General features: G+C 61.4%; 103 protein-coding genes and 2 pseudogenes (2 of these 105 cut by a window edge). 85 read left to right on the top strand and 20 right to left on the bottom strand.

Going from position 1 to position 115,343, the window contains the following annotated elements; all coding sequences use genetic code 11:
- The 9 genes from CH276_RS00920 to CH276_RS00880 form a co-directional block, all read left to right on the top strand.
- On the top strand, positions 1-61 hold the final stretch of the coding sequence (locus tag CH276_RS00920; RefSeq protein ID WP_015586077.1) for a hypothetical protein. 170 nt of this gene lie to the left of the window's left edge; the window shows 61 of its 231 coding nt (coding positions 171-231); the start codon falls outside the window, past its left edge; it ends in the stop codon at positions 59-61.
- Between the two features lie 38 nt (positions 62-99).
- Entirely contained in the window at positions 100-525 is a 426-nt protein-coding gene (locus CH276_RS00915; protein WP_015586078.1) for a type II secretion system protein, read from the top strand.
- Complete coding sequence (locus CH276_RS00910; protein WP_015586079.1) at positions 522-980, top strand: TadE family protein; 459 nt, start codon at positions 522-524, stop codon at positions 978-980. The genes CH276_RS00915 and CH276_RS00910 overlap by 4 nt, the downstream gene beginning before the upstream one ends.
- Positions 980-1,447 (top strand): pilus assembly protein TadG-related protein, encoded by a 468-nt coding sequence (locus CH276_RS00905; protein ID WP_015586080.1) that lies wholly within the window; start codon positions 980-982, stop codon positions 1,445-1,447. Before CH276_RS00910 ends, CH276_RS00905 begins: the two co-directional genes overlap by 1 nt.
- A 124-nt stretch (positions 1,448-1,571) precedes the next feature.
- Positions 1,572-5,234 carry a LysM peptidoglycan-binding domain-containing protein gene (locus tag CH276_RS29175; protein WP_015586082.1) on the top strand — a complete coding sequence of 1,221 codons (3,663 nt, stop codon included), beginning with the start codon at positions 1,572-1,574 and terminating at the stop codon, positions 5,232-5,234.
- Positions 5,235-5,349: 115 nt separating this feature from the next.
- Positions 5,350-5,973 (top strand): hypothetical protein, encoded by a 624-nt coding sequence (locus CH276_RS00895; RefSeq protein ID WP_015586083.1) that lies wholly within the window; start codon positions 5,350-5,352, stop codon positions 5,971-5,973.
- A 1,060-nt stretch (positions 5,974-7,033) separates the two neighbouring features.
- Positions 7,034-8,548, top strand: a complete 1,515-nt coding sequence (locus tag CH276_RS28720) for a hypothetical protein (protein WP_015586085.1) — start codon at positions 7,034-7,036, stop codon at positions 8,546-8,548.
- A 55-nt stretch (positions 8,549-8,603) separates the two neighbouring features.
- Complete coding sequence (locus CH276_RS00885) at positions 8,604-9,224, top strand: hypothetical protein (RefSeq protein WP_015586086.1); 621 nt, start codon at positions 8,604-8,606, stop codon at positions 9,222-9,224.
- Between the two features lie 9 nt (positions 9,225-9,233).
- Positions 9,234-9,422, top strand: a complete 189-nt coding sequence (locus CH276_RS00880) for a hypothetical protein (RefSeq protein WP_015586087.1) — start codon at positions 9,234-9,236, stop codon at positions 9,420-9,422.
- 636 nt (positions 9,423-10,058) lie between these two features.
- Here CH276_RS00880 and bcmE read toward each other — a convergent pair.
- Together bcmE and CH276_RS00870 are read right to left on the bottom strand one after the other, a co-directional pair.
- Entirely contained in the window at positions 10,059-11,327 is a 1,269-nt protein-coding gene (bcmE, locus tag CH276_RS00875) for a thiamine pyridinylase (RefSeq protein ID WP_032364993.1), read from the bottom strand.
- A 241-nt stretch (positions 11,328-11,568) separates the two neighbouring features.
- Positions 11,569-12,275: pseudogene (locus tag CH276_RS00870) on the bottom strand (transposase); the annotation flags it as partial.
- A gap of 110 nt (positions 12,276-12,385) precedes the next feature.
- Between CH276_RS00870 and CH276_RS00865 the strand changes: the two are divergent.
- Positions 12,386-14,014 (top strand): hypothetical protein, encoded by a 1,629-nt coding sequence (locus CH276_RS00865; RefSeq protein WP_052049375.1) that lies wholly within the window; start codon positions 12,386-12,388, stop codon positions 14,012-14,014.
- Between the two features lie 34 nt (positions 14,015-14,048).
- On the opposite strand, the gene CH276_RS00860 is transcribed toward CH276_RS00865, so the two are convergent.
- Positions 14,049-14,348 carry a hypothetical protein gene (locus CH276_RS00860; protein WP_015586093.1) on the bottom strand — a complete coding sequence of 100 codons (300 nt, stop codon included), beginning with the start codon at positions 14,346-14,348 and terminating at the stop codon, positions 14,049-14,051.
- A gap of 64 nt (positions 14,349-14,412) precedes the next feature.
- On the opposite strand from CH276_RS00860, the gene CH276_RS00855 reads away from it, so the two are divergent.
- The 3 genes from CH276_RS00855 (at position 14,413) to CH276_RS00845 (ending at position 15,695) form a co-directional block, all read left to right on the top strand.
- On the top strand, positions 14,413-14,955 hold the full coding sequence (locus CH276_RS00855) for a hypothetical protein (protein WP_015586094.1): 543 nt from the start codon (positions 14,413-14,415) through the stop codon (positions 14,953-14,955).
- Positions 14,956-15,132: 177 nt separating this feature from the next.
- Entirely contained in the window at positions 15,133-15,420 is a 288-nt protein-coding gene (locus CH276_RS00850; RefSeq protein ID WP_230591632.1) for a type II toxin-antitoxin system Phd/YefM family antitoxin, read from the top strand.
- A 26-nt stretch (positions 15,421-15,446) separates the two neighbouring features.
- Entirely contained in the window at positions 15,447-15,695 is a 249-nt protein-coding gene (locus CH276_RS00845; protein ID WP_371828030.1) for a type II toxin-antitoxin system RelE family toxin, read from the top strand.
- A 21-nt stretch (positions 15,696-15,716) separates the two neighbouring features.
- Here CH276_RS00845 and CH276_RS00840 read toward each other — a convergent pair whose 3' ends face one another.
- Positions 15,717-16,337: a hypothetical protein gene (locus CH276_RS00840; protein WP_032364994.1), complete on the bottom strand. Its 621-nt coding sequence runs from the start codon at positions 16,335-16,337 to the stop codon at positions 15,717-15,719.
- 313 nt (positions 16,338-16,650) lie between these two features.
- Here CH276_RS00840 and CH276_RS00835 point away from each other — a divergent pair, with 313 nt between their 5' ends.
- The 4 genes from CH276_RS00835 (at position 16,651) to CH276_RS00820 (ending at position 19,930) form a co-directional block, all read left to right on the top strand.
- Positions 16,651-17,154 carry a hypothetical protein gene (locus CH276_RS00835; protein ID WP_015586098.1) on the top strand — a complete coding sequence of 168 codons (504 nt, stop codon included), beginning with the start codon at positions 16,651-16,653 and terminating at the stop codon, positions 17,152-17,154.
- Positions 17,151-17,780 carry an RES family NAD+ phosphorylase gene (locus CH276_RS00830; RefSeq protein WP_015586099.1) on the top strand — a complete coding sequence of 210 codons (630 nt, stop codon included), beginning with the start codon at positions 17,151-17,153 and terminating at the stop codon, positions 17,778-17,780. The genes CH276_RS00835 and CH276_RS00830 overlap by 4 nt, the downstream gene beginning before the upstream one ends.
- A 63-nt stretch (positions 17,781-17,843) precedes the next feature.
- Positions 17,844-18,914 carry an ATPase AAA gene (locus CH276_RS00825; protein ID WP_015586100.1) on the top strand — a complete coding sequence of 357 codons (1,071 nt, stop codon included), beginning with the start codon at positions 17,844-17,846 and terminating at the stop codon, positions 18,912-18,914.
- Positions 18,911-19,930 carry an ATP-binding protein gene (locus tag CH276_RS00820; protein ID WP_032364995.1) on the top strand — a complete coding sequence of 340 codons (1,020 nt, stop codon included), beginning with the start codon at positions 18,911-18,913 and terminating at the stop codon, positions 19,928-19,930. Before CH276_RS00825 ends, CH276_RS00820 begins: the two co-directional genes overlap by 4 nt.
- 78 nt (positions 19,931-20,008) lie before the next feature.
- Here the strand turns inward: CH276_RS00820 and CH276_RS00815 are convergent, their stop codons facing one another.
- Positions 20,009-20,530, bottom strand: a complete 522-nt coding sequence (locus tag CH276_RS00815) for a hypothetical protein (RefSeq protein ID WP_015586102.1) — start codon at positions 20,528-20,530, stop codon at positions 20,009-20,011.
- A gap of 239 nt (positions 20,531-20,769) precedes the next feature.
- Here CH276_RS00815 and CH276_RS29225 point away from each other — a divergent pair.
- Positions 20,770-21,060 (top strand): annotated as a pseudogene (locus CH276_RS29225) (TetR family transcriptional regulator); the annotation flags it as partial.
- Between the two features lie 75 nt (positions 21,061-21,135).
- Positions 21,136-21,471 (top strand): hypothetical protein, encoded by a 336-nt coding sequence (locus CH276_RS28805; protein ID WP_230596322.1) that lies wholly within the window; start codon positions 21,136-21,138, stop codon positions 21,469-21,471.
- A 351-nt stretch (positions 21,472-21,822) separates the two neighbouring features.
- On the opposite strand, the gene CH276_RS28800 is transcribed toward CH276_RS28805, so the two are convergent.
- Both CH276_RS28800 and CH276_RS28795 read right to left on the bottom strand, forming a co-directional pair.
- Complete coding sequence (locus tag CH276_RS28800) at positions 21,823-22,188, bottom strand: histone-like nucleoid-structuring protein Lsr2 (protein WP_015586104.1); 366 nt, start codon at positions 22,186-22,188, stop codon at positions 21,823-21,825.
- 38 nt (positions 22,189-22,226) lie between these two features.
- Positions 22,227-22,850, bottom strand: a complete 624-nt coding sequence (locus tag CH276_RS28795; RefSeq protein ID WP_230591901.1) for a hypothetical protein — start codon at positions 22,848-22,850, stop codon at positions 22,227-22,229.
- A 307-nt stretch (positions 22,851-23,157) separates the two neighbouring features.
- Between CH276_RS28795 and CH276_RS28315 the strand changes: the two genes are divergently transcribed.
- Together CH276_RS28315 and CH276_RS00800 are read left to right on the top strand one after the other, a co-directional pair.
- The gene (locus CH276_RS28315; protein WP_155289035.1) at positions 23,158-23,322 is read left to right on the top strand and encodes a hypothetical protein; all 165 of its coding nucleotides are present in this window, start codon (positions 23,158-23,160) and stop codon (positions 23,320-23,322) included.
- Positions 23,298-23,891: a hypothetical protein gene (locus CH276_RS00800; RefSeq protein ID WP_141214635.1), complete on the top strand. Its 594-nt coding sequence runs from the start codon at positions 23,298-23,300 to the stop codon at positions 23,889-23,891. The genes CH276_RS28315 and CH276_RS00800 overlap by 25 nt, the downstream gene beginning before the upstream one ends.
- Before the next feature lie 842 nt (positions 23,892-24,733).
- Here CH276_RS00800 and CH276_RS00790 read toward each other — a convergent pair.
- The 7 genes from CH276_RS00790 to CH276_RS00760 form a co-directional block, all read right to left on the bottom strand.
- A complete protein-coding gene (locus tag CH276_RS00790; protein ID WP_015586110.1) occupies positions 24,734-25,732 on the bottom strand; it encodes an aldo/keto reductase in 999 nt (332 codons plus the stop codon).
- Entirely contained in the window at positions 25,729-27,390 is a 1,662-nt protein-coding gene (locus tag CH276_RS00785; protein WP_015586111.1) for an FAD-dependent monooxygenase, read from the bottom strand. Before CH276_RS00785 ends, CH276_RS00790 begins: the two co-directional genes overlap by 4 nt.
- Positions 27,387-29,030, bottom strand: coding sequence for an MFS transporter (locus CH276_RS00780; RefSeq protein WP_015586112.1), 1,644 nt, complete (start codon positions 29,028-29,030; stop codon positions 27,387-27,389). Before CH276_RS00780 ends, CH276_RS00785 begins: the two co-directional genes overlap by 4 nt.
- Entirely contained in the window at positions 29,027-29,728 is a 702-nt protein-coding gene (locus CH276_RS00775; RefSeq protein WP_052047793.1) for an HAD family hydrolase, read from the bottom strand. The genes CH276_RS00780 and CH276_RS00775 overlap by 4 nt, the downstream gene beginning before the upstream one ends.
- Before the next feature lie 2 nt (positions 29,729-29,730).
- Positions 29,731-30,702, bottom strand: a complete 972-nt coding sequence (locus CH276_RS00770; protein ID WP_015586114.1) for a ScbA/BarX family gamma-butyrolactone biosynthesis protein — start codon at positions 30,700-30,702, stop codon at positions 29,731-29,733.
- 271 nt (positions 30,703-30,973) lie between these two features.
- Entirely contained in the window at positions 30,974-32,056 is a 1,083-nt protein-coding gene (locus tag CH276_RS00765; protein WP_015586115.1) for an alpha/beta hydrolase, read from the bottom strand.
- A 55-nt stretch (positions 32,057-32,111) separates the two neighbouring features.
- Positions 32,112-34,313, bottom strand: a complete 2,202-nt coding sequence (locus CH276_RS00760; RefSeq protein WP_052069823.1) for an MMPL family transporter — start codon at positions 34,311-34,313, stop codon at positions 32,112-32,114.
- A 98-nt stretch (positions 34,314-34,411) separates the two neighbouring features.
- Between CH276_RS00760 and CH276_RS00755 the strand changes: the two genes are divergently transcribed.
- On the top strand, positions 34,412-35,050 hold the full coding sequence (locus CH276_RS00755; RefSeq protein ID WP_015586117.1) for a TetR/AcrR family transcriptional regulator: 639 nt from the start codon (positions 34,412-34,414) through the stop codon (positions 35,048-35,050).
- A 322-nt stretch (positions 35,051-35,372) separates the two neighbouring features.
- On the opposite strand, the gene CH276_RS00750 is transcribed toward CH276_RS00755, so the two are convergent.
- Positions 35,373-36,335: a LysR family transcriptional regulator ArgP gene (locus CH276_RS00750; protein ID WP_015586118.1), complete on the bottom strand. Its 963-nt coding sequence runs from the start codon at positions 36,333-36,335 to the stop codon at positions 35,373-35,375.
- A 75-nt stretch (positions 36,336-36,410) separates the two neighbouring features.
- Between CH276_RS00750 and CH276_RS00745 the strand changes: the two genes are divergently transcribed.
- The 20 genes from CH276_RS00745 (at position 36,411) to CH276_RS00650 (ending at position 58,037) form a co-directional block, all read left to right on the top strand.
- Positions 36,411-37,034: a LysE family translocator gene (locus CH276_RS00745; protein ID WP_032364998.1), complete on the top strand. Its 624-nt coding sequence runs from the start codon at positions 36,411-36,413 to the stop codon at positions 37,032-37,034.
- 204 nt (positions 37,035-37,238) lie between these two features.
- Positions 37,239-38,756, top strand: coding sequence for an argininosuccinate lyase (gene argH, locus CH276_RS00740; RefSeq protein ID WP_052047792.1), 1,518 nt, complete (start codon positions 37,239-37,241; stop codon positions 38,754-38,756).
- Positions 38,753-39,940 carry an argininosuccinate synthase gene (locus tag CH276_RS00735; RefSeq protein WP_015586121.1) on the top strand — a complete coding sequence of 396 codons (1,188 nt, stop codon included), beginning with the start codon at positions 38,753-38,755 and terminating at the stop codon, positions 39,938-39,940. Before argH ends, CH276_RS00735 begins: the two co-directional genes overlap by 4 nt.
- On the top strand, positions 39,937-40,515 hold the full coding sequence (locus CH276_RS00730) for a formyltransferase family protein (protein WP_032364999.1): 579 nt from the start codon (positions 39,937-39,939) through the stop codon (positions 40,513-40,515). Before CH276_RS00735 ends, CH276_RS00730 begins: the two co-directional genes overlap by 4 nt.
- The gene (locus CH276_RS00725) at positions 40,512-41,336 is read left to right on the top strand and encodes an enoyl-CoA hydratase/isomerase family protein (RefSeq protein ID WP_052047791.1); all 825 of its coding nucleotides are present in this window, start codon (positions 40,512-40,514) and stop codon (positions 41,334-41,336) included. The genes CH276_RS00730 and CH276_RS00725 overlap by 4 nt, the downstream gene beginning before the upstream one ends.
- The gene (locus tag CH276_RS00720) at positions 41,333-42,493 is read left to right on the top strand and encodes an asparagine synthase C-terminal domain-containing protein (protein ID WP_052053091.1); all 1,161 of its coding nucleotides are present in this window, start codon (positions 41,333-41,335) and stop codon (positions 42,491-42,493) included. Before CH276_RS00725 ends, CH276_RS00720 begins: the two co-directional genes overlap by 4 nt.
- Entirely contained in the window at positions 42,490-43,233 is a 744-nt protein-coding gene (locus CH276_RS00715; protein ID WP_015586125.1) for a TauD/TfdA family dioxygenase, read from the top strand. The genes CH276_RS00720 and CH276_RS00715 overlap by 4 nt, the downstream gene beginning before the upstream one ends.
- On the top strand, positions 43,226-44,692 hold the full coding sequence (locus CH276_RS00710; protein ID WP_032365002.1) for a class I adenylate-forming enzyme family protein: 1,467 nt from the start codon (positions 43,226-43,228) through the stop codon (positions 44,690-44,692). The genes CH276_RS00715 and CH276_RS00710 overlap by 8 nt, the downstream gene beginning before the upstream one ends.
- On the top strand, positions 44,674-45,885 hold the full coding sequence (gene argJ, locus CH276_RS00705) for a bifunctional glutamate N-acetyltransferase/amino-acid acetyltransferase ArgJ (protein WP_306430905.1): 1,212 nt from the start codon (positions 44,674-44,676) through the stop codon (positions 45,883-45,885). The genes CH276_RS00710 and argJ overlap by 19 nt, the downstream gene beginning before the upstream one ends.
- A 136-nt stretch (positions 45,886-46,021) precedes the next feature.
- The gene (locus CH276_RS29220; RefSeq protein ID WP_080730062.1) at positions 46,022-47,068 is read left to right on the top strand and encodes a helix-turn-helix domain-containing protein; all 1,047 of its coding nucleotides are present in this window, start codon (positions 46,022-46,024) and stop codon (positions 47,066-47,068) included.
- 610 nt (positions 47,069-47,678) lie between these two features.
- The gene (locus tag CH276_RS00695; protein ID WP_015586129.1) at positions 47,679-48,530 is read left to right on the top strand and encodes an SAM-dependent methyltransferase; all 852 of its coding nucleotides are present in this window, start codon (positions 47,679-47,681) and stop codon (positions 48,528-48,530) included.
- 39 nt (positions 48,531-48,569) lie between these two features.
- Positions 48,570-49,421, top strand: coding sequence for an SAM-dependent methyltransferase (locus CH276_RS00690; protein WP_032365004.1), 852 nt, complete (start codon positions 48,570-48,572; stop codon positions 49,419-49,421).
- A gap of 95 nt (positions 49,422-49,516) precedes the next feature.
- A complete protein-coding gene (locus CH276_RS00685; RefSeq protein ID WP_015586131.1) occupies positions 49,517-50,716 on the top strand; it encodes a cytochrome P450 in 1,200 nt (399 codons plus the stop codon).
- A 13-nt stretch (positions 50,717-50,729) separates the two neighbouring features.
- Positions 50,730-51,644: a 4Fe-4S domain-containing protein gene (locus CH276_RS00680; RefSeq protein WP_080730063.1), complete on the top strand. Its 915-nt coding sequence runs from the start codon at positions 50,730-50,732 to the stop codon at positions 51,642-51,644.
- 6 nt (positions 51,645-51,650) lie between these two features.
- On the top strand, positions 51,651-52,589 hold the full coding sequence (locus CH276_RS00675) for a transketolase family protein (protein ID WP_015586133.1): 939 nt from the start codon (positions 51,651-51,653) through the stop codon (positions 52,587-52,589).
- 28 nt (positions 52,590-52,617) lie between these two features.
- Positions 52,618-53,385, top strand: a complete 768-nt coding sequence (gene fas4, locus CH276_RS00670; protein WP_015586134.1) for an adenylate dimethylallyltransferase Fas4 — start codon at positions 52,618-52,620, stop codon at positions 53,383-53,385.
- Entirely contained in the window at positions 53,382-54,698 is a 1,317-nt protein-coding gene (locus CH276_RS00665; RefSeq protein ID WP_032365005.1) for an FAD-binding protein, read from the top strand. Before fas4 ends, CH276_RS00665 begins: the two co-directional genes overlap by 4 nt.
- Entirely contained in the window at positions 54,698-55,294 is a 597-nt protein-coding gene (locus CH276_RS00660) for a TIGR00730 family Rossman fold protein (protein ID WP_015586136.1), read from the top strand. The genes CH276_RS00665 and CH276_RS00660 overlap by 1 nt, the downstream gene beginning before the upstream one ends.
- A gap of 106 nt (positions 55,295-55,400) precedes the next feature.
- Positions 55,401-56,705, top strand: coding sequence for an NtaA/DmoA family FMN-dependent monooxygenase (locus tag CH276_RS00655; RefSeq protein WP_015586137.1), 1,305 nt, complete (start codon positions 55,401-55,403; stop codon positions 56,703-56,705).
- Between the two features lie 129 nt (positions 56,706-56,834).
- Positions 56,835-58,037, top strand: a complete 1,203-nt coding sequence (locus CH276_RS00650) for a phthiocerol/phthiodiolone dimycocerosyl transferase family protein (protein ID WP_032365006.1) — start codon at positions 56,835-56,837, stop codon at positions 58,035-58,037.
- Positions 58,038-58,085: 48 nt separating this feature from the next.
- On the opposite strand, the gene CH276_RS00645 is transcribed toward CH276_RS00650, so the two are convergent.
- From CH276_RS00645 to CH276_RS00635, 3 genes are read right to left on the bottom strand one after another with little or no spacing between them, the layout of a single operon-like run.
- Positions 58,086-58,646, bottom strand: a complete 561-nt coding sequence (locus CH276_RS00645) for a hypothetical protein (RefSeq protein WP_015586139.1) — start codon at positions 58,644-58,646, stop codon at positions 58,086-58,088.
- 39 nt (positions 58,647-58,685) lie between these two features.
- Entirely contained in the window at positions 58,686-60,116 is a 1,431-nt protein-coding gene (locus CH276_RS00640; RefSeq protein ID WP_015586140.1) for a cutinase family protein, read from the bottom strand.
- Positions 60,117-60,162: 46 nt separating this feature from the next.
- Positions 60,163-61,008 (bottom strand): hypothetical protein, encoded by an 846-nt coding sequence (locus tag CH276_RS00635; RefSeq protein WP_015586141.1) that lies wholly within the window; start codon positions 61,006-61,008, stop codon positions 60,163-60,165.
- A gap of 334 nt (positions 61,009-61,342) precedes the next feature.
- On the opposite strand from CH276_RS00635, the gene CH276_RS00630 reads away from it, so the two are divergent.
- The 20 genes from CH276_RS00630 to CH276_RS29215 all read left to right on the top strand — a co-directional run bounded on the left by CH276_RS00630 (position 61,343) and on the right by CH276_RS29215 (position 81,178).
- The gene (locus tag CH276_RS00630) at positions 61,343-61,624 is read left to right on the top strand and encodes a hypothetical protein (RefSeq protein ID WP_015586142.1); all 282 of its coding nucleotides are present in this window, start codon (positions 61,343-61,345) and stop codon (positions 61,622-61,624) included.
- The gene (locus CH276_RS00625; RefSeq protein WP_094631017.1) at positions 61,621-62,730 is read left to right on the top strand and encodes a conjugal transfer protein; all 1,110 of its coding nucleotides are present in this window, start codon (positions 61,621-61,623) and stop codon (positions 62,728-62,730) included. Before CH276_RS00630 ends, CH276_RS00625 begins: the two co-directional genes overlap by 4 nt.
- A gap of 33 nt (positions 62,731-62,763) precedes the next feature.
- Positions 62,764-63,096 (top strand): hypothetical protein, encoded by a 333-nt coding sequence (locus tag CH276_RS00620; protein WP_015586144.1) that lies wholly within the window; start codon positions 62,764-62,766, stop codon positions 63,094-63,096.
- 61 nt (positions 63,097-63,157) lie between these two features.
- Positions 63,158-63,889: a hypothetical protein gene (locus CH276_RS00615; RefSeq protein ID WP_015586145.1), complete on the top strand. Its 732-nt coding sequence runs from the start codon at positions 63,158-63,160 to the stop codon at positions 63,887-63,889.
- Positions 63,889-66,414, top strand: a complete 2,526-nt coding sequence (locus CH276_RS00610) for an ATP-binding protein (RefSeq protein ID WP_015586146.1) — start codon at positions 63,889-63,891, stop codon at positions 66,412-66,414. Before CH276_RS00615 ends, CH276_RS00610 begins: the two co-directional genes overlap by 1 nt.
- Before the next feature lie 50 nt (positions 66,415-66,464).
- Positions 66,465-68,582 (top strand): hypothetical protein, encoded by a 2,118-nt coding sequence (locus tag CH276_RS00605; protein WP_141214634.1) that lies wholly within the window; start codon positions 66,465-66,467, stop codon positions 68,580-68,582.
- 119 nt (positions 68,583-68,701) lie between these two features.
- Complete coding sequence (locus CH276_RS00600) at positions 68,702-70,168, top strand: peptidoglycan DD-metalloendopeptidase family protein (RefSeq protein WP_072692242.1); 1,467 nt, start codon at positions 68,702-68,704, stop codon at positions 70,166-70,168.
- Positions 70,168-70,767: a hypothetical protein gene (locus CH276_RS28790; RefSeq protein WP_015586149.1), complete on the top strand. Its 600-nt coding sequence runs from the start codon at positions 70,168-70,170 to the stop codon at positions 70,765-70,767. Before CH276_RS00600 ends, CH276_RS28790 begins: the two co-directional genes overlap by 1 nt.
- Before the next feature lie 819 nt (positions 70,768-71,586).
- A complete protein-coding gene (locus CH276_RS28095) occupies positions 71,587-71,862 on the top strand; it encodes a hypothetical protein (RefSeq protein WP_141214633.1) in 276 nt (91 codons plus the stop codon).
- Positions 71,862-74,111, top strand: coding sequence for an FtsK/SpoIIIE domain-containing protein (locus CH276_RS00585; RefSeq protein ID WP_052049378.1), 2,250 nt, complete (start codon positions 71,862-71,864; stop codon positions 74,109-74,111). The genes CH276_RS28095 and CH276_RS00585 overlap by 1 nt, the downstream gene beginning before the upstream one ends.
- A 40-nt stretch (positions 74,112-74,151) precedes the next feature.
- Positions 74,152-74,484: a hypothetical protein gene (locus tag CH276_RS00580; RefSeq protein ID WP_015586153.1), complete on the top strand. Its 333-nt coding sequence runs from the start codon at positions 74,152-74,154 to the stop codon at positions 74,482-74,484.
- A 727-nt stretch (positions 74,485-75,211) separates the two neighbouring features.
- On the top strand, positions 75,212-75,892 hold the full coding sequence (locus CH276_RS00570; protein ID WP_052049379.1) for a hypothetical protein: 681 nt from the start codon (positions 75,212-75,214) through the stop codon (positions 75,890-75,892).
- Positions 75,882-76,661 (top strand): hypothetical protein, encoded by a 780-nt coding sequence (locus CH276_RS00565; RefSeq protein ID WP_015586156.1) that lies wholly within the window; start codon positions 75,882-75,884, stop codon positions 76,659-76,661. Before CH276_RS00570 ends, CH276_RS00565 begins: the two co-directional genes overlap by 11 nt.
- Positions 76,662-76,737: 76 nt before the next feature.
- On the top strand, positions 76,738-77,487 hold the full coding sequence (locus CH276_RS00560; RefSeq protein ID WP_015586157.1) for a hypothetical protein: 750 nt from the start codon (positions 76,738-76,740) through the stop codon (positions 77,485-77,487).
- A 78-nt stretch (positions 77,488-77,565) separates the two neighbouring features.
- Complete coding sequence (locus CH276_RS00555; RefSeq protein ID WP_015586158.1) at positions 77,566-77,997, top strand: hypothetical protein; 432 nt, start codon at positions 77,566-77,568, stop codon at positions 77,995-77,997.
- Between the two features lie 36 nt (positions 77,998-78,033).
- Positions 78,034-78,342 carry a hypothetical protein gene (locus CH276_RS00550; RefSeq protein WP_015586159.1) on the top strand — a complete coding sequence of 103 codons (309 nt, stop codon included), beginning with the start codon at positions 78,034-78,036 and terminating at the stop codon, positions 78,340-78,342.
- A gap of 168 nt (positions 78,343-78,510) precedes the next feature.
- Positions 78,511-79,401, top strand: coding sequence for a hypothetical protein (locus tag CH276_RS00545; protein ID WP_015586160.1), 891 nt, complete (start codon positions 78,511-78,513; stop codon positions 79,399-79,401).
- A gap of 25 nt (positions 79,402-79,426) precedes the next feature.
- A complete protein-coding gene (locus CH276_RS28300; protein ID WP_155289036.1) occupies positions 79,427-79,594 on the top strand; it encodes a hypothetical protein in 168 nt (55 codons plus the stop codon).
- A gap of 145 nt (positions 79,595-79,739) precedes the next feature.
- Positions 79,740-80,306 (top strand): peptide deformylase, encoded by a 567-nt coding sequence (def, locus tag CH276_RS00540; protein WP_015586162.1) that lies wholly within the window; start codon positions 79,740-79,742, stop codon positions 80,304-80,306.
- A 191-nt stretch (positions 80,307-80,497) separates the two neighbouring features.
- The gene (locus CH276_RS29215; RefSeq protein WP_015586163.1) at positions 80,498-81,178 is read left to right on the top strand and encodes a helix-turn-helix transcriptional regulator; all 681 of its coding nucleotides are present in this window, start codon (positions 80,498-80,500) and stop codon (positions 81,176-81,178) included.
- A gap of 12 nt (positions 81,179-81,190) precedes the next feature.
- Here the strand turns inward: CH276_RS29215 and CH276_RS00530 are convergent, their stop codons facing one another.
- On the bottom strand, positions 81,191-82,039 hold the full coding sequence (locus CH276_RS00530) for a UbiA family prenyltransferase (RefSeq protein WP_015586164.1): 849 nt from the start codon (positions 82,037-82,039) through the stop codon (positions 81,191-81,193).
- Between the two features lie 308 nt (positions 82,040-82,347).
- Between CH276_RS00530 and CH276_RS00525 the strand changes: the two genes are divergently transcribed.
- The 23 genes from CH276_RS00525 to CH276_RS00420 all read left to right on the top strand — a co-directional run bounded on the left by CH276_RS00525 (position 82,348) and on the right by CH276_RS00420 (position 114,393).
- Positions 82,348-82,659 carry an MbtH family protein gene (locus CH276_RS00525; RefSeq protein WP_015586165.1) on the top strand — a complete coding sequence of 104 codons (312 nt, stop codon included), beginning with the start codon at positions 82,348-82,350 and terminating at the stop codon, positions 82,657-82,659.
- Positions 82,631-83,938 (top strand): lysine N(6)-hydroxylase/L-ornithine N(5)-oxygenase family protein, encoded by a 1,308-nt coding sequence (locus CH276_RS00520; protein ID WP_441344164.1) that lies wholly within the window; start codon positions 82,631-82,633, stop codon positions 83,936-83,938. The genes CH276_RS00525 and CH276_RS00520 overlap by 29 nt, the downstream gene beginning before the upstream one ends.
- Positions 83,935-84,597, top strand: a complete 663-nt coding sequence (locus CH276_RS00515) for an FMN-binding negative transcriptional regulator (protein ID WP_202902192.1) — start codon at positions 83,935-83,937, stop codon at positions 84,595-84,597. Before CH276_RS00520 ends, CH276_RS00515 begins: the two co-directional genes overlap by 4 nt.
- Before the next feature lie 346 nt (positions 84,598-84,943).
- Complete coding sequence (locus CH276_RS00510) at positions 84,944-86,128, top strand: NAD(P)/FAD-dependent oxidoreductase (RefSeq protein WP_015586168.1); 1,185 nt, start codon at positions 84,944-84,946, stop codon at positions 86,126-86,128.
- Positions 86,129-86,227: 99 nt separating this feature from the next.
- Positions 86,228-97,849, top strand: coding sequence for a non-ribosomal peptide synthetase (locus CH276_RS00505; RefSeq protein ID WP_094617247.1), 11,622 nt, complete (start codon positions 86,228-86,230; stop codon positions 97,847-97,849).
- Positions 97,818-99,281, top strand: a complete 1,464-nt coding sequence (locus CH276_RS00500) for a methylmalonyl-CoA mutase family protein (RefSeq protein WP_032364855.1) — start codon at positions 97,818-97,820, stop codon at positions 99,279-99,281. The genes CH276_RS00505 and CH276_RS00500 overlap by 32 nt, the downstream gene beginning before the upstream one ends.
- A gap of 98 nt (positions 99,282-99,379) precedes the next feature.
- A complete protein-coding gene (locus CH276_RS00495) occupies positions 99,380-99,640 on the top strand; it encodes a phosphopantetheine-binding protein (RefSeq protein WP_032382025.1) in 261 nt (86 codons plus the stop codon).
- Complete coding sequence (locus CH276_RS00490; RefSeq protein ID WP_015586172.1) at positions 99,637-101,220, top strand: AMP-binding protein; 1,584 nt, start codon at positions 99,637-99,639, stop codon at positions 101,218-101,220. Before CH276_RS00495 ends, CH276_RS00490 begins: the two co-directional genes overlap by 4 nt.
- Positions 101,217-103,061 carry a condensation domain-containing protein gene (locus tag CH276_RS00485; RefSeq protein ID WP_015586173.1) on the top strand — a complete coding sequence of 615 codons (1,845 nt, stop codon included), beginning with the start codon at positions 101,217-101,219 and terminating at the stop codon, positions 103,059-103,061. Before CH276_RS00490 ends, CH276_RS00485 begins: the two co-directional genes overlap by 4 nt.
- Positions 103,045-104,367: a crotonyl-CoA carboxylase/reductase gene (gene ccrA / locus CH276_RS00480; protein ID WP_015586174.1), complete on the top strand. Its 1,323-nt coding sequence runs from the start codon at positions 103,045-103,047 to the stop codon at positions 104,365-104,367. The genes CH276_RS00485 and ccrA overlap by 17 nt, the downstream gene beginning before the upstream one ends.
- On the top strand, positions 104,364-104,819 hold the full coding sequence (locus CH276_RS00475) for a cobalamin B12-binding domain-containing protein (protein ID WP_015586175.1): 456 nt from the start codon (positions 104,364-104,366) through the stop codon (positions 104,817-104,819). Before ccrA ends, CH276_RS00475 begins: the two co-directional genes overlap by 4 nt.
- Complete coding sequence (gene meaB / locus CH276_RS00470) at positions 104,816-105,571, top strand: methylmalonyl Co-A mutase-associated GTPase MeaB (RefSeq protein ID WP_015586176.1); 756 nt, start codon at positions 104,816-104,818, stop codon at positions 105,569-105,571. Before CH276_RS00475 ends, meaB begins: the two co-directional genes overlap by 4 nt.
- A 312-nt stretch (positions 105,572-105,883) precedes the next feature.
- A complete protein-coding gene (mce, locus tag CH276_RS00465; protein ID WP_015586177.1) occupies positions 105,884-106,318 on the top strand; it encodes a methylmalonyl-CoA epimerase in 435 nt (144 codons plus the stop codon).
- A gap of 208 nt (positions 106,319-106,526) precedes the next feature.
- Entirely contained in the window at positions 106,527-107,726 is a 1,200-nt protein-coding gene (locus CH276_RS00460) for a hypothetical protein (protein WP_032364816.1), read from the top strand.
- Positions 107,723-107,875: a hypothetical protein gene (locus CH276_RS28295; RefSeq protein ID WP_155290193.1), complete on the top strand. Its 153-nt coding sequence runs from the start codon at positions 107,723-107,725 to the stop codon at positions 107,873-107,875. Before CH276_RS00460 ends, CH276_RS28295 begins: the two co-directional genes overlap by 4 nt.
- Positions 107,876-108,265: 390 nt before the next feature.
- Positions 108,266-109,102 (top strand): hypothetical protein, encoded by an 837-nt coding sequence (locus CH276_RS00450; protein ID WP_052049293.1) that lies wholly within the window; start codon positions 108,266-108,268, stop codon positions 109,100-109,102.
- A 406-nt stretch (positions 109,103-109,508) separates the two neighbouring features.
- A complete protein-coding gene (locus CH276_RS28710; protein WP_212555970.1) occupies positions 109,509-109,838 on the top strand; it encodes a hypothetical protein in 330 nt (109 codons plus the stop codon).
- Positions 109,835-110,164 carry a transcriptional regulator gene (locus CH276_RS28705; protein ID WP_032364819.1) on the top strand — a complete coding sequence of 110 codons (330 nt, stop codon included), beginning with the start codon at positions 109,835-109,837 and terminating at the stop codon, positions 110,162-110,164. Before CH276_RS28710 ends, CH276_RS28705 begins: the two co-directional genes overlap by 4 nt.
- Positions 110,161-110,472, top strand: coding sequence for a hypothetical protein (locus tag CH276_RS00440; protein WP_141214632.1), 312 nt, complete (start codon positions 110,161-110,163; stop codon positions 110,470-110,472). The genes CH276_RS28705 and CH276_RS00440 overlap by 4 nt, the downstream gene beginning before the upstream one ends.
- A 465-nt stretch (positions 110,473-110,937) precedes the next feature.
- Complete coding sequence (locus CH276_RS00435) at positions 110,938-111,510, top strand: hypothetical protein (RefSeq protein WP_032364821.1); 573 nt, start codon at positions 110,938-110,940, stop codon at positions 111,508-111,510.
- Between the two features lie 116 nt (positions 111,511-111,626).
- Complete coding sequence (locus CH276_RS00430; protein ID WP_052049294.1) at positions 111,627-112,286, top strand: SdpA family antimicrobial peptide system protein; 660 nt, start codon at positions 111,627-111,629, stop codon at positions 112,284-112,286.
- Positions 112,283-113,323 (top strand): sporulation-delaying protein SdpB family protein, encoded by a 1,041-nt coding sequence (locus CH276_RS00425; protein WP_141214631.1) that lies wholly within the window; start codon positions 112,283-112,285, stop codon positions 113,321-113,323. The genes CH276_RS00430 and CH276_RS00425 overlap by 4 nt, the downstream gene beginning before the upstream one ends.
- A complete protein-coding gene (locus tag CH276_RS00420) occupies positions 113,320-114,393 on the top strand; it encodes a GAF domain-containing protein (protein WP_032364822.1) in 1,074 nt (357 codons plus the stop codon). Before CH276_RS00425 ends, CH276_RS00420 begins: the two co-directional genes overlap by 4 nt.
- Before the next feature lie 516 nt (positions 114,394-114,909).
- On the opposite strand, the gene CH276_RS00415 is transcribed toward CH276_RS00420, so the two are convergent.
- Positions 114,910-115,343: the final stretch of a hypothetical protein gene (locus tag CH276_RS00415; RefSeq protein WP_032364823.1), read on the bottom strand. Its footprint extends 1,471 nt past the window's final position; only the last 434 of its 1,905 coding nucleotides appear in the window; its start codon lies off the right edge, out of view — the gene reads right to left on this strand; its stop codon occupies positions 114,910-114,912.

Raw genomic sequence — 115,343 nt, 5'->3', positions numbered from 1 at the left:
CATCGCTATCGTCGCCGGAATCACCGTGGTTGCACAGCGCTACCTCAACCGAATCCAGTAACCCCACCACTCGCCCAACGAGACAGGGGAGGACCAGCGTTGCTCACCGACACACATGTACCACTACGCGAATGGCTCACCCGCATACGTCGAGACGACCGCGGCGCAGCCCTCGAAACAGTCGTGGTATTCGGCGTCGTCCTACTGCTCTTCCTCATCGCAATCCAGGCAGCTCTCTACGCTCACGCACGGACCGTAGCGATTTCGACCGGTGAAGAAGCTCTACGACAAGCGCGATCGCAATTCGGCAGCGCTGCGGCCGGAACAGCGGCGGGCTACGCCTTCGCATCCACCGCCGGCCCGACGACCCTTCGAGCACCCGTCATTGTCGTCAACCGAGGCTTGCGAGAAGCAACTGTCCAGATCACCGGACAACCCATCCGCCTCATCCCCTTCTTCTCCCTCGACATCAATGTCAGCGAGACGCTTCCCGTTGAACGAGTCACTGCCCCAGGAACCAGATGAACACCGCGAACAAACTGCGCCAGCTGGCAGCCGCAGCCAGAGCCGACGACCGAGGATCGGCCCTGCAGACTGTCATCGTCGCCCCCGCCACACTGTTCCTGATCGCACTGATCGTCACCTTCGGCGTTCTCGCGCAAGCGCACCAGAAAGTAGTCCACGCCGCGAACGAGGCCGCGCGTACCGCCTCCATCGCGCGAACGGCGTTCTCCGCAGCCCCCGATGCGCAAGCAGCCGCGCGAAACGACCTGGCAGCACGAGGGCTCACCTGTTCCGCTCTCAACGTCAACACCGACCTCGGCGGATTCAGAACTCGCCCCGGCGTCACGGCTTCCGTCTCGGCCACCGTCACGTGCGTCATCTCCCTCGACGCACTCGGATTCCCGCAAGTCATGGGCTCACGGACCATCACAGCAACCGCGACTTCACCCGTCGACACCTACCGGGAGCGCGCCTGATGACCGAAGCACTACGCCGGGCGGTGGCCGCCTGCACACGGCGAGACGCGCACAACGACGCCGGAACCATCGCCATGTGGAGCGTCATCACAGCCATGGCGTTGCTGATCATGATGGGTCTCGTCGTCGACGGCGGCGGCAAAGTTTACGCCAAGCAGCGCGCCGAGCAAGTCGCTGAAGAAGCAGCCCGCGGGGCAGGACAAGCCATCATCGAACCACTCGCAGTCCGCGGTACCAACGTCGTCGTCAACCCGCTGACAGCCCAAGCCAAAGCCACCAAATACCTTGCCGCAGCAGGAATCCCCGGCGTCGTCGTGCAGACCGGACCGACAACACTGCTGATCACCACCACAACGACCTACCAACCCCGTGTCCTCGGTTTGATCGGCGTCGGGCCACAGCAGATCATCGGAACAGCCACCGTCAACCTGAACCGCACCAACCTCGGAATCCCCGGCACACCATGACCAATCGACCGCAGAGCAGACGAGTCGCAGAACTCCACGAGAAGACGGAGGACGTGATTCGACAGCTCGCGGCGCAACGCTGCACGACCCCGGCCACCCTGCAGCCATCGGAAAGGACACCCGCATGACCACCATCCGACGGCGCTTGACTGGTTTGCTCTACCTGATCGTCCTACTCGTCCTCGTCGTCGGAATTCCGCTCGCACTGTGGACATTCCGCGGCAACCCAATACCGACGACGCTGCCCGATCTCGACCAGATCAAAACAGCTCTGACCACCCAAGACGACGGATCACTCTTCCTCGGATTCGTGACCTGGATCGGCTGGCTCGCCTGGGCCACCTTCACCTTCAGCACCGTCATCGAACTCGTCGCAGCACTACGCGGCATCAAAGCACCTCAACTCCGAGGCCTCGGCTTCCAGCAGCGAAGCGCCTCCGTTCTCATAGGCGGAGCGCTCATGCTGGTAACAGCGGGCACCGCCACAGCCCAACCCCTCACCGCCACAGCACTACCGCTCTTCGACGCCCCTGCCCACTCGGCACCGATCCAAGTAACGCAACAAAGCCAACCGCATCCAGCAGAAGCCCCCGCCCGCCCCATCAACGGGGAAACCATCACGGTGCAGCAGGGCGACAGCCTATGGAAACTCGCAGAACGCCACCTTGGCGATGGCTTTCGATACACCGAGATCAAGCAACTCAACGCCGACGTCCTGACCGTCGACGGATGGCTGCAACCAGGATGGAAACTTCAGCTCCCCGCCGCCGCACCCACAACCGTCGACGGGGCCTACACAGTTCGAGAAGGCGACAGTCTCTGGAGCATCGCCGAGCAACATCTGGGTGACGGACACCGCTACAAAGAAATCATCAACGCCGACGGAACTGCACCGTCGACAATCATCCACGTCGGCCAGCAGCTCACCGTCAACGATCAAACCGCCGAGACCGTCACGCCCGAACCGGGTCCGGTTGCTTCCCCCGACCCGGCCCCGGTTGCTGCCGCTCCTGTACCTGCTGCTGTGCCCGAACCGACCGTCGCTCCTGAACCGGCCCCGGTCGCTGCCGCTCCCGAACCGGCTCCGGCTGCCGCTCCTGAACCGGCCCCCGCAGCAGCGCCTGAACTGTCCTCCGCTGCACCTCTCCTGGGTGGCACCGACGTTCCGGAACAAGCGGAGATGGTTCCGGGCGGTGACGAACAGGCTCAGGCAGAAGCGCAGGCCGCTGCCGCCGCCGCTGCGAAGATTTTCGGCATCGAACTCAACAGCGCTTCGTCACAGCTACCTGCTCCGACAGCGGCGGCTCCTGAGCCAGCGCCTGCTCCAGCAGCCCCTGAGCAGGCAGAGGCCCCCGCCCCGTCGGCGGTTCCTGAGCCAGCGCCTGCTCCGGTGGCCGCCCCTGAGCCAGCAGAGGCTCCCGCCCCGGTGGCAGCTTCCGAACCTGCTGCTGAGTCCGCGGGCGCAGATGTTGTGGCACCCGGGCCGGCACCCGCTCAAATGCCTGCTCCAGCGCAGACGTCGTCACCCAGTCCTGCTGCAGCTCCCGCCCCGACTCAGCCAGCCACCCAGATCCCACTGAATACATCGACGACAGACCCGGTATATATCGCCGCCACTGCGCAGCCAAGCGATGTCTCCGAGGATCAGAACAGCACATTGTGGCTCGGTATCTCAGCCCTAGCGGCCATCGGACTGGCTGGGGCCTTCGGGCTGCGCCGGCACCGTCAACAGCACGATCGCCGCAGAGGCGAGACCCTCCCTCAAACCTGGGGCGCTGCAGCAGTTGTGGAAGAACAGATTCATTCTGCAGCGGACAACAACGTCCTCACGCGGCTCGACGAAGCACTGAGGACTATCGCCGAACACGCTCGGACACAGGGCAACGCACTGCCGGCATTACTCGGCGCATTCATCGGTCCCGATGCGGTGGAGCTAGTAATCCTTGATGACTCCGTACTGCCGGACCAGTGGCTCAGATCAGAGACCGGCACCTGGACCCTCCCCGCCGACGTCCGGATCGCCCCAGCACCCACCACAATCAGCCCGTACCCCACGCTCGTGACACTCGGTTCCACAGACGACCGAACCCAAGTTCTTCTCAACCTGGAAGAACTCGGCTACCTCGGCGTCTCAGCTTCACCAGAGCACGCCCGCGGCACTCTCCAGGCCCTGGCCCTCGAACTCGTCGAATCCCCGCTCGCCGACAATCTGCACCTGACGCTGATCGGTTTCGGACAGGAGCTCCCCGAACTGTTCGGCAACGGTCGAATCGAGCACACCGACCAACCAGGCGAAGTGCTGGCCAGACTCGCCCGACAAGCCGAACGTGACCAAGACACCCTCGTCGAACAACACATCGACAGCATTGCAGCGGCCCGTTCGATCTACGACACAAGCGAAATGACCGCCCCCGAAGTAGTTCTCATCGCGAGTCAGTTGACGGCCGACCAACAGCAATCACTCGATCAGATCCTGGCCGCCACACCGCGCGTGGCGTTCGCTGCCGCCAGCACCGCCAGCACCGCCAGCGAGAACACCCAGGCCGCGTGGACACTCGACATCGTCGACCGCAACACCGCAAGCCTTGTCAAACGAGACACCGACGGCGGCTTCGCATTCCAGCCAGCATTTCTCGAGCCGGACCAATATGAAGGCATTACCGCCTACCTCGCGACCGCCACACAGCCAGCTATCCCCACAGAGTCGTCCATGCACGACCCCTGGGCTGCAGCCGAAATCGACGCACACCTCACCGACGCCGAAAGCGCTGAGACCTTCCTCGACTCCGTCACCACGATCGACCCCACCGACCAGCTGCTGCTGAACGGAACTACCGCATCGGAGACCGCCCCCGACGTCACAAACGTTCCGACCTACAGCCCGGACGCCGCGCAGTGGACATCCCCAGAAGCGATCAGGTACGACGACCAGGCCCCACCCATCGCTCCTGTCGCTGGTGACGTACCGGCCCCGGGACATCTCTGGCTCCATCTTCTCGGGAAACCAGCAGTCACCACCCCGACCGGGGAGCCACCCAAGGACGGCCGTGAAGTACTCCTAACCGAGATCGCCGCTCTTCTCTCCATCCACCCGGGAATCAAACACGACTCCATCGACAAAAAGATCTGGCCTGCAGACAATTTCGACAAACTCCCTCTGGAGGATCAGCCGAAAAAGAAGGCGACACGACGCCAGAACTACCTCTCGAGACTGCGAAATTGGTTGGGAGAGACAGAGAACGGTGAGCAGGCATTTCCGAAGCACGGCGACCGCACCGGCCGCACCGGCTACCGACTGCACCCCGATGTCCGATCGGACTGGGACTACTGGCAACAACTGATCGACACCACTCCGGCCGCCGCCACCGATGCGGAATTGCGGACGGCTGCAGAACTGGTAAACGATCAACCATTCGCCGGGACACGGTCAGACCGTTACGGGTGGGCACGAAACCTACAGCAGCACATGATCTCGACCCTCGCGGATGCCCTCGAAGAGCTCGCCACCAGACAAATAAAGACCGGAGATCTTTCCGCCGCGCTCACCACCGCAAACCGCGGCGTCACCGTCGAACCGTTCCGAGAAGGTCTCTGGAGACTGGCGATCATCGCTACCCACGGGAGCGACGAGATCAGCAAGACCCAGGAGCTGATCGACCAACTGCTCGCGAACCTCGCCGACATCGATGTCGACCCAGAACCCGAAACCGACGAACTCTTGCGCGCCCTCGCGCAATTCCACAATGGCGGCAACGCCCTCTACCGGATCGGAGCAATAGCCAGTTGATAGCAGTCGCGTCAATCGAGGTGTCTGAAGTGTCCGGTAAGCACGTTACGGTCCAAACAGCCGCACCATTATCGTTATCGCAGTACAACGCACAGAACAACGTAGGGGGTCCACGATGATCAGCACACGACGTCGCACAGGCGCGGCAATCCTCGCAGTAGCAGCCGCTGCAAGCATCAGCGTCGCATGCGGGAGCGGTGACATTGAGGCGACCCCCGTAACGACCACCACGCAGCCGGTCCTCACGGGACCAGAGGGCGTCGAAAAGTCCCCGGAACAACAGGCGACCGAGCAGGCAACAGCAAAGGTGAATGAGTTCTTCGCCGTTCTCGCGAAGGTCGAGAGCGATCCTGCTGTAGACATCAACATGCTGGACTCTGTTGCGAGTGGAAAGATCCTCGATCAGTTGAAGGCAAACGTGAACCTGCGCCGATCTCAAGGAATTGTCTCCACGGGTGCTGCGACTGTCGCAGATGCATTCGTGACGGAACTGCAGGCACCAAAGGATGCTGACGGGAACCCAATTAAGGAAGAAGCGTCGGCAACATTGCGAGTCTGCATCGACAGCTCGAACTATGACCAGATCCGTCCGGACGGCACGAGTGTGCTCCCTCCTGACCGAGTCCGGCGGGAGCTGGGCAAGCCGACTCTGGAGAACGTGGCGTGGCCAGATTCATCAGGCTGGCGCATTGTTTCCGATGCAGTGACTTCTTCGGGTACCCCATGCGACGCACCATGATCGACGGTTTGGCAAGTAGGCAACTGGAATCCATAAGGGCGGTGGGTCATGCGTAAGCCGCTTGGGGTTATCGCATCAGTGCTTCTAGTTGGAGTGTTCAACGCGAACCCAGTATTTGCGCAGCCGGGGATCGGCACCGGAACTGGCGGTGCCTTCGGCGGAGGCTTGGGTGGTTCGACAGTTGTGGTCGAAGGTACGTACACGAGTGTGCCGTCAGGGGGTGGAACGACTGGATCCGCGCCAGCTGCTGTGGGCGGGGGAGGTGGTGGGAGCGCCGCGCCGTCCGGACCGCCGCTCGAGTTCGTTCCGTCGACTGACGCCGCCAATATGACGCTTGTTCGAAATGCTGATAGTGGTGCCCCGATGGCAGTGAACGTCGTTAATGATGACGGCACAACATGGTCCTGCGAAGCGGCCGGTCCGTGTGTTCAAATTCCGGACGTTGGGGTGCCGGCTACGCCTCCGGTGGTCGACGTTATGACCGTTGTCGGCCAAGCGGTTACGGCAATGCAGTTGGATCCGCCCGGAATAGGCATCACCCCGAACCCCGCAAACACAGGTGCTGTCGGCCTGGTTGGTCTACCCGGCTGGTTCTGGGTCGCTGACCCACGGGAATCGACAGTCGGCCCCGTGACCAGAACTGCAGCAGGACCGGGTGTCATAGTTTCTGCTACAGGGGTCAATACGTCCGTGGTCGTCAATTGGGGGGACGGATCCGTGCCGTCGGTGTGCCCAGGTGCGTTACTGCCCTTCACGCCGTATACCGATGTTGCACAAGGGCTTCCAAGTCCGACGTGCGGCAATATCGTTTATCACAAGACGTCCACTACCGAGCCCGGTGGGACATTCAAGGTCTCCGCGACATCGAATTGGCTCGTCACGTGGACAGCGACGACACCCAACGGGACGGTCGGTGGAGTCATACCCACGCCGCTGACTTCGCGTACTGAAGTTCGGATTGGTGAACTGCAGGTCCTGGTCACAAATTAGAGCCGTGCGCCCCCGCTCCTCGGGTGCGAAATTGAGTCACTCCAGGCTTACCGGTTTGTAGGCTGGTGGAATGCCTGAACGGTTGACTGTCAACGTCACGATGCCACCGGAATTGGCTGGGGGGCAAGTGCAGGCCTACCTGGAAGAGTTGGGGTTCGAGGTCGCCCACACGTCCGCGCCCGATGTGTGGGCGTTAACCGAGCCGGCTGCCAGCATGGACTGTGTCGATTTTATGACCGTTCGCACCCTGTCGGGTTCGGAAGCGGACGTCGATGACGAGCTCGTCGACCTCCCGCAAGACCCTTACGTCTCCAGGCTGGACCATGGGCGAGTCGTTGAGGAGCGCCTTCGCGCGATCAGACAGATGAGCGCGGGTGCGGTGGGATCGTTCCTGTACGGACTCCAGCTACCTGTCATCACCGCCAGCGATCGAGCCTTGTCCGCGGCAGTACAGGACGCGAGTAGGGAGTTGGCCGGAACTTCGGACGACGATGACGAGCATCCGTTCGACCGGCATGCTGTCCACGTTGTTCGCTATGGCAACGCCACGCACCGTCGGATCAGGTTTCCTGGTTTCGTGTTACGTCTGAATCAGGACCCCGAACTTCTCGACGACATACGACGCGGGCCGATCGACGTCGATGAGACCATTTTCGCGTCGGGATCGTCGATCCTGAGCAGTGTCTTGATTCCCGCGAGCCATCTCGGTCCGTTGTTGGCCGCACGGTCTCCATGGGTATGGGCGTTTCAAGCGAACAGGGTGTCGGGTGCGGTGATTTTCACTCTCGGCACAGATATTGTCGGGAGGTCTCCTGTTCCGTACGAAGCGCATCAGGTACTTCCCCGATCACCAGTGGGTCGCCTTCCCCAGCGGCAGGAGCCGCCGGCACCGGAGGCGTGGGGTGCGGCCGTCGCTTGGTGGGTTGCTCAGATGAACTCTGTTCTCGGGCATCTCCTGAACCCATGCCTGTTCGCAGATGCTGACGGTGACTACCTCCCCTATGCGCAGCAGAACCGGTTGATGGAATTTGCGGATCTTCTGCAACGAGTTACCTCGACGCTGCTATCGCTGCACGACGACTACGCAGCCGGAGTTCTGATGTGGTCAGCAATGGACCTGATCGAGGCGACCTGGCTTTCATGGGATCTCACGGCACTGTGCAAGCCCTCGGTTGCGGCGAAAGCGCTGCAGCAAGTTCGAGAACGTATGCCTGCTGATGTTCAGTCCGTCCTGCTTCCGTACGCGGCTTTTGGTGTGGAAGCGTTGACCGAAGTGGGGGACGGGTTCTTCATCAAGAATTACCGTAGGTCGGAGAAGGTAATTCTGAAGCTGCCCGGTGGAGCGGACAAATCCCTGTCACTCGATGACGCAGTGAGTCAGTTCATGCGTTTGCGCAGGAACACTACACACGGGTTCGACAAACCTGATCCCGTCCGTGACCGACTTTTCGCGCAACACAACGGCCGGCTGCCGGCGACACTGATGTACCTGCCGCTGCTGTACTTGATGTACATCATGTCCGATCCTGATGACCTGAGACGTCGTCTGCTCCGTCGATCCGCTCGAAGACGCAGGACGCAGTGAGAGGTGTTCACACACGTTGCCGGTGGTGTGCTGAGACAATATTGCGGTGAGTGTCATGGTGCGCCGGCTGATGGGTGCGGTGTGGCCGACGAGGTTCGGCGCAGCCGAAATTGATGTCGAAAAGGGGGCGCTAGCAGTGGAATCGAACGACCGGGGTGGGCGCGAAAATGCTTCACCGGACTCCGCTGCTGGCGAAGAGATGGCGTCCGAGCTCAACCCGGTGAGTGTCGAGCTGAATCCGGCGGCAATCGAGATGGTGCACGCGAGCATCGAACGGACGCTGGATTCTCAGGAACGCCGAGTGACGAGCATCGATCAGCGCGGGGGTGTGCTGCTGGGATTCGCGGGCATTCTGGTGGGGATCGTGTTGCGCAATCCCGCGGGGATCGGTGTGTGGGAGGTTGCGGGTGCTGCCCTGGCCGGTGCGGCGGCAATCATGGCGGCATTCGTGATTGCACCCAATACCGCGTCGGGGCTCAATCCGGAAGTGGTGTTGGAGGAGTATTCGACAGTCGATGAGACGACGGGCCGGTTCGAGATCGCGTCGACACTGGTGTCGATTTATCAGGTGACAGAGATGCGGCTTCGGAGCAAGCTGATGCGGTTGCGGATCACGACGGGTCTGTTGGCTGGATCTGTGCTGGTGTTGCTCGTGACGGCTATCATTCGGATGTAGGAGGACATCATGGCTACGGTGAACGAGCAGCAGAAACCTGATCGACCGGTGGGCTCGGCGAGCCCGGCGACGGCGTCGCGGCGTCGCAAGGTGGCCTTGCGTCCCAATCCTCGGCTGGTGGGCAACTACGAGGGCAGTTCCCGCACGATCGACGAAGTGCGACGCCAGATAGAGAAGCAGCAGGGGGCGTCGGCGTGACGGCCTCGAAAGATCAGAATCCGCCGGCGGGGTCGTCGGCTCCACGTGCCAGCGCGCGCCCTGTGGTGGTGGTCCCGACATCGGCTGCGGGTGATCGCACCATTGTTCGGGCAGCACCCAACGAGAGAGCTATCCGCAGCATCACTGCGGGGGCTGCACCTCAAAATGTGCGGTCCGCTGTCCGCCGCGAGCACTAATTTCGCGCGCACGCCTTTGCGCTGTGTCGTAGATGATCCAAAATTGGGCTAGCAGACGGTGCCAAACGTGTTCGTCCAGGTCGCCGATCTGCAGCGTCGACTGTGTCTGCTCCCGATCACGCTTGGCCGTTACCTGGGCAGCTGTGGTGATCGATGCAGCAGCGGGGGAGGGCTTACGATGCGGCCACCGACCCGCGTCGAGTGCTCGATGTAGTAGTCGAGCATCGGGTGAAACTCGGCAGGGTAATCCCTTAGCCAAAAGCTTGCACGGTGTTCGACGAATTTCGACGCAAACCCCGCGACACTCAGACAGCGGTGGTGTGGGCAACCGGACCGCATGTATGGATCTCATAGCGATACTCCATTGCCGCGTGTCCGAACGGCGAGGACCAAACGTGGCACAACCAGCCATTGCTTACGACTTTGCGACGGACTCCTGTCACGGGCGGCGAAGTAGCCCTGCAGGTGTGGAAGCGTACGCGGGGTCGTTGAACACGGCGCTGTCTTCGCCGACATGCTCCGCAACGCCAGCGGGGGGTGGCCCGAGGATTTCAGTTTTGATGCAGCCTTTGGTCGAGTCGAGCCAGGTACGGGAATCGGCCCCAAGTCGAAATGGATGGGCCATGTCGTTGGAAATGATGTTGCGCATGATGTTGTACACCGCCGAATTGGGTTGCCGGGCCAGGAGCTGATTCATCAGCGATTGCCGGGTGGGCACCAGGTATTGCGGTTTCTTTCCTGTTGGGGACATGCACTCGAGCATCACGTTGGTCGATGCAATCAACTTCACGAGCTGGATAGCCGTTGCTCGCTTTTCCTGGGCGATGGCCACATTGACGGAAAGTGCGTCGGTATAAAGCGGTATCCCCACTTTTTCGATAGGTTCGGAGCTCAGCGGCATGACTGAATAGGTCGAGGCGTCGACGTTGTCGATGAAGTGGAAGATTTCGGTCAAGCCTACGAAGGCTCGACCGATCCGCTGGTTCCATTTCGTGATTCGGTCGTAGCCCGAGTCGGGATATGTCGCCTGGGCGTACCCGGCGATGTTTCGCAGCACCTGCATGTCGGCGAGGCCTTGCTGATCGAGTCCTGGACAGGGGGGAAGGGCGGGAGTGAGCGGAAACTGGCCCGACTCCTCCATGACGGCCTGCTCGTACATGCACGCGACGGTCGTTCCCCCAGTAAAATCCAACAGCATGCCTTGACCCTGCGCGGGCCAGACTGCTTTCGGATCCCCGTCGCCGAGGATTTTGTGTAATTCTTCGACAGTCATCCCCGGCGCACCCAGTGCTGCGTCAGTGAGACGGCGAATCAAAATTTGCATGCACCCTAAATACGGTATTCCTTGATACTCCGAGGATTCCGTTTTCAGCGATGCGAGAGACCACGGGTAAAAGTCTGCGGTGCCGTCGATATCGAACTCGACACAGAACTGACGCATGTGATCAGCGAAGATGCAGTCGTAGGCAAAAACGTCCACAGTGGACGGCGGATCGCCTTTGTAACAGTCGTAGGTGTAGACGAAATTGAGAGCGACATCCGGTTGGACGCTGTGCCACGCGGCTCTGATGGTGGACTCGAACCATTTCGGTTCGGGCGTGTACGGGTACAAGGCGACGTTCAACGTGGATGCGTCGCTGGCTGGAGGTGGCTGGTTGGTGGGGCCGGAATCCTTGTTCAAACTGCGTCCGAACTCGGTACTGGTCACTGCACACTTCCCGTCATCACACTGTCTGCAGGGGAACGGCGATTGCCTCATACAGTCGCATGATTTTCCGAAAGTGGCAAGGATCACATTTACTTACCCTCGATCCACGGACTGAGGTGACCCACTGTGGTCGATGACCGAATTGTGGGGTCGGGACTGGTTGGGCGTGTTTCGTCCGCTGGTCTACCCAGCATTTCCACGATTGTCGTTGCTCGGGCCGAGTCGGCGGGTCGGGTGAGGATCAGGCGGGTGTGGGTGGGCTGATGCCAATGATGTTGCGCCATAATTGAAGCCACGCATCGAGCCACGGCCAGTGTCGCGGCAGGTGCAGTGTGGGTGTGCGTTGTGGCCGCACGAAACGCGCGGCAATGTTGACGATTTGCGCCGTAGCGTTATTCCGCGAGCTTTCGCGTGACGCCCGCCGGAGACGGTTCCGGCGGCGCGCAGCAGGTTGTGGGCGATCGCTGCGCACTGCACCCAGGCAGAGCTCGCGCCAAACGATCCTGACGGCATGTGCGCGAGCGGTCCGTCGATCAGATCCGAGAACACAGTCTCGATGACCGCGTGTGCACGGTGGACGACATCTGCGGTCGTCGTCGGCAGGGTGCTGTTGGTAAAAAACGGGTGATACCGCCACACCGGAAACAATGCATCGCGGTAGCGGGCGTCTTTGACCCGCCGCACGATCAACCGTGCAGAAACAGGATACGCGGTGGAAGAGAAAGCGGTGAACGATGTTTCGGCGACCTCGGCGTCGGAGATCCAGCCGTCGGTGTCGGGGTCGCGGACCGCTCCCGGGTAGCGCACGGGCGTCCACGCGGTGTCAGGGATGGAGGCGATCGCTCGTTGGACGATTCGGTTCTTGATCAGTACGAACGAGAACTTGATGCAGGCGCGTACGACGCGGCTGTTGCCGTAGGCGGAGTCGCCGCGGACCATGATTTTCCCGCTGGCGAGACTGGATGTCGCAGCTCAGCCCTAGTCATCCGGGCGAGCACGGGTGGCCCATTCTAAGTCGACTCTCAGCCCGGTCGCCTGCCCTCCGTACGATCAAGGGGGTGCTGACCGATCCACTGCCGAATTCCGGCTCACTTGAGCGCTATGAGGCTTTGCCCACGATTCTCCAGCTGAGGAGCTACCTCTCGGAGATCCAGGCGGAGCCGACCGAGTGGATCTCGGTTCTACGGAATCGAGGGAGCGGAATCAAGTACAGCTCGCTTCAACCTCTTCTGGTGGCGACATCGGACCAGCGCAAATTCCTCGCCACTACCGATTGGTCCATCAACGACCTCGGCGAGCCCAGTTACAGCTCTGATCGCCTCCCGGCCTTCCGCGACGGCTTGACCTCCAACCCTGATGGCTACGACCTTCATCTGTTCGTCAACGTGTCCTGGGTGCCATCGGCAACCACAGAACCCGTTATCGAATTCACGCCGTCGTTCGTATGGTGGTTGGGCCTGATCACGCGATCGAACGAGACAATGTATCGAACTAATCACGCGGGCCGCGATGAGGAGGTCGTCGAGATCGTCAGACCGAATCCTGGTGAATACGAGGTTCGAGTCAATGCACGGCACCTCCGAAAGTATCTCGCGGCCCGGAGCATGAGCCTGGTGATCCAGCACGCCCATTCTCGGGCTGACGACAGCGTGCATGAAGCTCGGATCGACCTTGAGATTCGCACCAAAGACGCAGCGTTCGCCTACACGGCGTGGGACGCGTATCGGGGGCCTGGTTTCGTAGCGCAGTTGGTTGGGAAACAGGCAGTTTTGCCGTTCGCGTCCGCTGGCGAGCACCCCGACGATCTGCAAAGGCCTGAGCGGTTTCAATCGTTCATCGTTGACATCGACCCCTCGACCGGCGACGAGGTTCGTTTGAGTTGCGAGCGCGATGAAGCGAACTACCTCACCCCAGTCTTCTTCGACACGGATGTTCTGACCCGATACCGCGACAACCCAGACCGCTACACGGTGCTGCGGACCGATGTCTCGTGCCACGGTCGGTGGGCCATCGATGTCGACATCAACGGTGCCAACCTCGTCCAGGTGTGGCTGGGACACCTCATCCGGCTACCCGAGACCGAGCGAGAGCACTGGCTCACACACAACGTCCCGCCGAACGGTGGAATAACCATCACACGTAGCGTGCGGGACCTAGCGGGCCAGTGGGTAGAGGACGAACGCCCTGACCCTGCTCGGCTGAGACGAGCTAAGGCAGAACTCATCGAGGCGTTCACTGGCTACTTCGGTGAGTCGTTGTACAAGCAACTCGGCCCGGCTGACCTCCGTGCGTTCGATGCCTTGGCATTGTGTACCAATCCAACCGAAGGCCAAAGCGACAACGGTGTCATGGTTCTGTCGAAAGGGATCGTGGATGCACTCGATGTCAAGACTCTTCGAGAGTCCTCGGGCGCGGACACGAATAGTCCTTCGCTTGCCTGCCTACAGCTACTCGTCGAGAACTTGGGTGCCGACCCGAATGGTCTCGTCGGACCCCTACGCCAGCTTCAGGGAATCCGATCGGCAGGCTCGGCCCACATGAAGGGCACGAAATTTACGACTGCGCTGTCGGCCGCAGGACTGAATTCTCTTCAGCCGGACAAACAATTCGAGACAATCGTAGATCGGGTTACGATGGCTCTGCAGGGCTTGTCCGAGCTGTTCCGAAGGACGCCCCCGCAAGTGTGATGGTGCCGGTCATTTTGTTCCAGTCTCGCTCTGATCATGGGTTCGCATTGATCTCACCCCACGCGTCTAACGCGTGTTGGTAGGTCGCCACAGCACCCGATTCAGTCGGAGCATCGCAGAGCGCGATCGCAGCCCTGGCAAGCGACGCGAGCGCAAGATCTCCCAGATCCAAGATCGCGTCGTCGCCATGACTGAGCAGAGTAAGCATCGTGGTAGCCATCATCTTCGGATGTTCCAGGACTTCAGCGGGCTGAGGCTGGCCCAACTCGATCAAGGCCAGCGCTTCGAGAAACATCGGTACAGCGAACGCCACCCTCGGATTGATTGCGCTCATAGCGTGAAGGTTAGCAATCGGCCGAATACCGGATGTTCTGGAGAATCTCTGAGACGGTGGAGGTATGACATCGAAACGTACCTCCGCCGGCGACAAACGCGCCCGCAAGGTCCAGCAACGTCGAAAGCGACTTGCACAGCAAGGGGTCTCACGTGAGCAGCACGCTGCGCTGGTGCTCGAGCGCAGCGGTGATCCCTCGTTCGTGCAACGGCGCACCAACGCCGACGGTGGGCGCACTCTGTCGTGGAGCAAGGACATGGTGGGTGGTGCGGAGCTCAACGACTCTCTCGAAGAGCAGCGACAGGCGTTTCGGGACAAGTTCGGCCGAGATCTCGGGCCGAACGATCCATTGTTCTTCGACCCAGCTGCTGACACGCCGCAGGAGATCAGTGAGGAGAACTTGTTGGCGGACGTGGACTCCCTGATCGACAAGGCCCGCGAAGCAGGGGAGAACCCCGCCTACTTCCAAGCATGGCGCGACACCGGGTTCTTGCTCACCGAACACAACATGCATCTGTTCTCCGCGTCGGATATCGACGAATGGAACGCGGCGCTCGAACGGCATTGGGACGAAGCGGCATTCGGGCCGTTCGACGATGCATCTTAGGACCTACGGCATGTTCGGGCGGCTGCAGCGAGTCCGAGAGCGGTGGTGAAATTCCCACGCCGCTGACCGCGCGCACTGAAGTCGGATGGGCGAACTTCGGGTTTTGGTCACCAGTTAGTGCTGTGTCGCGTCGAACGGCAATTGCACCCTCGCACTATTTGCGCTCTAATTATGTACATGACTACTTTGCCGGTCGCGGATGCGCGTGCGCGTCTGTCCAAGATTGTGGACGATGCAGAACAAACCCACGCCCGGTATGAGATCACCCGTAATGGGCACCGGGCTGCTGTGTTGCTCGCTGCCGACGATTTCGATGCGCTGCAGGAGACCATTGCAGTGCTATCGGATCAGGAACTGCTGACATCTCATCTTCGGGGCGTGGCGGAGCTGCCTGAGGGTGACAGTCTCGATGCGAAGGAGTTGGCCGAGGTCATGCGGGTCGCTGGCCGGTCTACCCGCGCGTGAGTGAGCCTGAAGCGCCGTATCGGCTTGTGATTGCTCGATCAGCGTCTCGCGCTATCAGTCACACTCTTCCCGAGAAGGTCGCCGCTGCGGTGTACGAGTTCATCACCGGAGCATTGCTGGAGAATCCGCAGCGGGTCGGGAAGCCCCTGGCCCCGCCGCTTTCGCCCGCCTACAGCGCCCGCAGAGGCACCTACCGGGTTCTCTATCTGATCGACGCCGGGCAGCGCATCGTGCAGGTCACCGCGATCTCACACCGGTCAGATGCCTACCGCTGAGAAGATTGCGTAGCTACCGGATTATGTTGCGGAGATCAAGCCTCGTAGGCGTAAGGCTTCCACCAATGGTGGGTGGGTCGCGGTCTCCATCCAACCAGATTTTCGGTCCGCCTTGCTGCCGAGTGAGTCGGATACTGCGCTTCGCAGAATTCGGAGGGCATCTTCGATCGCCTCGCGATCGGCGTGATCGCGATCGAACCAACTCATGTCCGCGCCGATGACTCGTTCGTACTGCACCAGGGCACCATCCTTGTTCACTCCCGCTGTCTCCATCAGATCTAGTGAACCGATCGAGAAGACCAGAGCCCGAGTGATCGTTGTCGGCATTCCGCGCCGGTTTGCTTGGTAGACGGTCGGATCGACAATCCGGCCCATTGCCGGAATCCACAACACTAGGTGTCCTGTCCACCATGTGTCCGACTCCCATTTCGGTGTGCGGCTTCCCAGCTCCACCCACTGCTCGTCCGACCACGCCACCTGCCCGTACACGACCAACGGCTCAGCCTCGATCCCGTAGTCACGCAATGCCGGAATCAGGCAACGCACCGCAGCAATGCAGGTGCCGGAAAAACCGCCCTCGGTGTAGGCCTGCCAAATCTGGCAATGCCGGTCGATGATCTGCACTTCTGCCGGTGCAGTCACGCCAGGATTCGCAGGGGGACGGATCCCCGCTACCGGTGGTGTGACGTACCCGGCCCGCTGCGCCCATTCTGGCAATGCAGCGGCTCCCGGACCGCTACGCGATCGCCCTGACCCCTTGCCTGCACCCTTGCGTTTCTTGCTCACCGGTGACATTTAGACGCTCCCAACCCACCTCGACTCTCTGCCCCGTCGCAGGAGTTTCGCGTCCCGACCGTACCGGCCAGGTACGACACTTCCCGCACGCTAACGATCACATCCCTGTATTCAGGTTGACATGGTTGACATGACGCGAACAGCCGGGGATGATCAGGGTATGTCCACTGTCGAGAAGGATTTCGAGGTCATGGCGCACCGGCTGGTCGAGGCCAGTGGCGCGCCGGACGAGCGTGATCTGGCGTATGCAATAGCGGGCCTCGGCGGCATCGTCAACGGCCTCAAGGCGCGTCGCGCGTGGAGTGAGCACGTAGGGGAAATCTTGACCCCCAGTCAGGCCCTCGACGTTGCGGGTTGGACGCGTGCTGCCTTGAGCAAGGCTGTGAAAGAGAACCGCGTTCTTCGGTTGACCGGCAGCAACGGCAAATACGGCTACGCCGCCGCAGGCTTCACCGATGCCCAACCGGCGAAGCCGATTCTCGGCATCCAAGAGGTGCTGCGTGTGTGGGCGGGGCAGGACCCGCGTGGATGGTTGGCGGTCGCGTGGCTGACTACCGAACAGCCAGAGCTCGACGGCCGTACACCTCGGCAAGCACTTCTCGACGGGGACGTTCCTACGGCTGCTCGCGCTGCCCGGGCTGCGGTCAGTCGGCTTGCGGCGTGAGCGCTGAACGCGCCGTCGTTCATCTGTTCGAGCCCAAGCCCGTCGGTGAATTGGCGGAGCGATTTCCGTCGTGCGTCTACCCGGCTGGGGCCGAGCTGTTTCGATCGCATCAGGCCAGTCTGGGACCGTGGTGGTACTCATCGAATGGCGGCGGCAGGTTCGACCTCGAAGCCCCTGATGGGACTTGCTACCTGGCCGAAGACGAAGTGGTCACTCTCCTGGAGATTTTCGGTGGCCAACAGGTCGTGCCGAGATACGAGGTCGATGCGCGTGCAGCGTCGACGATCACGTTGGATGCTGATATCAGGCTCGCTGATCTGACTGCGAACACCGGTGTCGCGCTCGGAGTCACGGCAGAAATCTTTACTACCGCCGACTATCCGCTGACGCAGCGGTGGGCGGCCGCGTTACGGGAGGCCGGGTTCGAGGGTCTGCGGTACTGGGCCCGCCACGACCTCGAACATGCCCGGCGGTGCATTGCACTGTTCGGGCAAGCGGGGGTGGCAGGCGAGGAGCATCGTCATACCGTCCAGGCCACGGTCACCCTGTCTGAGCGAGCGGACCTGCTGGAGCGGTGGCGTGAAGAAACTGGTGTCGCGATCTTGGACGTACCAGATCTGTTGTAGCGATCGTGGTCAACCGCCCGCAAGGTATTGCTAACGAAACTTACAGTAAGTACTGTAAGTCTCATGAAGATCAGCGCACGTCCTCTGCTCGACAATTCCGTCGACGCCGAACTGTTCGTCGGCCGGCGAGACGAACTCGCCGCGATATGGGACGGATTGAACGCTGAGCTCAACGTTCTGGTGACGGGGGACCGCGGCACAGGCCGAACGTCGCTGCTTAGACAGCTGCAGCTCGACAGCCGAGAGCCGTTCACCGGTGCCCGCCGCGAAGGCGACTTCCCGATGAGCTTCGTTCGGGTCGAGGGGATCTCGGACGGCCGTGACGTGCTCGCCCGCGTCGTAGAACAGGTCACCGGCGAACCGGCAGTCGACAGTGACGGGCCCGACGTCTTGCTGCGGCGATTGAGTGACTTTCGCCTGCAGTTCATCGACGCCACGCTTCGGAGGTGGGCAGCAGAAAGCGACGACGGCACTGCTCCGCTTGGGACGCGGCTGTATCCGGTGATCATCGTCGACGACGTCACCGCATCGGCCGGGCACGCACTGTTCGGGCGGTACCGCGATGAGGTGTGGGCGACGGGATACCTGTGGGCGGTGTCGGTGCGTGAAAGTGACCGTCAAGGTCTCCTGACTCCGCCTGCAGATGCATTCTTCGAGAAGATCGTCGACGTACCCCCGCTCTCGAGAACGGAAAGCATCAAGTTGATCACTCGCCGCGCGGGAATCGACATGGAACCGCAAGCCAGCACCCTCGCTGATGCGGTAGGGCGAAACCCCCGAGATCTGGTAAGTGCTCTGCGGGGATTCCTGCAGGACCCCGGGTCGTACGAGGACAACTACCTGGCCCTCGCCGATAGAGACAATGCGCTCTGGGCTTTGGGTCGCCCAGCGTCGATGCTGGCGGCCGAAATGAAGGTGCGGGGCCCGGTCAGCGCATCGGATGAAGACTTGCTGGCCGCGTTGGGGTGGACGCGTCCTCGTGCTGTACAAGTCTTCAAGCAACTTTACGAGAAGGGGCTGGTCCGGAGCAGCGAAGTCTCGTCAGGTCCCGGGCGGCCGCGGCGGGTGTACGAGTTGACTCCGCCGGCGGAATGGCTGCGGACCGAACACGCTGATCCGGAGGACCAGAAATGAGTGACGCCCTACTGCGTCAATTGCGGGACTCGAAGGCCTTCGACCCGTCGCCGGATCCGGATCGTATGTGGCAGGTCCATGTGCCGTTCGACGTCCTCACTGGCCCCGTGAGTGGTGACTACGAGCAGCGCTTCATGGACGCTGTTCGGCGGCGTGAGCGTGTGGCTCTGATCGGTGCCAGTGGCTCGGGTAAGTCCTCGATCACCGAGTACGTGATGGACGCTCTTCACTCCGAAAACGTTGCAGCACTGAGGATCAGGATGGGATTTCAGACCGACTCCCTCGTCTCCGATCCGGCTGAATTCCCGCGTCTGTTGGTCAACACCATCGCCAAACAGCTCGACGAGAACCGGGCAGTCCAGAAGATTGCTCGGGAAATGCGTGGAGGTTCCCCACATCGACCGGTCAAATTCTCGGTTGGTCTCCCATGGTTGGCCGGCAATCTCGCGATCGAGCTCGGCAGCGTGGTGAACGAACCATCGCAAGGTGAGGATGTCGTGGATCAGGCCATCAGGGTCCTGGAACTGATTTCGCGCAGTGGCTTGATTCCGACGCTCGTGCTCGATGACACGGACCAGTGGATACGTCGTCCAGGTATCGGCGTCGATCCGGAGCCGCGGATCGCAATGTTCTTCGGCTTGACTCTGAGGATGATCGCCGAGCGACTTCCGGCAGCATGTGTCGTCGCCGTCCATAACGACTACATCGACAGCCCCCACTACAAACAGGCTCGCGAATACCTGAACACGCGAATCACCCTGCCCGCCTTAGCTAATTCAGCCGCGCTGGGGTCGATCATCGGTAGGCGGGCCCGCCAGGCCGCGGGAAATCCGAATCTCGGCGCGGTCGACGTCATCGACGCTGACGCCCTCCAGCATCTCTTCGACCACTACGGGGCCGGTCGCAGTGTCCGCCGGGAGCTGGTCGTATTGCAGGATGCGTTGGTACGAGCGTGTTCTGCAGTAAGTGAGACCATCGCCGCAGCTCACGTCGTCGCTGCGATCGCTGCAGGCTAGGACACGACTACCGGCGTAGGTAGTTCGCAAAATGCATCGCCTGAACTGCAATTCGGGTTTACCAACCCCTTTGCAGCTTCAGTAGTAGGTGTGAAACTGCTTGGCCCTGTCCACCGCATCGAGGACCTCAGCGTCGAGGCCTTGAGCTTCTCGTTCGATCGCGTTTACCCGTCGCTTCATGCCTGCTCTGGCGAGCCACGGCGACCACATCAGTCGACTGAGCTGCGCTGCTGACAAGCGCACACATCGCCCCAGCGCAGTGTTGATTCCCCCGGCTTCTTCCTGACCGTCTTTCTGCTTTACGTCGTCGTCGCTCGTCAGGCGCGCCACAGTGGCCAGTTGGATGTACAAACGCAGTGGCCGTCGCGGAACCCGTGCAATGATCGCGGCCGTCTCAAGCTCGCGGACACTGTCCTTGAAGTGCTGAAACGACGGATCAGTGGACGACGACCCTGCCCATCGGGTGCGTTCGGTGCTCGCCAAGTGCCGGAGAACCTCGCTACGCAGTTGACGGCGTTGCTGACTGCCGATCAGGTACTGGCCCGCAAAGGATCCGATACCGAGAGCTCCGATAATCGAGGCCACACCACTGATATCCATTTCGTAACAGTATTCGGATCCAGAACTTGGGGTCGGTTGACGCAACGTGAGTGGTGAAAAAGGAGAGATTTTTCCGTACCTATTGCGCCTCACGCGGCAGCAGATGTTCCGACTCCCGAATATTTGCCGGTGCTCGAAGTGTCCACCTCCGCAGGCATAATCGTGGACTGTTGGAGCCGATCGACTTTGGAATGGCGAAATTCCTCGCCTAGGGACGGTAGTGCTTCGGTCGCCGACAGATGGTCGGATCCGCGCGTGCGAATCGGAGTAGAAGGCAGTCCTATGTGGCGATGGACCGGAGAGAGTGTGACATGACGGTTGCCGATCAGAAGGTTTCGGAGCGGGAGAATGCCGAGCATCGCGCGCGTCCTCCGCAGAAACGTGCGCAACGGACCCGTGACGCGTTGATTACCGGTGCGGCTCGAACCATCGCATGTGGGGGAAGCGGCGTCACGGTCAACGACCTGATACAGGCTGCAGGGGTGACCAAAGGGGGCATGTACTTCCACTTCCCATCGAAGGACGCTGTTGTTCATGCAGTGGTCGACCAGGCTGCTCGACAATGCGAGTTCCTCCGGGCGCATCGCCCGTCTACAGGAGACACTGTGGCCGATGTTCAGGACTTGCTCGGCGGCTACTTCACTCATGCGAAACGGTATTGGTCTCTGAGGGCAGCAGCGGTGTTGTGGACCGACCTCCACTACGAGGACGTCGCACGGGCCGCGACCTACCACCCTCTCAGGGCCGCGGTCCTGGCCCTTCTGACCAGCAACGGCAGGCTGCCGACGATATCGGTGGACACTGCCGATGCTGTCATGGCCATCGTGTGCGGCGTGACGACCACCGCCGGGCCGGGGGGCTTCGGTGACGGCGGCGATCTCGACACCGTCCTGCGGTTGACGGGGCCCGTGATCGCGGCTGCCGGTGCAGTGGCGGTATGAACAGCGGTGGCGGGGACTCCGGGAAGCCTTGATCTCCGCCGGTTACCCGCGGCCGGTAGTGGGCGACGAGCCGGGCCAGCTCACGTTGTCGTGGGGCACCGGTGTCGGCGTACGAGAGATGTGTGTGAGCCCTTCAGGGGTGGTCGCCCGGACACCGGACGCGGTCTTTGCCTTGGGCCTGTTACGTCAGTCGGCAGCAGACTGGGTATCGCCGCTGCACCCGCTGATCGCAGAGCCGATCGTGCGCACATCCGAATCGCCCTTTCGGGTAGTCGAGCCGGTGACCAACATCGTTCGGAGCGCGTCGGTGATCCGGCGTTCGATGACGTGCCAGGTGAGTTTCCTGGGCTGTCAGTGTGCGGCGTTGTACGCCTCTTCGATGTCGGTGGGGATGCGGCCTCGATCGCCGATCTCGTGACCGTTGTCCGCCGCCCACTGCCGAATTGCGCGAGTCTGCGCCGGGTCACGCTTGGCCGGTGTCCCGGCTGTCGAAGGCGTCGACGCGGTTGCGGGGAAGGGTTTACGTTTGCGTCCGCCAACCCGCGCGGCGTGCTTGATGTAGTAGTCGAGCTTTCTGTGAAACTCGCTGGCGTTCTTTGCTTTCAAGTCGATCACGTACTCGACGCCCTGGACCGCGAACTCGATCGTTTCACCGGAGTCGTCGATGACCGATCCGTCGATGTCGTCGACCAATTGAATCGTTTCTAGCTTGGCCACAGTGAAGAAACCCTCTCGCAAAAATGTATGGAAGACAGCTAAGTGAGCGTATAACGGGTCTGCGTGGTCGTGACAACTGTGGGTGCGGCGCGCGTGGTTCGGATGCAGGATCGAGAGAGTGCGATTATGGGCAGCGCTCCATTCGTGGTCGGCGATGAAGCCCAAGTTACTAGTCGGGCGATGACGTCGACGCCGTCGAATGTCTGGTTGTGCTGTTCTGACGACCGTTCGATCAGGGAAATGAGGCGGACCAGCCCTTCCGCGTATCGGGCCAGGGTCCGCGGCGAGAGGTCGTAAAATCGGTACACCCATATCGTCCCGGAAGTGGCCTCGTTGAGAACGCGCGCGGCCGTGCGCGGATCGATGACAACGCTGCCGCCTACATCAGAGGGGTCGTATTCGCCCGTGTCGGCGGGTCCTTCGACATTCTGCGCGTAGTAGCCCACAACGTTGGTCGCGTCTGTGTAGCGGTACCTCTTCGCTTTCAGTGCGCGGAGCAGGAAGCCCTCGTAGATGTAGTTGTCACCACGCTTGGTGGGGTAGACCGTGCCGTCGTTGTATCCCTGATACGCACTACGCTGATCATCAGCGACATCGACGCCGCCGAACCCCCTGATCAGGATTAACGGTCGGCATTTTATTTCGCCCATCTGAACCTCCACGAGTGTTCGTCGCAGCAGGCACATGCCCCCGCTGTAACTCGTCGTCCTTGACTCAAATCGACGGGTGGAGATACCTGAGGTGCAACCGCGAACCCGCTGAGCTGGTCGTTGCGGCCAGGCCGCTTCTGATGGTCCTCGTGTTGGGGGGCGATGTCACTGGTAGTTAGGGCTGACAACCGTTTGAACGGCAGACCCGTTGGCCTGCGGATGAGAATTCGAGCTGTTCGTGGTGTCCGGTCCTGACGCTAGTGTGCATCGACAGAGACAGCCAACAGGGGCCTTGGCCTATCGGTGGGGGTGAATGATCATGCGAGACAAGAGCGGTGGAGATGTGAACGTCGACGGAAGCGGGGACGCCGTAGGACACGTCGTGGACAGGTTCGCCGCGGTGATGACCGAATTCGACGTCGATACTGCCGGCGTGGGTGTGCCGTGTATCGATTCGGTGTGGCAGGGGGAGTTGCGGGGATGAGGGGCCGGCAGCTCGTCGTTGTTGACGTCCACACCACGGGGCCGTCGTTCGAGGCTCACGAGGCCTTCGAGCTCGCCGCGATCGACGGTGCATCCGGGAGGGTGTGGGATCTCGCGCTGCCTTTGACATCGGCACAGCTCGAACGGGCGGATTCAACATTCCTGCAGCTCAGCGGATACCACCGTCGACGGCTGGTGGAAAAGGCGCAGCATGACGCGTTGACCATTGGAACGGAGCTCGCGGCGCTCAGTGATGTGTTGGCTGGAAACACGCTCGGCGGCGCAGATCCGGAGATCCATGCGGCATTTTTGAGCAAGGTCTTTCACCGGCATGGTGTCCGGTCGCGTTGGCACCACCTGCCCGCAGATATCGCGGCGTTGACCGCCGGTGCCCATGGGATCCCCGCAACCAACATTCCGCGGCTGGAGGTGTGCTGCGAATTGTGGAATGTGCAGCTCGCGGAATTTCCTTCGGCGCTGGATCGGGCGCACGCTGTCGCCGATTGCTTCGCGGCGTTCGACCGCAGAAGCGGACGGGAATCGGTGTCGGCAACGCTCAGAGGCGAGTAGGTGTTGAAGCAGCCGCTTATTGCGCTGGGCCACACCTGAGCCCCGCAGTTCTGTCTCGGTAGTCACGCTATCGCAGGCGGCGAATCCAGACGAATGGTATTCTACGAGTTAATACTCGTATTTGATGGCAGCGGCCGTCACCGTTGGACGTGGGGATCTGATGGATCTGTTCATCGATGTCATAGCCTCAATCGCTTCCTGGTGTGCTCCGATGGTTCTGCTCGTGGCTGCCGCAATCCTCTTGGTGGAATCCGGCTTGCTCGTCGGGTTTCTCCTCCCGGGTACTGGCACGGTTCTGGCGGTCGGTGCTCTCGTGGGGCTGGGCGAACTTGATCCCGTCGTGACGGCGATCGTCCTGATCGCTTCGTCGACAGCAGGGGCTCAGCTGGCCTTTCGGTCCATCAGGCGTGGATCGTGTCGCGCTGATATCGCCGGCGCAGGCCGCTTTGCGCGCCTGATCAACAGGGTGCTTGCTCGGGCACGTCAGTTGTTTTCGGGGGATGCGCGCGTCGGGACAGTGACCACGCATTTCGTCGGAGGCGCGAGGACCTTGGGGCCACGTCTCGCTGCGGGTTCCTCGTTGTCGTTCTCGAGGTTCGCGGTGTTGAATATCGTCGCCGCAACCGTGTGGGTCACTCTTCTGTTGACCACGGGAAGCGTGTTGGGAGCCAACCCCGCGTGGATCCCCTGGGCCACTGGCGCTTTCGTCGTGGCCGTAGTTGGAGTCATCGCAATTCGGGCATTTCGGCGCAGTGACGCTCCGGTTCCCGGCGGCACAATTCCCGCCCGTCGATCTGATCGACGGGGCGGGAATGCGGCTGTGCCGTGCAGTTGTGCCCGTGTCATTCGCGGCCGGCTGATACCCAACTCATGTCGGGTGCTCGGGTTCCGGTGACGGCGTCGGCGAGGGTGTCGAGGACGGCGAGCTGGTCCGCGGTGAGTTCGATGTGCACCGAGCCCGCGTTTTCGGTGACCCGATCCGCATTCCGAGTGCCGGGTATCGGAACGACGGGCAGCGCGAACTGTGTACCTTTCACCCGTAGCCACGCCAATGCGATCTGGGCGGGCGTGGATCCGTGCTGTGACGCGATGTCTGTCAATGGGGCGAGGGCGTCGGTGTTCGTTTCGAATGCGTCGAGTTGAAAGCGGGGTAGATACCGCCGAAAGTCGTTGTCGCCGAGCTGTTCCTGTTTCACTTTTCCGGTGAGCATTCCGCGTCCCAGTGGGGAGTAGGGAACGAATCCGATGCCGAGTCGAGCTGCGGTCGGGACGATGGCGTTCTCGACGTCGCGGCTGAACAAGCTCCATTCGGACTGGACCGCGGCGAGCGGATGGGTCCGGTGCGCTCGTTCTAGTTCGGGGGCGGTTACTTCCGATACTCCGATGTGCCGGACTTTTCCGTCGGCGATGAGCTCGGCCATCGCTCCGATGGTGTCGTCGATCGGGATGTGTGGGTCGACCCGGTGAAGGTAGTAGAGGTCGACGACGTCCACGTCGAGGCGACGCAGGCTGTTGTCGATGCACTGGCGGACGTAAGCCCTGTCTCCGCGGCTTCTGCGGCCGGGTTCGGTTACGGAGGTATCGATACCGAATTTGGTGGCGACGGTGACCTCGTCGCGACGGTCGGCGAGGAGTCTGCCGATCAGTTCCTCGTTGGTCCCGAGGCCGTACACATCTGCGGTGTCGATGAAGTCGATGCCGAGGTTGACGGCGTGATGCAGGGTCTTCAGTGCTTGGTCGGGGTCGGATTCGCCGTACATCGAGGTCAATGCCATGCCGCCGAATCCGAGTGCGGATACTTCGAGGCCTGTTCCGAGGTTCACGTGTGGGAAGTCGGTCATGATGCTGTCTCCTTGGAGGCGCTCGTTTCGGGTCGACCGCGTTCGACTGCCTGTGTGTCCGCGGGTCCGGCCACTGCGGTGAGGTAGGTCCGTATGGCTGCAGGGTTCTGCAGCGAGCCGGTCATGCCCACTATGCGGTCGGGACGCACGACAGCGACACCGCCCTGTCCGAGCTCGCTCGAAACGATCTCGTGGGTGTCGATCACGGTGGGAGTTGCGCTCAGAAGTGTGGTGGGGGAGTGGACCACGACCACGACGTGCAGCCGCGACCCCCACGAGTCGAGGATGGCATGTAAGGCCCGGAGTTCGTCGATACTGGTGATGGTGGCCAGCGCCAGGACTCGTCGGTCATCGAGGAGGTCGGGCAGCAACTTGTCGACCTCTCCGTCGAACTGGACGGGATGCGGGGGCAGGAACTTGCCCGGCGAGATGGTTCGACCGCGCCCGCCCCCGCGGGCCACTGACGGGCCGTAGGCCGTATCGATCTGCGCCAGTTGAGGAACGACACGCCGGGTGAGGAGCCCTGTCGCCGAGAGGATTCCGAGGATTCGGTCGCGGATCCACCGCGAAACGGCAGCACGAGTTGTCCACAGTTTCGTCTGAAGATCGGTCATCGCGGCGACCGATTCTGCGACGGGTCGTCGTTCGAGTTCATATGTTTCGAGTAGTGCTGCATCGGCTCCGTCGACCGCTACTGCTGCAAGTTTCCACGCGAGATTCGCCGCGTCCTGTATTCCGGTGTTCATACCTTGACCTCCCGCAGGACTGTGAATATGTGCAGCGTCGCCGGCAAGGATGAATCGGCCCGACACGTAGCGCGAGGACAGTCTCCGGTGTACTCGAAAGTCGCTCTGCCAAAGCACATTACTGACCCGGAAGCGGCCGAGGCCGCGTTGGCCGAGCATGATGTTGGCGCGATCGGTGATCTGAGTCGGCGGTATGAGCGCAGGGGAAGCGGACTGACGGTGTCCGAGAAATACCCGGTGTCCACCACCTGGGAGCGGGACGACGACCGTCACCCCGTCCGGGTGGAGATGGTACTGAGCCTCCCCGACCGACCCATCGGTTTCTAGGGTGCCGTCCACCAGCAGAAAAGCGTCGTCGTAGCTGTCGCCGTCGAAGTCGATGGCCGCTGTTTTCCGCACGGTGCTGTGTGCACCGTCGGTGCCCACGATCCACTCTGCTGTTGTGGTGAAGCGGATTCCGCTCGGACCGACCAATGACGCCCTCGCCCCGTCGCTGGGCCCGGCAGGGTCCGGATCGAGGGCACCGAGGAACTTGTGCCGCCAGCGGACCGTACCTCCCAGCGCCTGGTAGAGCTCGAGGAGAGCTGCCTCGACGAGGGGCTGCGGAAGGGACAGGGGTTTGTGCAGGCCGGGCTGGTCGAGGCCGGTGAAGTCGACGTGGCCGATCTGTGACCCTTTCGACCAGTACGACGCTCGGTCGAGAGTGACGCCGGCATCGAATACCGCGGGATCGACACCGAGGATGCGCAGGCTCTCCTGGGCGGCACTCCAGAGTACGAGGGCTTTCGGTTCGGTCGAGGGCCCCGACTTGCCGTCGATAATCATGTGGTCGACGTTCCTGCGGGCGAGCTCGCAAGCAAGCGTCAGACCTGTGGGGCCCGCGCCGACGATGAGGACGGTGTGCTCGGTCATGTCCGGACTCCTGACGGGCGAGGCGGGGCGAGGCTGGATTGTTCGGCCGAGATCACGTCCTCGTATCCGGTGGACGGCGCGTCGCGGGGTAGGGGAGAGGCCGCTGCGTGCGGGTCTGCTGCCGCGGGGTCGACGAGGAAGTCCTTGCGTCTGATGAGGGTGAATGCCGCGATCGCACCGATGAGGGTGACGATTCCCGCGATCGTCGTGACCTGATGCAGCGCCGAGATGAACGCGATTTCTGCTGCCACCCCAACGTCCTGCCCGGTCTCTTGCAGCGCCGCGACGGCCCCGGAGGCCACGGCGTCGACGGTGGCGTCGAGCTGGGCCGGAGTCAGGGCGGATCCGTACGCGGTGTCGAGTTCGGATTCGATGGTGCGATGAGCCAAAGCTCCGAGTACCGCCACGCCCAATGCCGCACCGACCTGCTGGAATGTCTCGTTGATCCCAGCTCCCATCCCTGAGTCTTCGGCCCGAACGAGAGCCACTGCCGCGCTCGCACGGGGTGGATTGTGTAGTCCCATACCGAGTCCCGCGATCACAAACCCCGGTAACAACGCCGTCCAGCTGTCACCGACGTCCGCGAATCGAAACAACAGAAACCCGATTCCTGTGCACAACAGCGAGATTCCGATCAGAATCGATGTCGAGATCCGGGCGCTCAGTATTCCGCCCACGGCACCGGATATCAGCAGGACGCCGGTAAGCGGCAGGAACCTCAATCCGGTCTCGATAGCCGAGTAGCCCAGCACGCCTTGCATCCACAGCACCGAGAACAAGATGGTGGCCGTGACGGCGAAGTTGATCGCAAACGTTGCCGCGGACAGGCCGTTGAAGGAACGGTTTCCGAACAGGACCATGTCGAGCATGGGATTGCGGACGCGGCGCTCGACCACAGCGAAGCCGAGGAGGGCGAGCACACCGACCGCCAACGCTACCGCGGTACGTGGGTCGGTCCATCCCACGACGGGTGCCCGGATGATTGCAAAGATCAACGCGAACAGACCTGCGGAGAACAGTGCCAGACCGAGGGGGTCGAGACCGCGGCGCGCGGTCGATGTCTGGTGGTCCCGGACTTTCAGAGCGACGACGGCCAGAATGATCAGTCCCACAGGGATATTGAGGTAGAACACCCATCGCCAGTCCACTTCGGTGAGGATGCCTCCGATCAACGGTCCCGCAGCGATGGCGATGCCCGAGGTGGCCCCGAAGATGCCGAAGGCGGTTCCTCGTTGGCGGCCGTGGAACGTCGCTGCGATCATCGCTGGGCCGACGGCGTACATGATGGCCGCGCCGAGGCCTTGAACTCCACGTGCTGCGTTGAGCAGAGTTGCTGACCCAGCGAGACCGCAAGCCACGGACGCGAGGGTGAAGGCCAGCGCGCCGACGGCGAAGATCCGGGTGCGGCCCAGTCTGTCCGCGATCGAGCCGGCGGTGAGCAGAAACGCGGCCAGTGCCAGGGCGTAGGCGTCGATCACCCATTGCAACTGCTCGAAGCTGGCCGAGAGGTCTCGTTGTATCGCGGGCAGTGCGACGTTGACGACGGTGAGGTCCAAGAACAGCATGAATGTTCCGAGGCAGACCGCTGTCAGCGTCCACCAGCGTTCGGGGGCCGACTGCAGCGGTTCGGGGGTGCTCATGCGGACTCCTCGAGGAGCGCGTCCGCGGTGGGTTGCGCGGCCGGCTGCTGGCGTCCGAACCAGGCGTCGATTGCCTCGATGGCTCCCGCGGTGTCGGTGAAGTGATGTATCTGCATTCCGTGCGCTCGGGCGGCTTGGCAATTGCGTAGGTCGTCGTCGACGAACAGGCATCGAGCGGCAGGGACGCCGAGTCGTTCGGTCGTCCGGCGGTAGATTTCGGGTTCGGGTTTGCGGACACCTTCGTTCGCGGAGACGACCTCGACGCTGAACAGGCCTGTGGGGACGATTCCTCGCCACTCGGGTTCCCATTCTCGGACGTTGTTGGTCAACAGTCCCAGAGTTCGTCCTTCGGATTTCAGCGTGTGCAAGTAGTCGAGAAGTTCCGAGTTGGGGACCCGGCCGGAGAACCATGCCGGCCGGAACTGTGACAGGTCGATAGCGCGTCCGGTCATGGTTTCCAGTGCCGATCCGACTCGGTCGAGGAAGGCCGCTTCGGTGATTTCGCCGCGTTCGAGCGGGGCCATGATCGTTTCGTCCGGGTCATCGTGCGCGGTGAACAGGGCACCCATCAGGTCCTCCGGTTGCACGGACATGTACTCGGTGAACGCCGCGATGGTGTCGGCGATGGGGTTGGTCAGGACGCCGCCGTAGTCGACGACGAGAACGAGGGGACCGGTGTCGATACTGTTGTCGGACATCGTCATCCCACCTCGACCTGCGAGCGGACGATGACGACGTCACCCTGGACGAGTTCGAAAGATGCGACGATCCCAGTCCCGGACTCGGTGGGTGCGGTGTCGATCAAGCGGCAGTAGACAGGAAGCTCGTGTTCGGCGAAGTCGAGGAACTGGATGTCGTAGCGCACCGGGGAACCGACCGACGATTCCGGCAGTGAGTGGGTGTCGAGGACGGCGCACACCGATGCCTGCCTGCACGCTTCGGTCAAGAGCATCCCCGAGACGTGGTCGACCTTGTGATCGGAGAGCGACGGGTGGTTGTTGTCGACGACGACCTCGTACGTCGTGTCGGGGTGTTCGGTGCCGGTGGAGGCGATGACGACGTTCTTCGAGTCCCGCCGGGCAACGCGTGCAGGCGGAAGCGGAACGGCGGCAGAGGTATACGGCTGATCGGGGGTGTTCTTCGCTGCCCGCCCGGCCGCGCGCATCTCGGCGAACATCTGCTTGGGCATGAAGCTCAGGGATCCGACGAATTCGCCGACAGGCACGCCGTCGAGAACGGTCTGGTACCTACCGACTGCCCCGGTCAGGTACCCCTCGACGTGGAACCGCTTCTCGAATTCGACTCGGATGACCAACCGGCCCGGTGTTTCCCCGACCTGGAGGGCAGCGAGGTCGGTCACCGACACCGAGGCCTTGCGGAAGACGAACGCCCAGTCCTTGGGTACTCCGTAGAACTGGTGACTGATCAGGATCGAGGCCTGCCTGCATGCCTCCACGAGGATCATGGGGTCGTACCGGTCGTCGAGTCGGTCGCTGTAGAGGGCATGCCCTCGCGGTAGCTGCGCGGCGACGACGAATCGGTTCTCGCCCGTCGCAGCAGCGTCGGTGAGGAAGACCTCGCTGACAGCTGCGCGGTGGACGAGGCTTCGCGGCACAGTGCGATCGAATGTCAGTTCACTGGCGATATCGAACGGTGGTGTGGTGACAGTCATTTCTTCCCCCAGGAAGGTGGTCGCAGATTTTCTGCTTTGTGCGAAACGCACCGATCGGTACGTGGTTTCAAGTACAGCGCCACGTTTTCGATAAGTCAATTCTTTTCACGTTAATTCCAAATGTTCGGAAAGTGATTCCCGTAACAATATAATTTCAGTTCGAGCGCAGATATACCGCCAGTAATTCGAGCACTATTGTGAGCCTGTGCACACGGTTAAGTGCACAGGCTCGCAATAGTGCGTTCAGCTATTTGATGCCGATCTGATGCGGTCAGTGGGGTTGTCGGGCGTCGAGCCACTGGTCGAGCGAGTCGAAGACGATGGCGGCGTTCCGTGCGTGGCCCATGTAATGGCCTGCGTGAGGAATCGTGATCGCCTTTCTGTCCGATGTTCCGGTGAACGATGCAATATGTTCGTCACCGAATTGCACGCGTGCGTCGTCCTGTCCGTAGAGGCCGAGAACTGGAATGTCTATGCTCGACATTTTGGCCAGGTCGAGAAGAATTCCGGGGCCTTGTGAAAGCATGTCGCCGCACGGGTGTTGGTTCTGATAGGGCGCTGCTGTATCGATTACTTGTTGTTCGGTATCGGCATAGTTTCCTGTCACGAATTCAGTGGTTCCTTGGTCGTAAAAGGTGTAGCCCTTGGCGGCGGGATTGTTTTCCGATGCCGAGCCTCCGGTGAGGCAGCGTGGTGTGGCGGCGAAGAATCTGACGTAGGCCTCGGGTGTCAGTCCGCGATCGGCCCAGTCCATGACGACGAGAGCGTCGACGTCGTCGAAGGTGTAGGCCTCGATCTGGACGATCTGCCCGCCGTTCGACTGGCCGGCGAGGGTGATGTGCCCGAAGGTGGGGGCCGTTCCGGATGCATCCCATTGATAGGTGCCGGTACGCAGCGCTTGGACGATCTGATGGGCCATCGTTGCTTGGGACCCCACGCACATGGCCCCGCCTGCCGGAGCGTCGCTCGTGTCGTATCCGAGTCTGTCGATCGTCAGTGAGGTCTGTCCGCGAGCGGCCATTTCGTAGGTGTGGTGGTATCCCTCGACTGGAAGACGCCAGTACCATTCGCCGGCTGCGATGCCGTGTTCGTAGAGGGTGATGGCGTTGCCGAAACCCTCTGCGGGAGCGGTGAGATGGCCACGGATGGTGTAGGTTCCGCCGTCGGCGGTGCACGGGACGGCTGTGTCGTTGGTGTTGCGGACTGTGAAGGACACCGGTACGTCGATCACGTCCGATCGGGTCGGCTGCGCGGAGGCGATGGCCGTTCCACCGAGAAAGATGGCGGTCGACGCGACGGTTATCGCAATCGCGGCGAGGAGCCGTGAGAGGGGGTGATGGCGGCTGTCGAGCATGGGGTACTCCGATCGGGGCGGGGATGTGGTGGCTGGGAGCGTGCGAGTGCAGTGCTCATACAGGGGTTTTGGGTCTTCCAGGGTCGACTTCGGTACCAGGTGTATCGACGCGTGGAGCATCGGTGATGCCGATGAGCTGGTGCAGGCGTGCCAGTGGGCGCGGTGCCCACCAGTTCCAGCGGCCGGTCAGGGCCATGATGGAGGGGACGAGGATCGCTCGGATGACGGTGGCGTCGATCAGGACCGCCAGTGCCATGCCGATTCCGAGTTGCTGAAGGAAGGTCACCCCGGAAGTGGCGTAGGTGGCGAAGGATGCGGCCAGGATGAGAGCTGCTGCGGTGACGACGGGTGCGGAGCGTGAGATGCCATCGATGATGGATTGGCGATTGTCTCCGGTACGGTCGAATTCTTCTTTGATGCGCGAGAGCAGGAAGACTTCGTAGTCCATCGACAGGCCGTAGGCGATGCAGAACATCAGGATGGGGATGCTCGGCTCGATGGCACCGGTAGGGGTGAAACCCAGCAGCCCAGCAAGATTGCCGTTCTGAAAACCCCACACCAGGACACCGAACATGACCGTCAGTGACAGCAGATTCAGAATGGTGGCTTTGATGGGGGCGATGATCGATCCGGTCATCACGAACAGAATGGCGAAGGTGATCAGTGCAATGAGCACGGCCACGAGCGGGAGCCGGGCGGTGACGCCGTCGGTGTAGTCGTCGAGCATCGCGGGTGAGCCGCCGACGAGTACCTGGCCGGGAGGCTCCACCGACCGTACCGCGGAGACGAATCCGGCTCTGTCGTCCAGTGATTCGCGAGTCGGTACCACCGAGAGGTAGCTGCCTGCGGTGTCGGGAGTGAAACGGACGGCGCCGTTCGGTGGAGCAGTGAGCGCCCTGTCGGGTTCGACGGTGCCCAGTGCGCTGTCCACTCGTAGCACCTGGGGCAGTGCTGCGAGATCGGAGGCGTACCGAGCGAGGCCGTCCGGTGCGATGGTCGGTGCGACGAGCAGAATTGCGTCTGCATCCTCGCTGGCGTAGTCGTCGCGGATGGTGTCGTACAGGGCGCGGACCGGAACCGACTGCGGCAGGATGCGATCGTCCGGTGCGCCGAACCGAACGCCTAGTACCGGCGCTCCGAGCAGTATCAAGATCACCACACCGGCGATCGCGAACACTGCAGGTCGGCCGGTCGTGGCCACGGTGATCCGCCGCCACACGGTACTTCCGTCGGTGTCCGGTTCCTTGCGCCGTAAGGCGCGGTGCCCGAGCAGCACCAATGCGGCCGGGAGTACGACCGTAGCGGCGAGCACGGCGGTGGCGACGACGGCTATCCCGGCGTAGGCGAACGAGGCCAGGAACGGGAACGGGAAGACCAGCAGAACGGCCAGTGACGCGGCGACGGTGGCGCCGGAGAACATGATGGTGCGTCCGGCTGCCTGCGCTGCTCGCTGCACGGCCAACGTCAGGTCAGCGGTGCGGCGGGCTTCCTCTCGGAAGCGGTAGATCAGGAACAGTCCGTAATCGACGCCGAGTGCAATGCCCATCACCAGCGCGATGTTCGCCGCGAAGGTCGATACTTCGGTGAAGGCTGCCACCACGCGCATGATGGCCAGGGTGCCGACGACGGAGAACAGTCCGGTTGCGAAGACCACTGCGGCGAGACGGAGCCGCCGTAGGACGGCCCACAACAGTGCGATCACCAGCGGGGCGATGATCAGCTCTGCTCGGAGAAAGTCGGTCCTGGATTGTTCTGCGACGGAGCGGAACACCTCGTCGCTGCCGCCGAGAGCGATGTCGATGTTCGAGGTAGCCGACCGGCTGAGTGCCTCGTCGAGAGCGGGAAGGACCTGTTGCCGGATTTCGGTGGCGTCGCCCGGTGCCCACGCCTGGATCAGCGCCGAGCTGCCGTCCCCGGCGGCGAGGGTCGGAACCTCTTCGGTCCAGTAGGACCATGTGTCGTCGATGCCGGGGAAGGTGTCGACGAACTCGGTCAGACGTAACCCGTCCGCGGCGACGGCCGAGCTGTCGACGTCGCCGGTCTTCGCGGTGACGAGGATGGTGATGTTGGGTGTGCCGGTCTGAAAGGTGTCGTTGAGCAGCGCCTCGGCTGCCGCAGACGGGGCGTTGGTCGCCTCGAACCTGTTCAGGGACAGTGCATTCATCGCACCGGCAGCGACTGCTGCGAGCACGAGGAAGAGGACGCCGGCCACTACGAGGGTGAGGCCGGGTCGAGTTGTGGCGAATCGGGTGGGCATCGCGGGTCCCCCTGCTACCGTGGATACGAGCGATTGCTCGTGATTTGCGAGAATACGAGCGAAAGCTCGTCTTGTCTACCGGAAAGCCTGGAGTTCACATGCCGAATACCTCGACGCCAACTACCTCTCCTGCACCCAAGCGTCAGGATCGCGGACTCAAGCGCATCGCTGCGATCCTCGACGGTGCGGAGGAGTTGTTCGGAGAAGTCGGGTTCGACGCAGCGACCACGAACGCTATCGCCAGCAAATCGGGCATGTCACCGGGTTCGCTGTACCAGTTCTTCAGAAACAAGGAAGACATCGCCGCAGCATTGGCGGAACGCTACGTCGTGGAGTTGACCGACGCCCAATCGGCCGCGGTCGATCCGCGACCGGACGGCTTCGTGGAATCTCTACCGCAGTTCATCGACCGGGCCGTCGACAATATGGTCGCCTTCAATGCGGCCAATCCGGCTTTCCTGCAACTGTTCTCGCGAGCAGATACCCAGCCTGCCCTGTATACCGCAGTCGTACCATTGCAGAGCGAACTCTCCCAGAGGGTCGCCCAGACCTTGGCCGCACTCGCACCGACCCTGTCCAGCGAACGCATCGACCTCCACGCGCTGGTGGCCTTGCAGATCACCCGCGGAATGATGCCCGTCATCGCCGCAGAAAAAACTAACAAGAAGGACCAGCTCGTGACCGAGCTCAAGGCGGCACTGATTCGTTACCTGTCCGAGGCACTCGCCTCACCCTGACGGAACAGAGACCCGCGCCGCCGCAGGCCGTGCGTACTCCCAGTCTGAAAAAAGCTGCAGCAGTAGCTGTTTTGACGTTTTTCAGTTGTGCTGCCAGCAATCACTGCTTTTCGTACACTATGGGATCCGCGCCGATCGATACTTCGATGCGTGGTGGAGCATTCGGTCGAGGCTCAACGCCCCGCGTCGTATGCTCGGTCAGCGATCGGCGACCTTAGGCGCGCACCCGGCGGCGGACCATGCGACCGGCGTGCATCGCCGCAACTTTGGTCCAATCAGGGTGTGCAATTAGCCGTCACAGCTGGACCGATGACCGCCGGACTCACGCAGGTTCCGGTGTTGCCGCGCCGGTCACCGCATGACCTGGGGGACGGTTCGCTGTTTTTCGTTCTTTGGGTGTGTCGATCAATGCGTTATGTGCAGCATCGCGTACCCAGCCTGTGATTCTGTCGAGGGTTTCGGATGGCAGGTGCCATCGTTGCCAATACAGGGGAATGGTGACGTTGTGGTCGGGGTCGAGGTGAACGAGTGTCCCGTCGGCGAGGTCGCGTGCGATTTGTCCTTCCGGTAGCACGCCCCACCCGAGTCCGAGTCGAGCTGCAGTCAGGAATTCGCGGTTCGATGGGAGGTAGTGGATCGGGGGCTCACGGTGCGCCTTGATCTTGCGTAGATAGGCGTGTTGCAGGTCGTCCTTTTTGTCGAATCGCAGCATCGGGAGGCGGCTGGGATCGCAACCGTCGGAGTCGGCGTCGCGAATGAGTGAGGGTGCGCACGCGGGCCAATAGACCATGGCTCCGAGCGGTTCGACCGTACAGCCAGGTGCTGCGGTGCGTGAGGTCGTCACGGCGGCCATGACCGCGCCTTGACGCAGTAGAGCGTCTGTATGGTCCTGATCTTCGATGTGGAGGTCCAGCAGTATCCGTCGGTCGACGGCTATCGCTTTCATCACCGGTTGGAACCACGTCGAGACCGAATCGGCATTGATAGCAAGTGAAAAGCGCAGCGGTGCAGCAGTATTCGTTGTCGTTGAGCCGCCGCGTAGCTCAGCGTCGGCGTCGACGGTGAGGACTTCGATCTGCCGCGCGAGTCGGAGCAGGGCTTGCCCGTTTCTGGTGGGTAGTACCGGCCTGGTTCGCTGTAGCAGCGCGGCCCCCGACGCTCGTTCGAGCGCGGTAATGCGTTGGCTGACTGCAGAAGACGAGATGTGCAACGCCGTTGCAGCTCCCTCGAACGACCCTGAATCGCAGATCGCGGCAAGTGTGGCGAGCTGATCGTGGTTGTACATCCACAAATACTAAACCTAGATCAGCGATACTTAGGAAACGTGCATCGATGCTGGAGCGGTCGTACCGTTCTTGCCGTGAACAACCCCGTTCTGGCCTATCTCCCCGTCGCTATCGTCTTCGGAATAATCCCAGGTCCTGACGTCATGTTGGCGGTCAAGCACTCGCTTACCGGCGGTGTGCGTCACGGCATCGCCGTAGCTTTGGGTGCGGCGACGGGGTCGATGGCCTGGGGCATCGCTGCGGCCGTGGGGTTGGCGTCCTTGCTCACCAGCGTCCCCGGGGCATTCGACGCGGTACGTATCGCAGGTGCCGCCTACCTGGTGTTTCTAGGAATTCAGAGTATCTGGCAGCGCAAGGGCAGCTTCACCGACGTCGATGCCGCGACTTACAACGCGCACCAGCCGAAGTGGTCGCGAGCGTTCATGACCGGTTTCGTCGCGGACCTGTTGAATCCGAAAATGGGTGCGTTCTACCTGGCGGTGCTGCCGCAGTTCATTCCGCGCGACGGGAACGTTTTCGTTTGGTCCATGCTGCTCATGTCGATCGAGTTCGTGGTGGCGCTGATATGTCTGTCCTCGTACGCACTTCTTGCCTCGTCCGCTCGCCGGTTCTTGGAGAAGGGCCGCTTGGGGGCGTGGCTCGAGCGTGGACTGGGTGTTGTTCTGGTGGGATTCGGCGTCCGGCTGGCCTTCGAGTAAACACCCCCGCCGTCCGAGCCCTTCTCCCTTCGCTCTTTCAACTACTCGACCCGAGCCCGACCTGACTTGATTGTGTAACGACGCCTTGGCCCGGGTCCGCGCCCCGGGCCGTCCAATCCCGCCAGGTCTTGGCTTTGCCGTGCCCTAACCCGAACTTTCCTGTACCGAAACCGAACCATCACGCACACAGAGGGGTACCGATCAATGAGCGAAAAGCTCTGGGGTGGAAGATTCTCCACCGATATCACCGACGATGTACTTCGCTACACAGAGACAGCATCGGTAGACAGCAGAATGCTCGAACACGACCTGTGGCAGAACATCGCTCATGTTCTGATGCTCGGTCGCGCGGGAATCAACACCGAACCCGACACCAAAGCGCTTCTCGCTGGGCTGCTCGACATGGAGAGCAGCCGAGCCGACGGTGGATTGCAGCTCGACGTCCGACAAGAAGATGTGCACCTCAACACCGAATTCATGCTCATCGAACGGATCGGACCCGTCGGCGGCCGCATGCACACCGCACGGTCCCGAAACGATCAGGTGCAGACCGACGCACGCATGGTCACCCGCGAGTGGCTGCTCGATGCCAGCGAAGAACTGCTCATGTTCGTGCAGGATCTGCTCGGGTGCCCCGAGTCGGAACGAGAAGCAGTTCTACCCGGCTACACGCATTCGCAGGCAGCGCAACCGATTTCGGTAGCATTTTGGAAGGCTGCGCACGCACAGGCCTTGCTGCGTGATGCCTCCCGACTGATGGATGCCTGGAAGCGCATCAACATCAATCCGCTCGGCGCGTGTGCGCTCGCCGGAACTACATTCGCCCTGGACCGCGATTACACCTCCCGGCTTCTCGGGTTCGATGCACCGATGGTCAATGCGCTCGATGCGACGTCGACGAGGGACTGGACAGTCGAAGTAGCGGGCGCAGCTGCCAGCGGTGCTGTGAATCTATCTCGCATGCAGGAAGAGATCGTCACCTGGAGCTCGAACGAATACGCTCTCGCCGAAGTGCACGATTCGTTCGCGACCGGTAGCTCGATCATGCCGCAGAAGAAGAATCCGGTGGTTGCAGAACTGGCGCGAGGGAAGTCCGGTCGCGCGGTGGGTGCGCTGGTGCAACTGCTGGTGATGGAGAAGTCGGTCGGTCTCGGGTACAGCTGCGACCTGCAGGAGGACAAACCGGTTTACTGGGGCGCCCTCGATACGTACCTCGACACCATTCGCCTGTGCCGACGCCAGAACCTGCACACCGCGTTCGACGGTGCTCGCGGCAGAGCCCTGTGCTGGGACAACTTCTCGACCGCGACAGAGATCGCCAACATCTTGGTCTCTCGGTTCGACGTTCCTTTCCGCACAGCCCACCGCATCACCGGTGACCTCGTCAACGCCGCCCTCGCAGCCGGTCACACCCTGCGCAACGTCGCGTTCACCACCACTTTCCTCCGCGAGGAACACGACATCGACATCAGTGAGGTCGACATGAAGCAGATATGCGATCCGCTCCACACACTGCGCAGCTACATCTCTGCCGGATCCACCGGACCGACGCGGGTCTCCGAACAGCAGGAGCAAGGCCTGGCCGACGTGACCGACAGACTCGCCGAAATCCGGCAAGCCAGAACCCGCCTCTGGGAGGCGAAGGCGGAATGCCTACGAGCAGCGCGATCCGTCGTCGGCGGCGTGAGCGTGCCCGAACTCGCGATGGAGGTCGGGGTATGAGCATCGTCCTGGCATATTCCGGCGGATTGGACACATCCGTTGCCGTGCACTGGCTCAAAGAGCGCTATCAGACCGAGGTCATCGCGTACTGCGCGAACCTCGGCCAAATCGAGGACCTCGAGGCCGTCTCGAAGCGCGCAACCGCGGCCGGCGCGTCGGAAGTTATCGTCGAAGACGTCCGAGACCTGTTCCTCCACGACTATGCAATCCCGGCTCTCGCCGCCGGCGCTGCATACGAGGGAAAATATCTTCTGGCTGCACCGTTGTCTCGACCGTTGATCGCCGAGCGGCTGGTCAGCATCGCTCGCGAACGCGGTGCATCCGCAGTCGCTCACGGTGCCACGGGCAAGGGAAACGATCAGGTCCGGTTCTACACCTCCGTGCGGGCGTTGGCTCCCGAGCTCGACATCCTCGCACCTGTCATCGATTGGGAAATGACCTCCCGCGGTAGCGAAATTGCCTACGCCGATCGTCACGGTATCGATGTGGGTGTCAGCAAGACGACGCCGTACAGCATCGACACCAATATCTGGGGCACCAGCATCGAGTGCGGGGATCTCGACCTCATCGACCACGCTCCACCGCCCGATGCATGGCAGATCACGACCGCGCCGGTGCAGGCACCGGATCGTCCAACAACGATCACGATCGAGTTCGAAGCAGGCATCCCCGTCGCTCTCGACGGCCGCAAGCTCGACCTGATCGACCTGGTCAGCGAACTCGGGGACACAGCGGCCGCGAACGGTATCGGGCGTACCGAAATTCTCGAGAGCCGCATCGTCGGATTCAAGAGCCGCGGAATCTACGAAGCACCCGCTGCAACAGTTCTTCTCGCTGCACGAACCGATCTCGAAGCACTCGTACTGGACCGAGAGACGCTCCACCACAAGCGGTCCATCGCCGACCAGTACGCAGAGTTGGTCTACTACGGCTACTGGTTCACCGATCTGCGTGCAGCACTCGATGCTTACTGCGCCCGTCTGGCTCACCGCGTGACGGGCACAGTGACCGTCGAGCTGTACAAGGGCTCCGCTCGATGCATCGGCCGGACGTCCCCGAAATACGGCCGATACAGCTCGGCTCTGGCCGATTACGAAGAGGCAGACACCTTTCTACACGAAGCAGGTGCCGGATTCGCGTACTGCTGGGCTCTCCCACTCACCGAAGGAGTTGTCACTCGATGAAAGACACCCGCTCTGTTCTGCTCATCTCCGACGGATCACGGTGGGGCGAACTCGCCCACGACTTTCTCCGCCGCAGATTCGCCGACGTCGACTGGTTTGCCTGGGACTACGGCGATCCAGTAACTCGATCGTTCGATCAGTGGCACGGGTGCGACCTGCTTCTGTCCTTCAAATCGGACTTCATCCTGTCCGAGGCCACACTCGATCGAGTGCGGGAACTGGCCGTGAACTTCCACCCGGCGACCCCGAACTACCGAGGGATCGGCGGATATCGCTACGCGATCGACGACAACCAGACGCAATTCGGGGCCACCTGCCACATCATCACCCCGAAGGTAGATGGCGGTCCGATCATCGCAGTCGACCGATTCGACATCGTCCCAGGCGAATCCGAGACGAGCTTGAGCGAACGCACCGCCGCCGCCGCACTGGCTCAATTCCATCGAATCGTCACCACAATATGCAACGGCACCGCTATCAGCGCCGATCACAGCGAACAATGGGGACAACGTCTCTACACACGCCGCGCCCTCGACGCAGACCGCCGAAAGCGTGGGGAGCTGGTCGAAGCGTGAGAACACTGCACTCACCCTCCGCCACCCACGAGCCCCACGATCGGCCCAGGTCGCCCGAAGCCCATGGCGGTACTGCAGTTCGCAACGGCCCCTTGGCGATCATCGAATTCGACGGTGAAGGACACAACACGTTCTCCACAGACAAGATGCGCGGCATCACCGAGTTGGTCTGGCAGCTAGGGGACACCCCGGATGTCGAGGGGCTGGTTCTGTACGGGGGAGACGGTCGATCCTTCGGTGTCGGCGGTGACTTCAACGAAGTCAAGGACTTCACGGGAGGCTCCGAGGTCAACCGATGGATCGACGCCTGCGTGGACATGTATCGAGCAGTTCTGTCGATCTCGAAACCGACCGTGGCAGTCATCGACAAATACTGCATCGGCATCGGTCTTCAGTTGGCACTGTGCGCCGACTGGCGCATCGGAACGTCGACGTCGGACCTCCGTATGCCCGAGCTCAAGTTGGGTATCTCCTGCATACTCGGAGCTCCGCTCCTGCAACGCCGAGTAGGGCCTGCCGTGGCGAATCGAATGATCATCGGGTGCGATCGATGGCTCGGTACCACCGCACTCTCCGACGGCCTCCTCGATGAACTCGTTGCAGCCCATAGTGACCCGCTCGCTGCAGGATGCACCCGAGCACAGGCACTGGCCGAGTACCAATCGGTGCCGTTTGCCCGCACCAAGGCGTTCGTCAACCACGATCTGCTGCTCGACATGGAACGAGCCCGTATTGCAGCAATAGCCGGCCACCGAGCGGGGTTCGCTGCAGGCGATGCGGCCCAACAGAAGATGCGCACAATTGTCGGAGACAACCCATGACCCCAACCGATCATGGGTGGGTCGTCTTTTCGCACAGCGGCCGCATCCGCCGTGTTGGCGGACATACCGGCCCCGTTCTGAACCGCAACGACGGAACAGTCATGATCACGACGCCGCTGCACGGCGAATGCCGAGTCTTTCTCTCCCGCACCGATGATGCACGGACATGGGCGGTGGGAGCGCAATTCGCGGCGACCGCCGCGAGTGTCGGTCACCGCGCAGGAACCACCACGGCACTTCGCCCCGGGACGACTCTGGTCTGCTCCGCCGACGGAGAGTTGTCGGTGCACCGCGCTGTCCCCCGATCGTCGCCGTCGGGCGGTGTCCCAGGGTGTTCGCTCGAACAGGCCATGGGGTGGCTCGACCATGGATTACGCACTGCAGCAACGGAAATCGCATCGTCGGGTCGTCCCATTCGCTTACTGCTCTCCGGTGGTGTCGACTCCGGACTCCTCGCCTCCTACTTGTGGAGGGCCGGTGCCGACGTCCGTGCACTGACCCTCCGCACACCCTGGGGTGACGAAATCGACGGTGCCTCTCGAACAGCGCGCCACGTCGGTCTGCCGCTCGACGTCATCGACGTCACCGCACAGGAATCGACAGCGGCGATCTACCCGTGCATGCAGCACACTCAATCCGATGATGCAGAAGTCATCACCGTGCATCTGCTGGTGACAGTGGCCTTCGAGTTGGCGCGAGCATGTGGTGCCGACCTCGTGACCGGACTCGGCAGCGATCTGCTCAACGCCGGAAGCGATTTCGGTATGGGCGCAGTCGCCGGCGATCTGAACGAACGTATCGACGACGCCAGCGCATCAGGAATGATGGTGACCGGCCAATTCACCCCAGGGCCGCGCATGTACCACCCGTACTGGAGTCCTGCTCTACTGCACCTTCAACAGAGTGTCCCCGCTCAGCTGAAGACCGTCGACGGCATCGAAAAGTACTACCTCCGCGAGCTCGCGGCCTACCAACTGCCCCGTGAGACTGCGTTCGGGAGAAAAGTCGCAATCCACCAAGGGGCGGGTTTGTCAGCAGGGTTGGACGGCGCGCTCGGAGAACAACTGGCTGCCGTCTGTGCCCAAATCCGGGCACAGACCCTCGATGAGGTCCCTCTGGGAAACCACGATGTTGCGGTCGGCGGTGAGCAGCGGTGACGGCCACCGATCCCGGAGATCTCGCGGCAGTGGCCACCCGGGATGGATTCGCTCTGGTCGGCGACGTCGACTTCGGCAGAAGCGACTTCGAGGTCTTCGTGCAGGGGCTCGGGACTCTCGCCACACATCGGTTCGGCACCGGAAGCGCAGGTCTGCTCGATCTCGACGCAAGCCCGCTACCGGACCGCGTCGTCACCGGGCGCAGTGCCCTGCCTCTGCACACCGACGGCACACTTGTCGGGACCTGTCCCAAATACATTGCGCTGTATTGCAATGCAGTCGATCAGCCCACAGGATCCGGACGCACAGAACTCTGTCTGCAATCGGATCTACTCGATGCAACACTCCCACCGGACCTGAGCACGGTGACCGACGTGGATTGGGAGTACTACGTCACCGACCAATCCCACTTTCCCGACGTCGCGCACCGCTGGCTGTCGATTCCACCTGCAGTGCGATCAGCAACGGGGACAACGCGGTTGAACGTGGCACTCCCGTTCACCGAGGAACGGACCACCCCCGCAGGATGGTCGGTCCGTCTGGCGGGCTCGACCGAAGAAGACAGCCGGGCCGTCTTCGCACGGCTCGACTCCTACCTGCGGGGCAGTACCAGCTTCTACTCGCACGACTGGGCCCCGGGTGATCTTCTCGTCCTCGACAACGAACAGGTTCTGCACGGGCGGACAACGATCGAACCGGGCAGCGTCAGACACTTGTTCCGAGGACAGATCAATGTCTGACGCGCGAGGGTTCCTCGCCGCACTGAACAGCATGCCCCAACAGGATCAGGACGCACTTCACCAGGGACGACGCCATACGACGTTCGGGGAGCTGTCGGCCGCGGCGATGGCATGGCGTGATGCACTGGCACCGGTGATCGACGAAGGCGACGTGGTCGTCGTCGATCATCACCCCGGGGCCGCAGACTTCGTTGCAGCACTACTGGGAACGATGGCCGCCGGCGGCGTGCACCTGGCGAGCCGGACGCGGCATCCAGCATGGGACCGACTGAGCGCACTGGGCCGCCGCTGGCACGCCATTACCGACCACGACATCGACCCCGACCTGCCCGAACTGGCCTCCGTGTTCGATGCAGCAACCCGAAAGCTCCGATACTGCAACCCAACGCGTCAATGCGACGTGACCGAGCACGACACCGTGCGAGGAAGAATCCTCGAAACATCCGGATCGAGTGGTGAGCCGAAATGGGTGTACTGGACCGAGGAATCGCTGTTCGCCGACCGCACCGACTGGTGCCAGCAGCTCGGTCTGACAGCCGACGATGTGATCATCAACATCCACCCCCTCGATTTCGCGCACGGGATGGACGTTCACGTTCTCGCGGGCTTGCTCTCGGGAGCACCCACGGTGCACCTCGACGCCGGTCTCCCGGCCTCTGCCCACGCGAGAGCGATTTGCGACTGGAACGGTACCTATATGAGCGCCCTTCCCTCGCACTACGACGCGATCGCAGCGTCACCGGCGGCATCGGAGCGAATGGGTGAACACCTGACCACCGCACTGACGGGCGGGGCTCTCCTGACGCCGACCACTGCGCGACTGATCCACCAGCGGTGCGGGGTCCACCTACGCAGGCTCTACGGGGCCACCGAGTGCGGCATCATGTGCGCAGATCTGCGGCCACAGTTGCAGAGCGCGGCCGAACTGCGGCCCCTACCCGGGGTGGAGATGCGAGTGCGCCCCATCCACGGAATCGACGCAGATACCTATCGAGTGGGCGAGCCCGAATTCCGCCGAGCGCACCGAGCCGAAGGCTACTGGGGACACCCGGACCGTACACAGAGCGCATTCACGGACGGCTGGTATCGAAGCGGGGACGCGGTGATGGTCCACGACAACGGTGCCATCAACGTCCTGGGCCGCATCGATGACGTATGGACAAACAACCACGGTCAACTCTGTTCGGCAGGCGTCCTGGTCGACGAGATCACCGCACTCGACGAGGTCGACGAGGTCGTCGTCTTCGCCCCAACGGCCACAGGAGCAGACACACCGACGACAGTACTGTGCCGCCTGGCACCCACCGGGGCAGACCTCGGACGAATCCACCTTCGCGTCACCGAAGTGATGAACAGCTGCGGTCTCATCGGAAAGATCACTCTGATGTCCGACTGGCCGAAAACGTCTGTCGGCAAGCCCGACCGGCGCGCATTGCTGGCATGGTGCAGAGCGTCCTGAGTTCGACATCACACGGATCAGAAAGGGCAGACATGAGCGCCGCGTCCCCACAAGGGTTTCACTGCTGGACAACCCATTTAGGACTGGCAGACGAAGGTAAAGACGACTTCTCCATGGTCATCTCCGACAGGCCGTGCACCTCGTCGGTCGTTTTCACGAAGTCACTGTTCGCGGGCCCCTGCGTCACCTTGAGCAAGACCTCGATCGAGCAGACCAGTCCGCGCGGGGTCCTCGTGTTGGCGAAGAACGCCAACGTCGCGACCGGCGCGGAAGGGCTCCGCAACGCCAGCGAGATACGCGCATCCGTCGCACGAACCGTAGGAATCGAACCCGATGCCCTGATAATGGCCTCCACCGGAGTCATCGGAGTGCAATATCCGATGGACACCATCCGCGCCGGACTCGACGGGCTCGGCCAGGGAACACCACTCGACGCGCACGCGGTGGCCCGAGCGATCATGACCACCGACACCCGCGCCAAGGTCTCCGAACGAGCCGTCGGCACCAGCACCATCGTTGGAATCGCGAAGGGCGTCGGGATGATAGAACCGGACATGGCGACCATGCTGTCGTTTGTCTTCACCGACGCCGACGTCCCCCAGGACACGCTCAACCGAATCTTTCGTGACGTTGTCGACCGCACCTACAACTCGGTCTCGATCGACACCGACACCTCCACCAGCGACACAGCGGCGGTCTTCGCCAATGGTGCCGCCGGCCCGGTACCCGATACCGAGTTCGAGCAGGCTCTCGAGGAAGTGTGCACGGATCTGGTGAAAATGATTGCCAGCGACGGCGAAGGTGCGACCAAGCTGATCGTCACTACGGTCTCGGGTGCATCGAGCGAGCGCCAAGCGCGCGTGGTCGGGAAGTCGATCATCAACTCTCCCTTGGTCAAGACGATGATCCACGGTGAAGACCCCAACTGGGGTCGAGTTCTCATGGCTATCGGAAAATGTAGCAACGAGGTGGACATAGAACCCGACAGAATCCGAGTCGCATTCGCGGACATCGATGTGTATCCGAGCTCGTCACTCGACCAGCACGACACCGTCGAGGTGGTTCGTGAACACCTTGCAACTGCCACCGTCGAGATCAACGTAGACCTCGGAATCGGCACCGACACCTGGAGAGTGTTCGGTTGCGACCTCACCGATGAATACATTCGAATAAACGCGGACTACACCACATAGAGATCACTCCAATCACTTCACCAACAGGCCGCAGTAACGTGGAGTGGGCATCCGGCCTCGACGCCTCGACCTGTCGAAGCCGTTACAGCACGTCGCCTGTGGCCGTTGATGTTGCCGGTTCTGCCGGACTCTGGACATGAGCAAATTAAAGACCGAACACGATTCGCGCCGGGGGGCGAAAATGGCTGCAACCGATAGAGAACCTTCAAAAAGGTTCCGAGACAATGCCCATAACGACCGCAATGCCACAACTCTGATCAAAACTTCCGACCACGCATCTAGCGAAGAGCGTAGTCACGAGCTGTACACCGTGTACGGAACCGCGTGTCACGCGCCTGAACGACAGTGTATGACACGACTCACTGCGCGAATAGTCGATGGGGACAGCTTAGCGTCGATTCGGTGCGGACCAGGAGAAATTACTCGTCGACAGGTTGATCTCGAAGCCGATCCACGATTCTCCGTGAGGATTCAATACGTCTTATCGGGCGAAGTAATTCTGTCGCAGAACGGCGTCCAAATATCGCTGAAGAGTGGAGGCATTGGCCTATACTATAGCGATTACAGTTATACAATGACTGTAACCCGTGCCAGCTGTTTAGCGGTAGTCACGTTACGGCAGAGGGTGGGCTCAAGAGAAGACTTCGACGCCGCCTCGGGTCGAGGTCTTCGCGTTGTGCCAAACGCTGAAGGTACGGGGAAAATACTCTCAGATACTTTACATTCTACTTCGAGAGAAATTGGAATGCTGAACACGTTCACGGCTCATAATGTCATCTCAGCCGTTCGATTACTGGCGTGGGAAGGAATGCACCCGCCCCATGGCCACGCACCGCCTGACCAGCAATCCGGCCTCGTAGCGACGGCGCGCTTGATGATCGAGAAGAATCTTTCTGATCCCACGCTCAATCCCGACCTACTCGCGCGCAAACTACATGTATCGGTTCGTCAGCTGCATCGCGCTTTCGAGCGAGAGGAGCGAACTCTGTCCGCTTATATAGCATATGAGCGCATTGAAAGGTGCGCTGCCGATTTGATCGACCCAAGCTTACAACAGATACCGATAGGCGACATCAGTGCGCGGTGGGGGCTTAGTGACCAGTCGAGACTTTCTCGGCTATTTCGCGAGTTGAAGGGTTGCTCGCCTTCGGAATTCAGAAGGTTTTACGCGGAACCCAGCTAATTCGAGAACACATCCACCGATCAATTCCGAGTGGTCAAGACCGGAACGAAGGTTCTCGTACCGGCGCGCCGCGTCGACGTGATCGAACTCGCTGGGCAACAAGTACACGACCGGGTGACGGATTCATCAAGACAAAATTCTTGACCTTGCTCGAGGTAGTGACGGTCCGGCTATCCGTCCACGGTAGCTACCACGCAACTCCGTCACGTCCGCGCGCACTCGCGCCGATCGGGGCATCGCCTTCACGGCATAAGACGATTGATCTGCGGGTTCTCGCGGTAGACGTGGCTGTAGTCGTTGTCGACTTTGGAGGGCCCGACTCCGAGGACTTGATCGTTGGCCGGTTGCGGCTTCCATGGTCTCCTCACGGCCGGCGCAGATGGGTGCCTACCTGCACTGGACCCCGTAGGGGACTTCGACCCCACTTGTCGCACGGTGCCAAAGTTTTGTCGCTTCGCGACGAAGAGCTGTGGAGGTATTTCCGCAATTAATTTCGATAAGTAGCGTCGAAGACATCATCAAGTCGCCGACCTTGCAGGTCGCAATGGTTCATTCGACATGTCGACTTGAGATACAGAAATGATGGGGAGAACCGAAGAAGGAGACTGTGATGATCTCGGCAGATCAATATGCGCGCGATAGCTATGAACGTGAGTTGAAAGCTCACTGGGACGCTAAAACAACCGATGACATCAATCTCCTACTGGGCGCTGATGATGATCTTTACCACCATCACTACGCGATTGGCGATTTCGACCGCTCTATTCTGGATTCCGTAGGTGAGGAGCGAGAGAACGCGATTTTGCGAGAGTTGCATCGAATGGAGAATGATCAAGTCGGACTGATCCTCGACGCCCTCGGTCCTTTGCCGCCCAACTCTCGCGGCATGGATGCCGGGTCAGGTCGCGGGGGAACATCTTTTCGTCTCGCTGGAGCGACGGAGAGCCGAATCGACGGCGTCAATTTTTGCGAACATCACGTCGCGTTCGCCGAGCAGATCGCACGCAAACGCGGTTGGGATAGCCGCGTTCAATTCCACCTCGGGAACATGCTGCAGGCACCATTTCCTGATCACACTTTCGATTTCGTGGTCTCAAACGAGACGACGATGTACGCCGACGCGTACGAAGCAATGGCCGAGTTCTCCCGCCTACTGCGACGGGGCGGTCGCTACGTAATGACCACCTGGTGCCGCAACGACGCAGTCGACCCACGCTCGGACGCGACAAGGCAGATCGATGAACATTACGTATGCCGAATGCACCGCCGAAGCACTTACTTCAAGGCCTTCGCGGCAAACGGCCTGATTCCGTACCGCGTGGCTCAGTACACACACGAAGCTATGCCGTACTGGGAGCTACGCAACAACAGCAAACTCCGCACCGGCGTTGAGGATGCGTTCCTCAGCGGCTACAGCGACGGTTCACTGAACTACCTAGTGATTGCGGCCGAACGCATCTGAGACATCCACCCGGAAACCACAAACTTGAAGGAGCCTGAAATGCCGAACCTCGACGTGGCAGTCCTCGGCCAGCATGACGTACAGCAGCGCCGCTACTGGGATGCCAAAAAATCCGACGATATCAACCTGCTGCTGGGCACTGAAGACGGCTTGTACCACCACCACTACGGAATCGGTGACTACGATCACTCTGTACTCGCTGCACCTGCGGAGCTGCGGGAGTCACTGATCCTGCGCGAACTTCACCGGATGGAGTCGCTGGAAATCAACCTTATCGTCGATGCATTAGGGGAGGTCTCACCGAGCTCTCGTGTCATGGACGCGGGATCGGGGCGAGGCGGAACGACCTTCACAATCGCTGATCGATTCGGCTGCCGGGTAGACGGGGTGAACTACTGCGCTCACCATGTCGAGTTCGCAGAGAAGTTGGCCCGTGAACGCGGGAGCTCGGACCGTGTGCAATTCCACTTCGCAAACATGGTTCAGGCCCCCTTCGAGGACAACACCTTCGATTACATCGTCTCCAACGAAACCACGATGTGTGTCGACCTAGGGGAGGCGTTCACCGAGTTCGCCCGGTTGCTGCGCCCCGGCGGCCGCTATGTCGCAGTCACCTGGTGCCGCAACGACGTAGTTGCTGAGCGTTCCGAGGCATCACGGTTGATCGACGAAGAATATCAGTGCGCTATGCACACCCGCAGTACTTATTTCCAAACTCTGGCAGCAAATGGTCTGGTGCCGTATCACGTTCAGCGATACACCGACGAAGCCATCCCGTACTGGGACCTGCGCAACCAGGCAGCGTTGCGCACAGGTGTCGAGGAACCATTCCTCCAGGGCTTCCGCGAACGCAGCATCGACTACTTGGTTATCGCGTGCGAGCGTCTGTAGCGGTGGCCTGAGATATCCGAGTTATCCACGCGCCAGCGATCCTCGGCATCGGCGCGCCACTTCGTCCTTCTACAAACAATCGAAGGGATTCCGGTATGGCCGGAACGGCTGATTTACCTTTAGAAATGCGACGCAACGGCCTGAACCCGACCGAAGAGCTCGCCCAGGTCCGTGACCGCGACGGTGTTATCCCAGTAGGAGAACTCTACGGGGCCCCGGCTTTTCTCGTCTGCCGTTACGAAGACGTCCGGCGAATCTTCGCAGACTCAAACCGGTTCAGCAACGCCCACACGCCAATGTTCGCAATACCCAGCGGCGGCGATGTGATTGAAGATGAACTAGCCGCCATGCGCGCCGGTAACCTCATCGGACTCGATCCCCCCGACCACACCCGCTTGCGTCATATCCTTGCTGCGGAGTTCTCAGTGCACCGGCTCAGTCGCCTGCAGCCGCGCATCGCAGAGATAGTGGACAGTGCATTGGATGGTCTCGAGCAAGCCGGGCAACCCGCCGACCTTATGGACCGTTACGCGCTACCAGTCTCTTTGCTCGTACTGTGTGAGCTGTTGGGAGTGCCCTATGCCGATCGCGACGAATTGCGAGATCGAACAGCACGCCTCCTGGATCTGTCGGCATCTGCAGAACAACGAGCGGTTGCCCAGCGAGAAGACCGTCGATACATGGCCACCCTGGTTACCCGTGCGCAGGAACAACCCGGTGACGACTTGTTGGGAATTCTGGCGCGCAAGATTGGCGACAACCTCAGCACCGACGAACTTATCAGCATCATCAGTCTGATCATGCTCGGTGGACACGAGACCACAGCAAGCATGATCGGCCTCAGTGTACTGGCCCTTTTGCATCACCCGGAACAAGCCGCCATGATGATCGAGGACCCGAACTGCGTCAATTCCGGAATTGAGGAATTATTGCGGTGGTTGTCGGTCGCCCATTCGCAGCCACCGCGCATGGCAGTAACCGAGGTGCAAATCGCCGGGGTGACCATTCCGGCAGGATCTTTCGTCATCCCGTCCCTATTGGCCGCTAATCGCGACAGCAATCTGACGGACAGACCCGACGACCTCGATATCACCAGGGGAGTAGCCGGTCACCTCGCCTTCGGGCATGGCGTCCATTTCTGTCTTGGGCATTCACTCGCTCGGATGACCCTGCGCACGGCCGTGCCGGCGGTACTGAGGCGCTTTCCCGACCTAGCCCTCTCACCCTCGCACGACGTTCGGCTCCGCTCCGCCAGCATTGTTCTCGGCCTCGAAGAACTACAGCTGACGTGGTGAGAAGCGAGCGGTCATGAAAGTCGTCGTGAACGAGCGGAGGTGTTTCGGCTCCGGTCAGTGCGTGCTCGTCGCGCCCGAGGTCTTCGAGCAGAGTAACGACGGCACAGTCACATTGCTCGTGGACAAACCTTCCCCAGACAACCATTCGCTGGTACGCGCGGCTGCACGTTCCTGCCCAGCTACTGCTATCCGCTTCGAAGAGAATGCGATGCGACAAGAGCCAACCGAATTCAGCTATGACGATCTGCCTGCTCTGATCTCCCGTATGCGGGGAGACGAAAGGCACTCGTTCTCATCCTCATCGACGATGGACGTGCTGTGGGTACTCTACGACGAAATCCTCAACGTATCCCCCGAGAGCCCCGACGACGACGACAGGGACCGCTTCTTGCTGTCCAAAGGTCACGGCCCGATGGCCTACTACGCGGTACTTGCGGCCAAAGGGTTCCTCCGACCAGAGCTCCTCGATACCTGGGCGACAAAGAACTCACCACTCGGCTTCGCGCCGGATCGAACCAAAATCTCGGGTGTAGAAATGTCGGGTGGCTCGCTCGGCCATGGCTTGCCGCTCGCAGTGGGCGTCGCGATGGGACTCCGTATACAAAATCGTCACGCACCGAGAGTCTTCGTGCTCATCGGCGATGGAGAGTTCGATGAGGGCAGCAACCACGAGGCGATGGCTTTTGCAGGACGCGCGCGCTTGAACCAACTGACGGTCATCGTCCTGGACAACGGCACGGCAAGTATGGGTTGGCCGCATGGAATCGATAAACGGTTCGACGGTGAGGGTTGGGACACAATCAACATCAACGGTGCTGACCATGAGGAGATCGCTGCGGCACTGAATCGAGATCACAACGACAGACCGCTCGCGGTGGTCGCCACCGTGACTCGGCAATCGGCCCGTTCGTCCATTCAGCAGAGATGAATCGCCATGAATTCCGCAGACACGCAAGAACCAAAGTCCTTCAACCACACTGACATGTGGACCGCATTCGGAACGACCATGTCTGGTGCATTGGAAACAGACCCCCGCGCCGTAGTTGTGCTGGCCGACATCGGAGCCCACCTCTTCAAAGCGGCCGCGATCGCAGATCCCAACCGCGTGATCAACGTAGGGATCAGGGAACAGCTGATGATGGGGGTAGCCGGCGGGCTCGCCATGTGTGGCATGCGACCCGTGGTACACACAGTCGCCGCCTTTCTCGTCGAGCGGCCTCTTGAACAAATAAAGCTGAACTTCGCCCAGCAAGATGTCGGCGCAGTCCTGGTCAGTTGGGGAGCCTCCTACGACTTGTCGGAGTTCGCCTTCTCCCATTTCACCCCGGGCGATATCACCGTCATCGATTCGATGCCCAACTGGACAGTTCACGTGCCAGGCCATCCACAGGAGGCCGCCGATCTTCTCCTCGAATCGCTACCAGGCGATGGACGGGTCTACCTACGGCTGTCGAGTCAGGTCAACCGTTACCCCCATGCGGTCCGAGGGACATCGTTCACACCTATCAAGTACGGCACCCGCGGAGTCGTCCTCGCAGTCGGGCCCTGTTTAGATGCGGTGCTGTCGGCAACCTCCATGCTCGACGTAACCATCCTCTACGCGGCGACGATTCGCCCCTTCGACGCCACGGGCCTGTGTGCCGCGGTGCAAGCCGTGAACCGTCCGAACGTCGTGTTGGTCGAGCCCTATCTGGCAGGCACCTCGGCGCACCAAGTCTCGTCCAGTCTCGTCAGCCATCCCCATCGGCTGCTCTCCCTGGGCGTTCGACGTGAGATGGAAGATCGCCACTACGGAACCCCCGACGACCACGACCACATTCACGGACTTGACGCCCGTTCCCTGAGTAATTCGATCAATTCCTTCCTCGGCTGAGCACGACCCGCGAGAGAAAGGAATCGGGATGAAGGAATCAACCATGGCACAGACGCAAGCAAGGTTTGATCGGGTGCGATGGGAACCCGGCGTATACGCAATCGTCGGTGCCACCGGAATTGGAAAGAGCGCCGAAGCGAGCAAGTTGGCATTGAGTCACTCGGCTCCGATTGTTGTTGCCGACCGTATCCAGTGTTACTCCGATCTCCTGGTCACCAGTGGTCGAGCGTTCGACGCGAAAGTGGAAGGGCTCAACCGCGTTTGGCTCGACAACCGGACCATACATCAGGGCAACTTCGATCCGGACGAGGCCTTTGACCGGCTGATAAAAGTACTGACCTCGTACGTTGATCGCGGCGAAGCGGTGGTAATGGAGGGCGGTTCGATATCGCTCATTCTTCGATTCGCGCAAACGATATCCAACCTACCGTTCCCAGCTGTCGTGAATGTTATGCCTATTCCTGATAGGCAACACTACTTTGCCCAGCAGTGCGCAAGGGCACGACAAATGTTACGGGGAGATTCAACGGGCAGGAATTTACTCACCGAACTGGCGGAAGCGTGGGTTCTAGGCGATCAGCACAACTTCATAGCCTCGGTTGCGGGTCTGGACTGTGTACTCGACTGGTGCGCCACGCATTCCGTAACACCAGAGGAGTTGGCCAACCGAGACCTCACCACGGAGGTGCTCGACGAACTGGCGGCATCAATGGGTGGCCGGTATGTCGAGCACGGCGTCCTTCAGCAGGAAATATTTTTAAGAACCTTCGGTGCCCCAGGTGTGACCGCCAGATGAGCGGGATCTGGCACACCGACGACGTGCACCTGACATCCGCCGGGGCTGATTTCGGAAACTGCATCCATGCGAAACCGTCCGTCGTTGTCGTGCCACGGACCGTGGCCGACGTGCAGGAAGCCCTGCGCTACACCGCGGCGCGGAACCTATCGCTCGCGGTGCGCGGATCCGGACACTCGACTTACGGGCAATGCCAGGCAGATGGCGGAGTCGTGCTGGACATGAAAAGGTTCAACACCGTCCACGACGTTCGATCGGGGCAGGCCACGATCGATGCGGGTGTGCGATGGAGCGACGTGGTCGCTGCCACGCTCAGCCGCCAGCAAACCCCTCCGGTACTCACCGACTATCTCGGGACCACCGTCGGCGGAACGCTTTCGGTCGGCGGCTTCGGGGGATCGAGTCACGGCTTTGGCTTGCAAACCGACAACGTGGACTCTCTTGCTGTAGTTACCGGATCGGGAGATTTTCGGGAATGCTCCGCCGTATCGAACAGTGAACTTTTCGACGCCGTGCGCGGCGGCCTCGGTCAATTCGGCGTAATCGTCAACGCGACAATCCGTCTGACCGCTGCTCACGAGTCGGTTCGACAGTACAAATTGCAGTATTCCAACCTCGGCGTATTCCTTGGCGACCAACTCCGCGCCATGTCCAACAGACTATTCGACCATGTACAAGGACGAATTCGTGTCGATGCCGACGGCCACTTACGTTATCGACTGGACCTAGCCAAGTACTTCACCCCACCACGAAGGCCAGACGACGATGCGCTGTTGTCATCGCTCCAATACGATTCGTGCGCCGAATACAACTCGGACGTAGATTATGGTGACTTTATCAACCGTATGGCGGATCAGGAGCTTGATCTTCGGCACACAGGTGAGTGGTTCTATCCACATCCATGGGCCAGCCTGCTGATCCCGGCAGACAAGATCGAGCAGTTCATCGAAACTACCAGCTCCTCATTGACGGATGACCTAGGAAACTCCGGGCTGATCATGGTTTACCCGATTCCAACAACACCGATCACCGCACCGTTCATTCCGATTCCTCACTGCGACACATTCTTCATGTTGGCCGTACTTCGAACAGCATCCCCAGGGGCCGAAGCCCGAATGATTGCCAGCAACCGCCTGCTCTATGAACAGGCTCGGGATGTAGGCGGGGTGGCCTACGCAGTCAATGCTGTCCCCATGTCACCGGGAGATTGGTGTACGCACTTCGGTTCGCGATGGCAGGCCATCGCACGGGCTAAGCGTCGCTTCGACCCATACAGGATCCTCGCCCCTGGATACAGAATGTCATTCGACTGATGAACCTTCGACCAATGCCCGCGACTACGGTCTCGGCACAGGCCCGCCCGACCCCCAAGAGCGTCACGGTCTTCTGCGGAGCTATGCCAGGGCGCGGGACCAAATATGGACAGCTCGCAGAGGGGATGGGGCGTGCGATTGCTAGATCGAAGCTGCGCCTCGTTTATGGTGGCGCCCGAGTCGGCCTCATGGGCACCCTCGCGAACGCGGCCTTGGACTCCGGCGGAACCGTCGTTGGCGTGATCCCTGAGAGCTTCACTGCGATACCCGAGGCTGCGCATCATGGACTGACAGAACTACACGTCGTCCATGACATGCACCAACGCAAAGCTCTCATGGCCGAACTCGGTGACGCATTCATTGCCCTCCCCGGCGGTGTCGGAACCGCAGAAGAGTTCTTCGAGGTCCTTACGTGGTCACACCTGGGGCTTCACAATAAACCCTGTGTACTGCTGAACGACAACGAGTATTACCGCCCCTTGCTCTCCTACATCGAGCACGCTGCCGTCGAAGGATTTATCACCCCCGCAACCCGGTCTCGCGTAATCGTCTGCAAAGACATCGAGGGGGCTATCGCGGCCATTCGCTCACCCTAATTAGTGGGACTTCTGCCTGGCCGGTAGATCTGCTCCGTCCTCGGTGCATTCTATATCGCTCACGTTCCACCCAGTTCGTCCGTATACGAAATTTGGAGGCACGTCGATGTCTGTACGAAAATTTCACCTAGGCTGGTTTGTCGGTTTCTTTGCTAACGATTTCACCGGCGACTTCTCGCCGCCTGAAGAGCCATGGGATGGCCGATTCTATGTCGAGATGGCGAAGTCGCTAGAGCGCGCAGGATTCGACTACATGATGTTCGAGGACACGGTGTCGGTACCCGATGCATACGGGCGATCCTTCGATGCGTACCTGAAACACGCCCTGTGGGTGCCGAAACACGACCCAGTGCCGTTGGCGTCGGTGATCGCGGCCGCGACCGACCGCATAGGCGTAATCGCTACGATGTCGACGGCCTTCTATCCCCCATACATGCTGGCACGCACTGTCTCTACGGTCGACCACATCGCTGGTGGGCGCTTTGGATGGAACATCGTCACCACCGGTCAAGATCAGGCCGCGCGCAACTTCGGCATGGATCGTCTGCTGCCGCACGACAAGCGCTACGAGGTAGCACATGAGTACGTCGACCTTGTCCGAGATCTATGGAATTCCTGGGATCGAGACAACATCGTCCGTGACCGCGAGTCAGGGACTTATGTTGCGCCCGGCACTGTTCGGGCAGTGAACCACACTGGGGAGCATTTCCGTTCGGCGGGTCCGCTCAACACGGTGCACCCACCCAATGGGCAACCAGTTTTCGTCCAAGCTGGCGGATCCCCCAAGGGCCGCGACTTCGCCGCGAAGTACGCCGACTCGATTGTTGCCAACGTCAACACCGTGGAGACGATGCGGGAGTTTCGTGACGATGTCCGTAACCGGGCGCAGGCACACGGTCGAGACCCTGACGACATCAAGGTTCTCTTCATCGCGATGCCAGTACTCGGTGCCACTATGGATGAGGCTCAGGCCGCGAATAAACGGAGAATGACCAGCGACCGGGCCATCGAAAACATTCTTTTGCAACTGTCTTTCGTCACCGACATCGACTTCTCTCAGTTTCCGCTCGACGAAGTACCTCCGCAAGACTTGACAACCAATGGCGAGCAGTCATCACTGGAGAGCTTCCTGCAGCACGGTAGCGGTAAAACTCTGCGCGAGCTGACCATTGATTACCTCGCTCCGTCTATCGAACTGGTGGGGACGCCTGATCACGTAGCGGAGCGCATGGGGGAGATCGTCGACGAGGTAGGCGGTGACGGATTCTTGATTTATACCGGGTCGAACTCGCTCACCCGCCGATTCATCGCTGAGATTACCGACGGCCTCGTGCCAGCTTTACAACGAATTGGGCGAACGCGGGTGGGATATTCGTCGGTGTATCTACGTGACAACCTTCGTGAGTTCTAGTTTTGGTGCTCGTTCGCGCCATCTCCCGAGGCCATCCCATGATCAGAAACGCTCCTGGTGGTGCCGGGCTCGTGATCATCGAGCTGCACGTCCCCTATCGAACAGCAATTTAAGTGACAGGAATTTGTGGTGACTGTGGATTACTCTATTCGGGGGCTCGCTCCCAGTGAGGCGCTCTACGTCGACTTGGGAGTTTTCATCGGGTATTCGGTGCGGGCTCGCGGCGATTTGAACATATCGGGGCTCTCGGCGGCATTTGCGACATTGCGACGCTCGTATCCTGTGTTGGCTGCGCACGTGGAGACGATCGATGGAGACCATATGATCGTCAAACCATCCGGTCCGCTGCCCGGCCTCAGCGTGCACACAGGGGATCCCGGTCAGCCGCTGAGCGGGGTGAACCTCAGTGCGGGCCGCGCCCTTTCCGGGCTACACGTCGTCGGCGATTCCGCCTGCGCGAGTGTGACTTTACTAACCCACCACTGCATAGCCGACGGTCGCCATTCTGTAGATTTGCTCAGCGATCTGTGGTCTTTCTACACCGACATTGTGGAAGGAAAGACCCCTGACGCGGTTGTTCATGGCTATCCCGAGTCGCTGGAAAAGCTGTTCTCCGAGAGAGGAATCGACACACCCGATGTCGGCAATGACGAACCATTAGAGTCGGCATTAAACAGGCCGCCGACGGCTGGCTATACCGAGCCACATCGTGCGATGACCCAACTGCGTTGTCGTTTGAGCAGGCGAGTCACGACCGGGCTCATCGACTTCGGACGTCACCATGGAGTTACGGTAAACGGCCTAGTATCTGCCGCTATCATGCGGACCGAGTCAGATCTGAGAAGTGTTCGGCTCGCCGACATCGCCTACCATTTTATTGTGGACCTCAGGCCTCACGTCACACCTGCAGTGGATTCCACCGCGGGAACAAATATTGTCGGCTTCCCCGTCTATCGGGCTACGGCCGAGTCCGTAGAAATCGTGGATCTGGCTCGCAGTTTAAATGAGGAATTGCACATCGATCTCGCCGCCGGCCACCTCCAAAGTGAAGCCCTGACAGCCGCGAAGATGGCAGTGCTGTTGCCTGAACCCAACGAGGTTCGTTGCACCAATGGAGGCACGGTTCCACCATTGCGATCGCCCGCAGGACTCAAACTCGAGGACTGCCGGCCCGCGCCAGCTGGGTTTTCCTTTCCTGTTTACATCGTCCATGGGTATGGCGGTCGACTGAACATCGAGTTTGCTTTGCCGCACGGAGCTTCCCGCTACGACATCGGCCGAGGCCGGGAACGGATCAGAACGCTCGAATCCCACCTTCGTTCCGTGGCGTGATTGACCAGGCACCGGTTCCGTGAGGCCGCGCCACGCAAGGTCAGCGGATCAACCGTTATTCAGACAGTCCCGGTCTCGCAGACGAGGCTCAGCGAAATTCCGCAACGCTTCGGAGATGCGTGGGGCGTTGAGATCGGTGATCGTGGCGAGGTAGACGTTGGCGCGGTGTCCGCGGTGAGCGAGGACGGACAGGAGTTGGAGACTGCGGTTGCAGGTGAGGCGGAGGGTGTCTACGACGCCTTCGAGGGAGTCGATGACGAGGTATGCGGGGGTGAAGTCGTGGGTTGTGGCTTGACCGTTGTCGATCAGAGTTTTGCGTTGGGTTGTGAATCGCCAAACGGAATCCATGATGTCGACAGGGTCCGGGTCGGTGTCCGCGGTGGTCGAGAACGTGGGGGTTCTGGACGGGCCAGTGATCATCCATACGTGCGGAGAGTGGCCGCTGAGGGTGTCGGCGAGGGTGTGTGCGAGGTGCGTCGACGCCGCGGGATCGGCGTTCAGGAGGAGATGACCGTCGCGCTGGGGGTGCCACGTTTTGGTACCCCCAGCGTCGTGCACGTCGATGCGGACAGCGATGTCGGTGTCGGGGTCGTCCAGCTCTGTCAGCATCGTGACGGTTCCTTGTGTTCGAGTAGGGAGGTGGGTCGGCTACGAAGCAATCTGTGCCGTGGGGTTGGTGATGCGGGTGCGGAAGAGGTTGGTGAGCTCGTCCGCTCCGGTTCGACCGTTGTCGGCCATCGGTTCGTTCGCGTAGGAGTTGTGCGAATCGGTGGCGAGCGAGGTGGCGTAGTTGAGCACCTCGTCGAGCACGCGGCCTGGGGTGAGATTATCGGCCAGCCGGTTCAAAAGGGGGAACTCGTCGAGGGGGAGTGCGCGGAGGGTCTTGCGGACCGCGTTGTTGACCTGGCCCACGAGTTTGCCGAGATCGGCCGGTAGAGCCACATAGTTCTGGGCCGCGGCGTTGGTGGAGATCCGCGCTGCGGTGGTGCCGATCGCGATGTACTCGTTGATAGGCAGCTTGGACACCACGGTCCCGATCATCGAACTGAATTGGCTCGCGAAGCTGATGACTTGGGGTGTGAGGGTCGCCAGCAGTGCCGGAACGGCGAACATGTCACCGCGGTGGATTGCATCGGTGAGCTGCGAGACGGTGGTGGCCATCGGGGCGATGTCTGCCCCGGGGATGGTCATTTCTGCGACCTTTGCGCTCAGTGTTGAGACGTTGCCGGCGAGGTCGAGTGCGAGCTGCGGCACGGTGAGCATGTTGCCTGTGGTCACTGCGGTGTTCAGTTTGCCGAGCGTGTCGGTCAGGGGTTGGCCGTCGAGACCGAGAAGCGTGGTGACGACTCCGGCGACCGAAGACGCGGGATCGGTGGCGTCGATCTTCGATCCGAGTTGCCCGATGAACTGTGTGGCGATGGCGTCGTCGGGGGTGTTGCAGTACGTGTCGTCGGGATCGCACACGCTGGCGGTGACGTTGTTGAGAGCTCCGAATCCCTTGGGTCGCGCACCGACGAAGCCGTTGCCGGTGGTCTTGGTTCCGAGTTGAACGCCGGCGGTCGGGCTCTGGCCGGGGTCGGCCATCAGGCCCACGGCAAAGATGCGATCGGCGCTCACCGGGCCCTCGCCGTTTCCGATCTTGCTGGCTAGATCTCCCGCGGCGTCGGCCCCTTGGGAGAAGCCGGTCAGCCCGAACTTGGTGCTCGGGCATTCGGCTGCCTTCTCGGAGATGTGTTGCGATGCGCGATCGATCGCTTCCTTCTTACTGGTTCCGTAGGTCTGGGCCTTGTCGTTCACGATCGTCGCGACGTAGGGAACTGTGTATGTCTGCAGTTCCTGGGATGAGAACTCGGAGTCGAGTGGGTCCACGACGTTGCGGAGCATTCCGACCGGCACATTCGGATCGGCCTGCTCGTTGGTTTCCGTGGTGCCGGGTATGGCCACCAAGATGTTGTCCGGGCATGCCGGAGCACCGGCTTGCGGATCGGCAATGGCGGAGGGAATGACGACGATGCTGGCAGCGACGGCGAGCCCGACTGCGCTGACAACGATCCTCTTGCGTGTACGAGATGCGGTCATGATGTGCGTCCTTTGTAGGTGAGAGCGGGGTTGGTGCAGGTGGACTTCAGCTCGCCAAGGCGGACTCATGGTGTGATCGGGTGTAGAAGAACGTCCGCTTTCCCGGCGAGGGAGTGTTGCCGGTGCGTGCTGCTACTCCGTCGCGGACTCGCGCGACAGCGCGGCTCAAGCGCTGTCGAAGGGCTGCCGGTGAGCAGTTCTCCTCGACGGCGAGCGATGCGAGATCGGCACCTTCGGTGACGAGATATGCACGGATCAGAAGTGAGTGCTCGTCGGCAGTGATGGTCTTGGACTGCACTGCCCATGCAAGAACCGAATGCAATTCCCGTGCCGATACCTCCCCCGGATTGCTGGTCGTGCGGTCATCGGATCCGTCGGCAACCCGGTGGAGCTGGTCGGGTTCGGCCGGCGTTTCCACCGCAGATTCGCAGGTCTTGGTGATCAGACCCAGCGTCCGAAGCGAGAGTGCCCCGGCAATCCCAGTGCCGCCGGGACGGTGCGAAGCGATCACCTCGTAGAACGCGGCGATGGTACGCGAGGCACGTTCTTCGCGGCTGTGATCGGTTCCGTCCAGCCGCGCGTAGCGATGGATTCGGACCAGCTTGGGGAGCATCAACCGGACCAAAACTGTGCCGGCGAGGGCGCTGCCTGCACTGTGCTCGGTGAGCAGAAGGGACAGGGTGGCGTCACTGTCCTGAGCGGCAAGCTCAGCGATGTCGGCCACGGAGCGAGCGGACGACCATGCGGGGTGTCGATCGGCCCACGTGCGGACTTCGCGGCCTGCGAGAGCGTCGACACAGAGATTGGTCCACTCGGCGTTGATCGTCGTAAACAGCGATGTGCTGTATCCGAGTGGGGTGGAGGAATGCGAGGAAGGCTGCGGCGAGGTCACTGGGGCGCTCCTGATAGAGGCAACTGAAGTTCGATCGCCTCTGACACAAACAGCGCCTTATATCCGCTGAGCTGCGGATTCTTACTCGAAAAGGCGGAGCTGTTATACCCGCCGGGTCCGGCGGAACCAGAAAACGGCAGCGCCCCGCGTTCGACATAGACCGCTGTGACCTGCGGTTACACGGCGACGGTGATAACAGCCCGACGAATCGCAGCGGGGCGGTGAAAAAAAGTTCGAGAAATTTCCGGTCGCCTCTGTCACAGACCCGCCCGCGAAGGGATCTACCTGTTCTCAGAAGCCCGTACACGGCGGGCTACCGACAGGAGGACCCCGGATGGACGACCACGATCCGTCGGCCGCATTGCTCTCGGACACCGCTCGCGTGCACTCGGTGTCCGAAGAGATCCGCGGCCTCGCGGCGCAACTCGGCGACAATCCGCTCAGCGCAGAGATCGCCAGCCGCGTCCGCGAGGTCGTGCTCGGTGAGCCGGCCGAGCAGGCGCGGGCAGCGCTCGAACGGATGATGGCGACCCGGGGTCGAGGCGCTCTGCGATTGGTCGACGAGGGCTTCGTACCCGCCACGGTCGAGCCGTCTCGGCACGAGGAGATCTCATGAAGATCCATCTCCGTAAGAAGGGCTCGAACAAGCCGACAGAAGCTGCGCCGGCCACCGAGCTTCATCAGTGGGCCGGCAAGCAAGCGGTCGCGACCAAGGCGATGAAGTGGGGTCTGTTCGCGGCGATCGGCTCCGGAGTGGTGGCACTGGTTCTCGTCTTGGCCGGCGTCGGGTCCACGACGCCGATCCAGAGCAAGGCAAACCCTCAGACGGTCATCGACACAGCCCGCGAAGCAGCAGCGACCGACCTCGCGCAGGACTTCGTGTTGACGTGGTTGCAATCCAAGCGAGGAGACGAGAAAGCCCTCGCGCGCTTCGTCCGCACCGACGGCATGTCGCTTCCGGCTCAGGCGAGCTATACCGCGTCCGAACCTCGAATCGCGAGCGTGAAAGCAATCGACCCGCCGGCGCGAAATCAGGGTCCCACAGGATCGACATCGCAAGGAGGACCGCTACAGGCGGCCGGCCAGAACTACGCGATCGTTGTGTCGGTCTCGGTGGTTCCGATCGGGGCAGACCCGGCGACGAAGCCGGAACGTCGATACTTCTCGGTCCCTGTCGTGTTCGTGGGAGACGACGCGCGGGCTGCAGCAGTCCCTGCTGCTGTGGCGGCCCCGGCAACCGGCGGTGACCTCACACTCGGCTACCGATTCCGAGTCGGCCTCGATCACTCGCTCACCCAGTCGATCAGCCAGTTCCTCTCGGCAATGGTTGCCGGTGCCGGAGAAATTTCTCGCTACACCTCACCCGGCACACCGATCCGTGCCGTCACCCCCGCGCCGTACACCAGTGTCCAGATCAACGACCTCGTCTCGGACACCGACTTCTCGGCGGGTGCGTCCGGATCCCCGGCAGATGGTGCGACGGTACGGGTGCTCGCCACCGCGACCGTCACAGCCACGGACCGAGCGCAGACCTCGACCGTGCAATACCCGCTGACAGCGATCGCCCGGGGTGGCCGGTGGGAAGTATCCGCGCTCGACCCGATGCCGTTGCTCGCGAACTCGACCGGACTCAGCGCAGCAACCCCAACCATTGCGGTGCCGACCTCGACTGGTGCCAGCACTACCTCCTCCGTTCCCGCAGCGCCCGTTCAACCGAACTGACGCTCTGCTCCCCCTATCCGAAAGGTACGAACAATGACCATTACCTCGATCCTGGCCGATCCGTCGTCGACCGTCGTCGCCGAAGGAATCATCGAATGGGCCAACAACAAAGGTGCGGAGGTGCAGGGCCTCATCCGCACTCTCGTGGGCGTCGGCGTCGCCGGGTTCATCGCCGCGATTGCTTTCAAAAGTCACTTCGCCATTGCCAAAACACTGGTGGCGATCGTGGTCGGCGGGGCACTGATCTGGGTGATGTGGAACATCACCGCCGTCAAAGACAGTGTCGGCGACGAGCTTCCCGGCTCCGCCTCGCCACAAAGCAGCGAGGTCGTCGTGGTGCCCGATCCGATCGCGGCGTTCATCTGACACTGCTCGGCCAACTCACGAACACCTCGATTCAACGACCCCCGCAGGAGTGTGACCGACCATGACCGAACAGCAGGCCTCCTCGCGGAGCGTGGTCAAGATGTTCACCAAAGCGCGCAATTTTCCGCAGCTGATCGGCAAAGCGCCAGACGGCCGAAAGATCCCCGGTGGCCCCTACACCCTGACCCAGTTCGTCGGCGCGGGTATTGCAGGCGGACTGCTGTGGCTGACCCAGTCGCTGTGGGCGCAGGGCAGTGTCATCACCAACGGTGTCATCTTCCTCGGTGTCACCGGCGGCACCCTGTGGGCGTTGGGGAGGCTGCCGCAGGGAGCACGGAATCCGATCTCAGTAGTCCGGGGTGTCGGGCGCGCGGCTACCGGGGCGATGTCACCGTCGAGGATCAATGGCGAGCCGATCCGGATCAAACGCCCTCACGCGGTACTGGGGTCGGTGATCATCCTCGACACCCCGCCAAGCCACGACGCTGCTATCAGTGAACCAGCAGTCATCAGAGCATCCAGCGATCGAGTAGAGAACGCCGCGGCACCGGTGGAGCTCGACGACAACGCAGCGCCGGCCGCACCAGCATTCAGACCTCTGACCCAACCGCGGCCGGAGCGAAAGATCGCACCAGCGCCAGCCCGGCCGCGATCGGACGGCGAACGCCAGCGCTCGCAGAGTCCAGCCCTGGCCGAAGCGTTCGGCGTCGCCAACCTGGCACCGGCGAGCAGCGTTCAGCAGCTGCTTGCCATGGCTGCAGCGGCCCCCACCCCGACCCGAGAGAAGGCGTAATGCAACAACCGAACCGGCTCGTCACCTCGAACTTGCGCTGGACCCGCTCCGGAGTCGTCTGGGCGGACTACGTCCTGACCGGAATCCCGTACGGGTACCGGCCGATCGAAGACCGACAGACCGCGCGGGCGATGCACAAGATGTTGCTGCGCGCTCTTCCTGGCGAATCTCTCCTGCTCAGTGTCGCGGTCAGTCTGGACCCAATGACCATCGTCGAGCGCATGGAACGGGGTGTCGATCTCGATCTCCATCCCGCGTGGGCAGACGAATGCGACGCCACGATCGACCGCCTGGAGGAGATCCGACCCGGCCAGCGAATCTACTGGCTGTCCATCCCCCTGGCCAACCACGGCTTCGGTGACACCGTCAAGGCCGCAACGTCCGCCGCATGGTCCTCGGTGGCCGATCTGCTGGGGATGCCGCCCTCGTCGATTCCCGTCGAGGAGAGAGAACGCCGCGCAGCTCAGGCCGCGCAGATCGCCGCGGCCATCCCTGCCTTCTACGATGCGACCCCCGCAACCCCCTCCCAGATGGTGTGGCTGCACCAACATGCTCTGCAGCGCGGCCTCGGCCTCGATACCGACATGCCCACCGCTCTAGATCATCCGGCAGGCACTGCTCGAGGATCCTTCACTGCCGCGCGGCTCGACGAAGGGGCTCAAAGCGATCGCCCCGAATCGGGCTGGCGGGCCAAGGCGCCGACCTTGTCGCGTGTGCTCAAAGTCGACCAGCCGTGGGAGGTAACGCCACCGCCGGCCAGCTATCAGTGCTTCCTGGTGCTCGCCGCCACTCCTTCGGGCGGCACGCTGTTTCCAGGCTCGGAGTACCTGACCCTCGCGGACAACCTGGGCGGCGTCGATGTCGACTGGGCAATTCGGTTCAAGAACTCCGCTGCATCGGAGGTTCTGAAGAAGAACCGCCGCGCCTTGGTGCAGATGAACGATCAATACACCCAGCGAGAAGACGAATTGAGCACCGGCAGCGTCCTCGACGACGCTGCCGTCGCCCTCGCGGAATACAACGCGCTTCTGGAGGCGGACGCAATGGAGATGGAAGTGCAATCCACCACCGTCTTCTGTGTCGCCGCCGCGGACGAAGAGACGGCCATCGCATATCAGCGCGAGCTGGCGAAGGAGTTCGAGGGTTCGACCTACAGGTTGCAGTCACCGATCGGATTCCAGGAGGAGCTGTTCTGGGCAATGACACCCGGCGTGCCGACGCCGGCGATCTGCAACGAGTTCGCGCAGATCACCACATCCGAACATTTCGCCGCGTACGTACCGGTCACCCGCAACGATCTCGGCGACGGAGACGGCCCGCTGATCGCACTCAACATTTCCTCGGCCCGCACTGGCGTCGTGCACCACGACATCGCCAAGAAAGCGTCACGTGACGTTTCGGGTTCGGTGGGAGTGTGTGGCAACTTGGGATCAGGCAAGTCCGGCTACTTGAAAACAACCGGTAACCAGGTCGTCGACCGCGGCGGCCAAGTCATCGTGGTCGACCGGACCCCTCTGGGCGAATACGCACTGTGGGCCGAAGCGATCACCGACGCGGTGGTCGTCGATACCGCAGCACCGGACGTCACGATGGACCCTCTTCGGCTGTTCTCGCCCGCACGAGGAGGGGAAGTTGCGGTGTCTATTCTGTTGCCGCTGTTGCAACTTCAGCCCGACGACCGTTTGGGGGTACTGCTGTCTCAAGTGCTCGAGCCGGAATACCGCGCTCGCTTCGGCAATTTCACTACCCCAGGCCTGGTTTCGCACCTCGAGAAGGACTGCACCCTCGACGGAGCTGCCGAGCTTGCCGGAAAGTTGAAGGTCTACGCGACCAAATCCTATGCAGCAGCGCTGTTTCGGCCGGACCTAGAGCCGTTCAATCCACGCGCAGGAGCCATCGTCTTCCGCACTCACACACTGGAATTGCCCTCGGAGCGAGAAGTGGAGAACGAGCATCTGTTCAAGCAGATGTCGCTCCAGAAGCGGGTAGGGCGAATGATGTACACCCTCATCGCGCAGATCGCCCGCGGCATTTGCTTCGCGGACCCCAACACCCTCGCGGTCTTCCTGCTCGACGAATGCCATCACCTGACGCGCTCGAGCGAAGGTGTCGAGATCATCATCGACTTCATTCGAGACGGCCGCAAACACGACGCCGCGGTGATGCTCGGATCGCACGACCCCGAAGCAGACTTCGGCTCCGAGACGCTGCGAGGGCTCATCCCCACCCGGCTCGTGTTCCGGCAGACGGATCGACGACTAGCGCAAAAATCGTTGAAGTGGCTCGGCGTCGGGGAAGACGATCTCGGACTGCTCAAAGAGCTGATGGAGAACACATCGCCCGTCGAAGGCAAAGACGGATACGTCGCACCGCATCGCCGCGGAGAGGGCTACATGCGCGATCCCGCCGGCAACGTCGGCCGCATCAAGGTCTTACTTCCGGCATCGGAAGCGAGATACCAAGCGGCGAGTACGACTCCGAAAGAATCGACTACCGAGCGCGCTGCGGAGTTGGCGACATGGTGATGTCGAAACGAGTTGTGCGCCGGCCAGGTTCGATTGGCGGCGGCGTCAAGATGGTTCTCGAGCTCGTGCTGTGGTCGTGGATCCCGCGGTCGTGGTGCAGTGTTCTCGCTCGCTTCCTCGGCCCTGTCTTCAAGTGGGTAGTGGCATCTCGAATCCGCCGCGCGATCGTCACAGGTGTCGCTGTCTGGCACATGATCGGTCTGCTGGCGATCGCCCTGGCGTCACCGGCTCATGCCGACCCGGGTGAAACCCTGCCCACCAACAGCACATTCAGCTGGATGGAAGTCCGTGACTCTCACGGAATTCTGGTCTGGGACTACTTCATGTCCATCGACGAAGGCTCGGTCGGGCACCCGATGTACACCGTGTTCTCCACCTTCATCATGCTCGAGTACGAGGTGTACCGCGGGGTGACCGGCTTCGCGATTTGGTTCGTCACCTACGCCTTGCGGTTCGAGTGGCTCGAATTGTTGACTGCGCCGTTCCGTTCGATCGGCGATGCCATGCAAACGGTCACCGATCAGTTCCAGCTCACGGGCCTTCTTCTCACCGCTGCTGCAGGCATCGGAGCGTGGTGGGTCATTCGCGGACGGTGGACGACGGGAGTGTACGAACTCCTGATGGCAGCAGCGATCGCCGCTGCGGCAGTGGGGATCCTGTCCAATCCAGTCGAACGGGTCGCAGGACAAGACGGCCTGATCATGCAGGCGCGCGACGCCGGCGTGCAGCTTGCGGCAGGCCTGGCCAACAAGGGAGACACGACGTCGAGTTCCGACGAACTCATCGACCAGATCTCGGAACAGATGGCCGACACGTTCATCAGGCAACCCACCCAACTGCTGAACTTCGGCCGAGTCATCGACGGCTCGCCCGACGGAGAACGTTGCACTCAAGCCTGGGACGCCGGCCACGAAAAAGCAGACGGCAACACACGAGACACCCTCAAAGACAACATCAAAGGCTGCGGCGGCGAAGGCGCAAAACAGATGAAGGACTTCGCCGATCACCCCGGACCGGGACAGGTCGGGTCCGGGGTCGCGATGCTACTGGCCGGTGTCATCCTGCTCGGATTCGCCACAATTCTGGCGTTCACCCTCATCCTCGCGGTACTCACCGCCCTCGCATCGGCCGTCAAGGGAATTGTGGTGACCGTCGTTGGAATTCTGCCCGGATCCGGCCGCGGAGCATTGTGGAAAACCCTCGCCGCGGTGCTGATGTCGATGGTCATCGTTATCTTCGCGGTGGTGTTCCTCGTCGGATACATGATCGTGATCGGACAGTTGTTCAGAGGAGACGGCGACTCTCCGCTGATGATGAAATTCATCCTGACCGACATCGTTCTGATCGCGGGCATCATTCTCTACCGCCGCGCAGTGAAAGGACTACGCAAAGCTTCCGACGCCCTCGCACGCAAGCTCGGAAGCAGACCAGGAGCCGCGCCCACCGCGATATCGACCAAGACACCGACCAGCCCCCTCGCCCAAGCTGCCTACGCCGGACAAGTGGCCCGCCAGGCCTATCAAGGTGGAAAGGGACTGGCCAAGACAGCCAGCCATGCAACGGCCCGAACCGCCAAGGCGAGTAAAGCTCTCGTCGACGGGACGGCAGCCGCCAGCAGCGCAGCCACACTTGGAACTGCTGCCGTGGTCTACTCGGCCGGGAAGATTGCAACCGCGGGCGTCAAGAAGGTCGTCGGTCGACGGAGCGACGCCAAAGCTACCCAGGCGGCCACCGACACCACCAATGCTTCCGAAACCCACCCCAGCCTTCGCAAACCGATCAACATCGACCTTCCCCCGACGCAGTCGGTCGTCGGCTCCGGTCACTCCCACACTCCGGTCTCCAGCCCCGTCGGAGACCGATCGGCGGTCCGCTCTCACGGCGACAAGACAACGAACGCACCCGGTATCAAGCGGCCGGTGGCCACCGCTCCCGCACTGTCGACTCCAGGAAACCGAGAAGTTCGGGCCAGCCGCGCCACGGTGACCGGCCCTGGAGGCGGACGATTCCGTGAGTACTCCACCGATGAGGGCTCGCCGCTTCTGCTTCCCGACCGGTCCACGCGGCCGTCGAGTGCTCCGCGTCGTGCCCGACCGACCGTCCAACCAGGTGCCACCACGAATCCGACGGAAATCCTCCATCGAGCTGCGTCAGGCGCACGGCGATGACCTTGGTGGCCCCGCCTGAGACAGCGGTGTCGCCGAACTCGAAAGCGCCACGTCGATGGTGGAAACTCGCCCTGGCGGTCGGTATCGCCGCTCTCGGTGTACTCGTCGTCATTCCATTGATGGTCGTCGTACTCGTCACATCGTCAGGTTCCAGCGGTTGTGCCCCCACGGTCTCGTCCGGTACCGGTGGTGATGATGCATCGCCGTTGACCCCGTCCGGTCCCATCGGCAAGCCGACCCGCGATGGCACGACCACGATGACGTCCCCCTTCGGGCAGCGGTGGGGCACGATGCACCAAGGCGTCGACTTCGCGGGCCCGATCGGCACCCCGATCTACGCAGCCCTCGACGGCACTGTGGTCAAAGCCGGACCCGCTCAAGGCTTCGGAATGTGGATCGTCCTCGACTCGATCGTCGACGGAAAACCGGTCTCCACCGTGTACGGGCACATGTATCCCAACGGCGTCCTCGTCAAGGAGGGACAACAGGTCAAGGTCGGCGACCACATCGCCGACATCGGCAACGCCGGCGGCTCCACCGGACCACATCTGCACTTCGAGTACTGGGAAGGCGGCCGTTTACAGGGCGGAACCGCTATCGACCCGATGAGCAAACTCGGTCAGGCGGGAAGCCCCCAATCGTCCGGCGCTGATTCACCGACCGGCGCCGGTACCGCTGTCGATTGTGGCTTCGGCACGGCCGGCGGAGATCTCCGAACCGGATCCGTGCCGCCGGAGTTCGAGCCGTGGATCCGCAAAGCAGGAGCCGTGTGCCCAGGCGTGGGTGCTCCCCTGATCGCATCCCAACTCTCCGCCGAGAACGGTTTCCGCTACGGCCCGTCCGCTCCGGTATCGAGCACCGGAGCGTTGGGGCCCGCACAATTCATGCCGGGAACCTGGGCAACGTGGGGCAAGGATTACGACGGAGACGGGCGAGCCGACCCGAACTCCATCGGAGATGCAGTGATCTCACAAGCCCACTTCATGTGCGCCATCAACGGAGATATCACCGCAGCCATCGCCGCGAGAAAAGTGAAGGGCGACCCAACTGCACTGACGATTGCCGCCTACAACGCGGGCCCCGCCGCGGTGCTCGCAGCCGGTGGAATGCCATCCGGCGGTGACTACACCACACAAACACAGCCCTATGTGGCGAAGATTCTGGCCGGCCAAGCGCAGTACACATCCGAAGGTTCCACAGGCCGGTTCGTGCCGACCGGAGCTGACGGAGACAATGTCGTCGAGGCTGCACGCCAGTACCTCGGAACCCCCTACGTCTGGGGCGGCGGAGATATCAACGGCCCCTCCCGAGGAGGATTCGACTGCTCAGGACTGACCAGTTTCGCCTACTTCGCGGGCAAGCACATCACCCTGCCCCGCACATCCGAGGCCCAATGGGGAGTGGGTTCGGAGATCCCGATCGATCAAGCGATGCCCGGTGATCTCGTCTTCGGATCATTCGAGGCGAACGGCCCTGGGCACGTCGGTATCTACATCGGCGGCGGTCAGATGATCCACGCCCCCACCACCGGAGACGTCGTCAAACAAGCTCCACTCATGGCTGGAATGAAAGCCCGGAGGATCTGATGTCCCTTGCCGGCCGACGTCTTATAGCCGTCCTCCTCGTCGTTGTAGCCGTGGTGACCATCGCCTGGTCCTGCAGCTCACCCGCCACCGATGAGCCGGAATCGGCACCGGAGACAACGAGCGCGCCAACCGCGCCGTCGCTACCCGAAATCAACACACAGCCAACCGAGACAACCGCTGTACCCGCTCCGATCAGCAGCGCCGCCACAGACGCGGAGACCGCAATCCGTCAAGCACTGACGACCGCCTTCACCTGGTACCCCAGCACCGACACGAGCTCGACCGACGCGTTTCTACGCGCCCGCCGATGGTTCACCGACAACCTCGCTGCAAAACTCTCCACCCCTGCAACGACCGAGCGAGGCCCCGGTGCCCAGTGGGAACAGTGGAAGAAAGAAGACGCCGAAATCACCGCAACCGTCTCGATCGGCTGCTCCGGATGCCCGGCAGATACCGCCGAGCGCATCTATCGAGTCGCGGAGATAACGCAATCGGCCGTCACCTCGGATGCCACGGTCCCCGTCGACTCCACCACGACCGTGTGGGTATCGGCAGTGCCGACCGCAGCCGGGTGGAGTGTGGACACTCTCGATTTCTGACCCTCGCCGCACATGACCCGGAGAGGGTCGCCGGCCACTGAACCGATCGCCCTGTACAGGCAACATGGAACGCACTATTTCCCGTGATCGGTGCCGCCGTTCATAGCCCTGTCGCGCTACGTGACAACCGGCTTCCGTCGGCCCTTAGCTCGCGGATCCGCGAGGAGGAGCCCCACCCCAGGCCGGTCGGGGTGGCTTGCGTATACCGAATCTCGTGGCAGTCACGCCGACGCTGGGGTTGGCGGATGGACGTTGCCCGAGGGTGCGTAAGAGAGGAATCGAACCGCATCCGATGAGCAGTTGATGAGGCGCCGATGCTGCCGCGAATTGGTGGTTATATGCCCCGGATGTGGGAAGGTCGCTGCAAGCCTTACTCGCTTCGCATCGCCGTTTGCAGCGTACCCCCCATGTCAAGGGGTGTCGAGCGCACATAGCTGTTCCCGCGACGGTCAGTCGCAACACGGAACGCGACTTGCCCGTCCCCAATCGCACCCTCACCGATAGAGCACTGGTGACCGATCGGTGCGCCACTGATGGGGCCATGAACGCATGCGCTGCAGCGCGAGATGAAAGGTTGTCGGAAAAAGATTCACCGCGGCTGTCACAGAAGTCGACGCACCTGGATCTACCTGTTCTCGAGAAGGCACGACGAGACAGGGAGTCCCCATGAGCGCACCGACACGACTACACGTAGCGAGGGCACGTTCGAGGAGCAGTCGATCTACGGCCGGCCCCCTGAGTCCTGTCATCGATCGAGGAGCGCTGCCGAACTTCGCTCGGATCGAGACCCTCAGGCTCGACGATCCCACCAACCGGATCGTGACCCTCGCAACCACCGACGAGGTCTGGTCGCTCGTCGTCGAGTGGAATTCGAGCAACCTGCTCGTCGACACCGAAGACGAACGATTGATCAGACTTGTCGATGCGGCTCTCCGCGCTGCGCACTGCCAGCCTCACGCCGCGTGCCGTTTCACCCTCGACTACAACCCGACCCATCTCAACAACGAAGTCGGCCGACGCAGCGTGGCCTTGACCGCAACGATGCGCCCAACTTCCGGTGACGGGATCCTGATCACGATCACCCGGGATGCATGATGTGCGCGCTACCCAACCCGACTCAGGCACCCCTCGACGGATACCGGTCGCTACGTGATGCACCCTCGCTCGACCCCCAGAACAATCCGTGGATCCGCAACTGTGTGCTCTACGTTGCCGGTGGAGTCGTGTCGGCAGCACTGGGCCCGATCCTGAACCTCGACACAGCGATCGCATGGGGTGGAGCAGCACTCGGCGTCGGCGCGGGCGCGGCCGTCAGCTACAACGGCTATCGCGCCACGATCCGAGCCGAAGAGACCGATCGTGCGATCGAGCAGCTCTGCCGGCTGACCGCGTCACCGCCGACCCGTGATGTCCTGACGGCGACTCGGTGGAGCGGCCAGTGGCCCGGCCGTCCGGGCAGAATCACCGTCCGCTACCAGTCGGCCGCGCTCCTTCTCGACGAACAGTGGGAGCCCCGCGTCGTCGAATTGCTCTCCCAGCAGAGCTGGGGCCGGTACCGGATCCAGAAGCACAACACACGCAAACGCCGTCTCGTTCTCGTCCCGGACACACGGTCCGTCTCCGAGACGCATGTCTCGCCCGAACTCGTCAAAGCCACGCGCACGATTCTCGCGCTGCTAGGGCCGACCGGAAAGATCACCAGACACGAGACGGACCCGAGCACCGGGGATCTTGTAGCTGTCGAAGCCACCCATGAGGTCGGACATCGACTCGAGTCCGAGGGCTATCGGGCCCGAGTACAACGAGTAGTGAGCGTCAATCTGCCCGGTCGGTGGCGTGCTCGCTGGAACCTCGAAACGGACTGGGTGCGTTTCGAGGTGCGCCCGACCTTTCCGAAGAAGCTCTACAACCCGGCCGGCCTCGGCGACGCGGAATCCACGACCGATCTCGGCGACCTCGCGCACTCCGACTACGACTCGGTCGCGATTTCGTACGGCGAGGACGAGGACGGCAACCCCATGGTGTGGCGGCCGGCGATCGACCCACACTTCATGCTCGTCGGTGCATCCGGAACCGGAAAGACCGTCACCGCACACACCCTGCTGACACAGCTCACCGCGCACGGTTGGCCGGTATGGGTCGTCGACGGAAAAGGGGTCGAGTTCTTGGGCTTCCAGGACTGGCCGAATGTACAGATCGTCGCCAGCCACATGGAGCACCAGGTCGCGGTCATCTATCGGTTCTGGAATCTCATGGAAACCCGGTACTCGCTGATCGTCAACGGAGAAGCTACCGAGGCCGACTTTGAGCCCGTCGTTCTGTTCATCGACGAGTACGCCGACTTCCGAGGCAACCTGCTCAACTGGTACTCGAGCATCAAAGGTAAGGGTGATCCCACCAAGCCGAAGACCCTCCAGGAAGTGGCGTCGATCGGACGAAAAGGCCGCACAGCGAAGTGCCACATGGTGCTGGGAACGCAGCGACCCGATGCCGAGTACTTCGGCGGCGACATGCGAGACAACTTTCGCCAGCGCGTATCGATGGGCCGTCTGAGTCCGCAGGGCGCGTTGATGATGTGGGAATCGGCAACCACTGGAGTCGGTATCCCGCGCGGATGTCGTGGGCGGGCGACCAGTGTCAACGACCACAACCAAGCGGTCGAAATTCAGACCTACTTCACTCCCGACCCCCGCAAGACTGAGCCCGGGGCCGACGACGCAGCGGTGCTGGACCGCCTGCGTCCTCTCGAAGTGCGGCACGAGCGGTTGGTGATCCTCGACCCGGATCCCGGCGGCACCGTGGACGGCGACGAAGAGATCCGTTTCCATCACGTCTCCGGCGCGCCCTGGGCGCGCGCGTCGGACCATCCCAATCTCGATCCCGTCGCCAGGCGAAAGACGCGCGCGGACAGTGATTCAGCTCGTCGCGCATCGTCGCCGATGGCAATGCTCAATCTCGACACCCCCACCGTTCGCCAGCCCAAGCCCGACGCGCAGACGCCGAAAGAAAAAGCCGTGTCCGGCGTCCCGGGCTCTCCGATGCACAAGGACCGCCCGCACCTGCAGGTGGTCCCCGACGCCGGTACCGACGTCGACGACTGGGAGGGCTACGGCGAATCCGAAGACACTGCTCCGGTCGACCTCGTTGCCGGCGACCTAGTTCTCCTCGACGAGGACGCCGGGATCTGGGTCGTCGTCGACAACGAACCCGACATCTACGGAGACGAGTCGGGTGACGACATGGTCGGGCTGACCTGGCGTGGCGACGGCGACGACGAGGGGGTGCTCGACATTCCTCTCGACGCGACTGTTCAAGTTCGTCGCCCCCTTGCCCTCGCCACCTGAATCACTCTGCGACACACACGATCAGAAGAGGAACAACCACATGTCCCAACACGGCAACAACAGCAAAGCCCTCTCCGACGACGATCAGATGGCGCTGATCTGGATCGCCCCACTCGCAGCCACCATGGCTCTCGGATCCGCAGGCCTGTGGTGGTCGACGGCAATCGCCTGGCTGGTCGAGCACTCCATTCTGATCGCCAGCGAGGCATCCCCGATGGTGCAGATCCCAGCATCGGACGGTGCCGGGCTCGACGGTCGACGACTGATCATCGCTCTCGCCGTCGTCGTCGCCCTCGGTGCCGTCGCGATCAGCGCCGGCCGCTCGGCCTACTCAGCCCGACAGGCTCGACTGCACCGAGGAGACCGGGGATGAGAACGAAAGCCACCAGTGGTCGCCGCGCAGAACTACGCGCGATCGCGAGCAGAGAATCGTTCACGATGCCGCTCGGTCAGTGTGTCCGAGACAGCAACTGGGCCGCCCGCGAAACGGCGGTCGCAGAGCTGCTGCAGTCACGGATCCCACGTCTCGAACGGCGCCGGAAAGCAACCGTCGCTGCAGCGCATCTCCTCGAATCGTGCGAGACCTGCCCGCTCGCGGCCTTCGTCGCATGCCGCACAAGAGCCGAGGCAGATAGCTATACCGGCGTCGCGGCAGGCGGACTGTACGACCGAGGAACTCTCATCACCGAAGAAAAACGACCCGACGGTCTGGACGCGATGCACTCCCGCGAGGTAGTGTCCCCAACATCTGATGTGCGGTCTGACCAACCGCATCAACTGAAAAGGGATGCACCATGACTGACGTCGACGTGGTTTCGCGTACGCAAAACAATCTTTCCCCCGCACTGTGTGATGCAGTGCCCGATAGCAATACAATGAATCCTGACCGGAATACCGGTTCATGGAGTCGCTCGACGACGTCGAGGGGTGGTTCCTTCGGCCCGACGAGCGACGGCAGTGACGCTGCGCGTGCGCGACGTCGCTCCACTCCCGCGGCGGGATCTAACAGAACATCCCGCCGCGGGAGTGCCTCGTCGGTACCCTCCGGACCCGCCCGCCGCCACCTGCTGTCGTTGCGGCTCGGCGGTATGCCCGACCAAATGATCCTCGATCTCACGAAGCTCAGCCTCAGTGATGTGGAGACAGTCGCCAACCACAAATGCTTCGAGACCACCGCAAGCATCTCGAAAGCTATTCTCGACGTCACCTTCCACCCCACCCGGGGACGGGCGATGACCTTAGGTGTCGGAGCTCAGCGACGGATCCGGGCCCTCGTCGCGATGGGCTACTCGGTGCAAGCGCTGTCCGAACTGACCGGGCTGTCGGTGCCCAAGCTTTCGACGTTGCCATCGGATCAAGTTGTCCCCAGTGAACTCTGGTCCGTCATCAACGACGTCTACGACCAGATCTCCATGACACCCGGCCCCGACGAGCAGGTCCGGAATGCAGCCCGTGAGCAGGGATGGGCGACGCCTCTTGCTTGGGACGATGACGAAATCGACGACCCCCGAGCACGTCCACATTCGCCCCGAGGCATCCGCGGCGTGGACGAGGCGGCCGTCTACCGTCGCCTGTGCGGCGAATGGAGACTGCCGCTCACTCTTGCAGAGCAAGCCGAGATCGTAGGAATTTCGCTCCGTCGGCGGTGGTCAACCGAGCACCTGGCCGACGTACTCGGAATCGATCTCGACTCAGCGGTGAAAAAGAAGGTCCGCTACCGTGCCCGGATGGCCGTGCACGCCGCTCGCTCCGATGGTGAACGAGAAGCCGATGTTGCGTAGCGACTACGTCAGAAGTGTCGTGGTCGCTCTGGCGGCAGGCGTCCTATGGGCCTTGATCGAGGCGTCGTCGGCATCCTGGGCCAGCACTCAGGCATCAACTGCTGCGACTGTCGGCCGCGTCTCGATTGTCGCGATAGCAGTGATCGTCGGGGTAGCTCTGTCGGCCGCGCTGCGGACCACCGTCATCGCGGTGTGTGCACGGGTCGAGATCTCCGTCGACGAGGCGGCGCTGGGGACGAAAATTCCCGTCATCGTCTCCGGTGTCGTGTGGGGCGTCATCTCCGCTTTCGTCAGTACTCCGACGAGTGCGCCGCCGGCGGCAATGCTGTTCTTGGCTCTGGTAGTGCCCTGGATTGCGTGGATCGACCAACGCGTGCAACGGATTCCGACTGCTCTTGCGTATCTGGCCGCCAGCGGAACTGCAGCAATGATCTTGCTCACCGGTGTCGTTCACGGCACCTGGGGCGCGGTCGGTCGCGCCCTTCTGGCCGGCCTGGCCGCCGGCATATTGTTCTTCGCGCTTGCAGTGCTTCTGCGCGGCGGAATCGGTATCGGCGATGCGCGACTGGTGGTCTCGCTCGCGATGGTCCTAGGCTACGTCGGCTGGACATCCCTCGGTGCGGCGCTGGTGTTCTCGATCCTGACGGCTTTCGTCGGAGTGATAGTCGTGCGGGTCCTTCGAGCGATCAGATCCGAGCCTGCACGGTCGCATATCGCGCTGGGCCCGTACCTCGCACTCGGCACCGCGCTCACTCTCGTCGCATCCTGATCCGCCTGCGCGCAGTTGCGTCCTGCTTTTTCTTCCCTCCCCGAACTCGACAGCTCCCGAAGAGGTGATTGCCATCATGGCGAAGACACATCAGACCGCATGGACAGCCATTGCCGCAGCCGTGATGGTCGCTGTGGCGGCCGCGGCTGCCGTGGTGATCACGACGGATCACCACGAGGCCGACACTGCGCCACCACCACCCCAGGTCTTCCACGACGTCATCACCGTTGCGAGCCTTCTCGACGCCCTGCCCGTCGTCGACGATATCGACAGCACGGCCAGGTGGCCCGACGGTCAGCGCTTGGCGGAACTTCTCGTGCGGCCGCCAGGCAGCGATCACGGATGCGACACCAGGAACATCGCATTGGCAGCGGAGCTCGAGGCCGTCACATTCGCTGCCGGAACGGACAATTGCGTTGTGGCACAGGGCGTGTTGAATGATCCATACACCGGTGTCACCGTCGAATTCGATGCAGCATCTGAGAAAGATGCTGCAGCAAGCGATTACGTCTACCCGCTGGACGCGGCGTGGGCGTTGGGTGCTGCTGCATGGGCACCCGAACAGCAGCAACGCTTTGTCAGCGACGTACAGACCAACATCATCGTCGCCAGCGCGCAGGCAGTTGAACATCGAGCCCAACGTGGGCTTTCTCAGTGGCATCCGAGCAACGACGACCTCGCATGTGCATTTGCGGCGAAATATCTTCGTGTGGCGCAGACATACGCCTTGCCCATCACCCGCGGTGATGCTGTCGCGGCCACGCAACTCTGCGGTCTCGGCAACACCGCGGTGACAACTGCGGGCGAGACCGAACCGGCGAACTGACCACACGATCGGCCACACAAATCTCCTCCCCAAGAGGAAATGAAAGTCCCTCGCACACAACATGAAAGAAGGAATCTCATGCCCAAGACCGCCGACCAGGCCGATGCAACCACCCGCGAGATCCTCGGCCCGCAGTTCACCGCAATGCGCAACCTTGTCGAAGCAGCCGAGAACAGCCGGCAGAAGGCCGAAGCAGTCGCCAAAGCGCAGGCCGAACATGTCGACTCGACCGCCGAATTCATCGTGGCCTACGACGCCGCCAAAGCTGCAGGCTTCACCACCGCCCAACTGAAGAAGGGCGGCTACGTCCGGCCATCACTGAAGGGAGTCGCAAAACCGGCCACCAGCAAGAAAGAACCCACGCAGACCCCGCCGGCAGAAACCGCCGCCACCGGCGGCGAACCCCACGGGCACGACAGTGGGCAGCAGAACCATGCCGCACCGGCGTCGGAGGAACACCGGAGTGATCACCACAACGAGCACGGCGAGCACGACGCCATGGCGAGCTGACATGACATCCCGTCGACAACCAGAGGGGGCTGTGCGATGAGCACCGACCGAACCGACGCGATCACCCATATCGAGCTGGCCTGCGACGTCTGCGCGCTGGAACCCAGGGACGGGGGAGCGGGACCGCGGGGCGCATGGTGGGCGGTGGCCATGAAAGATTGCTGCGCCGGCGGACAGCTCATGGCCCACCTCGCGTGCGACGAGCACTTCTTCGATCTGATTTCACAGAAGCTGCCCGGCGTATGCACGAGTTGTGGCCACCTGAGCCGGACCCTGTCCGACGTCGTCGATGTCGCATGGACGATAGGAACCGGAACCGACCTGCCCGGCCGGCCGGGACGATGACCCAAGCTGTCGCACTGCTCGGTGGAGGCGTCCGCCGAGCGTGCACTTGCTGCAGCGCTGTCGAATACTTCGGCGGCGCTGCAGGTCGAGTCGGTACCGCCGCCCCCCGCGGGGCCGCAGTACCGACTCTGTATCCGGGACCGCAAGACCCCCTCCGGGTGAGGTCCGATGTCCTCCGCGCGCCGTAGTCGTAACCGCGTCACCCCAGACGGGGGCGCGTTCGACCCCGATCGAGGATCCAGCGGAGAGCTGGAGAAGAAGCAAGGGGTGGTGCTCCCGCACGCATCCTTCGCCGACCGAGCCGCGAATCGCGAGCATGCCCGCGGCCTCGATACCGACATCGAAGGACTGCCCGGTCTGACACGCGCGCGCCGCGACCTCGAACGCGCCTTCCCCCGCAACACCGCCGCGCCGATCACGAACGAACGAAAAAGACGTTCGCTGCCGGCCGCGATCGAACTCCGTCGAAGCCTCAGCGCCCGCCAGCGCAATGCGCGATCAGCCACCAAAAGGACTGTCGAGCAGAGCGTTCCCCGAGCCCAGCACCGTGCGATGAGCACACTGATCGGAGATCCAGAAAATTGGAAACGCACCAACGACGCATTGTCCGATGTCAACGGTGATGCAGTTCGGCTCGACGACGACCAGCGCCGCCACATCCAGAGAGTCGACCGCGCAATCCAGCGATACGAGCGTGAGTCCGGACGTGGACACCTGGTCTACACCGTTGTGAGCTTGCCCCACGCCGTCATCCATCCATCCGAGCTACCCGAGACCCTCTCACCCGGCTCGGTCATAGCTTTCGACCGCTTCACCGGCGCCCGCCACTCGATCCACGAACTCGACGCACACAGCCATCCGACGGACGCCGTATTCGAGATCCAAACAACACGAGGGCTGTACCTCGGAGCATCGGACAAGGGCGACGACACGAGCCACCTCCTCCCACGGGGCACCCGCTACCGAGTCGTCAACTCGCACTTCGTCCCCTACGAGCGACCAGGTCAGAGGGTCAGGGAAAGGCTCGTCGTGCAACTCGAAGACATCGACACGGACTGACCATCAGCGAAAGGAACAAACAGACATGCCCACCGAAAAGGCCTCACCGCCACCACACCGACGAGAACGCCGCGCACCATGGCAATTTCATCCAGACATCATGCCGCGCGCCGACTTTCGCGCCGTCCAAGCCGAAGACCCCCAGACCGGACCCATCGACGGAGCCATCGACACCGGCGAAGAATCGGAATAGAGACGGTCACTTGTCATGGGCCCTGCGCGATCGGATGCTCTCGTCGAGCCACTCCGCACCATGATGACGGCCACAAAACGTGATACGCGCCCAAAACAAACCTCATCGGTTGCTTCTAACGTAGCCAGGGTGGAGCATACGAGTCATGCCTGTCTCTGAACTTCTGCGCCTCGGCAATGCTCGACCAATCGTCCGATGGGGCGACCCTGTCCTGCACACATCGGCTCGACCGGTGACCGACTTCGGTCCTGATCTGCAAAGTCTGCTTGCCGATATGTTCGCGACCAATACTGCTGCGGACGGTGCCGGCCTCGCCGCTCAGCAGGTAGGCATCGACCTTGCGGTGTTCATCTACGATTGCAGTGACGAGACCGGGACACGGCGAACTGGTGTCGTCTGCAATCCGGTAGTCGAACTCGCCGAAGGAAACGATCGACACCTCATCGATTTCGGTGAAGGATGCTTGTCCCTCCCCGGCGCATACACCGACCTCGCACGGCCAGAGTTCTCTATCTGTCGAGGACAGGACCAGTACGGTAACCAGATCGAACTCAACGCAGGCGGCACGCTCGGGCGTTGTTTCCAACACGAAACCGATCACATCAACGGTATCGTTTTCGGCGACCGCCTCTCGAAGCGCAAACGTAAACAGCTCTATCGTGACCACGAGACGGTCTCTGAGCAGTACAGCAACGATTGGCCAACACGATAGATTCTGCTCCGGAAGCAGTGACCGCTCTGCTCCGCCTACCCACCCGGTGACGTCAAGACCTTCACGAAGCCTGACATTCATCTACACGAAACAGTAGGTCGAACCCTCAACGCATCCATGGCTCGCTATTGCACGGCAACGGACCATATGGTCTTGTATCCTGGGCTAGGGAACAGGAGTTCGGGGAACATATGCCTTACGCAATGGCTGCGGCGTCGCTACGGGCCGCGATTCCAGAGGTAGTGACGGCGTACAGAACCACTTTGCTACGCGAGAATAGTCCCCTCGGGATCAATCCGGGGGTGTGGTCACAGTGCCGCCGCCAAGCACTGGCAATCCTCAACGAGTGCGTAGATGCATTAGGCCTTCCCACGTCTTCGACTACTCGGTCGGCGATTCCAGACGAGTACACCCGGTTGCTCGGCTCGCATCGAGCCCTACAGGCAATACCGGCTTCGGAGTCCGTGCGAGCTGTGGAGATTCTGTGGTCATCCCTTGAGCCTGCAATAGAGCTGGCCGCCAAAGAGGCACCCTTGACACACCGACCTGGGGTCTGGAGACGCATCAACGCCGCTTTTCGCCTTGCTGCCGGTGGCCGCCTTCACACGGGCATGCTCAGCTACGAGGAGACCCGAGGCCATTTGAGGGACAGGCAACTTCGAGTGCTTGAGGCCGCGTCAGACGCATCTTTGACCAACCGGGAGCTTGAAGTCTTGGAGGCTGTGGCGTTCGCGATGACCAACCGGCAGATCGCTCGCACTCTGAATATTTCAGAGCTCACAGTCAAGCGGCATCTGTCCAACGCCTATCTGAAACTTGGGGCGTCGTCCCGTATGGACGCGTTGCACAGGCTATTCGGCAGCCGCATCTAGCGGCCCGCAATTTCATACCGCGCGCACCAGGAGGGTGCCGAGCATCGCGAGGTTTGCTGCGTACTGGGTGGCCATGAAAGCGCGGTACCCGCAGCGCCGTGCCTTCAGGTCATAGTCGTTCGCCCGCGCGCATAGCGCCATCACCCAGAGAGCTCCAGCAGTCAACGGCAATGTTCCGAACAGTGCGAGCGGTGCCCATAGCAGTGAGGCGATCGGTGCGCATACTCCAACGACAGTCGTTCCGAATATGGCCAGCCGCCGTGCAGAGCTGAGTCCACGTTGCGCTGCCAGAGTGCGCCTCCCACCAATGGCGTCCCCGTGGGCATCGGATAGGTCCTTCACGACCGCTCCCACCAACGCCATCCATGTTGCCATCGATGCGCAGAAGACTTGTTCCGTACGCCCAAATCCTCCGCCGCCGGCGGCCGCTCCGGCAGCATAACTTGCCCAGCCGAGGCCGAATATCACTACAGAAGAAGACAAACTCCAACGCTTGGCAGCCAGTGGCGGTGCCGAGTACACCCACCCAAGCGTCAGGAAGGCGAAGGTCCAGCACCACATCTCGCGCCCCGCAACTGCAGCCATCAGCAGGGCTGTGATCGCCGTAGCCACGCTGACCCACCGGGCTGTACGGACTGCCAGTTCCCCCCGCGCAATCGGTCGCTGCGACGCGTTTGCCACATCCTCAAGGACGTCAGTCACACCATTGAACAAGTACGTCGATATCACGACGGCCCACCAGGTCAACGCGCCGGCCGCTAATTGTCCGACACCGACAGGCCCTGCAGTCGCTGATACGCCGGCAATTCCAACCGCGAATCGAAGCAGATAGACACCTTGGACCTGCGGTCTGGCCTCCACGAAGCACAACCATGCATTTCTTGCGGGACTCGACGCGCCCCCAGGACGACCTACCTGTGTGCCGTGCTTGACCGACTCACACCGATACGACCACCCATCTGACACAGCCGGAGCCTAGCTGTCGCAGTGCACGAAGGTTTCTGCCCGGACTTGTCTTCGCTAAAACTACATCCAAAGTTGTAGTTTTCTGAGGTATTACCTACTCCCTTCGTGCCACAAAGGGGACCAACGTATTCGCTGCTAGGCAGACTCGACTGGTACCGAAATGCACAGCAGGCGTACTGCAACTCTCCGAGTAAGCGAGGACCATGAGCAATCCGTTCGACGATGAAGACGGCAGCTATTTCGTTCTCACCAACGAGGAGGGGCAGCACTCTCTCTGGCCGGTCTTTATCGACGTCCCGGCCGGTTGGTCAAGAGTGTTCGGCGAGGCCAAGCGGACTGCTTGTCTGGAGTACGTCGACACCCACTGGACCGATTTGCGCCCCAAGTCACTCGCCATTGCTCAGGCCGAAAACCGCAGCCAGACAACTAATGTCGGACCAACTATGCGGCCGGGAACGACCAATTCGGTTGAGGGCATCCCAGCCGATGCCTACCACAACGAAATTAGGTCGTAGCTCGATGGGAGCACAGTCAGGCTCGTCCGTCGCGGACGTTGTTGGGGTCGGTTTTGGACCCTCCAACCTCGCTCTCGCGATAGCTCTTCAAGAGTCCATCCAGCCCGGACCGGTGCCGGCAAAGTTCAGCATGAAGTTCTACGAGCTCCAGCCTCGTTTCGGCTGGCACCGTGGGATGCTCATGGAGGATGCGACCATGCAGGTCTCTTTTCTCAAAGACCTTGCCACCATGCGCAATCCGATGAGTCGGTATACGTTTGTGTCCTACCTCCGAGAGAAAGAGAGAATTGCTGAGTTCATCAACAGCAAAACTCTCTACCCACTGCGGGTGGAGTTTCATGACTACCTGGAGTGGGCAGCTAGCCAATTTCAGTCAAACGTCTCGTACGGGTCCGAGATCAAAGACATCCGACCAGTAGTCGAGAATGGCGTGGTGGAGTACGTCGATGTAGTCGGCCCAGATGACGTTGTTCAGCGGGCGCGGAACATCGTGATCGGAATGGGTTTGACGCCTCGACTTCCCGATGGTGTCAACAGATCTGAGCGGATCTGGCACAGCTCCCAACTGCTGGGCAGAGCAGCCGCAGTTACATACGTCCCTCAAAATTTTGTCGTCGTGGGCTCTGGCCAAAGTGCCGCCGAAGTTGCTGACTACCTTCATCGGACTTTCCCTCGCGCCAATGTGCACACCGTCCTGTCCCGCTACGGCTACAGCGTCGCCGATGACAGCCCGTATGCGAATGGAATTTTCGATCCGGAGGGAGTTGACCGGTTCTTCTCCGCTCCGACCGACGAGAAGCAGAGGCTCCTCGAATACCACGCCAACACCAATTACTCAGTGGTCGATCTCGATATTTCACAGTCGCTGTATCTCAAGAGCTACCAGGAGAAGGTCCTGGGCAAACAGCGGTTACGGATGATCAACACCTCGCGCGTCACATCCGTCGACGAGGACACAGACGGCGTACGGGTCGAGGTCACATCCTCGGCCACCGGTCTGACCCATACCATCGAAGCAGACGTGATCGTCTACGCCACCGGCTACCGGCCAAGTGACCCGGCACCGCTACTCCAGGGCCTGATGCGCGAATGTAAGCACGACGAGCAGGGACGGCTCAGCGTGGGACGCGACTACCGAGTGACGACGTCGGATGCGGTGCGCGCCGGTATCTATGTGCACGGTGCCAGTACCGAACACAGCCATGGACTTTCTGCTGGTCTCCTGTCCAACACTGCAGTCAGATCCGGTGAAATCGCCCAATCCATTCTCAGGAGATGACCATGTACGTCCCCCGGATCTACAAGGCAAGTGATCGGACATGGCTGCGCCGCGTGGTTGCGCAGTACCCTTTTGCGGCTCTGATCTCAAACGGCCCCAAGGCCCCGTACGCCACCCATTTGCCAGTCATCTGTGCTCCCTGCGCCCCTTCAGAGAGCGAGGACTTAGAAGGATCGACACTGTTTGGGCACATGAACCGGGCCAATCCCCACTGGGACTCGCTCGTCGACGGTGCGGATGCCCAACTTATTTTCACCGGGCCTCATGGGTATGTCACCCCAAGTGTCTACCAACGCGATTCTGTAGCACCGACCTGGAACTACGTCTCGGTACATCTCCGAGGAAAGCTGCAACCTGTTGCCGATTTCGAGGAGACGCTCAAGGTCGTTCAATTGACAGTCAGTACGTACGAGCAGAAATTCGGCAGCGGGTGGGAGATGGACAGTTCGCTGGACCACTACCGAAGGATCGGTCCGGCTGTGGGTGCATTCAGTTTTGAGGTGGAATCGGCGGATGGCATGTTCAAGCTCAGCCAGGAGCAGAACCTCGAGACCAGGCGACGGGTGGCGGACCACTTCAGCGCGAACCACGCCGGGCGAGGCAAAGAACTAGCTTCGTTCATGCGGGAGTACAGCCATGGTGACTACAACAACTTCTGATGGGGACATGTCGGACGCACCGACGGAACCCACGGCCCGGGAGCCTTTTGCGCCAAAAGAGCATTCCGTGCCCGCCATTTGTAAACCTTCAATTTCGCACCGGCTCAGCCATTTCGGCCTGGTCTGTTCATCGGTTTACGGATGCAAGCGGAGTTTATAAATTGTGCTACTGCTCTCACGCACCTTGTCCGCCGCCATTCCGACTCGTCGAGCAGGTCAATCGTTCTACCTTCGGAATGAAGTTGGGATTCCGGGGGATTGCTTCCGGACCAAAATCCGGCAAAAGAGCCGACCGGCGAACGTGACCAAGTCGGTGTCATCGCCAGAGAAAGCCAGAAGGTTGGTAATGGATTACGACGTTGTTGTTGTTGGGGCGCGATGTGCCGGCGCTTCGGTGGCACTGCTGTTAGCCAGACAGGGGCGAAGTGTTCTGCTGGTCGATAGGGCCTCCTTTCCGGCGGACACCATGTCCACGTTGTATATCCAGCACCCTGGGGTCGTGAGACTCGCACAGTGGGGGATGCTCGATGATGTTGTGGCCTCCGGTTGTCCGCCTTTGGGCACTATTAGTCACGATGTGGATGGACTGAGTCTGATCGCTGCTACCCCGGCGAAGGACGGTGTTAATGCCGCTTACGCACCACGGCGGTACATACTCGACGATCTACTCATTCGAGCTGCCGTGTCAGCGGGCGCGGAGTTCTCGGATCGGACGTCGGTCCTAGAATTGATTTGGCACGACGAACGCGTCGCCGGAGTTCGCCTCCGGAGTGGAAATTCGACCACATCGGTGTCTGCTCGATTGGTTATTGGGGCCGACGGTATGCGATCAAAGGTCGCGGAACTTGTTCAGGCACCGATCCTCCGATCGGCACCCATAGCAAGCTGCGTGTACTACACCTTCTGGCAAGGCTTGCGAACAGGATTCGGATTCCATGAGCGAGTCGGCCGCTGGATAGCCCGTATTCCAACACATGACGACCTGACAATTGTGGCAGCTTACCTGCCGCAGAGCGAATTCTCGGTCGTTCGGCGGGACCCGCAGAGGGCGTACTTGTCCGCGATCGAATCGACAGCGCCGGATTTATACGAACAAATTATGGCACTCGACCGAGTGGATCGGTGGTGGGGTACGGGGGACCAACGCAACTATTTCCGTAAATCGCACGGTCCGGGCTGGGCATTGACGGGGGATGCGGCTCACCACCTTGACTCGATCAGCGCCCGCGGCATCACCAATGCGCTGATTCAAGCCGACCTGCTCACCGATTCTATTTCCGGGGTGGATGTCGGGAACTCGGTCGCAGTAGATGAGGCGATGGTGCACTTTGCACTGTCGACAGGAGCTGTTCTAGAGGAGCCGTACATGAGTACTCTCGCCCTGGCGAAGCTTCAACCGACGAAGTCCCGGTTGCGCATGCTGCATGCCATTGCCAATTCGCCCGAACTTACATCTCGGTACTTCGGTTTGGTTTCGGGGGCCATCGGGATGCGCGAATTTATGTCGGCCGAGCTCGTCGACTTGTTGTAGCTTGCTGATGAAATATTTCGGGTCTGAATCTAACGCTGAGGGTGGTCACCCGAGTGGTTCGCAAGGAAGTGTTTTGCTGGGCGCTGAAAGGGTTGAGCATTGATCCCGTTGTCTTTTGCGCAGCGTAGGCTGTGGTTTATCCACCAGTTGGAGGGATTGTCGTCAACTTACAATATTCCTCTGGTCTTACGCCTGACTGGTGAGCTCAGTGTTCATTCGCTGGGCAGGGCAATCGGCGATGTCGTGAGTCGACACGAAAGTTTGCGGACTGTTTTCCCCTCCCATGAGGGTGTGCCGGAGCAGCGTGTTCTTGGCTCGGCCGACGCAGACTTCGGCTGGGACGTAGTCGAAGCGTCAGGGTGGTCGACAGACGCGTTGAACGATGCAGTCGCACAGGCAGTGGGATACAAATTCGACCTCAGCTTTGAGATTCCGTTCCGAGCGCAGCTCTTCAGACTATCGGCCGATCAGCATGTATTGGTGCTCCTGATGCATCACATCGCGTCAGACGGCCAGTCCCTCACGCCCCTCGTACGCGACGTCGGGCTGGCGTACAGGGCCCATGTGGGCGTAGAGGTGCCTGCCTGGGTGCCGTTGCCATTGCGATATCGGGATTACACGCTCCGTCAGCGTGAGTCGCTCGGCGACGAGTCCGACCCCGACAGTGCGCTGAGCCGGCACCTCCTTTACTGGAAGAACACGCTAGCCGGATACGAGGGGCGGCTTGAGCTCCCAACCGACCGCCCTTATCCGGTCGTGGCCGACTATCGAGGCAATCGAATCCCCATCGAATGGCCCGTGTCGATGCAAGAGCAGGTGCGACAGTTGGCCCGGGAGCATCGTTCTACCGGCTTCATGGTGATTTCGACGGCGCTGGCGGTGCTGTTGTCCGAACTAAGCGGCACCTCCGATGTCGCTTTCGGTGTTCCAACTACGGGCCGACGTGACGCTGATCTTGCGGAGATGGTCGGTTTCTTCGCCAACACAGTAGTGCTCCGCGTTGATGTGTCTGCCAGTTCGACGTTCCGTCGCCTCTTGCAAAAAGTACGGGACGCGGTTTTGGACGCATTGGCCCACCAGGATGTCCCGTTCGACGCGCTGGTGGATCTCGTCAAACCTGCTCGGTCACAATCGCATCACCCACTGGTCCAGGTCATGCTCGGATGGCAGAACCAGATCTCCACGGAGTTGGACTTGCCGGGGGTGCTGGCAGAGGCGGTACCCACCATTTCTCGACAGGCCCGGATGGACTTGACCTTCAGTCTCCGGGAGCGGTACTCCGAGTTCGGCGAGCCGCAGGGAATCGACGGAGTGGTCGAGTACCGCTCTGATGTCTACGACGCTGCATCGGTCGAGACCATGATCGTCAGGCTTGGGCGAATCATCGCCGAGATGATCGCCGTGATCGACCAGCCAGTCATCTCGATCGACGTACTAGACAGAAACGAACACACTCATCTTGACCGCCTGGGCAATCGTTCTGCGCACTCTCAGACTGCCGCCAGTATATCCATAGCCGAACTGTTTGCAGCACAGGCGAATCGAGCGCCGGAAGCGCACGCCATGGTTTTCGAGGATCAGGTATGGACTTACAGGGAAGTTGACGAGGCCTCCACGCAACTGGCACATCTACTAGCCGTTCGTGGGGTACGCGGAGGAGAAGTTGTTGCTCTCATGCTCCCGCGTTCCAACAAGACAGTAATCGCGATCCTGGCAGTGTTGAAACTGGGCGCAACCTATGTACCCATTGACATCAAGCACCCCGATGAGCGGGTGGCGTTCATCTTGGGCGATGCCGCTCCAGCTGCCCTCGTGACCACTGCCGAACTGACTTGCCGGGTAGACTGTTTTGGTATCGAAGTTGTGGATGTCGACGACGACGCGATTGCCGTGCAGCCGGTTACGGCTCTGCCTGCGCCAGAGGCCGGCCAAGTCGCGTACATCATCTACACCTCCGGTACCACCGGTGTCCCCAAAGGGGTTGCCGTTACCCAGGCGAGCGTCACGCGATTGTTCAGCTCGACGGCTCCGGGGTTCGTGCCGTCCTCAAACCAGGTGTGGTCACTCTTCCACTCCTACGCGTTCGATGTGTCGGTATGGGAGATGTGGGGCGCGCTGCTACACGGTGGCCGACTGGTTGTCGTACCTGGAGAAATTGCCCAGTCCGCCAACGACTTTCATCAACTACTGCGAGACCAGAACGTATCCGTTCTGAGTCAGACACCGTCAGCATTTTATGCTCTGCAGGCAGTCGACATGCGCCGGCCGGGCGAGTCTCGGCTGAGCGGTCTAGAAGCGATTGTCTTCGCAGGCGAAGCTCTCGAACCGTCGAAGTTGCGACCTTGGCTAGATCAGCTGGATTCCTGGCCGCACCTGATCAACATGTACGGCACCACAGAGACCACCGTCCACGCATCGTTCCGGAGGATCGTTTCTTCTGACCTCGACAGCCATGTCAGTCCCGTGGGCGGTCCGCTTGCTGACCTTGCCTTCTTCGTATTGAATACCGGTCTCCGCCGCGTGCCGGTAGGAGTAGTCGGAGAGTTGTATGTGGCAGGTCATGGTGTCGGCCTGGGCTACTTGAAACGCATGGGGCTGACGGCGTCGCGGTTTGTTGCTTCTCCGCTCGGCCCGCCGGGCTCGCGGATGTACCGGACGGGTGACGTAGTGCGGTGGAACCGCGAGGGCGAGCTGGAGTATGTGGGCCGCTCGGACGACCAGGTGAAGATCCGTGGTTTTCGTGTTGAACCGGGTGAGGTCGAGGCTGCTCTTTCCCGTGTCGCGGGGGTGGAGCGCGCCGCGGTCGTGGTGAGGTCTTCGAGTTCGGGCAAGCAGCTGATCGGCTACGTCGTACCTGCGGAGACCGGTCCAAAAGTAAATGGTGCTGTGGTGCGTGGTGATGTGGCCGCGCACCTACCGGAGTACATGGTCCCCACAGTGGTGATGATCGTCGATGACCTACCGCTTACGGTCAACGGCAAGTTAGACAAGCAGGCATTGCCGAATCCAGAGTTCGCAGGCGGATCCTACCGAAATCCGTCGACCTTGGTTGAGGGAATTTTGGCTGAAATCTTTGCGCGTGTGCTGGACCTACCGCGGGTAGGGGTGGACGACTCGTTCTTCGACCTCGGCGGAAATTCGCTATCGGCGATGCGAGTGATCGCGGCCGTGCAGGAGTCGTTTGATTCATCGATCGGCGTGAAGGCGCTCTGGGAAGCCTCAACGGTATCGGGGTTCGCACGGTTGGTGGGTGGATCGCCGGGTGGCGGCGTGGCATGGGTCCCAGTAGCTCGTCCCAAGCGATTGCCGTTGTCGTTCGCTCAGCGTCGGCTGTGGTTCATCCACCAGATGGAAGGGCAGTCGGCGACGTACAACATACCGCTACTGATTCAGATTACCGGTTCTTTGGATGTCTGTGCGCTGCGCGCGGCGATCGCTGATGTTGTGGAGCGGCACGAGAGTCTGCGGACAGTGTTTCCAGCGGTGGCTGGTGTGCCGGAGCAGCGTGTCCTTGCAGCTGAGACTGACTTCGACTGGGACATCATTGACGCCACCACCTGGACGGAACTTCAAATATCCGACGCAGCGCGTGTTCGGGGTCAGCATGCTTTCGACCTAGCCGAAGACCTTCCTTTCCGCGCGGCGCTGTTTGTCGTGTCTGCCACTGACCATCGTCTGGTCGTGGTCATGCACCACATTGCAGTCGACGGGGGGTCACTTCCTCCGCTCCTGCGTGACCTATGGAGCGCCTACGGAGTCCGCGCTGCGGGCGAGTCGCCTTCCTGGTCGCCACTTCCCGTCCAGTACGCCGACTACACGCTTTGGCAACACGCTCTGCTGGGTGACGAAGCGGATTCGCAAAGCGTGCTCGCCGGGCAGTTGAAATTCTGGGAACACGCCCTGAAAGATCTACCCAGCAGGTTGGAGCTTCCCACGGACCGGTCGTACCCGGCGGAGACCGACACGAATGGGGGTCGAGTCGTCGTCGACCTGCCCGCGGATTTCCATGAATTGGCGCAGCGGATCGCGCGGGAACGCAATGCGACGACGTTCATGGTGATGTCGGCGGCGCTTTCGGTGCTGTTGGCGCGTTTGAGCGGGAGCGCGGATGTGGCGTTCGGGGTGCCGACGGCGGGGCGGGGGCGAACCGAGTTTGACGGCATGGTCGGGTTTTTCGTCAACACGCTGGTGTTGCGTACGCGGGTTTCAGCCGAGATGAACTTCGGTGATTTGTTGGAGGAGGTACGGGAGCGGAGCCTGGACGCGTTCGCGAACCAAGATGTGCCGTTCGATGCGCTTGTCGAGCGCCTCAATCCGGTCCGTACGCAGGCTCACCATCCGTTGATCCAAATCCTGTTCGCCTGGCAGAACGACCCGGTCCCCGACATCTCGGTGCCGGGTCTCGACGTGGAGACGGCGTCAGTCGACATCGGAGCCGCTCGAATGGACCTGGCATTCAGCCTGCGCGAGCGGTTCACTGCGGACGGTCAGCCCGATGGGATCAGCGGAATCGTCGAGTACCGCACCGACATCTTCAACGCCGAGACCGTAAAGCGCATGGCGGCTCGGTGGCAGCAGCTATTGATTGCGATGGCGGCGGGCCCGGATCGTCCTTTGGCTTCGTTCGACATCCTGGGTGAGGATGAGCTGACGCAGCTGGACGTACTGGGTAACAGGTCGGCTGTGACGGAGTCCGTTGCTGGCGTGTCGATTCCGGAGTTGTTCGCCGAGCAGGTGAGGGTGCGGCCGGACGTCATAGCGGTGGTGTTCGAGGGTCGGTCGTGGACGTATCAGGAGTTGGACGACACATCGACGCAGTTGGCTCATTTGTTGGCTGGGCGTGGGGTGGGAGTAGAGGACGTTGTTGCACTGTTGCTGCCACGTTCGGAACACACTGTGATAGCCATACTTTCGGTGCTGAAGCTGGGTTCTGCTTACTTGCCGATCGACATCAACACCCCTGACGAGCGCCTGGCATTCGTTCTACAAGACGCTGCGCCGGCCGCGATTTTGACCACGGTGAGCCTCGCTGGTCGCGTCAGTAAGTCCGGGGTCCCACTGATAGATGTCGAGGATCCCAAGGTCGCTGAACAGCCGACGACGACGTTGCCGGTGCCGAATGCTGACCTCCTCGCGTACATCATCTACACCTCAGGAACGACAGGCACACCCAAAGGCGTCTCGGTCACCCACCGCGGCGTCAATGACCTCATCGCTACCCACATCGCGCGCCTCGCCAATGTCGAGGACCCGACCACCGGCACTCTGGAACCCCACCACCACGTATGGACGCTGTTCCATTCATACGCATTCGACTTCGCGGTCTGGGAGATGTGCGGCGCGCTTCTGCACGGGGGACGGCTGGTCGTGGTTCCCGAAGAGGTTGCCTACTCTCCTTCCGATTTCCATAACCTGCTCGTAAACGAAGAAGTAACGGTGCTGACCCAGACACCGTCGGCGTTGGCACGGCTGTCTCCCGAGGGGCTACCGTCGATCGCGCTACTTCTACTCGGGGGAGAGACGTGCCCAGCCCAGCTAATCGAGCGATGGGTGACGCCTGAGCGAGCCGTGATCAATGCTTATGGCCCGACCGAGTGCACCGTCTACGTTTCGATGACCGAACCGCTAGTCCCTACAGGGGCAGTGCCGATCGGTGCCGCTGGCTCCGGCACTGCGTTGTTTGTGTTGGATTCCGGTTTGCGGCGGGTTCCGATCGGTGTGGTTGGTGAGTTGTATGTCGCGGGGCGGGGTGTGGCACGCGGTTATGTGCGACGGCCGGGCTTGACGGCATCGCGATTCGTCGCGTGTCCGCTCGGCCCTTTGGGTTCGCGGATGTATCGCACCGGCGATCTGGTTCGTTGGAATCACGACGGCGAGCTGGAGTATGTGGGTCGCTCTGACGATCAGGTGAAGATTCGTGGTTACCGCATCGAAATCGGTGAGATCGAATCGGTGCTCCGGACGGCCCCCGGAGTAGGACAGGCTGCGGTCGTCGTCCATGAGGACCACCCAGGGTACAAACGGCTGATCGGCTACGTCGTTCCCCACACAGACTGGGCGGGCGAGTTGGATGGCAACCAATTGCGCCGCTTGACCGACGCGTGGCTGCCCGAATATATGTCGCTTGCGGCGGTCGTGGTCCTCGATGCATTGCCCATGACGAGTAACGGCAAGCTTGACAAAAAGAGGCTTCCGGTACCTCAACTAGGACAATCGAACCAATACCGAGCACCGACTACTCCACTCGAGGAGAGCCTGGTTGACATCTACGCGCGCGTACTGAATGTGGAGAAAGTTGGAGTCGACGATTCGTTCTTCGATCTAGGCGGCGACAGCATCTCGTCCATTCAGGTGGTGTCCCGGGCCCGGCAAGTCGGTTTGTACTGCAAGCCCCGCGACATCCTGGTGGAGCGAACCGTGGCACGACTTGCCCACGCTCTCCAGCTCTCGGTCCCGGAGCAGTCTCTCCTTCGGCCGGCTGAGGCTGGGCCCGTCACGGCAACGCCGATCATGCGGTGGCTGGCATCTCTCACGGCACCGACAGACGAGTTCAACCAAACCATGTTGTTCCAGGGGCCGCAGCAGGCGAAGTACAGCGACGTGGTGTTGTTACTACAGGCATTGGTCGATCGGCACGCCATGCTCCGGTTGCAGGTGGACAACGCCCCGACTGAGGACGCGGACAACTGCATCGTCCTACCAACAGGCTCGATCAGCGCAGCCGACTGTGTAACCCCCGTCGTGGACTTCTCCGATACCACGTTTGCCAATGCCTTGAGCCGTCTTGACCCGCGTCGAGGAGCCATGGTGCATGGGCTGTGGGCTGAGCGCACCCGCCAGCTGTTGCTCATCGTCCACCACCTCGCGGTCGACGCGGTCTCCTGGGGAATCATCCAAAGGGATCTCGCAACGGGTTGGCGCTGCCTCACCGAGCGGCGAGAAATTACCCTGGATGCCAGCGGCACCTCGTTCCGTGAGTGGTCAACGATGTTGGCGCAGTACGCTGCCGAGCGGAAAGTCACTGACCAGCTTCCGCATTGGCAGCGCATTGAAGCCGTTGCCACCCTGCTGCCCAGCCCGCACCCGACTCCTGGTATCTGGCGCGATGTGGAGCATCTGTCGGTCAGCATCGACACGGAGCTAACCGAAGTGCTGGTAACCGACGTGACTGCGGCTCTGCACATCAACGTTCAGGATCTGCTGCTCATCGCACTCGGTTCTGCCCTCGCTGAACAGCACCAGCACTTCGACGTCCCTTTCCGCATCGACGTGGAGAGCCACGGACGTCGCGATGAAATCGGCAGTGGGATCGATTTGACCAACACCGTCGGATGGTTCACCGCAAAGCACCCGGTCGCTTTGAACGTCGTACCCATGGACCGTGACACTGTTCTGACCGGGGGCTCGGACATGGGTATCTGGATAAAGGACGCCAAGGAACAGCTGCGTGCCCACCCCGACGGAATCACCTACGGTCTTCTCAAGTATCTAGGCACCAACAATCTGTCTGGCGTAGATCCCGCCATCGGCTTCAACTACCTCGGCCGGCGCAGCGTGAGCCAGCTCGACGCACCCCTCGAAGATTGGCGGATCCTCGGACCGACTGAATCGCCTGATGCTCGACGCTTTGGTTCCCGCTCGATGCTGTTGCCGCACACAGTCGGCATCAATGCAGCCGTGCTAGCCGAAGGTTCGCAGTCAGAACTACACGTGTCCTGGAGTTGGACGAGCACACAGGTGGATCGCTCCTATATCACCGAGCTGTACGCGCGCTGGTATGACGTTCTAGCTGGAATTGCGGCGTACGTGCAGAACGGCGGCGGAGGACTGACTCCCTCCGACGTCCTGCCGGCGGTGGTCAATCAGCGGCAGATCGATCAACTCGCACAAATCGTGGAACCAGCAGACCTTCTCCCGCTGACTCCGCTTCAAACCGGGCTGCTTTTCCATCGCCGTTCCGGCAGTAATGAACCCGTAGAGCTGTACACCGTGCAACTGGGTATCGAGATTGCTGGCGTACTCGACGTGCCGCGCTTGCGCGAGGCCGCTCATACAGTCGTCGGACGCCACCCCAACCTAATGGCTCGGTTCGTCTCCGAGGGTTTCCCCGAGCCGGTGCAGATCATTCCGACACGCCCAGACATACCGTGGACGGTAGTTAACGGCTACGAGTGCGATCAGAGGCTGCTGGATGCAGAGCTCGCCGCCTGCGGCAACCTCGTAGATGAGGCACCGCTACGGATTCTCCTTCATCAGACTGGGACGAATAAGCACACGCTGGTGCTATCCGTCCATCACATCGTGGTGGACGGTTGGTCAATCCAGATTCTGCTCAAAGAGATGTTCGCCGTCTACGAACGGGAGACTCTGGCACCCGCGCCCACCTTCCGAAATTACGTCGAGTGGCTATCCGCCCAGGACTGGAGCGCGGCGCGGCGGCATTGGCAGAAGCTGCTGGCGGGACTTCAAACGCCGACCTTGTTAGATCCAGGAGATCGCTTCACTGATGCGCGATCGCTGTTGCGAGTCGACCTCCCTATCGACGTCACGCGTTCTGTTGAGCAGTTGGCTCGCTCGCAAAACACGACCATGAACATCGTGCTACAGGCCGCCTGGGGCCGTCTGCTGGGCGCATTGACTGGCAGCGGAGACGTCGTCTTCGGCACTACCGTATCGGGGCGGCCAGCAGAACTGTTCGGCAGCGAGTCGGCGGTGGGCATGTTCATCAACACCGTCCCGGTAAGAGCATCCCTGACCGCGACGACGACCACGGCTGAACTGATCGGCATGCTGCGGGACGACTACCACGATGGGCTAGACCACCAGTTCGTGGCCCTGGCCGATATCCAGCGCGCCGCGGGACATCAACAACTGTTCGACACCCTCTTCGTCTACGAGAACTACCCACTGAGGATGTCCGGCGGGCAGCTCGAGACAAACGGACTGAGCGTACGCATAGCCTCAAGTCGCGAGTTCACTCACTATCCAATCGCCTTACAGATCTGGCCCGGTCCACAGCTGAGGGTGCGGCTGGAATACCGCATGGCGGTCCTCGACGAGCGGTTGGCCAAGCAAATCCTGGTATGGCTCCAGACACTATTGATTGCGATGGCGGCGGGCCCGGATCGTCCTTTGGCTTCGTTCGACATCCTGGGTGAGGATGAGCTGACGCAGCTGGACGTACTGGGTAACAGGTCGGCTGTGACGGAGTCCGTTGCTGGCGTGTCGATTCCGGAGTTGTTCGCCGAGCAGGTGAGGGTGCGGCCGGACGTCATAGCGGTGGTGTTCGAGGGTCGGTCGTGGACGTATCAGGAGTTGGACGACACATCGACGCAGTTGGCTCATTTGTTGGCTGGGCGTGGGGTGGGAGTAGAGGACGTTGTTGCACTGTTGCTGCCACGTTCGGAACACACTGTGATAGCCATACTTTCGGTGCTGAAGCTGGGTTCTGCTTACTTGCCGATCGACATCAACACCCCTGACGAGCGCCTGGCATTCGTTCTACAAGACGCCAAACCAGCAGCAATAGTGACAACGGTAGCGCAATTGCACCGGGTCGATGAGAGCAAAGTGGCAGTCGTGACCCTCGGGGGCAGGGTCACCGTCGAACCTCCCACTGTCACCTTTCCATTCCCCCATCCAGAACTGACGGCCTATGTCATCTACACCTCAGGAACGACAGGCACACCCAAAGGCGTCTCGGTCACCCACCAGAACGTGACGCAACTGTTCACCAGACCCGCACGGACGTCCGAATTGTCGCCAGGACAGGTGTGGTCGATGTTCCATTCGTACTCGTTCGATGTGTCGGTGTGGGAGATGTGGGGCGCTCTGCTGCACGGTGGCCGCTTAGTCATAGCCTCTGAGGACACGGCCAACTCTGCCACCGACTTTCATGACCTACTTGTGAACGAAAGTGTTTCGGTTCTGACCCAGACCCCGTCCGCCCTCGGCCGGCTGTCACCGCAGCGGCTGAGCGCATTGAGGACCATTTTTGTGGGGGGTGAGGCGTGCTCGCCCGAACTTGTCGATCGGTGGGCTTCAGGCCGAGAAATGATCAACTCCTACGGTCCTACCGAAAGCACCGTTTACGCCTCTATGAGTGCGCCCATGAAGCCTGGTCATGGAGCTCCTATCGGTACGCCGGTGCCGGGTGATGCGTTGTTTGTGTTGGATTCCGGTTTGCGGCGGGTTCCGATCGGTGTGGTTGGTGAGTTGTATGTCGCGGGGCGGGGTGTGGCACGCGGTTATGTGCGACGGCCGGGCTTGACGGCATCGCGATTCGTCGCGTGTCCGCTCGGCCCTTTGGGTTCGCGGATGTATCGCACCGGCGATCTGGTTCGTTGGAATCACGACGGCGAGCTGGAGTATGTGGGTCGCTCTGACGATCAGGTGAAGATTCGTGGTTACCGCATCGAAATCGGTGAAGTGGAAGCAACACTCGCTGCCTTGACCGGAGTGGAGCGTGCGGCAGTGGTGGCCCGTGATACCGATACCGGCAAGCAGTTGATTGGCTACGTCGTACCTACCGAGGTGTCTGCGGGAATCGATGGTGGGGCGCTGCGCGAACGAGTTGCCGCGCGATTGCCTGCGTACATGGTTCCGGCCGTGGTGATGGTCATCGACGAGTTGCCGTTAACTGTCAACGGCAAGCTGGACAAATGGGCGTTGCCCGAGCCGCAATTCGCCAGCGGCGTTCACAGAGCGCCGTCATCTCCGGTTGAAGAAATTATCTCCGGCATTTTCACGAAGGTTCTCGACCTGCCGCGAGTCAGCGTGGACGACTCCTTCTTCGACCTGGGCGGCAACTCGCTCTCTGCGATGCGTGTCGTAGCCGCCGTGCAGGAAACCTTCGACTGTGAAATCAGCGTCCGTGCACTCATGGAAGCCCCCACCGTAGCGGGCCTGAGCAAACAACTCTTCAACTGGTCCAGTTCCGACGAGATACCTCAGGTCGTGAAGTTGTGCCGAGGGCCAGGGCGTCCACTTTTCTGCATACACCCTGGTGGGGGCGTCAGCTGGGCGTACCGCGCCTTGGGAAGCATCGTGCAGCGCCCAATATTCGCTATTCAGCAAACCGTCGACGGCGAACGTCCGCGTACGGTCCGCGAAATGGCCGGCGAGTATGCCGACCTCGTCCAGTCAGTCCAGCCCGATGGGCCCTACGACCTGCTGGGATGGTCCTTCGGTGGTGTCGTCGCCCACCAGATGGCTACCGTGCTGGAACGGAGAGGGGCGCACGTACGTCGGCTAATACTGTTGGACGCAGCTCTAGTAGAACCCGGTACGACACGCTCGCCAGACGCGGATTTCAATGAGACCGACGTCCTGCGGCATTTCGTGTCCAAGAACGTCGACCTGCCCGATCTGAAAGAATTGACCTCTTACGAGCAGGCCACGGAATGGCTGGAAACTCATTCGTCACTCGGCGCAGCTATTCCGCCAGCTTGGATGATCAGCCACGTCGTTCGCAATCTCCGATTCAATTCTGACCTCTGGCACGGCCACACACCGGACCTATTCGGGGGCGGCGCTGTGGTGTTCCAGGGAAGCGATCACGAACGCGATCCAGGTTATTCAAGAGACTGGACACGTTTTATCGCTCGTCCAGTCACGGAGATCGCAGTGGAGTGCGAACACAACGACATGTTGAGTCCCGATGCGTTGGACGCCTACGGCGACCGGCTGCGTGCAGAACTGGAAGGCGACGATTATGAGTAAACCAGGCGAGTTTCCTTATGAGGCAGGTATTCATCCCAAGGGCTATGTGTCTAGGCCATGGACGATCAGGCAATTGGCTGGGCTTGGCGACGGCGTAGACACCAATAGGCGGTTCCATTATCTCCTCGACCAAGGCGAGACAGGTCTTTCGTTGGCTTTCGACCTGCCCACCCAGCTCGGACTCGACCCGGACGATCCAACGGCTGCCGGTGAGGTCGGTCGCGCCGGGGTCTCGGTGTCCACCGTCGACGACTTGGCCGCAGTGTTCGACGGAATACCGCTGGATCAGGTGTCAGTCTCTTTCACCATCAATGCGACCGCACCGATGATCTTGGCCCTATGGATCGTGGTTGCCGAAGAATCAGGCGTCAACCCTGCGCTATTACGTGGCACTTTGCAGAACGAAATGCTGAAAGAGCACGCGGCTCGCAAGGCGTTCGTGTTCGACTTGGACGACAGCTTCCGCTTCTCGTTAGACGTTATCGAGTACTGCATACGCAACTTGCCCAAGGTCAATCCGGTATCGATCTCGGGTGGACACGCCCGTGAAGCCGGTGCGAGCCGAGCAATGGAAGTGGCGCTCGGCATCGCTGATGCGGAGACGTACTTGCAAGGGATGCTGGAGCGGGGGTTTACCGTCGACGAGGTCGCACCCCGGCTCAGCTTCATCTTTGGGACCCATATGGAGGTTCTTGCCGAGGCGGCCAAGTTCCGTGTCCTACGCAGGATGTATGCCCGCCGCATGGTGGACCTCTTCGGCGCTGCTGACGCGAAGTCGAGCCGCATGCGTGTTCAGGTCAATACTTTCGGCTCCGCTCTCGCCGCCTCCGAACCGCTCAACAACATCGCGCGTACGACCATTCAGGCCGTAGCGGCCGTCCTCGGCGGGGTGCAGTCTCTGCATGTGTGCGGCTTCGACGAGGCCGAACAAACGCCTGGGCAGCTATCGGCACGCATTGCGCTGAGGATTCAGCAGATCATCTTGAAGGAAACCGATCTAGCCAGATACGTCGACCCCCTCGGCGGGTCCGAGGCAATAGCTCGCATCGCCGATGAAATCGAAGCAGAGGCTACGGGGTGGCTAGATGACATCGCTGCCCATGGTGGCTTGTTGGACTGTCTGCGCAGTGGCTGGCTGGAATCGCGCATTGACGACATGGCCTACGCCACCCGCGGCCCCGTCGTCGGCGTCGTCGAAGCCGAGAGTTCCGAAGAAGAGGAGTGGCTCACTGAAAGGCAACTGCGTTCGGGTGTCGTACCGGGCCGCCGCCGTCCCTTCGAGCGCGGGGTTTGTAGCGCAGAACTACGTGCTGTGACCGATGACGTGGCCGCGGGCCGCAATGTCATGAATTCGATGATCGCAGCAGCACGGGCTCGGGCCAGCATCGGCCAAATGCAACGGGCGGTGGCAGAAGGGCTCGAATCGAAATGACCGCATCTAACCGGAGCAGCAGCAGTCCGGGTCAATCCCGTACCCAAACACACTCAAGGGTGCAGCCAACTGACCACTCGGATGGGGAGCAGAGAAATATGAGCAAACAACGGATGGCTACCACTATTACGAGTTTCTGGGAACGGGCTCTCGGCGAAGAAAATCTCACGCTCGATGACAATTTCTTCGATTTGGGCGGTGATTCGCTCACGGCCGCGAAAATCCTTGCCCTTATCCAGCGGGAGTATGGGCTGCAAGCGGAATTGCATCTAATTTTTAACAACCCCACCATCGAAGAATTCGTGGAGGCCGTTGATGAAGAACTAGCAGGGGTAGCGCCGCGGGGAGAAGATGCATGACCGCCCCAAAATTCAAGTCACTGTGGGGAGGTCCGGCGACACCCGATTGTCACTTAACTGGATTTGTTCGCCGTGTCACCCACGATCCGGGGCGTACGGCTGTAGTCGACGCCGATCGTTCGTACACCTACGGAGAACTGGCAGCTTGGGCGCAAACGGTGTCGTCCAACTTGACGCTGGCCGGCGTGAACGTAGGAGACCGGGTTGCGGTATCGCTTCCGCGAGGCGCGGGTGCAGTCGCTGCATTACTCGGGGTGCTGCTGCATGGAGCGACGTACGTCCCGTTGGACCCCGAGTACCCCGTGGAACGGATTCAGTTCATGGTGGATGACTGCGCACCTCGCGCCCTAATCGCCACCACGCGATCACGTGTGAACCACCACGCCCCGCTGGTCGACATCGGGCTGCCCCCCGGAGTAACCCAACCGATCGACCTGCGCGCCGTCGCGTGCGATGCCGCACTTCCGGTCTACATCATCTACACATCCGGATCGACCGGCTGGCCGAAGGGCGTAGCGCTGAACCATCTCTGCATCGACACAATGGTCGATTGGCAAACATCCCACTCACCCCACCCCGAACTACGCACCGCACAGTTCGCCCCGCTAAATTTCGACGTCTCGTTCCAGGAGATATTGGGCACGCTGTGCGGCGGCGGCACGCTTGCGATCATGCCGGAGAAGCTACGCCGTGAACCAGCCCAATTGCTTCGATGGCTCTCCGATCAACGAATCGAGCGGCTGTTCGTCCCATTCGTTGCGTTGCAGATGCTGGCAGTGACGGCCCAGCGGGACATGCTGGCGCAACTGTGCTTGGTCGAGGTAAATACCGCCGGTGAGCAAGTAGTGTGCTCGGAAGATATTCGCGCAATGTTCGCATGTATGCCCGGCTGCCGGCTGGTCAACCACTACGGACAAAGCGAATCCGCCATGGTGACCTCGCACATCCTGGGGCCCGATCCGTATGCCTGGCCCAATCTGCCACCAATCGGCGAACCCCTGCCGGGATGCGAACTACTCATCGCGCCGGAAGTTCCAGAAACTCCGAACATCGGAGAGCTTCTCGTATCCGGAAATCCATTGTCGGATGGATATCTGGGGCGTCCCGAGCTGACAGTGGAGCGCTACGTCAGCATCCTTCCCTCACCAGCCGGTAACACCCGAGCCTTCCGTACCGGTGACCTGGTGGAGCTGACAGACAGCGGCTTGCGCTTCCTATCCCGAATGGACAGCCAGATCAAAGTGCGGGGAATCCGCGTTGATCTCCTAGAAATCGATGCGCAGTTGCTAACAGCTCCCGACTTCGCTGCAGCGGCGACGGTCATGGTGGTGACTAAGTCCGGCCATGCCAGCCTGCGCGCCGCAGTAGTCCTTCGTGAGGGCTGCACCGGCCCAGTCGAGGCCAACGCTCTTAAGCGACTACGCAAGGTACTGCCCGAGGTTTCGGTCCCTGTTTCGGTGACGGAACTGCCCGAACTGCCCAGGACCCCCAGCGGGAAGGTTAATCGTGAGAGAGTCGCTGAGCTCATCGCAGATGACTGCCGGCGGCGTCGCCGACACAGTCAGGGCGGTGACGAATGACCACAATCCTGCACGATAGGCCCGCCGATGCGGGCCAATACGCACTCTGGGCCGAAGCCACGATTGATCCCTCGATTAGTGGCGGCGGATATTTCGTGGCGACCTTTCGCGGTGTACTTGACGAGCATCACCTCGAGGCCGCTGCGCGCGCCGTGCTTGAACGACACGAGCCGCTGCGGTCGGTGCTGCGGCTTGTGCGGGGACAGTTGCGCCAGTGCGTCCTGCCGGCACTTGAGGCATGTTCTTTCGAGCGCGCCACTATCCCATGCGAAGACGGCTCCGAGTCGGCGGCGGTCCGAGAATGGTGCAAGCAGCGCGAACAGGACAAGCGCTGGGACCTAGCCACCGAGGCACCAATTCGTTTCCAACTTCTAACCCATGCTCCCAACCGCTGCTCGATGGTCTTCGAGGCTCATCACGCCGGCTTTGACGGGCGCAGCAAGTTTATTGTCGCCCGCGATTTCTCGAACTATCTGGGGAAACTGAGAATCGGCCATCAAGTGAATCCGACGCCGCTGGCCGCGCCCAGTACGCCCGTTGCCACGGAGGCAGTCACCGCGGAGGCCATCGAATTTTGGCGTACTGCTATCGACAAACGGATGCCCTTGACACTTCCCGAGGGCGGCCGTCTGGGGCAGCGGTCCATTGCTGCCTCGCCGACAATCGAACTGGAGCCCTCAGCGGTTGCCGCCCTTCGCGCGATCGCTCAAAACCTGCAGGTGAGCACATTCACGATGCTTTTCGCAGCGCTCACTCGACAAATGACGGCTTACGACAACATTGATCCGGTGTTGTCTGTGGCTTCGGACGTCAGTGACGAACACACCGGACATGTCGCCGGCTTGCAAACCAACGTGGTCCCCGTATCCATCGAAACCTCCCGCCAGATGGCGACGGAAAAATCCGTTGCCTCGGCCCGCCGGGCGCTCACACACTTGGCTCGCTATCGCCGCGTCCCGTTCGTGGACCTGGTGTCCGGTGTGCCCGGCAGACCCCTCGCTCGGCTCAGTACTGAGCTCGGCCTGTCATTTCCCCGTCCGCCAGCCCAACTTGACCTGGAAATCCCCGGCCTACGTTCGGAGTGGGAGTTTTTCACGCCAAACACAAACGCTGCTTTGGCCAGAACGCTGCAGATCCGTGCGCACTGGCCGCAGTGCCGGGTGCGGCTCGACTATCGCCAGGATCTGATGGGTGCAGCGGAAGCAGAAATATTTCTTGCCGATTTTCGCACTGCTGTCACAGATCTCGCTTCAGACCGAGAAACATCCTTGGTCAGCTCTACGAGCAAAGTCCGGCCCCGAGCAGCCGGCGCGGGGACCCCGTACATCTGTGCTGGCGTCCGCGCGGGGACACTATGTAACGACGACGCTCCCCACCCTCCGCGCTTGATGCCATCGGACGGTGTGAGATTCACCGTGCGTGGCCGGTCGGAACAGTTACTGCCCTGTTGTATAGCGGGCACGATCTGGGTTCATCTCGCCGACGGCCGCGAGGTTTGCACCGACGACTGTGGGTACGTCGCGGCAGACGGCGAGATGCGACACCTAGGACCTCGGGAGGGTCGGTGGATCCGCACCCGAAGCCTCATTGATGCCTCCGCAGTCGCCCGCGTCGCCCGAACCCACACTTGGGTACGAGAGGCGGAAGTGCAGCTGGTGAGGGGCCGTACCGACACCGCGGTGCTCAGTGTGTCTGGACCAACTCGCAATGTCCCGAGCGCACGAGAAATCCGAGCACATCTGCGGACTTTTCTGCACGCCAGTGATCTGCCTGGACGTATCAAAATCACCTGTACCGACACCCTACCGACGAACAAGGATGACAATGAACGAACTCTCTGAAGCTGTAATCGCGGGTGCCTCTCCGGACGTACTTGAGAGCCTTCCCGTCCCACCTGAATACAACGCCGCCTACCTAGATGTAGAAGACATCCAGATTTTCGCCGGCGTCGAGGACAAAGACGTTCGAAAGTCGATTCACCTCGGCAGTGTGCCCATGCCGGAACTTGCTCCTGATGAGGTGTTGGTCGCTGTTATGGCAGCGGCGATGAACTACAACACAATCTGGTCCGCTACCTTCGAGCCGATCCCCACTTTCAACTTCCTGCGGCACTACGCAAAACAGGGCGGCTGGGCCTCTCGTCACGACCAGCCGTACCACGTACTGGGGTCGGACGCAGCCGGGGTGATCGTGCGCGTCGGGGCCGGTGTGCGCAAGTGGAAGGTCGGGGACCATGTCGCCGTAGGGACGGCTCATGTCGATGACCAGGAACCGCTCACCCATCACGACGGCATGCTCGGCCACGAGCAGCGAGCATGGGGGTTTGAGACAAACTTCGGAGGCCTCGCTGACTATGCGGTCGTCCGCGCGAGTCAATTACTACCCAAGGCAGCGCACCTCACCTGGGAAGAGGCTGCCAGCAACCCATTGTGCGCGGGAACGGCCTACCGGATGCTCGTCAGCGAGCGCGGTGCCAACATGCGTCAAGGCGATGTAGTCCTCATTTGGGGCGCGGCGGGTGGCCTCGGTGGCTACGCCGTGCAATTCGTCCGCAACGGCGGCGGCATACCAATCGGCATAGTCAGCTCGGACGCAAAAGCCGAGGTCGCCCGCAAGCTTGGCTGTGAGCTGGTCATCGATCGGCGCGAGATCGGTGAGATTTCCGCTGACCCGGACGCCACCGTCGCGGCAGGAAAACTGCTGGGCAAGATCATCAGGCGAGAGATCGGAGAGGATCCGAACATCGTCTTCGAGCACGTTGGCCGCGAGACCTTCGGCCTCTCGGTATTCGTGGCCCGCCGCGGCGGCACAATCGTCACCTGTGGATCGAGCACGGGTTACCAACACACGTTCGACAACCGCTACTTGTGGATGCGCCTGAAAAGAATAGTAGGCAGCCACGGGGCGAATTTGTACGAGCAGTGGCAGACGAACCGCCTCATCCAGCGCGGCCAAGTGCAACCTATGTTGTCTGAAGTGCACCCGTTTCAAGAGACACCAGAAGCCGCACGCAGGATTCAACTAAACGAGCACCTCGGCAAAGTTGGCATACTTTGCCTAGCACCCTCGAGTGGGCTCGGTGTCACCGACGTCGACCTGCGTTCCCGGATCGGCGAGGCGCGGATCACACCGCTGGTGACGGCATGACAGCTCCGAACCCGAGCTTCGACGCAGGAAAGGCCGAAGGCCGCGTGCATCGTGTCCGAGTGGTGGTTGCCAAACCTGGGCTGGATGGCCACGATCGCGGTGCCAAAGTGGTGGCGCGCGCACTTCGTGATGCCGGCATGGAAGTTATCTACACCGGATTGCGTCAGACACCCGAGCAAATCGTCCGCACCACTTTGGAAGAGGGTGCCGACGCTGTCGGTCTGTCACTGCTATCGGGCGCTCACATGGAACTGGTACCCCGCGTAATCGAGCTGTTGGCCGAGAATAACGCGATGGAGATACCCATCTTCTGTGGCGGCGTCATTCCACCTGGAGACGCACGCAAGCTCGCTGAAATGGGAGTGCTCCGGGTCTTTACCTCTCGGGATTCCCTTCAGGAGATCACCCGTTGGGCACAAACGAACCTACATCCGCTCAAGGAGACGGAGTGACGAGGCACCAGAACTGTCAGACCTTGGAGTCTGCACGGCAAGGCAATATCAGGGCGCTGGCGCAACTAATGACTCGCGCGGAGAACTACGCCATCACTGAGGTTGACGTCATCTCTCCGGCTGCACCGGACCACCCCCGAACCGCCTGTACGGTGATTGGCTTGACAGGTCCTCCTGGTGTCGGAAAGTCGACGTTGATTTCATGTCTTATCGCCGAGTACCGCAAGCGGGGTCAGCGCGTGGCAGTGCTCTGCTTTGATCCGTCATCGCCGATAACCGGCGGTGCGCTCCTCGGTGACCGCATCCGTATGCAGGAGCACTCAGATGATCCCGGAGTTTTCATTCGGTCAGTGTCCAGTCGTGGCCATCTCGGAGGACTTTCGGCCACGGCCAGGACAATGATCGCGATCCTGTCTGAGATCGAATTTGACAGGATCTTGATCGAGACGGTCGGAACCGGGCAGTCAGAGGTGGAAATCGCATCAATCGCGGACGACACCATCGTTGTTCTAGCGCCTGGAGCAGGTGACGGCATCCAAATGGCCAAGGCTGGTGTTCTGGAAATCGCCGACCTCTACGTCGTAAACAAGGCAGATCAGAACGGAGTCCACGCAGTACTTCGCGAACTCCAGGCCGTGATCGAGCTTGGTCAACGCGACGTCCCCATTGTGACGACTACCGCCAGCCGTCAAGAAGGGGCCGCCGAGGTAGTTAGAGCCCTTGAGGCCAAGCGAAAATCTCCTATGACGTAGAGCTGGAGCAGATCGTTCCTCCAGTCATTACCTCTGCCGCGCTTTGCAAAGCAGCGAAGCTTTGGGCCACCGTTAGGTGATCGAAGTCTGCGACATCGACGGGGACACCTGCATGGCACGAAATCACCTGCGCAGCGGCTTGAACTGGGCCCGAGTCAAGGGTTGGGCTGAATTTGACGACCTAGGCAACCAAGCAAAGTAGGGACTGTTGGCAGAGTTCAGATTGACTGATCTTGTAAATATCAGTCAGACAAGCGGATTCGGTCATGTCAGCATGTTGCATAGCGAGCAGTTATGCGGTGGACTGTAGGCATGCTGACTCGAATTGACCATATCGGGATTGTTTGTTTCGACCTCGACAAAACCGTCGAATTCTACAGTGCCACCTATGGATTCGAGGTTACTCACCTGGAATCGAACGAGGAGGAGGGTATCCGTGAAGCGATGTTGAAGATCAACGAGACCCCGGACGGTTACGCCTCGTACCTCCAGCTGCTGGGCTCGACCCGGGACGACTCAGTAGTAGGCAAGTGGCTGGCCAAGAACGGAGAAGGCGTCCACCACATCGCATTCGGCACGAACGACGTGAGTGGCGAAACAGAAGCCATACGGAGTAAGGGCGTCCGGGCACTCTACGACGAGCCGAGACAAGGTTCAATGGGGTCCCGAATCAACTTCCTGCACCCAAAGGATTGCCACGGGGTCTTGACTGAACTCGTCACCGCCGCAACACCAGACTCCGAATGACAACTGCCAGTTAATGTTGCGATGGTCCATATCGTCAGAGTGTTGATGCGGATTTGTGCCATGGAGTGGTAGACGAGGGGGCGGGATGGGAAAATTGGCGCGGCGTTCGGATAGAAGAGGGCAGAAGCCTCGGAATGCGAAGGGCACTCGGGTTCGCCGTGATGGATTCGACGGTGAGTTCGTTCCAGGGCAACAATTTTCGGTCGACATGCGTATCCGCCGGCAGGCCGCCGAGGTCCTGGAAGCAAAGGTCACCGCGGCGCGGTGGCCCCTTGTGCTCGAGGCCATCGAGGCCGCAGCCTGGCCGGTGGAGACCTACCTGGGAAAATTCCTTAAGGGCGGCTACGACGTCATCCGGTTTCGGTCCGACCCGACCGACGTGGGCGAGATGCTCCACAGGTTGTCCCGGATGACGAAGCTGCCGGTCGAAGTTGTCGCGCGGGAGCCCCACAAGCACTTGCCCTTCTGGCTCGATGACGAACCGGAATCGCACGATGTCGGCCTGCAGCCCTTCCGTTGGTTCCAGATGCTCTACTACAGCCACTTCCTTCTGCGCGCGTCGACGGCGGACCGGTATGCCTACTATGCGACGCCGGAGATGACTGCGTTGATCGAGGCCGGCCAGAGTGCCGATCGAGACCATGATGTTGCTGTGACCGTGGCAGATCTTCCCTCGAGCAGAGGAGTTCTCTATCTCGCTCCAGCGGATGGAGTGCCCGACCACGGGCGGGTCCTGGTGTGGAACGAGACAGGTCGCGACAGTGGAAGTGGAACCGATGTTCTCCTGATGGCCATGCTTACCGTTCCTGCTTTGCGGTGGTGGTTGGCGCGGGCCGACGGGGCAATTCCTACTGACGGAAACCGGTTGTACCGCGTCGTCAACGACTACCTACCGGTGTTTCCTTTCGCCGAGGTCCAGCTCAGCCCAGCCGAATCCGATGCTGCGCCCAGTGCACCGAACCGATCAGGAGGCGCGGGTTTCACGGACGTCGGTCCCGACGAACCTGCGCATTCCGTGACCGCCATGAATGACCTGGATTACGTTGCGCGAACGTTCTTCTCGATGGTGAACATGCTGCGAGGCAACAAGTTCGTGGAGTCCACCCGCCAGCAGTCGGCGCGCATGCGAGACAACGACGGCGTAGTCAAGCGGATGCGTGAGGTGACGTATTTGTCGTACCGGCAGCCGCGGCCTGCATCCAGTGCTTCATCGTCGGAAGGATCTGGCAAGCTCTCGCACCGCCACGTCGTTCGGGGGCATTGGCGTCGGCATTGGTATCCATCGCAGAAGCGTCATCTACCCATGTGGATCGATGAGCATTTGCAGGGGCCCGCGGATGCCCCGATTGTCGTCAAGAGCAAGGTGACTGTGGTGCGCCCGCCTGCGGAGAATGAGAGTGTTGAATGACCAACGACCGTAGTTTCGATCCGGACGCCGATCACGGCCAGGCGGGCTGGGTGACTCTGCCCAGTGGACAGCGTGCTTACCGCTACCACGGCTCGGACGACCTGATCTACGACGCAGCAACCGCCCCCGAGGCCGACGCGTCGAACTAGACGTAGATCGGAACCCCGCGGCGCAGGCTCGAGAAGACCGATGCACCGTCATGCCGGAAAGAACGACGCAGCTCGTCCAGTCATTCACATGAATGACTGTTGCCTGGGAACCACAAAGCAGCGCTGTGCGTCCAACACAGCATGGACGACGACGAGTGCGCAGCCATCCGTGACGAGGGGCGCGACCCCAGCGACCCGGCCGTCGTAAGCGCCCTCGACCAGGTGAAACGAACGCTTCACCTATACCGGCATCTCGCCTGGACCTTCACGGCAGACGACCTCGACACTCACACCCTCCACCGCTGAACGCGCCCACCTGCACGTTCGACAATCGAACATGCGTTCGATACGGTGTGGTGGTTCCTACCGGCGCGCGAAAGGTCGATCCACATGGCCACCGTCGACGCAATCGGGGACCTCACCGGCTTGGGCAAGGCCGAACAGCTCGCCGCGCTCCGACGCAGCATGGCCGCGATCCCCGGACGACGTGTCCACGCACCCATCGAGCCCGTCGACGCATCCCTGTTCGCCCCATCTCAGCCAACGGCCCCGCCCGCCGACGAACAGACCCTCAGCGGCCCTGTGCGTTCACAGACCCTGCGCACCATCCCCGTGCCCACGCCACTGTCGGAACTCCTCCCACGCGGTGCGCTGGCCCGCGGAACGGCCATCTCGATTACCGGTGCCGGATCGATCCTCGTCGGTCTCGTCGCTACAGCCAGCGCGGCCGGCCACCACGTCGCATTGATCGGGCAGTCGAAGTTCGGACTCCTCGCCGTCCACGAGCAGGGCGGCGACCTGTCGAAAATCCACCTGATCGACCCAGGCCAAGCAGACCCCCTCGACGCTGCGAGCATCTGTATCGAGGGCCTCGATCTGGTCGTGACGACCGTGCACGGACGCGATGTTCCGCCAACCCGGGCGCGTGCCCTGTTGGCCCGAAACCGTACGCACGCAGGAATTCTCGCGATCACGAACGGACGCATGCCCGGTCTCGACCTGGCAATCTCCTCGCGGCCTGTCGCGTACGGCGGAATCGAGCAGGGCAGGGGCCGTATCCGGTCGATCACCCTCGAGACCACCGTGCACGGGCGCGGTATCGCCGAGCGCACCGGCCGCTACACCCTCACCGCGCCCACGTTCGGCGAACAGGGCCTGCGGTGGACCCCGACCAGCGTCGACGCGGCCGTCCTGCACCGGCCACACGGTCTGGCGGTCGCGCAGTGAGCCCCGAGATGTACGAGAACTGGCCCGTCACTTTCGATCCGCCCACACGCCTCGTTGTCGATCCCCCTCAGAGAGTCTTGGTCAGCGTCGCGCTCACCGTGGCTGGCTCGTCTGGAGGATCCTTCCGTGACGGGGTGCCGCTCAAAGTCCGGTCCGAAGTTCTCTAGCCAGTGAAGTGTTGTTGCAATCAGTTGATTGATTTCTGGTCGCCGCTGTCCCCTGAGGATTACTACTTTACGAATCTTAAAGTAGCGGTTAGGCTCGTGGGAGATCAGCTAGGGAGGCAAAAATGTCCGAGCAATTCGACTCAGCGCGAGCGCTGTTCGAGTCCGAGCAGGCTTCACGCCGAATCGGCAGCCATCACCGCAGTGCCTCATCCCGTGGGCGTTCACTTACGCTCTCGTCGGTGGCAGTGGTGGTCGCGGCGGCTGGTTATGCAGTAATGGGGTTCGTCGAGCCTGGCTGGGTCTGGTTGCCCGCCGCTGTAGCGATTCTGGCGATATGCGCGATTCTGTTGATAGGCAAGTCGATTGGTGTCCCATTGCCACCGGGACGGGACTCCTCCGGGTCGACCACCGTCGGAACGGTGTTGATCGGCGTCGCCACGATCGCTCTTTGTATAGCGCCCCATGGCTTGATACTGGCGGTCGCATCCGGTGCGTTGGTACTGGCCGGCGCAGGTATCGTCGCCGTCGTCCCGGTGTTGGTGTCGGTGCGCGGAGTGCGAACGTCGTGACGGTCGATCATCCACGGCACCAACTCGATCGAGCACTGACCCAGCCGATTCGACTGTCGATTCTGGCGGCTGCGTCGAGGGAAGGTGTGGCTGCGGTGGAGTTCAAGATCCTCGCATCGGCACTTCAGATCAGTGATTCTCTACTTTCTCAACATGTGTCAGCTCTCGAAGCGGCCGGGTACGTTGCGGTAGAGAAGGGTCGAACCGCTCGGTACTCGCGCACATGGATACGGGCCACCGACCGCGGACGTACCGCGCTCGGTGAACACATGCAAGCCCTGCAGGACATCATCAAGTTCGTACCGGAAGGTGAGCAACCCACATGACTTCTCCCGTCGACACCATTACTGCAACTGTCTCTGTGAAGCCAGCGTGGGTGAATACGTGGTTTCACGCGTTGTTCACCAAACCTGGCCTCGAAGTCGATGGGCGCGGCCACGAATTGAACTGGGGCACCAACGACGTCGAGATCCCGTCTACCGCCAACCGAATCGGCGTCTACTTTCACTACCGAGGTCGGCCCGCGCAGCGCCTCGCATTGAGCGAAAAGCTACTCGACCATCGAATCGGTAGTCGCATCACTGCACGCCTGGGAGTGCGAAACTCTGCACAGTTCAACATCATCGAGCCGTAGAAATCCCAATAGCGAGGTTTCACGTCAGTCGTCCCATTCGGATCGTTTGTCTCGTTAATTAGTCCTTCGTAAAGGTTTACACCCGCCTGTCTCGTCGTTAGTATCAGCTTGTTCGGTTTGTTTTGTTCGCCGACGGACTGTCCATCGGCGAACCGGCCAGGCGACCCGCATGTGCCGTTGCTGCGTAGGCATGGTGGGGAAATCGGTGCGCGATAGCAGTTGCGTGGAGCTGCGTAGTCGGCACGGTCTGGGGTGGTCCACGCGGTCATCGGCGTGGCAAATCGAGCGCTCGAGTCGGCGAACCCGTCGATCGAAGCCGCCTCGGCGTCGCCCGCCGGTATAGGGGTCTCGTCGAAACACACCCTTCGAGGATGAATTGTGTTCCCACGTAAAGTTAAAGTCGCCGCCGCTATTGCCGCCCCGCTGGTGGTCCTGAGTCTCGGGGCAGTAGGGACTGCTCAGGCCTTGACCGTTCACGACGCGCCGGTGCAGGCCGCATCGGCGACCGGTCCGAAGCAGGATAAATACACCGACCAGGACGTGGTGGGGCTACTCGCGCTCGCCAGCGGCCGTGCGGCGCAGGACCATCCGGACGTCGCCGCCAAATTCAAGGTCGAAGGAGCACCTACCGCCACTGACGAACAGATCGGCCAACTCACCGATGCCCTGGTCTCTGTCGATCCGAACTTCCACTCCTCGGTGACCCACGCCGTTCAGGCGAACGATCCCTACCAGGCTCAGAAGGGTATCGACACCATCTCGGCTGATCTGAAGACGTTGGCCGCGCAAAGTGGCGCGAGTGAGTCCGGCGGAGATGTCCATACCGACGGATTTTTCTACCACGACTCCAACATCGCTGTAGAGATCAATGTGGCCGGCGTCCTCAACGCAGTCGGGTACGCCAACGTCGCAGCTGCGACCGAAGTAGGGGTCGTGCTCTACGTCGTCCCCGATGCGATCTCCTACGGCTTCGACCTGAATCGAAAGGGCGACTTCGAGCGAACCGAGACTGCTGCGTTGGTGACCTCAGCGCTCTGAGACCCGTCAACGCTTTCGCCCCTGGGTGCGTTGCCTCGATCCCGCTTCGATCCGTGCACCGCACCCAGGGGTGGTCGACCCATCCGATCAGCCACGTCCGAGCATGAGAGCCCGCCATGACAGACGTTCGACCCGAGCTGCACCAGATCGACGAGGCAACAGCGAGCACAATCGAGGCCGGTCGCGGCGAGTACTCGACTTCTATTGGGGCGCAACGTCGGCCACCGAAGGTGCTGATTGTTCTGCTCTTCGTGGTCGCCGCGGCAGTAGTAGTCGGCGGTTTCGCCTTCGCCATAGTCTTCACACTGCCCAGCAACGTCTTGTTCACACGCGACGGCGATCACCCCGTCCGGACGGCGTTCAACGCATTGGATCCACAGGACTGGGCATTCTTCACCCGCGATCCGGAAGGAACCCAGGTCGGTGCCTACACCGTCGACAGTGCCGATGCTGTCTACAGCCTGATGAAGACCCCACAGGGAGCGGTGACCAACCTCTACGGGCTATCGCGCACCCAACGGGCGCAAGGCCCCGAACTCGGGTTCCTCAACGCCGCCGTCCGAACCTGGTTGCCCTGCGACGACCCAACGGCCACATGCATTGTCACCGCTGCCGAGTCTGTTCCGGACGAGGTGACGAGCAACTCACCGATACCGACCGTCTGTGGAGACGTCGTCCTGACCGAAGAGCACACCACACCCTGGAGCTTCCGACGTCTCACGGACGAATATCGGAAAGTCACCGCAACCGCGCACCTGAATGTGCAGTGCTCATGATGACCACCGCTCGGCTCGAGACCGCAGGCACCATCAACGACACAGTGGAGTACGTCTACCGAAAAGTCTCCGAGCACGATCCTCGCAACAGGTGGTTCGGGACCGGCCGCACCGTCCTGGCGCTAGCTCAGCTGTCGATCCTGCTCTTCACCACCCCAGCTGCGTTGATGGTGCCGGTGATCGGACAGAACGATGCTCCGCATTGCGCCGGAGTGCAGAGCGCATCTCTGTACTGCCTCGGACACGACGCCATCCCACTGGAGTGGCGACACTGGGGCATGGCCGCAATCCTGCTGCTGGTGGCCACAGGGTGGCGTCCCCGAGTGACCGCACTCCCACATGCCTGGGTCGCCTACTCGATCGCCGGCAGCATCGCACTGCCCGACGGTGGCGAATCGGTCGTGCGCATCGTCTGCATCCTGATCGTCCCCCTTGCCCTCCTCGACGACAGAGGCTGGCATTGGCAACACCCCACCACCGAACCCAACCGGTGGATTCAACCCCTCTCGTACGCATGCCTGCTCGCGCTGCGACTGCAGCTGGCCTTCATCTACTTCGACAGTGCGATCAGCAAGTTCGGTGTCTCGGACTGGGTCAACGGGACCGCCGAGTACTATTTCCTGCGCGACAACGCATTCGGAGCAAGCTACCCACTCGAACCGATGCTGATCTGGACCTCGAACATACCGGCATTGGTGATCTCGATGACCTGGGGAGCACTGGTCATCGAACTGCTGATCGGAATCCTGTTTCTAGGCACGAGACGATGGCGCAAAGTGGGCCTGACACTCGACATCGTGCTACACGTCGGGATCATCGCGACCATGGGACTGTGGAGCTTCTCCACGATCATGATCGGATCCGCGATCATCGCCGCGATGCCCACCCGCCGGCGCACCACATTCTCGACGGACGGCACACGATCAACCCTCGACGTGAGCGAGCTCGATCGCGACCGAAGCCGCCGCCCCGATGTCACAGACCCCATCACCGCTACAGCGGGCCCTCCCGAAGCCATCGGGTCGGACGAGCGATGACGACCCAATCCACTCACCACGCCAGCCGCGACACGCGCCATCAGTGGCTGTTGATCGACACCCTCGGACCGCACGAACACACCGTGGTGGGAGTGGGCGACACCTCACGCCGGGCAACTCCACTACAGAAGTTTCTCCGCGGTTCCCACCGCACCGCGGCACTCGATGCGGTCCGCTCGGCATCCGATACGGGACGACGTCACGACGTCACGGCCGGCCGCAAGAGGGTGACCGCCGAGCCGATCCTCGATCACCGCGGTCGTACACGAGCTGTGTGGCTGCTCATTTCACCTGTCGAGGAGGCATCTGCAGCTCCGCCGTCCGCTCACGCCTTCGAATGGAATCTCACGCGAGGAACCGCAATCACGATGGCAGCGCCCCACCACGGCCGACAGCGTACTGTTGCCGACGCCATCGAGCCACATGATCTCGGCGTCGACGCCGCCCCAGCTCTGGGACACCTCGTGGCCGCACACGCCGACACAGCAGTGCAACTGACCACAGTGAAGGCCACTGCAGACCATGCGCAGCGCCGAGTGAACGTGACCGGTCGCATTCGCCTCGACCGCGCGACAGGAGACCGTGTGTTCCACGGCCTCTCGCACGACCTCGGACCCTCCCCGCTGCCACCCCAGAGCGCCGCTACTCACTTGTCGGACCTCATCGTTCACTCGCTCTTACGTCCCCAAGAACACCTTGCGATCGTCGATCCCGCCACGCTGATGTTGCTGGTTTGGCACACCGCACCGCCGCCCGGACTGGCGTGGAGAAGCATCGCCACTAAAGCGCGGCCCGTCATACACCCCGAAGACCTGCCGTGCGCACGACTTCTGGCGACAGCCGTACAACAACCTGCGGCCACTGCTCGAACGCCAGAGACAATTCGGTTGCTCCACGAAACCGGCCACTACGAGAAGTACGAAATCAGAGCTGCCCCATTGCCTCTGGGTGCGAAAGCGCGCGCAGCATTGGTCACCGTACGCAGAGTGGGTGAGGTCGGAGCCGGTAGCTCCGCAGATGTCGTGTTATACGACAACACCTTTCCGACCGCGGCATACTGTTCGCCGTGACCTTGAACGACGTCGATGAGGTTCTCTCAGGCCGTCGGCCACGGCGGTATCGAGCAGGGAGGGGCCGTATCTGGTCGATTACCATCGAAACCACCGTTCACGGACGCGGCATCACACAGCGCACCCACGTTTCGGCGAGCAGATTACTGCGCTGCAGGCCCGCCGGCGCGGACATGTCTGTCGCCCACCGGCCGCACAGGCGAGCGGTCGTGCATTTGACCAGCGAACTGTGAGAGAACTGGCCCGTGACCTTCGAGCCACTTAGCTCTATTCGACCCGCTTCAGCAACAGCGACGGACAGGCGAGAGATCGGAAGGTCTCGCGATGGACGTCAAGGCCCCTGGGCTTCTTCACGCATGGGCGAAAACTGGACGGGGACAGTGGATTTGCTGCCTAAGTTTCAAAATTCCGATCGGCAACGGCAAGGGGTACCTTCAGCTCGATCACCAATGGTGCCCCGCCGACGCCGCCCAGCCCGTCGAGTAGCTACCGGAGCGGGGTGTTCGGGCTGGCCGATCAGTCTTGTTCTGTAATCGGTGTTTTCCGATGGGCAAGTGCGTTACTCATCAACGCATCCATCCATTCCCGTGTCATGTCCAAGCCTGAGTGGTTTTCCAGCAGTTCAGCTGCGGTAGCCGCCACCTTCTGTGAGAAGAGAGCCAGAATGCTGATTGACTCGTGCGCCACCAGAGTCGTCACCACATTCAGTGCGTCACCACGCGCTCGCTGCAAGGCGTACGGCTCGTCCGCGTCGAGCTGCAAGTCCTTCAGGAGCTCTCTAGCGCCTTCCCAATTAGGCTTTTTGTGGGCGTGCGCGTACGCGCCCAACACTCGATTCCAAGCCGACAGTCGACCCCACCCGGCGGCCTCTATCCACCGCTGAGGCTTGTTGTGCACGGATTCTTCAAGGCGCTCCGCTTTCGCCGGTTTCGTCCGGTGGACCCTGGATC

It is taken from the genome of Rhodococcus sp. 06-470-2 (genome assembly GCF_002258235.1).
Taxonomy (GTDB): domain Bacteria; phylum Actinomycetota; class Actinomycetes; order Mycobacteriales; family Mycobacteriaceae; genus Rhodococcoides.
Note: the sequence above shows the minus strand (reverse complement) of the source record. Positions and strands in the feature narration are given on the sequence as shown.

Excerpts from the sequence above, each read along its gene's own strand:
- CH276_RS00910 (WP_015586079.1), top strand. The coding sequence starts at position 522 with ATGAACACCGCGAACAAACTGCGCCAGCTGGCAGCCGCAGCCAGAGCC.
- CH276_RS00905 (WP_015586080.1), top strand. The coding sequence starts at position 980 with ATGACCGAAGCACTACGCCGGGCGGTGGCCGCCTGCACACGGCGAGAC.
- CH276_RS29175 (WP_015586082.1), top strand. The coding sequence starts at position 1,572 with ATGACCACCATCCGACGGCGCTTGACTGGTTTGCTCTACCTGATCGTC.
- CH276_RS00895 (WP_015586083.1), top strand. The coding sequence starts at position 5,350 with ATGATCAGCACACGACGTCGCACAGGCGCGGCAATCCTCGCAGTAGCA.
- CH276_RS28720 (WP_015586085.1), top strand. The coding sequence starts at position 7,034 with ATGCCTGAACGGTTGACTGTCAACGTCACGATGCCACCGGAATTGGCT.
- CH276_RS00885 (WP_015586086.1), top strand. The coding sequence starts at position 8,604 with ATGGTGCGCCGGCTGATGGGTGCGGTGTGGCCGACGAGGTTCGGCGCA.
- CH276_RS00880 (WP_015586087.1), top strand. The coding sequence starts at position 9,234 with ATGGCTACGGTGAACGAGCAGCAGAAACCTGATCGACCGGTGGGCTCG.
- CH276_RS00860 (WP_015586093.1), bottom strand. The coding sequence starts at position 14,348 with ATGAGCGCAATCAATCCGAGGGTGGCGTTCGCTGTACCGATGTTTCTC.
- CH276_RS00855 (WP_015586094.1), top strand. The coding sequence starts at position 14,413 with ATGACATCGAAACGTACCTCCGCCGGCGACAAACGCGCCCGCAAGGTC.
- CH276_RS00850 (WP_230591632.1), top strand. The coding sequence starts at position 15,133 with ATGACTACTTTGCCGGTCGCGGATGCGCGTGCGCGTCTGTCCAAGATT.
- CH276_RS00835 (WP_015586098.1), top strand. The coding sequence starts at position 16,651 with ATGTCCACTGTCGAGAAGGATTTCGAGGTCATGGCGCACCGGCTGGTC.
- CH276_RS00825 (WP_015586100.1), top strand. The coding sequence starts at position 17,844 with ATGAAGATCAGCGCACGTCCTCTGCTCGACAATTCCGTCGACGCCGAA.
- CH276_RS00820 (WP_032364995.1), top strand. The coding sequence starts at position 18,911 with ATGAGTGACGCCCTACTGCGTCAATTGCGGGACTCGAAGGCCTTCGAC.
- CH276_RS00815 (WP_015586102.1), bottom strand. The coding sequence starts at position 20,530 with ATGGATATCAGTGGTGTGGCCTCGATTATCGGAGCTCTCGGTATCGGA.
- CH276_RS28315 (WP_155289035.1), top strand. The coding sequence starts at position 23,158 with ATGCGAGACAAGAGCGGTGGAGATGTGAACGTCGACGGAAGCGGGGAC.
- CH276_RS00790 (WP_015586110.1), bottom strand. The coding sequence starts at position 25,732 with ATGACCGACTTCCCACACGTGAACCTCGGAACAGGCCTCGAAGTATCC.
- CH276_RS00785 (WP_015586111.1), bottom strand. The coding sequence starts at position 27,390 with ATGACCGAGCACACCGTCCTCATCGTCGGCGCGGGCCCCACAGGTCTG.
- CH276_RS00780 (WP_015586112.1), bottom strand. The coding sequence starts at position 29,030 with ATGAGCACCCCCGAACCGCTGCAGTCGGCCCCCGAACGCTGGTGGACG.
- CH276_RS00775 (WP_052047793.1), bottom strand. The coding sequence starts at position 29,728 with ATGTCCGACAACAGTATCGACACCGGTCCCCTCGTTCTCGTCGTCGAC.
- CH276_RS00770 (WP_015586114.1), bottom strand. The coding sequence starts at position 30,702 with ATGACTGTCACCACACCACCGTTCGATATCGCCAGTGAACTGACATTC.
- CH276_RS00765 (WP_015586115.1), bottom strand. The coding sequence starts at position 32,056 with ATGCTCGACAGCCGCCATCACCCCCTCTCACGGCTCCTCGCCGCGATT.
- CH276_RS00760 (WP_052069823.1), bottom strand. The coding sequence starts at position 34,313 with ATGCCCACCCGATTCGCCACAACTCGACCCGGCCTCACCCTCGTAGTG.
- CH276_RS00755 (WP_015586117.1), top strand. The coding sequence starts at position 34,412 with ATGCCGAATACCTCGACGCCAACTACCTCTCCTGCACCCAAGCGTCAG.
- CH276_RS00750 (WP_015586118.1), bottom strand. The coding sequence starts at position 36,335 with ATGTACAACCACGATCAGCTCGCCACACTTGCCGCGATCTGCGATTCA.
- argH (WP_052047792.1), top strand. The coding sequence starts at position 37,239 with ATGAGCGAAAAGCTCTGGGGTGGAAGATTCTCCACCGATATCACCGAC.
- CH276_RS00735 (WP_015586121.1), top strand. The coding sequence starts at position 38,753 with ATGAGCATCGTCCTGGCATATTCCGGCGGATTGGACACATCCGTTGCC.
- CH276_RS00730 (WP_032364999.1), top strand. The coding sequence starts at position 39,937 with ATGAAAGACACCCGCTCTGTTCTGCTCATCTCCGACGGATCACGGTGG.
- CH276_RS00720 (WP_052053091.1), top strand. The coding sequence starts at position 41,333 with ATGACCCCAACCGATCATGGGTGGGTCGTCTTTTCGCACAGCGGCCGC.
- CH276_RS00710 (WP_032365002.1), top strand. The coding sequence starts at position 43,226 with ATGTCTGACGCGCGAGGGTTCCTCGCCGCACTGAACAGCATGCCCCAA.
- argJ (WP_306430905.1), top strand. The coding sequence starts at position 44,674 with ATGGTGCAGAGCGTCCTGAGTTCGACATCACACGGATCAGAAAGGGCA.
- CH276_RS29220 (WP_080730062.1), top strand. The coding sequence starts at position 46,022 with ATGAGCAAATTAAAGACCGAACACGATTCGCGCCGGGGGGCGAAAATG.
- CH276_RS00695 (WP_015586129.1), top strand. The coding sequence starts at position 47,679 with ATGATCTCGGCAGATCAATATGCGCGCGATAGCTATGAACGTGAGTTG.
- CH276_RS00690 (WP_032365004.1), top strand. The coding sequence starts at position 48,570 with ATGCCGAACCTCGACGTGGCAGTCCTCGGCCAGCATGACGTACAGCAG.
- CH276_RS00685 (WP_015586131.1), top strand. The coding sequence starts at position 49,517 with ATGGCCGGAACGGCTGATTTACCTTTAGAAATGCGACGCAACGGCCTG.
- CH276_RS00680 (WP_080730063.1), top strand. The coding sequence starts at position 50,730 with ATGAAAGTCGTCGTGAACGAGCGGAGGTGTTTCGGCTCCGGTCAGTGC.
- CH276_RS00675 (WP_015586133.1), top strand. The coding sequence starts at position 51,651 with ATGAATTCCGCAGACACGCAAGAACCAAAGTCCTTCAACCACACTGAC.
- fas4 (WP_015586134.1), top strand. The coding sequence starts at position 52,618 with ATGAAGGAATCAACCATGGCACAGACGCAAGCAAGGTTTGATCGGGTG.
- CH276_RS00665 (WP_032365005.1), top strand. The coding sequence starts at position 53,382 with ATGAGCGGGATCTGGCACACCGACGACGTGCACCTGACATCCGCCGGG.
- CH276_RS00660 (WP_015586136.1), top strand. The coding sequence starts at position 54,698 with ATGAACCTTCGACCAATGCCCGCGACTACGGTCTCGGCACAGGCCCGC.
- CH276_RS00655 (WP_015586137.1), top strand. The coding sequence starts at position 55,401 with ATGTCTGTACGAAAATTTCACCTAGGCTGGTTTGTCGGTTTCTTTGCT.
- CH276_RS00645 (WP_015586139.1), bottom strand. The coding sequence starts at position 58,646 with ATGCTGACAGAGCTGGACGACCCCGACACCGACATCGCTGTCCGCATC.
- CH276_RS00640 (WP_015586140.1), bottom strand. The coding sequence starts at position 60,116 with ATGACCGCATCTCGTACACGCAAGAGGATCGTTGTCAGCGCAGTCGGG.
- CH276_RS00630 (WP_015586142.1), top strand. The coding sequence starts at position 61,343 with ATGGACGACCACGATCCGTCGGCCGCATTGCTCTCGGACACCGCTCGC.
- CH276_RS00625 (WP_094631017.1), top strand. The coding sequence starts at position 61,621 with ATGAAGATCCATCTCCGTAAGAAGGGCTCGAACAAGCCGACAGAAGCT.
- CH276_RS00620 (WP_015586144.1), top strand. The coding sequence starts at position 62,764 with ATGACCATTACCTCGATCCTGGCCGATCCGTCGTCGACCGTCGTCGCC.
- CH276_RS00615 (WP_015586145.1), top strand. The coding sequence starts at position 63,158 with ATGACCGAACAGCAGGCCTCCTCGCGGAGCGTGGTCAAGATGTTCACC.
- CH276_RS00610 (WP_015586146.1), top strand. The coding sequence starts at position 63,889 with ATGCAACAACCGAACCGGCTCGTCACCTCGAACTTGCGCTGGACCCGC.
- CH276_RS00605 (WP_141214634.1), top strand. The coding sequence starts at position 66,465 with ATGGTTCTCGAGCTCGTGCTGTGGTCGTGGATCCCGCGGTCGTGGTGC.
- CH276_RS00600 (WP_072692242.1), top strand. The coding sequence starts at position 68,702 with ATGGTCGTCGTACTCGTCACATCGTCAGGTTCCAGCGGTTGTGCCCCC.
- CH276_RS28790 (WP_015586149.1), top strand. The coding sequence starts at position 70,168 with ATGTCCCTTGCCGGCCGACGTCTTATAGCCGTCCTCCTCGTCGTTGTA.
- CH276_RS00585 (WP_052049378.1), top strand. The coding sequence starts at position 71,862 with ATGTGCGCGCTACCCAACCCGACTCAGGCACCCCTCGACGGATACCGG.
- CH276_RS00580 (WP_015586153.1), top strand. The coding sequence starts at position 74,152 with ATGTCCCAACACGGCAACAACAGCAAAGCCCTCTCCGACGACGATCAG.
- CH276_RS00570 (WP_052049379.1), top strand. The coding sequence starts at position 75,212 with ATGATCCTCGATCTCACGAAGCTCAGCCTCAGTGATGTGGAGACAGTC.
- CH276_RS00565 (WP_015586156.1), top strand. The coding sequence starts at position 75,882 with ATGTTGCGTAGCGACTACGTCAGAAGTGTCGTGGTCGCTCTGGCGGCA.
- CH276_RS00560 (WP_015586157.1), top strand. The coding sequence starts at position 76,738 with ATGGCGAAGACACATCAGACCGCATGGACAGCCATTGCCGCAGCCGTG.
- CH276_RS00555 (WP_015586158.1), top strand. The coding sequence starts at position 77,566 with ATGCCCAAGACCGCCGACCAGGCCGATGCAACCACCCGCGAGATCCTC.
- CH276_RS00550 (WP_015586159.1), top strand. The coding sequence starts at position 78,034 with ATGAGCACCGACCGAACCGACGCGATCACCCATATCGAGCTGGCCTGC.
- CH276_RS00545 (WP_015586160.1), top strand. The coding sequence starts at position 78,511 with ATGTCCTCCGCGCGCCGTAGTCGTAACCGCGTCACCCCAGACGGGGGC.
- CH276_RS28300 (WP_155289036.1), top strand. The coding sequence starts at position 79,427 with ATGCCCACCGAAAAGGCCTCACCGCCACCACACCGACGAGAACGCCGC.
- def (WP_015586162.1), top strand. The coding sequence starts at position 79,740 with ATGCCTGTCTCTGAACTTCTGCGCCTCGGCAATGCTCGACCAATCGTC.
- CH276_RS29215 (WP_015586163.1), top strand. The coding sequence starts at position 80,498 with ATGCCTTACGCAATGGCTGCGGCGTCGCTACGGGCCGCGATTCCAGAG.
- CH276_RS00525 (WP_015586165.1), top strand. The coding sequence starts at position 82,348 with ATGAGCAATCCGTTCGACGATGAAGACGGCAGCTATTTCGTTCTCACC.
- CH276_RS00520 (WP_441344164.1), top strand. The coding sequence starts at position 82,631 with ATGCCTACCACAACGAAATTAGGTCGTAGCTCGATGGGAGCACAGTCA.
- CH276_RS00515 (WP_202902192.1), top strand. The coding sequence starts at position 83,935 with ATGACCATGTACGTCCCCCGGATCTACAAGGCAAGTGATCGGACATGG.
- CH276_RS00510 (WP_015586168.1), top strand. The coding sequence starts at position 84,944 with ATGGATTACGACGTTGTTGTTGTTGGGGCGCGATGTGCCGGCGCTTCG.
- CH276_RS00495 (WP_032382025.1), top strand. The coding sequence starts at position 99,380 with ATGAGCAAACAACGGATGGCTACCACTATTACGAGTTTCTGGGAACGG.
- CH276_RS00490 (WP_015586172.1), top strand. The coding sequence starts at position 99,637 with ATGACCGCCCCAAAATTCAAGTCACTGTGGGGAGGTCCGGCGACACCC.
- CH276_RS00485 (WP_015586173.1), top strand. The coding sequence starts at position 101,217 with ATGACCACAATCCTGCACGATAGGCCCGCCGATGCGGGCCAATACGCA.
- ccrA (WP_015586174.1), top strand. The coding sequence starts at position 103,045 with ATGAACGAACTCTCTGAAGCTGTAATCGCGGGTGCCTCTCCGGACGTA.
- CH276_RS00475 (WP_015586175.1), top strand. The coding sequence starts at position 104,364 with ATGACAGCTCCGAACCCGAGCTTCGACGCAGGAAAGGCCGAAGGCCGC.
- mce (WP_015586177.1), top strand. The coding sequence starts at position 105,884 with ATGCTGACTCGAATTGACCATATCGGGATTGTTTGTTTCGACCTCGAC.
- CH276_RS00460 (WP_032364816.1), top strand. The coding sequence starts at position 106,527 with ATGCGTATCCGCCGGCAGGCCGCCGAGGTCCTGGAAGCAAAGGTCACC.
- CH276_RS28295 (WP_155290193.1), top strand. The coding sequence starts at position 107,723 with ATGACCAACGACCGTAGTTTCGATCCGGACGCCGATCACGGCCAGGCG.
- CH276_RS00450 (WP_052049293.1), top strand. The coding sequence starts at position 108,266 with ATGGCCACCGTCGACGCAATCGGGGACCTCACCGGCTTGGGCAAGGCC.
- CH276_RS00440 (WP_141214632.1), top strand. The coding sequence starts at position 110,161 with ATGACTTCTCCCGTCGACACCATTACTGCAACTGTCTCTGTGAAGCCA.
- CH276_RS00430 (WP_052049294.1), top strand. The coding sequence starts at position 111,627 with ATGACAGACGTTCGACCCGAGCTGCACCAGATCGACGAGGCAACAGCG.
- CH276_RS00425 (WP_141214631.1), top strand. The coding sequence starts at position 112,283 with ATGATGACCACCGCTCGGCTCGAGACCGCAGGCACCATCAACGACACA.
- CH276_RS00420 (WP_032364822.1), top strand. The coding sequence starts at position 113,320 with ATGACGACCCAATCCACTCACCACGCCAGCCGCGACACGCGCCATCAG.